Source organism: Brevundimonas fontaquae (assembly GCF_017086445.1).
Classification (GTDB): Bacteria; Pseudomonadota; Alphaproteobacteria; order Caulobacterales; family Caulobacteraceae; genus Brevundimonas; species Brevundimonas fontaquae.
Window position 1 is genome coordinate 1,179,941 of sequence record NZ_CP070968.1, and the last position, 111,737, is coordinate 1,291,677.

At 65.7% G+C, this 111,737-nt stretch carries 110 protein-coding genes (1 of these 110 cut by a window edge); 58 read left to right on the plus strand and 52 right to left on the minus strand.

The annotated features are described in order from the left end of the window. The 3 genes from JX001_RS05705 to JX001_RS05715 all read left to right on the plus strand — a co-directional run. On the plus strand, positions 1-1,129 hold the 3' portion of the coding sequence (locus JX001_RS05705) for a DEAD/DEAH box helicase (RefSeq protein ID WP_205682661.1). Its footprint begins 770 nt before the window's first position; only the last 1,129 of its 1,899 coding nucleotides appear in the window; the start codon falls outside the window, past its left edge; its stop codon occupies positions 1,127-1,129. 46 nt (positions 1,130-1,175) lie between these two features. Further along, positions 1,176-1,499 (plus strand): Mpo1-like protein, encoded by a 324-nt coding sequence (locus tag JX001_RS05710; protein WP_026108600.1) that lies wholly within the window; start codon positions 1,176-1,178, stop codon positions 1,497-1,499. Positions 1,500-1,582: 83 nt separating this feature from the next. Continuing rightward, complete coding sequence (locus JX001_RS05715) at positions 1,583-2,473, plus strand: hypothetical protein (RefSeq protein WP_205682663.1); 891 nt, start codon at positions 1,583-1,585, stop codon at positions 2,471-2,473. A gap of 74 nt (positions 2,474-2,547) precedes the next feature. Here the strand turns inward: JX001_RS05715 and JX001_RS05720 are convergent, their stop codons facing one another. From JX001_RS05720 to JX001_RS05750, 7 genes are all read right to left on the minus strand, one after another. After that, positions 2,548-3,105, minus strand: a complete 558-nt coding sequence (locus tag JX001_RS05720; protein WP_017506372.1) for a 3D domain-containing protein — start codon at positions 3,103-3,105, stop codon at positions 2,548-2,550. Between the two features lie 185 nt (positions 3,106-3,290). After that, positions 3,291-3,959, minus strand: a complete 669-nt coding sequence (locus tag JX001_RS05725; RefSeq protein WP_205682664.1) for a hypothetical protein — start codon at positions 3,957-3,959, stop codon at positions 3,291-3,293. A gap of 61 nt (positions 3,960-4,020) precedes the next feature. Further along, positions 4,021-5,052, minus strand: a complete 1,032-nt coding sequence (dusA, locus tag JX001_RS05730; protein ID WP_205682665.1) for a tRNA dihydrouridine(20/20a) synthase DusA — start codon at positions 5,050-5,052, stop codon at positions 4,021-4,023. A 146-nt stretch (positions 5,053-5,198) separates the two neighbouring features. Next, a complete protein-coding gene (locus JX001_RS05735; protein WP_205682666.1) occupies positions 5,199-6,077 on the minus strand; it encodes a hypothetical protein in 879 nt (292 codons plus the stop codon). 70 nt (positions 6,078-6,147) lie between these two features. Beyond that, positions 6,148-7,314: a glutathionylspermidine synthase family protein gene (locus JX001_RS05740; RefSeq protein ID WP_205682667.1), complete on the minus strand. Its 1,167-nt coding sequence runs from the start codon at positions 7,312-7,314 to the stop codon at positions 6,148-6,150. A gap of 3 nt (positions 7,315-7,317) precedes the next feature. After that, complete coding sequence (locus JX001_RS05745) at positions 7,318-8,058, minus strand: PspA/IM30 family protein (protein WP_205682668.1); 741 nt, start codon at positions 8,056-8,058, stop codon at positions 7,318-7,320. 16 nt (positions 8,059-8,074) lie between these two features. Next, complete coding sequence (locus JX001_RS05750; protein ID WP_205682669.1) at positions 8,075-8,755, minus strand: DUF2170 family protein; 681 nt, start codon at positions 8,753-8,755, stop codon at positions 8,075-8,077. A 79-nt stretch (positions 8,756-8,834) separates the two neighbouring features. On the opposite strand from JX001_RS05750, the gene JX001_RS05755 reads away from it, so the two are divergent. The 6 genes from JX001_RS05755 (at position 8,835) to JX001_RS05780 (ending at position 13,901) form a co-directional block, all read left to right on the plus strand. After that, entirely contained in the window at positions 8,835-9,878 is a 1,044-nt protein-coding gene (locus JX001_RS05755; RefSeq protein ID WP_205682670.1) for an ion channel, read from the plus strand. Between the two features lie 7 nt (positions 9,879-9,885). Then, positions 9,886-10,533: a DUF2491 family protein gene (locus JX001_RS05760; RefSeq protein ID WP_205682672.1), complete on the plus strand. Its 648-nt coding sequence runs from the start codon at positions 9,886-9,888 to the stop codon at positions 10,531-10,533. A gap of 26 nt (positions 10,534-10,559) precedes the next feature. Next, on the plus strand, positions 10,560-10,973 hold the full coding sequence (locus JX001_RS05765; protein ID WP_205682674.1) for a DUF350 domain-containing protein: 414 nt from the start codon (positions 10,560-10,562) through the stop codon (positions 10,971-10,973). 4 nt (positions 10,974-10,977) lie between these two features. Then, positions 10,978-11,604 carry a DUF1190 domain-containing protein gene (locus JX001_RS05770; RefSeq protein WP_174087113.1) on the plus strand — a complete coding sequence of 209 codons (627 nt, stop codon included), beginning with the start codon at positions 10,978-10,980 and terminating at the stop codon, positions 11,602-11,604. A 111-nt stretch (positions 11,605-11,715) separates the two neighbouring features. Continuing rightward, the gene (locus JX001_RS05775; protein WP_241004774.1) at positions 11,716-12,657 is read left to right on the plus strand and encodes a flavin reductase family protein; all 942 of its coding nucleotides are present in this window, start codon (positions 11,716-11,718) and stop codon (positions 12,655-12,657) included. A 47-nt stretch (positions 12,658-12,704) separates the two neighbouring features. After that, the gene (locus JX001_RS05780; RefSeq protein ID WP_205682678.1) at positions 12,705-13,901 is read left to right on the plus strand and encodes an acetyl-CoA C-acyltransferase; all 1,197 of its coding nucleotides are present in this window, start codon (positions 12,705-12,707) and stop codon (positions 13,899-13,901) included. Between the two features lie 41 nt (positions 13,902-13,942). On the opposite strand, the gene JX001_RS05785 is transcribed toward JX001_RS05780, so the two are convergent. After that, positions 13,943-16,483 (minus strand): HWE histidine kinase domain-containing protein, encoded by a 2,541-nt coding sequence (locus JX001_RS05785; protein WP_205682680.1) that lies wholly within the window; start codon positions 16,481-16,483, stop codon positions 13,943-13,945. Positions 16,484-16,694: 211 nt separating this feature from the next. Here JX001_RS05785 and JX001_RS05790 point away from each other — a divergent pair, with 211 nt between their 5' ends. Next, on the plus strand, positions 16,695-17,315 hold the full coding sequence (locus JX001_RS05790; protein WP_205682682.1) for a PAS domain-containing protein: 621 nt from the start codon (positions 16,695-16,697) through the stop codon (positions 17,313-17,315). A 21-nt stretch (positions 17,316-17,336) separates the two neighbouring features. On the opposite strand, the gene JX001_RS05795 is transcribed toward JX001_RS05790, so the two are convergent. The 4 genes from JX001_RS05795 to JX001_RS05810 form a co-directional block, all read right to left on the minus strand. After that, positions 17,337-19,721, minus strand: coding sequence for a PAS domain-containing sensor histidine kinase (locus JX001_RS05795; RefSeq protein ID WP_241004775.1), 2,385 nt, complete (start codon positions 19,719-19,721; stop codon positions 17,337-17,339). A gap of 90 nt (positions 19,722-19,811) precedes the next feature. Next, positions 19,812-20,378, minus strand: coding sequence for a hypothetical protein (locus JX001_RS05800; protein ID WP_205682685.1), 567 nt, complete (start codon positions 20,376-20,378; stop codon positions 19,812-19,814). Positions 20,379-20,453: 75 nt separating this feature from the next. Next, positions 20,454-20,861: a CBS domain-containing protein gene (locus JX001_RS05805; protein ID WP_205682687.1), complete on the minus strand. Its 408-nt coding sequence runs from the start codon at positions 20,859-20,861 to the stop codon at positions 20,454-20,456. A 61-nt stretch (positions 20,862-20,922) separates the two neighbouring features. Then, positions 20,923-22,731 (minus strand): vWA domain-containing protein, encoded by a 1,809-nt coding sequence (locus JX001_RS05810; protein ID WP_205682689.1) that lies wholly within the window; start codon positions 22,729-22,731, stop codon positions 20,923-20,925. Positions 22,732-22,894: 163 nt separating this feature from the next. Between JX001_RS05810 and JX001_RS05815 the strand changes: the two genes are divergently transcribed. Continuing rightward, positions 22,895-24,757 (plus strand): monovalent cation:proton antiporter-2 (CPA2) family protein, encoded by a 1,863-nt coding sequence (locus JX001_RS05815; RefSeq protein ID WP_205682690.1) that lies wholly within the window; start codon positions 22,895-22,897, stop codon positions 24,755-24,757. Between the two features lie 3 nt (positions 24,758-24,760). Here JX001_RS05815 and JX001_RS05820 read toward each other — a convergent pair whose 3' ends face one another. Then, entirely contained in the window at positions 24,761-25,381 is a 621-nt protein-coding gene (locus JX001_RS05820) for a DUF4168 domain-containing protein (RefSeq protein WP_205682692.1), read from the minus strand. Positions 25,382-25,595: 214 nt separating this feature from the next. Between JX001_RS05820 and JX001_RS05825 the strand changes: the two genes are divergently transcribed. From JX001_RS05825 to JX001_RS05835, 3 genes are all read left to right on the plus strand, one after another. Then, positions 25,596-26,615: a phospholipase C/P1 nuclease family protein gene (locus tag JX001_RS05825; protein ID WP_205682694.1), complete on the plus strand. Its 1,020-nt coding sequence runs from the start codon at positions 25,596-25,598 to the stop codon at positions 26,613-26,615. 107 nt (positions 26,616-26,722) lie between these two features. Then, a complete protein-coding gene (locus JX001_RS05830) occupies positions 26,723-27,508 on the plus strand; it encodes an RNA methyltransferase (RefSeq protein ID WP_205682696.1) in 786 nt (261 codons plus the stop codon). 155 nt (positions 27,509-27,663) lie between these two features. Next, on the plus strand, positions 27,664-27,987 hold the full coding sequence (locus JX001_RS05835; protein WP_205682698.1) for a YnfA family protein: 324 nt from the start codon (positions 27,664-27,666) through the stop codon (positions 27,985-27,987). Positions 27,988-28,197: 210 nt separating this feature from the next. Here the strand turns inward: JX001_RS05835 and JX001_RS05840 are convergent, their stop codons facing one another. Continuing rightward, positions 28,198-29,022: a hypothetical protein gene (locus JX001_RS05840; RefSeq protein WP_205682700.1), complete on the minus strand. Its 825-nt coding sequence runs from the start codon at positions 29,020-29,022 to the stop codon at positions 28,198-28,200. 375 nt (positions 29,023-29,397) lie between these two features. Between JX001_RS05840 and JX001_RS05845 the strand changes: the two genes are divergently transcribed. Next, complete coding sequence (locus tag JX001_RS05845; protein WP_205682702.1) at positions 29,398-29,949, plus strand: OmpA family protein; 552 nt, start codon at positions 29,398-29,400, stop codon at positions 29,947-29,949. 61 nt (positions 29,950-30,010) lie between these two features. Here the strand turns inward: JX001_RS05845 and cobB are convergent, their stop codons facing one another. Then, positions 30,011-30,721, minus strand: a complete 711-nt coding sequence (gene cobB, locus JX001_RS05850) for a Sir2 family NAD+-dependent deacetylase (protein WP_205682704.1) — start codon at positions 30,719-30,721, stop codon at positions 30,011-30,013. A 63-nt stretch (positions 30,722-30,784) separates the two neighbouring features. Between cobB and JX001_RS05855 the strand changes: the two genes are divergently transcribed. The 7 genes from JX001_RS05855 (at position 30,785) to JX001_RS05885 (ending at position 34,826) form a co-directional block, all read left to right on the plus strand. Continuing rightward, entirely contained in the window at positions 30,785-31,891 is a 1,107-nt protein-coding gene (locus JX001_RS05855) for an S-(hydroxymethyl)glutathione dehydrogenase/class III alcohol dehydrogenase (RefSeq protein WP_205682705.1), read from the plus strand. 2 nt (positions 31,892-31,893) lie between these two features. Continuing rightward, positions 31,894-32,586: an SDR family NAD(P)-dependent oxidoreductase gene (locus JX001_RS05860; RefSeq protein ID WP_205682706.1), complete on the plus strand. Its 693-nt coding sequence runs from the start codon at positions 31,894-31,896 to the stop codon at positions 32,584-32,586. Between the two features lie 66 nt (positions 32,587-32,652). Further along, the gene (locus tag JX001_RS05865; protein ID WP_205682707.1) at positions 32,653-33,036 is read left to right on the plus strand and encodes a VOC family protein; all 384 of its coding nucleotides are present in this window, start codon (positions 32,653-32,655) and stop codon (positions 33,034-33,036) included. Positions 33,037-33,074: 38 nt separating this feature from the next. Continuing rightward, positions 33,075-33,302, plus strand: a complete 228-nt coding sequence (locus JX001_RS05870) for a FitA-like ribbon-helix-helix domain-containing protein (protein ID WP_112863594.1) — start codon at positions 33,075-33,077, stop codon at positions 33,300-33,302. Beyond that, on the plus strand, positions 33,299-33,715 hold the full coding sequence (locus tag JX001_RS05875) for a type II toxin-antitoxin system VapC family toxin (protein WP_205682708.1): 417 nt from the start codon (positions 33,299-33,301) through the stop codon (positions 33,713-33,715). Before JX001_RS05870 ends, JX001_RS05875 begins: the two co-directional genes overlap by 4 nt. A gap of 1 nt (position 33,716) precedes the next feature. Then, positions 33,717-34,571, plus strand: a complete 855-nt coding sequence (gene fghA, locus JX001_RS05880) for an S-formylglutathione hydrolase (RefSeq protein ID WP_205682709.1) — start codon at positions 33,717-33,719, stop codon at positions 34,569-34,571. A gap of 27 nt (positions 34,572-34,598) precedes the next feature. Then, positions 34,599-34,826, plus strand: a complete 228-nt coding sequence (locus tag JX001_RS05885) for a hypothetical protein (protein ID WP_205682710.1) — start codon at positions 34,599-34,601, stop codon at positions 34,824-34,826. Between the two features lie 10 nt (positions 34,827-34,836). On the opposite strand, the gene JX001_RS05890 is transcribed toward JX001_RS05885, so the two are convergent. Further along, complete coding sequence (locus JX001_RS05890) at positions 34,837-35,127, minus strand: hypothetical protein (RefSeq protein WP_205682711.1); 291 nt, start codon at positions 35,125-35,127, stop codon at positions 34,837-34,839. Between the two features lie 149 nt (positions 35,128-35,276). Here JX001_RS05890 and JX001_RS05895 point away from each other — a divergent pair, with 149 nt between their 5' ends. Together JX001_RS05895 and JX001_RS05900 are read left to right on the plus strand one after the other, a co-directional pair. Then, complete coding sequence (locus JX001_RS05895) at positions 35,277-35,888, plus strand: superoxide dismutase (RefSeq protein ID WP_112863597.1); 612 nt, start codon at positions 35,277-35,279, stop codon at positions 35,886-35,888. A gap of 94 nt (positions 35,889-35,982) precedes the next feature. After that, on the plus strand, positions 35,983-36,921 hold the full coding sequence (locus JX001_RS05900) for an MBL fold metallo-hydrolase (protein WP_205682713.1): 939 nt from the start codon (positions 35,983-35,985) through the stop codon (positions 36,919-36,921). Here JX001_RS05900 and JX001_RS05905 read toward each other — a convergent pair. Then, positions 36,918-37,139, minus strand: a complete 222-nt coding sequence (locus tag JX001_RS05905) for a hypothetical protein (protein ID WP_205682714.1) — start codon at positions 37,137-37,139, stop codon at positions 36,918-36,920. The two genes, JX001_RS05900 and JX001_RS05905, sit on opposite strands and share 4 nt — an antisense overlap. A gap of 250 nt (positions 37,140-37,389) precedes the next feature. Between JX001_RS05905 and rpsD the strand changes: the two genes are divergently transcribed. Both rpsD and JX001_RS05915 read left to right on the plus strand, forming a co-directional pair. Then, entirely contained in the window at positions 37,390-38,007 is a 618-nt protein-coding gene (rpsD, locus tag JX001_RS05910) for a 30S ribosomal protein S4 (RefSeq protein WP_055806141.1), read from the plus strand. Positions 38,008-38,181: 174 nt separating this feature from the next. Next, entirely contained in the window at positions 38,182-38,562 is a 381-nt protein-coding gene (locus JX001_RS05915) for a hypothetical protein (protein ID WP_017504691.1), read from the plus strand. 51 nt (positions 38,563-38,613) lie between these two features. On the opposite strand, the gene JX001_RS05920 is transcribed toward JX001_RS05915, so the two are convergent. Further along, positions 38,614-39,717: an NADH:flavin oxidoreductase/NADH oxidase gene (locus JX001_RS05920; RefSeq protein WP_205682715.1), complete on the minus strand. Its 1,104-nt coding sequence runs from the start codon at positions 39,715-39,717 to the stop codon at positions 38,614-38,616. A gap of 283 nt (positions 39,718-40,000) precedes the next feature. Between JX001_RS05920 and JX001_RS05925 the strand changes: the two genes are divergently transcribed. Continuing rightward, on the plus strand, positions 40,001-40,396 hold the full coding sequence (locus JX001_RS05925; RefSeq protein ID WP_241004776.1) for a hypothetical protein: 396 nt from the start codon (positions 40,001-40,003) through the stop codon (positions 40,394-40,396). Here the strand turns inward: JX001_RS05925 and JX001_RS05930 are convergent. From JX001_RS05930 to map, 8 genes are all read right to left on the minus strand, one after another. Continuing rightward, positions 40,380-40,820: an acyl-CoA thioesterase gene (locus JX001_RS05930; protein WP_205682716.1), complete on the minus strand. Its 441-nt coding sequence runs from the start codon at positions 40,818-40,820 to the stop codon at positions 40,380-40,382. The genes JX001_RS05925 and JX001_RS05930 overlap by 17 nt on opposite strands. Beyond that, positions 40,820-41,173: a Grx4 family monothiol glutaredoxin gene (gene grxD, locus JX001_RS05935; RefSeq protein ID WP_017504696.1), complete on the minus strand. Its 354-nt coding sequence runs from the start codon at positions 41,171-41,173 to the stop codon at positions 40,820-40,822. Before grxD ends, JX001_RS05930 begins: the two co-directional genes overlap by 1 nt. A 91-nt stretch (positions 41,174-41,264) precedes the next feature. Then, positions 41,265-42,167 carry an aldo/keto reductase gene (locus JX001_RS05940; protein ID WP_205682717.1) on the minus strand — a complete coding sequence of 301 codons (903 nt, stop codon included), beginning with the start codon at positions 42,165-42,167 and terminating at the stop codon, positions 41,265-41,267. 3 nt (positions 42,168-42,170) lie between these two features. Further along, positions 42,171-42,413, minus strand: coding sequence for a BolA/IbaG family iron-sulfur metabolism protein (locus JX001_RS05945; protein WP_205682718.1), 243 nt, complete (start codon positions 42,411-42,413; stop codon positions 42,171-42,173). Positions 42,414-42,469: 56 nt separating this feature from the next. Next, positions 42,470-42,994 (minus strand): GNAT family N-acetyltransferase, encoded by a 525-nt coding sequence (locus JX001_RS05950; RefSeq protein ID WP_241004777.1) that lies wholly within the window; start codon positions 42,992-42,994, stop codon positions 42,470-42,472. Beyond that, positions 42,991-43,728 (minus strand): RadC family protein, encoded by a 738-nt coding sequence (gene radC / locus JX001_RS05955; RefSeq protein WP_205682719.1) that lies wholly within the window; start codon positions 43,726-43,728, stop codon positions 42,991-42,993. Before radC ends, JX001_RS05950 begins: the two co-directional genes overlap by 4 nt. Before the next feature lie 67 nt (positions 43,729-43,795). Then, positions 43,796-44,512, minus strand: a complete 717-nt coding sequence (locus tag JX001_RS05960) for a hypothetical protein (protein WP_205682720.1) — start codon at positions 44,510-44,512, stop codon at positions 43,796-43,798. A 21-nt stretch (positions 44,513-44,533) separates the two neighbouring features. Beyond that, positions 44,534-45,352, minus strand: coding sequence for a type I methionyl aminopeptidase (gene map / locus JX001_RS05965; protein ID WP_017504701.1), 819 nt, complete (start codon positions 45,350-45,352; stop codon positions 44,534-44,536). A 97-nt stretch (positions 45,353-45,449) separates the two neighbouring features. Between map and JX001_RS05970 the strand changes: the two genes are divergently transcribed. Further along, entirely contained in the window at positions 45,450-46,217 is a 768-nt protein-coding gene (locus JX001_RS05970) for a competence/damage-inducible protein A (RefSeq protein ID WP_205682721.1), read from the plus strand. 162 nt (positions 46,218-46,379) lie between these two features. Continuing rightward, the gene (locus JX001_RS05975) at positions 46,380-47,747 is read left to right on the plus strand and encodes an OmpP1/FadL family transporter (protein ID WP_205682722.1); all 1,368 of its coding nucleotides are present in this window, start codon (positions 46,380-46,382) and stop codon (positions 47,745-47,747) included. A gap of 224 nt (positions 47,748-47,971) precedes the next feature. Here the strand turns inward: JX001_RS05975 and JX001_RS05980 are convergent, their stop codons facing one another. Together JX001_RS05980 and JX001_RS05985 are read right to left on the minus strand one after the other, a co-directional pair. Next, positions 47,972-49,468, minus strand: coding sequence for a DEAD/DEAH box helicase (locus JX001_RS05980; protein WP_434082630.1), 1,497 nt, complete (start codon positions 49,466-49,468; stop codon positions 47,972-47,974). A gap of 276 nt (positions 49,469-49,744) precedes the next feature. Continuing rightward, complete coding sequence (locus JX001_RS05985; RefSeq protein WP_205682723.1) at positions 49,745-50,308, minus strand: hypothetical protein; 564 nt, start codon at positions 50,306-50,308, stop codon at positions 49,745-49,747. A 164-nt stretch (positions 50,309-50,472) separates the two neighbouring features. Between JX001_RS05985 and JX001_RS05990 the strand changes: the two genes are divergently transcribed. The 3 genes from JX001_RS05990 to JX001_RS06000 all read left to right on the plus strand — a co-directional run bounded on the left by JX001_RS05990 (position 50,473) and on the right by JX001_RS06000 (position 54,016). Next, a complete protein-coding gene (locus tag JX001_RS05990) occupies positions 50,473-51,225 on the plus strand; it encodes a hypothetical protein (protein WP_205682724.1) in 753 nt (250 codons plus the stop codon). 125 nt (positions 51,226-51,350) lie between these two features. Continuing rightward, on the plus strand, positions 51,351-52,292 hold the full coding sequence (locus JX001_RS05995) for a DNA-methyltransferase (protein WP_205682725.1): 942 nt from the start codon (positions 51,351-51,353) through the stop codon (positions 52,290-52,292). A gap of 20 nt (positions 52,293-52,312) precedes the next feature. Next, entirely contained in the window at positions 52,313-54,016 is a 1,704-nt protein-coding gene (locus tag JX001_RS06000) for a DGQHR domain-containing protein (RefSeq protein ID WP_205682726.1), read from the plus strand. A gap of 11 nt (positions 54,017-54,027) precedes the next feature. Here JX001_RS06000 and uvrB read toward each other — a convergent pair whose 3' ends face one another. Further along, positions 54,028-56,253 (minus strand): excinuclease ABC subunit UvrB, encoded by a 2,226-nt coding sequence (gene uvrB / locus JX001_RS06005; RefSeq protein ID WP_241004820.1) that lies wholly within the window; start codon positions 56,251-56,253, stop codon positions 54,028-54,030. Positions 56,254-56,677: 424 nt separating this feature from the next. Between uvrB and JX001_RS06010 the strand changes: the two genes are divergently transcribed. The 7 genes from JX001_RS06010 (at position 56,678) to JX001_RS06040 (ending at position 64,216) form a co-directional block, all read left to right on the plus strand. Further along, positions 56,678-59,953 (plus strand): TonB-dependent receptor domain-containing protein, encoded by a 3,276-nt coding sequence (locus tag JX001_RS06010; protein WP_205682728.1) that lies wholly within the window; start codon positions 56,678-56,680, stop codon positions 59,951-59,953. A gap of 144 nt (positions 59,954-60,097) precedes the next feature. After that, the gene (locus JX001_RS06015) at positions 60,098-60,433 is read left to right on the plus strand and encodes a PadR family transcriptional regulator (RefSeq protein WP_091749647.1); all 336 of its coding nucleotides are present in this window, start codon (positions 60,098-60,100) and stop codon (positions 60,431-60,433) included. Then, complete coding sequence (locus JX001_RS06020; protein ID WP_241004778.1) at positions 60,430-61,578, plus strand: HAAS signaling domain-containing protein; 1,149 nt, start codon at positions 60,430-60,432, stop codon at positions 61,576-61,578. Before JX001_RS06015 ends, JX001_RS06020 begins: the two co-directional genes overlap by 4 nt. Positions 61,579-61,651: 73 nt before the next feature. Further along, positions 61,652-62,353, plus strand: a complete 702-nt coding sequence (locus JX001_RS06025) for a hypothetical protein (protein WP_205682729.1) — start codon at positions 61,652-61,654, stop codon at positions 62,351-62,353. Continuing rightward, positions 62,346-62,555 carry a helix-turn-helix transcriptional regulator gene (locus JX001_RS06030; protein ID WP_066623588.1) on the plus strand — a complete coding sequence of 70 codons (210 nt, stop codon included), beginning with the start codon at positions 62,346-62,348 and terminating at the stop codon, positions 62,553-62,555. The genes JX001_RS06025 and JX001_RS06030 overlap by 8 nt, the downstream gene beginning before the upstream one ends. A gap of 58 nt (positions 62,556-62,613) precedes the next feature. Further along, the gene (locus tag JX001_RS06035; RefSeq protein ID WP_205682730.1) at positions 62,614-63,705 is read left to right on the plus strand and encodes a bifunctional transcriptional activator/DNA repair enzyme AdaA; all 1,092 of its coding nucleotides are present in this window, start codon (positions 62,614-62,616) and stop codon (positions 63,703-63,705) included. After that, complete coding sequence (locus JX001_RS06040) at positions 63,689-64,216, plus strand: methylated-DNA--[protein]-cysteine S-methyltransferase (RefSeq protein ID WP_241004779.1); 528 nt, start codon at positions 63,689-63,691, stop codon at positions 64,214-64,216. The genes JX001_RS06035 and JX001_RS06040 overlap by 17 nt, the downstream gene beginning before the upstream one ends. Here JX001_RS06040 and JX001_RS06045 read toward each other — a convergent pair. Beyond that, complete coding sequence (locus JX001_RS06045) at positions 64,213-65,025, minus strand: tetratricopeptide repeat protein (protein WP_205682731.1); 813 nt, start codon at positions 65,023-65,025, stop codon at positions 64,213-64,215. The two genes, JX001_RS06040 and JX001_RS06045, sit on opposite strands and share 4 nt — an antisense overlap. Positions 65,026-65,105: 80 nt before the next feature. Beyond that, the gene (locus JX001_RS06050; RefSeq protein WP_241004780.1) at positions 65,106-65,816 is read right to left on the minus strand and encodes a LamG domain-containing protein; all 711 of its coding nucleotides are present in this window, start codon (positions 65,814-65,816) and stop codon (positions 65,106-65,108) included. A 109-nt stretch (positions 65,817-65,925) separates the two neighbouring features. Between JX001_RS06050 and JX001_RS06055 the strand changes: the two genes are divergently transcribed. Then, complete coding sequence (locus JX001_RS06055) at positions 65,926-66,324, plus strand: host attachment family protein (protein ID WP_112863624.1); 399 nt, start codon at positions 65,926-65,928, stop codon at positions 66,322-66,324. Between the two features lie 35 nt (positions 66,325-66,359). On the opposite strand, the gene JX001_RS06060 is transcribed toward JX001_RS06055, so the two are convergent. Together JX001_RS06060 and ilvA are read right to left on the minus strand one after the other, a co-directional pair. Then, on the minus strand, positions 66,360-68,285 hold the full coding sequence (locus JX001_RS06060; protein WP_205682732.1) for a methyl-accepting chemotaxis protein: 1,926 nt from the start codon (positions 68,283-68,285) through the stop codon (positions 66,360-66,362). Between the two features lie 69 nt (positions 68,286-68,354). Further along, positions 68,355-69,869: a threonine ammonia-lyase, biosynthetic gene (ilvA, locus tag JX001_RS06065; RefSeq protein WP_205682733.1), complete on the minus strand. Its 1,515-nt coding sequence runs from the start codon at positions 69,867-69,869 to the stop codon at positions 68,355-68,357. Positions 69,870-70,059: 190 nt separating this feature from the next. On the opposite strand from ilvA, the gene nadA reads away from it, so the two are divergent. Genes nadA through nadC form a run of 4 tightly spaced genes read left to right on the plus strand, consistent with a single transcriptional unit; the run spans position 70,060 to position 74,447 of the window. Continuing rightward, positions 70,060-71,151 (plus strand): quinolinate synthase NadA, encoded by a 1,092-nt coding sequence (gene nadA / locus JX001_RS06070; RefSeq protein WP_241004781.1) that lies wholly within the window; start codon positions 70,060-70,062, stop codon positions 71,149-71,151. Between the two features lie 58 nt (positions 71,152-71,209). Then, entirely contained in the window at positions 71,210-72,082 is an 873-nt protein-coding gene (locus JX001_RS06075) for a metalloprotease (protein WP_205682735.1), read from the plus strand. Continuing rightward, a complete protein-coding gene (locus JX001_RS06080) occupies positions 72,079-73,593 on the plus strand; it encodes an L-aspartate oxidase (RefSeq protein ID WP_205682736.1) in 1,515 nt (504 codons plus the stop codon). Before JX001_RS06075 ends, JX001_RS06080 begins: the two co-directional genes overlap by 4 nt. Continuing rightward, positions 73,590-74,447, plus strand: coding sequence for a carboxylating nicotinate-nucleotide diphosphorylase (nadC, locus tag JX001_RS06085; RefSeq protein WP_205682737.1), 858 nt, complete (start codon positions 73,590-73,592; stop codon positions 74,445-74,447). Before JX001_RS06080 ends, nadC begins: the two co-directional genes overlap by 4 nt. A 21-nt stretch (positions 74,448-74,468) precedes the next feature. Here nadC and JX001_RS06090 read toward each other — a convergent pair whose 3' ends face one another. Beyond that, entirely contained in the window at positions 74,469-75,530 is a 1,062-nt protein-coding gene (locus JX001_RS06090) for a cell wall hydrolase (protein WP_205682738.1), read from the minus strand. Positions 75,531-76,043: 513 nt separating this feature from the next. On the opposite strand from JX001_RS06090, the gene JX001_RS06095 reads away from it, so the two are divergent. After that, the gene (locus JX001_RS06095; protein ID WP_017504724.1) at positions 76,044-76,229 is read left to right on the plus strand and encodes a hypothetical protein; all 186 of its coding nucleotides are present in this window, start codon (positions 76,044-76,046) and stop codon (positions 76,227-76,229) included. Between the two features lie 245 nt (positions 76,230-76,474). Next, positions 76,475-76,831, plus strand: a complete 357-nt coding sequence (locus JX001_RS06100; RefSeq protein ID WP_205682739.1) for a DUF6481 family protein — start codon at positions 76,475-76,477, stop codon at positions 76,829-76,831. Positions 76,832-76,894: 63 nt separating this feature from the next. Here the strand turns inward: JX001_RS06100 and JX001_RS06105 are convergent, their stop codons facing one another. Beyond that, entirely contained in the window at positions 76,895-80,149 is a 3,255-nt protein-coding gene (locus JX001_RS06105) for a PAS domain S-box protein (RefSeq protein ID WP_241004782.1), read from the minus strand. A gap of 237 nt (positions 80,150-80,386) precedes the next feature. On the opposite strand from JX001_RS06105, the gene JX001_RS06110 reads away from it, so the two are divergent. The 4 genes from JX001_RS06110 to JX001_RS06125 all read left to right on the plus strand — a co-directional run bounded on the left by JX001_RS06110 (position 80,387) and on the right by JX001_RS06125 (position 85,083). Next, complete coding sequence (locus tag JX001_RS06110) at positions 80,387-81,568, plus strand: cell wall hydrolase (RefSeq protein WP_205682740.1); 1,182 nt, start codon at positions 80,387-80,389, stop codon at positions 81,566-81,568. A 77-nt stretch (positions 81,569-81,645) separates the two neighbouring features. Continuing rightward, a complete protein-coding gene (locus JX001_RS06115; RefSeq protein WP_205682741.1) occupies positions 81,646-83,583 on the plus strand; it encodes a PAS domain-containing protein in 1,938 nt (645 codons plus the stop codon). A 64-nt stretch (positions 83,584-83,647) separates the two neighbouring features. Continuing rightward, a complete protein-coding gene (locus JX001_RS06120; protein WP_017504729.1) occupies positions 83,648-84,055 on the plus strand; it encodes a response regulator in 408 nt (135 codons plus the stop codon). 68 nt (positions 84,056-84,123) lie between these two features. Then, complete coding sequence (locus JX001_RS06125; RefSeq protein ID WP_205682742.1) at positions 84,124-85,083, plus strand: aldo/keto reductase; 960 nt, start codon at positions 84,124-84,126, stop codon at positions 85,081-85,083. Here the strand turns inward: JX001_RS06125 and JX001_RS06130 are convergent. Further along, positions 85,077-85,871, minus strand: a complete 795-nt coding sequence (locus JX001_RS06130; protein WP_205682743.1) for a hypothetical protein — start codon at positions 85,869-85,871, stop codon at positions 85,077-85,079. The two genes, JX001_RS06125 and JX001_RS06130, sit on opposite strands and share 7 nt — an antisense overlap. A gap of 21 nt (positions 85,872-85,892) precedes the next feature. Then, positions 85,893-86,900 (minus strand): thioredoxin-disulfide reductase, encoded by a 1,008-nt coding sequence (gene trxB, locus JX001_RS06135; protein ID WP_205682744.1) that lies wholly within the window; start codon positions 86,898-86,900, stop codon positions 85,893-85,895. Positions 86,901-86,969: 69 nt separating this feature from the next. Here trxB and JX001_RS06140 point away from each other — a divergent pair, with 69 nt between their 5' ends. Continuing rightward, complete coding sequence (locus tag JX001_RS06140; RefSeq protein WP_205682745.1) at positions 86,970-87,248, plus strand: glycine zipper domain-containing protein; 279 nt, start codon at positions 86,970-86,972, stop codon at positions 87,246-87,248. A 124-nt stretch (positions 87,249-87,372) separates the two neighbouring features. Here JX001_RS06140 and JX001_RS06145 read toward each other — a convergent pair whose 3' ends face one another. From JX001_RS06145 to JX001_RS06170, 6 genes are all read right to left on the minus strand, one after another. Further along, positions 87,373-88,353 carry a mitochondrial fission ELM1 family protein gene (locus tag JX001_RS06145; RefSeq protein ID WP_205682746.1) on the minus strand — a complete coding sequence of 327 codons (981 nt, stop codon included), beginning with the start codon at positions 88,351-88,353 and terminating at the stop codon, positions 87,373-87,375. Beyond that, positions 88,350-88,772 (minus strand): VOC family protein, encoded by a 423-nt coding sequence (locus JX001_RS06150; RefSeq protein WP_241004783.1) that lies wholly within the window; start codon positions 88,770-88,772, stop codon positions 88,350-88,352. The genes JX001_RS06145 and JX001_RS06150 overlap by 4 nt, the downstream gene beginning before the upstream one ends. A 4-nt stretch (positions 88,773-88,776) precedes the next feature. Continuing rightward, positions 88,777-89,250 carry a transcription elongation factor GreA gene (gene greA, locus JX001_RS06155; RefSeq protein ID WP_055752933.1) on the minus strand — a complete coding sequence of 158 codons (474 nt, stop codon included), beginning with the start codon at positions 89,248-89,250 and terminating at the stop codon, positions 88,777-88,779. 147 nt (positions 89,251-89,397) lie between these two features. After that, complete coding sequence (locus JX001_RS06160) at positions 89,398-89,598, minus strand: hypothetical protein (protein ID WP_055752934.1); 201 nt, start codon at positions 89,596-89,598, stop codon at positions 89,398-89,400. Between the two features lie 54 nt (positions 89,599-89,652). Continuing rightward, positions 89,653-90,318, minus strand: coding sequence for a glutathione S-transferase family protein (locus JX001_RS06165; RefSeq protein ID WP_205682747.1), 666 nt, complete (start codon positions 90,316-90,318; stop codon positions 89,653-89,655). Between the two features lie 70 nt (positions 90,319-90,388). Next, positions 90,389-90,589, minus strand: coding sequence for a hypothetical protein (locus tag JX001_RS06170; RefSeq protein WP_055752936.1), 201 nt, complete (start codon positions 90,587-90,589; stop codon positions 90,389-90,391). 128 nt (positions 90,590-90,717) lie between these two features. On the opposite strand from JX001_RS06170, the gene JX001_RS06175 reads away from it, so the two are divergent. Continuing rightward, positions 90,718-92,022, plus strand: a complete 1,305-nt coding sequence (locus JX001_RS06175) for a dicarboxylate/amino acid:cation symporter (protein WP_205682748.1) — start codon at positions 90,718-90,720, stop codon at positions 92,020-92,022. Positions 92,023-92,034: 12 nt separating this feature from the next. Here JX001_RS06175 and JX001_RS06180 read toward each other — a convergent pair whose 3' ends face one another. From JX001_RS06180 to JX001_RS06190, 3 genes are all read right to left on the minus strand, one after another. Further along, a complete protein-coding gene (locus tag JX001_RS06180) occupies positions 92,035-93,957 on the minus strand; it encodes a coiled-coil domain-containing protein (protein ID WP_205682749.1) in 1,923 nt (640 codons plus the stop codon). A gap of 141 nt (positions 93,958-94,098) precedes the next feature. Continuing rightward, positions 94,099-97,398: a carbamoyl-phosphate synthase large subunit gene (gene carB / locus JX001_RS06185; protein ID WP_205682750.1), complete on the minus strand. Its 3,300-nt coding sequence runs from the start codon at positions 97,396-97,398 to the stop codon at positions 94,099-94,101. A gap of 25 nt (positions 97,399-97,423) precedes the next feature. Continuing rightward, complete coding sequence (locus JX001_RS06190; protein ID WP_241004784.1) at positions 97,424-97,741, minus strand: ribonuclease E inhibitor RraB; 318 nt, start codon at positions 97,739-97,741, stop codon at positions 97,424-97,426. Between the two features lie 416 nt (positions 97,742-98,157). Here JX001_RS06190 and JX001_RS06195 point away from each other — a divergent pair, with 416 nt between their 5' ends. Beyond that, entirely contained in the window at positions 98,158-101,121 is a 2,964-nt protein-coding gene (locus tag JX001_RS06195) for a TonB-dependent receptor plug domain-containing protein (RefSeq protein WP_241004785.1), read from the plus strand. Between the two features lie 81 nt (positions 101,122-101,202). Continuing rightward, on the plus strand, positions 101,203-101,994 hold the full coding sequence (locus tag JX001_RS06200; RefSeq protein WP_205682751.1) for a hypothetical protein: 792 nt from the start codon (positions 101,203-101,205) through the stop codon (positions 101,992-101,994). Here the strand turns inward: JX001_RS06200 and JX001_RS06205 are convergent. After that, positions 101,985-102,689, minus strand: a complete 705-nt coding sequence (locus JX001_RS06205) for an HAD family hydrolase (RefSeq protein WP_205682752.1) — start codon at positions 102,687-102,689, stop codon at positions 101,985-101,987. The genes JX001_RS06200 and JX001_RS06205 overlap by 10 nt on opposite strands. A gap of 41 nt (positions 102,690-102,730) precedes the next feature. Between JX001_RS06205 and JX001_RS06210 the strand changes: the two genes are divergently transcribed. Continuing rightward, the gene (locus JX001_RS06210; RefSeq protein WP_205682753.1) at positions 102,731-103,441 is read left to right on the plus strand and encodes an SDR family NAD(P)-dependent oxidoreductase; all 711 of its coding nucleotides are present in this window, start codon (positions 102,731-102,733) and stop codon (positions 103,439-103,441) included. Positions 103,442-103,491: 50 nt separating this feature from the next. Next, positions 103,492-104,763 (plus strand): S41 family peptidase, encoded by a 1,272-nt coding sequence (locus JX001_RS06215; RefSeq protein ID WP_241004786.1) that lies wholly within the window; start codon positions 103,492-103,494, stop codon positions 104,761-104,763. A gap of 1 nt (position 104,764) precedes the next feature. Here the strand turns inward: JX001_RS06215 and JX001_RS16505 are convergent, their stop codons facing one another. The 5 genes from JX001_RS16505 to tkt all read right to left on the minus strand — a co-directional run bounded on the left by JX001_RS16505 (position 104,765) and on the right by tkt (position 110,951). Next, positions 104,765-105,004, minus strand: a complete 240-nt coding sequence (locus JX001_RS16505; RefSeq protein WP_066549975.1) for a YbdD/YjiX family protein — start codon at positions 105,002-105,004, stop codon at positions 104,765-104,767. After that, complete coding sequence (locus tag JX001_RS06225) at positions 104,988-107,075, minus strand: carbon starvation CstA family protein (protein WP_205682755.1); 2,088 nt, start codon at positions 107,073-107,075, stop codon at positions 104,988-104,990. The genes JX001_RS16505 and JX001_RS06225 overlap by 17 nt, the downstream gene beginning before the upstream one ends. Positions 107,076-107,330: 255 nt before the next feature. Next, positions 107,331-108,527 (minus strand): formate-dependent phosphoribosylglycinamide formyltransferase, encoded by a 1,197-nt coding sequence (gene purT, locus JX001_RS06230; RefSeq protein ID WP_205682756.1) that lies wholly within the window; start codon positions 108,525-108,527, stop codon positions 107,331-107,333. A 5-nt stretch (positions 108,528-108,532) separates the two neighbouring features. Next, the gene (locus tag JX001_RS06235) at positions 108,533-108,925 is read right to left on the minus strand and encodes a VOC family protein (RefSeq protein ID WP_205682757.1); all 393 of its coding nucleotides are present in this window, start codon (positions 108,923-108,925) and stop codon (positions 108,533-108,535) included. Between the two features lie 61 nt (positions 108,926-108,986). Beyond that, positions 108,987-110,951 carry a transketolase gene (tkt, locus tag JX001_RS06240; RefSeq protein WP_241004821.1) on the minus strand — a complete coding sequence of 655 codons (1,965 nt, stop codon included), beginning with the start codon at positions 110,949-110,951 and terminating at the stop codon, positions 108,987-108,989. A gap of 136 nt (positions 110,952-111,087) precedes the next feature. Between tkt and JX001_RS06245 the strand changes: the two genes are divergently transcribed. Together JX001_RS06245 and JX001_RS06250 are read left to right on the plus strand one after the other, a co-directional pair. Further along, entirely contained in the window at positions 111,088-111,351 is a 264-nt protein-coding gene (locus JX001_RS06245; protein ID WP_205682759.1) for a hypothetical protein, read from the plus strand. Then, a complete protein-coding gene (locus tag JX001_RS06250) occupies positions 111,351-111,674 on the plus strand; it encodes a cell division protein ZapA (protein WP_205682760.1) in 324 nt (107 codons plus the stop codon). Before JX001_RS06245 ends, JX001_RS06250 begins: the two co-directional genes overlap by 1 nt. Positions 111,675-111,737 lie beyond the last annotated feature (63 nt).

Here is a 111,737-nt window from a genome sequence, read left to right on the forward strand (position 1 = left end):
TCACCTGCAATCCTCCCTGCTGGAGCGCGGCTTCTCGACCGTCAGCCTGTCGGGCGAAATGGGTCAGCGCGAGCGCACCGATGCGCTTCAGTCGCTGCGTGACGGCCGCGCCCGCGTCTGCGTCGCCACCGACGTCGCCGCGCGTGGTCTGGACCTGCCGGACCTGGGTCTGGTCATCCACGCCGAACTGCCGATGAACCGCGCCGGCCTGCTGCACCGTTCGGGCCGGACGGGCCGGGCGGGCAAGAAGGGCATCTCGGTCATGCTGGTCCCGCACTCGCGCCGTCGCAAGGCTGAGCGGCTGATGGACGAGGCCGGCGTAGACGCCGTCTGGACCGGCGCCCCGACCTTCGACGAAATCCGCAAGGCCGACGAGGATCGCCTGCTGTCGCCGTCGCACTTCGAGGCCGACGTCTCCGACGAGGACATGGTCGTCGCCAAGCGGATGATCGCCGAGCGCACGCCCGACGAGATCGCCGCCGCCCTGGTGCGCCTGCTGCGCAAGGAACAACCGGCGCCGGAAGAACTGTCCGATCCGGGTTCGGATCGCGGTCCGGCCAAGCGGGAGCGCACCGTGCGCAACGACGACGGCACGGCGGCCCAGCCCTGGCCGGGCGACCGCCTGGGCGCCGATGATGTGGTCTGGTTCCGTCTGGACGTGGGCCGCAACAAGAACGCCGACCCCAAATGGCTGATCCCGCTGATCTGCCGCATCGGCGGCATTTCCAAGCCTCAGATCGGCGCCATCCGCACCTTCCCCGAAGAGACGCGCTTCGAGGTCGCCAAGACCCACGAGAAGGCCTTCCGCGAAGCCGTCGCCGCCTCCAAGGACGAGGTGAAGATCACGCCGTCGGAAGCCCCGACGCCCGGCTCGATGAAGGCCAGCCGCTTCGCCGGCAAGCCGCGCGAGGATGGCGACCGCCCCTTCAAGAAGACCCCCTACAAGCGCGCCGATGGCGGAGAGGGCGACGCCCGCCCGCCGTTCAAGAAGAAGCCCTGGGCGCCGAAGGCTGACGGCGGCGCCAACCCGCGCTCGAACGCCTCGGGCGACAAGCCCTATGCCAAGAAGCCCTTCAAGGCCAAGCCGGGCTTCAAGAAGGACGGCTTCAAGGGCAAGCCCAAGGGCTGATCTGCGACCACTTGCCTGATCCTGGGCGGAGGCGCACCCTCCGCCGATGAGCACGCCGTCCGCACCTGAGGGCCGTTACGCCTCGTTCGAGGCCTTCTATCCCTATTATATCCATGAGCATTCCAACCGGACGTGTCGGCGCATCCACGTCGTCGGCACCTTTCTGGTGATCTCGGCCTTCGTCGCCTTCGTGGCGACGAGGAACGCCTGGTGGCTGCTGGCCATGCCGCTGCTGGGCTACGGCTTCGCCTGGGTCGGGCATTTCTTCTTCGAAAAGAACCGGCCCGCGACGTTCAAATATCCGCTGTGGAGCCTGATGGGCGACTTTCGCCTGTTCTTCGAGACAGTGACCGGCAAGCGCCGCTTCTGAGTCCGTATTTCAAGCTGCGCGGTTCGGCGAAACGGATTAACCTCCGCCTGCGGCATGGCGCCGCTGCTGCTGGAGGGAGCAACATGAAATCCATCGCCGTCATCGCCGCTGCGTCTGTGCTGCTCGTCCCTGGCGTCAGCCTGGCGCAAAAGAGCGGGGCCAAGCCCGACTTCACCCTGGACCCCAACTACGGTTCGGTGCGGCTGGAGACCGGCTTCACGCCCGATCCCTGGACCAAGTCCATCCTCGCGGGCGGTTCGATCGCCGCCTCGGCCGCGCAGTCGGGCTGCGAGGGCAAGGTCAGCGCCGCGCCCGACCTGCAACTGAACTTCGAAGCCGGGGATCTGGACCTGACCATCAAGGCGGTCGCCAGCGAGGACACCACGCTGCTGGTCAACAGCCCCGGCGGCCGCTGGTACTGCGACGACGACAGCGGCGGCGACCTGGACCCGATGGTGACCATCTCCAACCCTGAGAGCGGTCGCTACGACATCTGGCTGGGCACCTATAACGACAACATGGTCCAGTCGACGCTGCAGATCAGCGAACTGGGCGGCACGGACACGACGGCGGGCGCGGCGCCCAATATCGATCTTGAGCCCAACTACGGCACGGCCAATCTGCGCGGCGGCTTCACGCCCGACCCCTGGACCAAGTCGATCCTGGCCGGTGGCTCTTCGCCCGCCTCGGCCGCCAAGTCGGGCTGCGAAGGGTCGGTCAGTTCAGCCCCGGACATCCAGATCTTCTTCGAGCCGGGCGACGCCGATCTGACCTTCCGCGTCCGCGCGGACGAGGACACCACCCTGCTGATCAATACGCCCAACGGCCGTTTCTACTGCGACGACGACGGCGCGGGCGGCGTCGATCCGAAGGTGACGATCACCAATCCGCAGAGCGGCCGCTACGACATCTGGGTCGGCACCTATAATGGCTCGATGGTGCAGTCGACGCTGGAAGTGTCCGAACTGGACTGATCGGCGTAAGCCATCAGACACGAAAACGCCGGCTGACCTTCGCGGTCAGCCGGCGTTTTTCATGATCGGCCGGATCAGTTGGAAGCGGTGGTCCAGGCCGGGGGGCAACCGTCGAAATCGCCGGCGTCCACGATGGTCAGGGTGCGCATGTTCAGGCGCTGCGCCTGGTTCATCGAGCCGCGACCGTTGCCGGTATAGAGGTCGATCTTCTGGCCCTTGATCGCGCCGCCGGTGTCGGAGGCATACCAGTAGCCGTCGTGGATGGTGCCGTCGGCCAGACGCATGCCGACCGTTTCGCGGATGAACAGCTTGGTGCGGCGCGGGATCACACGGGGATCGACCGCGACGGTGCGCATGGCGATCGGACGGCAACCCAGCGAATCGTTGCCCGTCGCGCCGCCGCCGCCTGCGTGATAGAGGCGCGCCGACGCGCGCCAGTCCGGATCGGAGGCCATCAGCTCGGCCTGTTCGGCGCTCAGGGCGGTCTCGACTTCATCGGAACCGACGATGGCGGCAGGGGTTTCAGTCCTGACTTGATCCGCCGCTACGACGTCATTGTAGGGGACAGGCCCGCTCGTCACAGACGATACGGCAGCCCAAAGCATGGCGATAGCAGCGGAGGCGCCGATCATGAGTTTCGCTCAGGAGACACCGGCTCCCAACGCCGCCGGCGCTGGCCTTGTCGCGTTAACCTGTGGCGAGAAAGTGGCGAAACCCGCCTTGGCGCCGTCTGTTACGATTTGTTTCTAGGTTAACGCCCTGTTTTGTATAATCTATTTATCCCCAACCTTCGCGCTCAGGGACGACGCCCCCGGCATCAGAACTTGAAGTTGAGGCCCGCCTGAAGCACCGGCAGGACCTTGTAATCATCGGCCTCGGCCTGAATCTCACGCTCTTCCTGATCCAGACGCGAACGGAAGGTAGGGTCGTTCGACAGCGTCCCGCCGCGAGCGTCCAGATCCACTTGCGGAGCATCGCCAAAGGCCGCGCCGGCCAGAATGCGGAAGCCCAGCCGTCCGCCGCGCGTAAAGGTGTTGTCATAGCCCAGGCCGACGAAGGGCGCCGTGCTCTCCAGATCGATGCGGCCGGTCAATGTCCCGACCTGGGCCGGGGTGAAGGTCGCGCCGCCGACATTGACGTTGCCGGTGGGCGTCGCATCCAGATCCACCTTGCGATCGCCGAAATAGGCCCCGCCCGAGATCAGAAAGCCGTTGCGGAACGGATGCAGGTCCACAAATGCGCCCGGCGACTTGAAGTCGATCTTGGCGTCGTAGTCGATGCCCTTGTAGGTCTGGTCCCGATCCCATTTCAGCACGTCATAGCCGCCGCGCAGCACCACGACCGGGCTGAGTGCGAACTGCGACTGAAGGCCCGCGCCCGGCGTGCCGACCTGAACGCCGACGGCGAACCGGCCGTCAGCCTGCGCCAGGGCCGATGTGGCGGGCAGGGCGGTCGCGATGACGGCGGTGATCAGCAGGGTCTTCATGGCGTGCAGGTCCGAACTGGCAGGGTTCTCTTAACCTCGCCAGCCAGCTCTGAAGATTGGGTTACGCCGCCCAGTCGCCGGGCGCCGTGTCGCGCCTCGCCTCGGCCTCACGCACGGCCTCCACCGCGCGGTCCAGCACCTCCAGGCCGGCGCCGGGCTTGATCGCCTCGACCGTCAGAATGCGACGGAACGCCCGCGCGCCCGGCCGGCCGTGCATCAGGCCCAGCATATGCCGCGCCATGGCAGGCAGGGCGACGCCCTCCTCCAGACGCGCGGCCATATAAGGCCGATAGCGCTCCAGCGCGGCGAACGCGTCGGTGTCCTCGACCGGCTCGCCATACAGACGACGATCCGCCTGCCCCAGAATGGCCGGCTCGTGATAGGCGGCGCGACCCAGCATGACCCCGTCCAGCTTCACGCCGTCGACCTCCGCTAAATGCGCCTCGGCGGCTTCCATCGAGGCGATGCCCCCATTGATCGAGATGTTCAGATGCGGCCGCTCGCGCTTCAGCCGGCGCACCAGACCGTAGTCCAGCGGCGGCACGTCGCGGTTCTCCTTGGGCGACAGACCCTTCAGCCAGGCCTTGCGCGCATGGACGATGAAGACTTCGATCCCGACGGCGGCGCAGGCGTCCACCGTGGCGAACAGGCTGACGGCCGGATCCTGATCGTCCACGCCGATGCGGCATTTGACCGTCGCGGGCACGCTGACGGCCCCCTTGATCGCCGCCATGCAGTCGGCCACCAACTCCGGCTCGCGCATCAGACAGGCGCCGAACCGACCCGACTGCACCCGGTCCGACGGGCAGCCGACGTTCAGGTTGATCTCGTCATAACCGAACGCCTCGCCGACCTTGGCGGCCTCGGCCAACTGCGCCGGGTCCGATCCGCCCAGCTGCAAGGCCACCGGATGCTCCAACGCATCGAACCCCAGCAGTCGCTCGCGATCCCCATGCAACACCGCCGGCGCCGTCACCATCTCGGTATAGAGCAGCGCCTTGCGCGTCAGCGCCGTGTGGAACGCCCGGCAATGCCGATCGGTCCAATCCATCATCGGAGCGATGGACAGCGTGCGTGAGGCGTTCAGGGACATGGGGTTGCGGCTTGACCAGCGATCCAGGGGCGAATGAGGCGGCCCATACGCGATTTCCGGCCCGGCGTGAAATCAGAGACCCCCAATGCACAAGCGTGGCCCGATAGGCGTCCCGCGCCGGATCACGCGGGACGCTTTGTCGAGGCTTAGCGGCGAACGCGCATTTCCAGTTCGCCGATGCGGCGGCTCAGGTAGGCCGTGTCGTCGGATGAGGGGCTGGTGCGGCTGTAGGCGGCGTCCAGGCGAGTGAGATCGCCGGCCTCGACGCGGATGTCGGCGGCCTCGGTGCGGCTGACGGCGCCCGAGCGTTCGGCGGCGGTCAGGGCGGTTTCCAGGTTCGCCAGACGGGTGCGGGCGGGCAGGTTGGCGGACGGCGTCTGTCCGGCTGGGCCGTCGCCGACCCGCAGGTCCAGCGCGTCCAGACGGGCGTCCAGATCAGCGCGCTCGCTGGCGCTGATGGAGCCGTCGGCGCTGTAGCGGCTCTCCAGCTGGATCAGGGCCTGATAGTCGGACTTCAGGCGCGTCGCCTCGGTGCGGGTGATGCGGCGCGCCGTCACGGCGGCGTTGACGCGGGTGTCGAATTCCGCACGGCCTTGGGCCACGGTGTCTATGTCAGCATAGCCCGAGGCGCCGGCTTCCAGCGTCTGCGTCAGTGCGGTGTAGCGGGCGTTCAGATCCGCGCGTTCCTGGGCCGAGATGCCGCCGACGGCGTAGCGGTTTTCCAGATCGACCAGGGCCGAATAGTCGGCGCGCAGGCGGGTCGCGGCCGAGGCGGAGACGCCGCCGGCGCGCACGCTGGCGTCCACGCGGGTCGAGAATTGGCCTTGTCCGTCACGCAGAGGACGGCCGCCGCGCAGCCAGGCCTGATCCATCGCCGACAGGCCCAGACGATCACCGAACAGGGCGCCCACGACCGCGCCCAGCCGATCCTGGGTCGTCGAAGGGTATTGCGTCTGGGCGACCGCAGCGCCGCCCGCGAGGGTCAGGGCGGTCGTGGCGATCAGGGCGAGGCGGACGTTGCGCATGGGAAAGGCCTTTGTCGGTTGATGTCAGCCCACAGAACGAAGGTCGTCCGCCTTGGTTGCCCGCTCGGCCCTAGTCCCGGATGAAGTGCGGCACGAAACGCGAGGTGTTCCTCGTGATGCGGCCCGTGTCCTCGCGCAGGCTGATGCCGGCCGGTTCGGTTCCAACCACCCACGACCCGACGATCACATGATTGCCGTCGAACAGGGGCGGATCGCACAGCGCTTGGCGGATGTAGCGCCCCTCGCCATAGCCGCCGTCCACCACCTCTGCGGCGCTGACACCCCGGTCGATCAGTTCGACATTGTCGCCTTCGCGCGAGAACAACGGCTTGCGCACATAGGATGAGCCCAGCGCCGCCTCGGCCGGATCGCCTTCGAAATAGCTTTCCAGCAGATTGGGGTGGCCCGGATGCCGCTCCCACAACAGCGGCAGTATGGCCTTGTTGGACAGGATGCTCTTCCACGCCGGCTCCAGCACGGTCACATCCGCCGTGGGCAGGGGCGCGGCGTAGTCGTCGCGCAGCATCTGCTCCCACGGATAGAGCTTGAACATCGCCTGGATGATCCAGTTCTCGTGATCGACGAACCGGCCGTCGGCGTTCAGCCCGATCTGTTCGATGGCGACGAACTGGGGCTCCAACCCGGCCTGCTGGGCCAGGTCTTCCAGGAAGCGCACCGTCTGGCGGTCCTCGACGAAATCGGCGTCCGAGGCGAAATGCACGAAGCCGCCGTTCGGGAAGATGGCGCGGAACCGCTCGACCAGCTTCTCATGCAGGCTGTTGAACTGATCCGCATCGGCGGGCAGGGCGCCGGCCTTGATCTGGTCCTCCAGCCACAGCCACTGGAACACGGCCGTCTCATAGATGCTGGTCGGGGTGTCGGCGTTGTATTCATACAGCTTGGCCGGCCCCGTGCCGTCATAGGCGAAGTCGAACCGGCCGTAGAGGGACGGGTCGCCCCGCTTCCAGCTGTCGGCCACATAGTCCCTCATGGTCTCGGGAATATCGAGCTGTTCCATCAGCCGCTCGGACTGGACGGCCTCGTTGACCAGCTCCAGGCACAGGCCGTGCAGTTCCTCGGTCGGCGCCTCGATCCCGTCCTCGATCTCGGCCAGCGAGAAGGCATAGGCCGCCGTCTCGTCCCAATACGGTTTGCCGTCGGTATGGCGCCAGGTGAAGCCGAGTTCCTCAGCCTTGGCGTCCCAGTCGGTGCGGGGATCGAAGCGCAGACGCTCCATGGATCAGGCCGGGTCTTCGTCGGGGGTCGATTGGCCGATGCGCGGCGTGACCACGGTCACCTCCGGCTGGCTCAGGCGGGCCAGGACGTCGTCGGCCGAGGAATGTCCGGGCAGGATGCCGGCCTCGCGCAGCTTGGCGTCCAGGTCCGCGCCGGTGCGGCGATCTTCCAGCGCCTGGCTGGCGTTCAGCTTCTCTTCCTGGATCGCCTGGCGCTGTTTGATGCGTTGCAGGCTGTCCGCCGCCGAGCCGATGCGCGACTGGGCGCCGGCCGAGTTCAGGGCGACCGACGTCTGGGCCTTCTGGACGGAGTCGTTGACCTTGACGATGTCGATCTCGCGACGAAGCGTCTCGATCTTCTGGTCGGTCGAGGCGATGGCCGTGCGCAGGCGCGTCTCGGCCGTCTTCATGTCCTCGATCAGCGGACCGCGGCTGGTGATCTCGACCTCCAGCTCGGCGATGCGGCCGGCGACTTCGCGCGCCAGATCGGTCTTGCCCTGACCCAGGGCGGTGCGGGCCGAGCTTTCGTATTTGGCGATCTGGTCGCGGAAGCTGGCCATCTCGTTTTCAGCCATGCGGCGGCGCGCCACCAGGCCGGCCAGGTCATCGCGGGCCTTGCCCTGGGCGTTGTCGGCGTCGCGGATTTCCTGGTCGAGGATCTTCAGCGCATTGGCGTCGACGACGCCCTGGGCCGCATCGTGGGCCGAGCCGCGGAACAGGGCGGACAGTTTTCTGAGCATGGACATGGTCGGTCTTCCGGGATCAGGCGGCGTCGGCGCCGAAGGTTTCACGCAGTTCGGTGGCGTCGATCGCATTCTCGGCCAGGGTGCGCAATTCGATCAGGATGGTCTGAAGCGTCGTCTTGCAAGAGAGTTCGCCCATCAGCTCATACACGTCTTCGCCACCGACATTGGTGATGGCGAAGTTGGACAGGGGCACCACGCGCTGGGCCTTCAGCAGGAACTCGTTGAAGGCATGGCGATCCTTCTGCTCCGACACCGGCCACAGCAGAACCGAACAGACGATCTGGGCGCCGCCGACGCTCAGATAGACCGGCAGGTCGCCGTATTCGTGCATGGTCGCCAGCAGCACCGGCTCGGCGCCCTCGACCACGCGCAGGGTCATTTCGCCGTCACGCAGCAGGGTTGAGCCGTCCAGCGCCGCCTTGATGGCGGGTACGGTCCAGGGGGTCTCGATCACGGCGTCCATTTGATGGTCGTCTCCAGAGGTGATGGAATCGGAAGTGGGGCGGCGCGGGCGCCCCGCAAGCTGTGGCCCGCGCGTTGAATCGGTGACGATGGCGCGCACGGCCGCCTTGACGTCGTCGCGAGCGGCGGCCGGCACCCAAAGCTCCAGCTTGACCAGGCCCGCCTCACGACGCGCCTGTCGCCACGCACGGATGCGGTCGTTGGCGGCGGAAGAGGGCGATGCGTCGTTCGGCATATCGTTACATGAAACGCGTAACATGAACGCTTGACTTCGCCTAGGGGTCTGGGTTCATCTAGACGAGAGGGAAGGACATATGCTGCTGCCGCGAATGAAGCTGGCCGTGATTTTCGACCGGGCGTTCCACGCCATGGCCGATATGCACTGGCGTATGCTGGGCGGGCTGATCCTCTTTCACGCCGTTTCGTCGTGGCTTCTCCTGGCCATCGCCCACGAAGCGGAACTACATGATCCGCTTACATTCTTCTACTGGTACGCGACGACGGCCTACACCGTAGGTTATGGGGACCTCAGCCCGCAAGGCGTCGGCGGGCGGCTGATCACGGCCTTGTGGATCTTTCCCGGCGCCATCGCGGCTTTCACGACGGTCGTGGCCAAGGTGCTGGCCGGGATCGGCGACATCTGGCGCGCCCGGCGATCGGGCAAGGGAGACTATTCAAGGATGACCGATACGATTCTGCTGGTCGGCTATCACCCCGTTCGAACGCCCAAGATGGTCGAGGAACTGTGCGCGGAGCTGAATCGGTCCCAGACCCTGGTGCTGCTGACGCGGCAGGCGGTGGCGGACGTCGATCCGCGCATTCGCTATGTCCAGACGGACAGCTTGACCTCGACAACGGGTCTGACGCGCGCGGGCGCAGCGAGCGCCAGTCGCATATTGATCCACGCCAGCAACGACGCCGACACCCTGACCGCCACCCTGGCGGTCTCGGCGATGGCCCCGGACGCCGCGCACATCGTCTGCTTCTTTGATGATGCTGACAGCGCGCGGCTGTTGGCGCAGCATTGTCCCGGGGTCGAGATCGTCCTGTCGTCCGCGCCGGAAATGCTGGCCCGTGCCGCGCGCGATCCGGGTTCCAGCCAGGTCATCAGCGCCTTGACCAGCCACCTCGACGAAGGCGCGACCCTGTTCAGCCTGCGATGGGCCGGCGCGGGTCGGTCGGTCGGCGACCTGACGCAGCGTTTCCTTCAGCACCGCGCCACCCTTCTGGCGCATCAGCCGGACGGCGCGGACTCGCCACGTTTCAATCTAGCGCCGGAAACAGACGTGGAACACGGCGACCGCCTGTTCTATGTCTCGGCGGCCCGGCTGAGCCAGCCGAGCCTGGCCGGATCCTGATCGTCCCATGTTCAAGAAGATTTTCGGATCGTCGGAGAAGGCTGCGCCTGCCAATCGGTTGGCGACGGTGCGCAACATCACCGTCGGCCGCACCGTGTCGTTGGACCCGCTGGCTTGGCGCCGGCTGGGCGACGAGACCCATTTCAGCCTGGATCGCGACGTGCTGGACATCTCGGCGCAGGGGTTGGTCAGCCTGGACAGCGGCCAGTTCGTCCATCGTTTCTACACCGACGACCACGTCATGCTTCAGGCCATGAGCGACGACGAGGCCGGGCTGGAATCCTACGACTTCAGCCTGTTCGTGCCCTGGACCTCGGCCTATCCGCCGGGCGAGCGTGAACGCCGCATCTGGCGTGACCGCCTGTCGGCGCCGGTCTTTCACGGCGCGGCCGAAGAACTGCCCGATTATCCCCGCTTCTGGTTCGCCGAAAGCGACGCCATCCAGCCGCCCGTCACCCTGTGGGAGACGATCTGGGACGACCGCGCCGCCGCCACGCCCTATGCCAAAATCTTCCAGACCTGCATGCTGTATGCACGCGAGCTGGGCGGCGGACGCGAACTGATGCTGGCGCTTGAGCAGCAGCCCGAGGGCGGCGACACCACGCACGAAATCATGATCGGCATTCCGCTGGAAATGGCCGAGTTCCGCGCCTGATCGCGCAATCCGAGGGGGCAAGACCGATGTTCGACTGGTTCATTTTTCAGCAGGGGGCGATGGCCTTCCTGATCGCCTTCGCCATGGCGGGCGCCTTCACCCTGGCCTTCAAACTGATCTACCAGTGGGTCACGCCCTATCACGAACACACGCTGATCCGGGAAGGCAACACGGCCGCCGCCATTGCGCTCGGGGGCGCCCTGATCGGCTATGTCTTGCCTCTGGCCTCGGCCCTGTCGCACACCGTCAGCCTGATGGAGTTCGCAGCCTGGGCTCTGCTGGCCGGCGTGATCCAGATCGTCGTCTTCGTCGCCATCAGCCGAATGGCCTTCCGCAATCTGGTCGTCCGCATCGAGGCGGGCGAGATCGCCGCGGCCGTCTATCTGGCCTCCATCTCCATCTGCGTCGGCCTGCTCAACGCCGCCTGCATGACGTCGTGAACCCATGACCGACCCCAAAGACCTGCCCCAGAACCTGGCCAAAACCGACACCATGCGCCGGCTGAAGCGCTCGCGCGTCCTGCACGTCAGCAGCCTGATGGCGACCGCCAGCTTCTCGCTGGCCGCCTGCGGCTCGCCCCAGCGTGTCCCGGCGCCCGAGCCCGAACCGACCCTGGCCTATCAGTCGTTGGACGAGTGCAAGGCGGCCAACGACATTCCCGACAACGAATGCGACGCCGCCCTGGCCAAGGCTCAGCAGGAGGCCGCCAAGACCGCGCCGCGCTACGCCACCCGCGAGGAGTGCGAGGGTCAGTGGGGACCGTCGCAATGCCAGCCGAACAACAACGGCGGCTCCTTCTTCACCCCGCTGCTGACCGGCTTCATCGTCGGCCAGATGCTGAACGGCGGCGGCTATCGCGGCGGCGGACCGCTGTACCGCGACCGCGAGGGGCGGCTGTCGAACGGCTATGGCGGCGGCTACGCCTACCGCGACTATCGCACCGGCAAGACCCTGACCAATGCGCGCGAGCATGGCGACGTCGCCCGTCAGGCCCCGACGCGGGTGCAGAGCCGCACCACCGTCGTCTCGCGCGGCGGCTTCGGCGGCGGCGGCCGGGGCTACGGCGGCTGATACAGTTCTGGCGCCGGGCGCCGGTCTTCCCCTAATAGGGATCGCTCTCACGCTTCACGACAGACCGGACCGCTTCGCCTCATGACCGCATCGCCGCCCCCGAATGGAGGCTTGGACGTCGAAAGCTGGGGCGACCCCGAGGATCCCATCGTCCTGCTGATCGGCGCGCCCGAGCGTCTGTCCGGCGACTGGCGCCGGTCGGTGCGCGCGCTGGTCGAGGCCGGCCGCCACGTCATGCTGACTGCCGACTTCGACGCGGCGGATGACAGCTCCGCCGCCCTGCGTCGACTGCTGACCGAACTTCCCTCTCGCCCGGCCATGGTCTGTTCCGACACGACGCTGGAGGCCGTCGCGCCTGCGCTCGCCGTCACCGGCCCGGCCCTGGCAAGCTGTCTGGTGGTCGTCGCCGAAGGGCAGGGGGCTGTCTCGCTCGAGCTTGAGACACAGTTGGCCGGCGTTCCGATCCAGACGATCGCGCGCGCCGAGGCGCCGGACGCGGTCGAGGCCGAGAACGCCGCCCTCCTGGGCTTCCTCGAACGCCACGCCCCGCGCGACGCCCTGCATTATCAGGCCGGCTCCGACCCGCGCACCCTGCGCGACGCCCTGGGCTGTTTCGCCACCGGGGTCACGGTGGTTACGACGCTGGACGAGGCCGGACAGCCCGTCGGCCTGACCGCCAACTCCTTCTCCTCGGTGTCGCTGGACCCGCCGCTGATCCTGTTCTGCCTGGCCCGCTCGTCCACCAATGTCGACCGCTTCCGCCAAGCCGAACATTTCGCCATCAACGTCCTGCATATCGGCCAGCAGCCGACCTCCGGCGTCTTCGCCCGGTCCCAGGCCGACCGGTTCCAGGACGTGGCGTGGGAGACCTGGGACACCGGCGCGCCCATCCTGTCGGGCGCCCTGGCCAGTTTCGAATGCGGAACCGAACAGATCGTCGAGGCCGGCGATCACCTGGTCATCATTGGCCGGGTCAGGCGCGCCCGGTTCGAGCCGCGCCGCGATCCGCTGCTCTATTTCCGGGGCAAGTATCGGCGGCTGCACTTTTCCTGACCGGCCGGGATCGCTATCTCTCGCCCGAAATAGAGGAAGCCGTCCCCATGTCCGCGACCACGTCCGCCGATCCCGTCGTCATCGTCTCCTACGCCCGCACTCCGATGGGTGGTTTCCAAGGCGCGCTGTCCGACGCCAAGTCCACCGACCTGGGCGCCGTCGCGGTCAAGGCGGCGCTGGAGCGCGCGGGCCTGGATCCGCAAAAGGTCGAGCAGATCATCATGGGCTGCGTCCTGCCTGCGGGCCTGGGACAGGCGCCGGCGCGTCAGGCGGGCATGGGCGCAGGCCTGCCCACCTCGACCGAGGCCACCACCATCAACAAGATGTGCGGCTCGGGCATGCAGGCGGCGATGATGGCGCACGATGCGCTGGCCGCCGGTTCGGCCGACGTGATCGTGGCGGGCGGCATGGAGTCCATGACCAACGCCCCGTATCTGATGCAAAAGCACCGGGGCGGCGCCCGCATCGGTCACGACGTCATTTCCGACAGCATGTATCTGGACGGGCTGGAGGACGCCTACACCCCCGGCAAGCTGATGGGTCAGTTCGCCGAGGACACGGCCAAGGACTATCAGTTCACCCGCGAGCAGCAGGACGCCTACGCCATCGAAAGCGCCGGCCGGGCCAAGCGCGCCCAGGAAACGGGCGCCTTCGACGCCGAGATCGCCTCGGTCGAGGTCAAGACGCGCAAAGGTCCCGTCACCGTCGACCGCGACGAACAGCCGACCCGGTCCGACCCGTCCAAGATCCCCAATCTGAAGCCCGCCTTCGGCAAGGACGGCACCATCACCGCGGCTTCCGCAGCCTCGATCTCGGACGGCGCCGCCGCCCTGGTCATGATGCGCCAGTCGACGGCCCAGGCCCTGGGCCTGACGCCGGTCGCCCGCGTGGTTAGCCAGGCCGCCCACGCTCACGAGCCGCACCTGTTCACCACCGCCCCGGTCTTCGCCCTGCAAAAGGCGCTGAAGAAGGCGGGCTGGAGCGCCGATGACGTCGATCTGTGGGAGGTCAACGAGGCCTTCGCCATCGTGCCGATGATCGCCATGCAGGAACTCGGCATCCCCCACGACAAGATCAACGTCAACGGCGGCGCCTGCGCCCTGGGCCACCCGCTCGGAGCTTCAGGAGCCCGCGTCCTAACCACCCTGCTGTCCGCGCTGAAAGCCCACGGCAAGACCCGCGGCATGGCCGCCCTCTGCATCGGCGGCGGCGAAGCCACCGCGATGGGCGTGGAGTTGGTCTAAGGCGGGGGGGGGCTTAACAGCCCCGAGGATCGTGTCGCCGTCTATCGCCCCAGCTTGCGATAGGCGTCGAGCAGGTTGGACGGCGAATAGGGTTTGGTCAGGACGGGCCGGTCGCTGAAACGCGGGTCGATGATCGCGGCGTCGCCATAGCCGGTCGCGAACACGAACGGCACGTCCATTTCCGTCAGCCGGGCGGCGATGGGCACGCTCTGTTCGCGGCCGAGGTTGTAATCCAGCACTGCAAAAGCCGGGACCGATTCGTCCAGACTGTCGATCGCCGAGGCGACGCTGGAGGTCACGCGAACGTCGTCCGCACCCAGGCTCTGAAGCATGGCTTCCGTCTCGAGCGCGATCAGAAGATTGTCTTCGACCAGCAGGACCCGGCCCTCGATCCGATCAAGACCGGGCGTCTGCGGAGCTTGAGCCGGCGCCATCTCGGCCTGTAGCTCGGGGCTGCACTCGGCGATATGGGCCGACGGCAGGGTAAAGCGGGCGCGCAGGCCGGAGGGCAGGAACTCCACCGATGCGGTGCCGCCCAGCTCGTGGGGGATCGCCCGCTCTATGATGGTTGATCCGAACCCGCGTCGCGTCGGCGGCGTCACGGGCGCGCCGCCCTGTTCCAGCCAGTCGATCACCAGGCCGTCGGCGTCACTGCATTTGAGCGCGATGTCCACGGCTCCCGACGAGTCTCGGAAGGCGCCGTATTTGGCGGAGTTGGTGATGAGTTCATGCATCACCAGGGCGACGGTCGCGAAGGCGTCGGGCTGCACCCCGGCGTCGTCGCCGGTGATGCGGACACGATCGGCCTTCTCACCAAGGTAGGCGCCGGCCTCGACCCGGATCATATGCGTCAGGGAACGGGCGCCCCAACCGTTGCTGGTCAGCTGGTCGTGCGCTCGCGCCAGGGCGTGAACCCGCGTGGAGATTTCGTCGGCGAGCGCCTTGACGCTGACCGCGGCATCCGACGACTGCCGGACCAGACCGACGATCAGGTTGAGGATGTTTCGGACGCGGTGGTTCAGCTCGGCGATCAGCAGGTCCTGCTGATCGTTCGACGTCTTGCGCTGCCTTTCGGCATGATCAGTGACCTGCAGAACGATTTCCAGCAGGGTCACCCGAAGGATCTCGGCCATGCGCCGATCCTGGTTGCTCCAATGCTCCGACTGCCCTCGGACGGTGTCCTGCCACAGGGCGAAACTGGTTCGCGGGGACAGGCCGTTCTGGCCGGGGACCACCGCCTTTTCCGGCTTGCCGGCCCAGTTGACCGTGTTGACCAACTCCTTGCGGAAGAAGACGACGTAGTCGCGCGGCCGGCGCGAGACGGGGATGGCCAACAGCCCGGCGACGTCTCCCGACCAATCGGCCGCCTCTGGATAGGCCTGACGCAGTTCGTGCGTTTGGAAGGGCTGGCTGGATGCGGTGCGATTGAGAAAGCGCATCAGTCCCAGGGCCTCGTCGGCGTTCGGCGTCTCGCCGGACAGCCGCAGGCGACCGTCGATGAATGTCGCCAGTCCGTCGGCCTTCAGCCGGCCTTGCACCTTTTGGAGGTGCGGGAACAGCTCATCGACCGAACCACCGTCGCCGGAGAAGCTGGCCAACATCGCATTATGCAGCTCGCGGGCTTCCGCCTGATGTTCGACGGCCTCCGCGCGCTGGATCGACTCGACGATGGAGGACAGCATCGCGCCATAGAAATCCAGCTGCTGCCTCAGCGCCGCCGAGGGGCGTTTCGGCTTGGTGTGATGGCAGGCGATCAACCCCCACAGGGCGCCGTCGACCACGATGGAGATCGACATGGACGCGCCCACGCCCATGTTCTTCAGATACTGGATATGGGTGGGCGACACGGCGCGGAGCCCCGCCATCGACAGATCGAGCAGCGCGCCCTCGGGCGTCGTCCTGGGCACGACGGGGCAGGTGGGCGCTGAGACATCGGCGATCAGCCGGATCGGATTGCGCAGATAAAGGGCGCGCGCTTGAACCGGAATGTCGCTGGCGGGATAGCGCAGACCCAGGAAGGCTGGCAGGTCCGAATGACGGGCTTCCGCCACCACCTCGCCGCTGTCGTCCGGGCGAAAGGCGTAGACCATCACCCGATCGAAGCCGGTCAGGGCGCGCACCTGTCGCACCGCCAGCTTGGCGACAGCGTCCAGCGTCCGCATCTTGCGCAACTGCACCAGCATCTGCTGCACGGCGCGGTCGTCGCCCGACCCGCTCGCCGGCTCGAACTCGAGGATGATGGAATCGCCCAGGCGATGGATGCCGACGTCGAGGCGCTCGTCGCGCCCCTTAAGGATGACGTCGCTCACCATCTCGCCCTGATCGTCGTGCCCGGCGATCTGCAAACGGCCTCTCAGATCGTGCATGACGTTCGGCCCGACAATGTCGACAAGCGAGCGGCCCAGCACCTCTTCCGGCGAAACCCCGATGAACGCCCGCAGGTTGGAAGAGGCGCGCCGGACGATCCAATCCGTCGAGACCTCGATCAGGCATCCGTGGGATTGAACCTCGCCCAGAAACTGGATCGCCTCCAGGGCGCATTGGTCGAGCGCGCCGCCAGTTCGATGTGACCCTATCAACATGTGGAGCGTCTCCAAACGATCTCTATGGATCGAATGGGATTAATACGATCCATTTTGGCGCATTACAAATCCTTTAAACTTGGCTATTGCTGCAATTCGTCATTTAACCGGTTACACTTATGTCCGCTGGCGCAATTTGGTGTATAGTCCCCGCATGTCTTGGAGCACCCTGAGTCCTGAAACGCTTCTCAGCTTCTTGAGGGCTACAGCGGTGGTGACGTTCGTCGTCGAGGCGGACGGCTATGTGCTTGACGTGCCTGAGTGGGTGGCGCTGACCGGGCAGCCGCCTTCAGAGGCCTTGGGCGACGGCTGGTTGCGGATGATCCATCCAGAAGATGTCAGCCGGGTCAGCGCGGCCTGGAAGACCGCCGTGTCTCATGAGATGTCCTACAATACGGACTACCGGCTGCTGTGCGCGGACGGCTCCTATCGTTGGTTCAATGCGCGCGCCGAACCGGTGATGGGACGGGACGGGCGAACCTCCAAGTGGGTCGGCGTCATATTGGCGATTCCGGGTGGATCGCGCCCGTCGCGCGGCGTCGCGAATGCCGATCGGCCATCTCGCGCGGATCGCTTCTCGGACATCTCTCCCGCCGCCCTTCGCGCGGCGCGCGCCATGCTGCAGTGGTCGGCCGACCAGATGGCCGCCGAATCCGGCATCGCGCGATCGACCCTTCGGCGACTCGAAGGCGGCGAGGACACGACGACGCCGCGCAAGGCCAGCATCGCCAAGATTCTGGCGGTCCTCTCGCGCGAGGGGCTGATGTTCGTCGGTCAGGATGGCGTGATCCTGGGCGTCATCGACCATCACGGCGAGATCGCCGCGGAATAACGCCTCCGCCTCCGAGGTCAATCAGGCCGCAAAGGCCGCCCGGATCGGCTGAACCGTCTGATCCGGCCGCTTCACCGGCATGTCGAAGCTGACGACGGTCCCGACGCCCGGCTGGCTTTCCATCTTCAGCTCGCCGCCGTGCATCTCGATCAGGGACTTGGTCAGGGCCAGGCCCAGGCCGGTGCCCTGGGTGGTCTTGGAATGCTGGCCCTCAACCTGTTCAAACGGGCGGGCGAGGCGGACCAGGTCCTCAGGCGCGATGCCGATGCCGGTGTCGGCGCAGGCGACGCGGACGCGGTCCTCGCCCTGCGCCCCGACGAAGGGTTTCAGCGACACGATGATGGAGCCGCCCTCGGGCGTGAACTTCACCGCGTTGGAGATCAGGTTCAGCATCACCTGTTTGACGCCGCGCTGATCGGCCTCGATATCGGGCAGGTCGCCGGCCTCGACCGCGATCTTCAGGCCCGCTTCCTGCACCTTGCCGCGCATCAGCCGCACCGCGTCCTCGCACACGTCGCGCAAGGACACCGGCTCATAGTGCAGGGTCATCTTGCCGGCCTCGATCTTGGCCATGTCCAAGACGTCGTTGATCAGGCTGAGCAGGTGCTGGCCCGACTTCAGGATGTCGCCGGCGTATCCCCTGTATTTCTCGTTCAGCGGCCCGAACAGCTCGCTGGCCATGATCTCCGAGAAGCCGTTGATGGCGTTCAACGGCGTGCGCAGTTCGTGGCTCATGTTGGCCAGGAACTCGGACTTGGCCTGGTTGGCGGCCTCGGCGCGGGTCATGGCGACCTCGTATTTGCGCGCCAGCAGCGACAGCTTTTCCTGGCTGGATTCCAGCTGGTCGACGGTGGCCCGCAGATCGTCGGCGGCGCGGCGGCGCTCGGCCTCCTGGCGTTTGATGGCGGTGATGTCGGCGGCGGTGACGACCGAGCCGCCTTCGGAGGTGAACCGCTCGGACAGTTGCAGCCAGCGCCCGTCGTTCAGCTCGACCTCGCGCAGGCCCGCACGACCGCTGGCCGGGCGATGCTCGGCCTTGATGGCCAGGCCGGCGATCCGGTTCAGCTCGTCCTTCAGCGCGCCGCGCCGCACCACCCCGTGCTCGAAGTTGAAGGCGTCCTCGAACGCCTGATTCCACAGGATCAGCCGCCCCTGACGGTCGAACAGGACGAAGGCCTCGGAAATGCTCTCCACCCCGTCGCGCAGCCGGCTTTCGGCGGCCTGGGCGGCGGCCTTGGCGCGCCGGGCCTCGGTGATGTCCAGCGCGACGCCGAGGATGGCGGAAAAGCCCATGTCGCCGCGCTCGCCACGCGCCTGACCCCGAGCGTCGATCCACCGCGCCCGCCCGTCCGGTCCCGCCACCGGGAAGGTGACCTCAAAGGCGCCATAGGCGGCGGCTTGTCTCAGGGCGTGGCGGACCTCTTCCTGAAAGCGCGGATGGACGCGGCCGATCACATCCTCGGCGTCGGTCACCCCGCCGCGCGAAAAGCCCAGCAGGGCGGCCATGTAGTCAGACAGCGAAACCTCGCCCTTGGCCACATCCCACTCCCACACCCCGCACCGCGCGGCCTCGACGGCGATGCGGAAGCGTTTCTCGGTCGCCACCCGCTCGCGATGCTGACGCGTCTGGCGCAGGCCGTAGAGGATGAACAGGACGACGACGCCAAGACCCAGGAGCAGCGGCACGACGATCACCCAGGCGTCTTCGAAGAAGGAGGCGGTCGTCCCGTTGGAGACCGCGACCACAAACGGACCGCCCGGGCGCGTCGCGGCGGCGGTCGCCATCCGGGGCTCGCCGCCCAGCGTCACAGCGCGTGGTTCAGCCCCATCGGCCAAGGCTGAAGCGTCAACGCCGATCAGGGTGCGGATGGGCTGACCGATCTCGGCGGCGCGCGCCGAGGCCAGCACAACGCCGCCCGCCGACACGATCCGCGTCTCGCCGCCTTTCGGCAGGACCGGCGCGATCCGCGCCTCCAGCCTCAGGCCGTCGACATTGGCCTGACCGGCGACGACCGATCCTTCGCCCTTGAACGCCTGCACCGTCTCGCCGGGACCGATGAAGGTGAAGGCGACCTTGGGCGCGGCGGCTTGTGCGGCCTCCACGACCTCGATAGGCGGGCGCTTGGCGGCGATGGCGGTGCGGCCGGCGGCCAAGCCCGCCTCGGCCGACTGGATCAGGACGGCGGTCTGGCTGGCGGCCAGCTCTGCGTTGAGCTTGAGGTTTTGGGCTTCCAGGCGGCTGATTTCGCGGGTCGGTCGGCTGACTTCGCGCGACGCCATCAGAGCATAGCCGGCCGCGATCAGCGCCAGGACCAGAACGGCGATCCGCAACCAGGCGGGCGCGCCGGCGGCGCGGTCGGAGGCGCGACGCCCCGACCGATTTTCCCGCCGCTCCTCGTCCCGCAAGCCCCGACCCTCCGACAAACACTTCGTTGCGGGAATCTAGGCTGCGTCGCGGATTCGTGTCGAGGCTCGGCGCGCGCTTTTAACGGGTTTTTAAGCGGCGGCGGGCGCCGTCAGGCGGTCCGGCGCGGGCTCCAGCACACGCGTCACATCCTGCAGGGTGTCGCGCGCCTGTCGGGCCAGGGTCAGGACGGCGGGCGGCGCATCGTCCGGCGTCTCGGCGACCAGATCGACCAGATCCTGGGCAATGCGCATCAACTGCGGCGCAGCGGCGATCAGGCGGGCTTGAAACTCGATATGCTGCGGGTCGCGATCATATTCGGCGCCCGGCACACGCCATCCGCCCCAGTCCGCCTTATCGGTGACGACGACCGGATAGGTTCCGGGGTGGGGATGATGCAGGCAGTCCTCGGGCAGCTGCCACTTGTTGCGCGCGCGCAGCAGCCGCCACTCGCCAGGCCCCTGATCCGAGGCGGGATCGTCGGCCGCCAGCATCAGTTCATTGGCGGTGAACTCGCGTCCCAGACCGACGTCATAGGTGACACGCACCGGCTCCTCGAAGCCCTTGGCCCAGACGGGCTGGACCTGTTCGATGAAGGCCCATGCGCCGACGCACTCGACCCAGACCTTCTGACCCTTCTGGAACTGCGCGCGCGCCATGCCACTCTCCGAAACCCGCAGCCAGAATGAATCAAGATCATTGACGGCGGGTGTCGGGGCGCGGTTACGCAGGTCTTAACGCGAGATGCTTTCCAGCGTCTCGCCGGCGTATTTCTCCTTCACGCGCGTCGACAGGTCGCCCAGCGACACGACGCCGACCACGCGGCCGTGCTTGTCCACGACCGGGGCGCGACGGATCTGCTTGGAGCCCATGAGGTCCAGCACGATCTTAAGGTCATCGGTGTCCAGCACGGTTTGCGGATCACGCGTGATGAACTCGACCACCGCCGCCGACGGGGCCGCGCCGGTCGCCAGGGCGCGCACCACGATGTCACGGTCGGTGATGGTGCCGATCAGCTGATCGCCGTCCGCCACGGGCACGAAGCCGAAGTCGCCCTTGGCCATGCGGCTGGCTACGTCCTGGATGGTGTCGGCGGGGCGGGCCAGATGCACGTCCTTGGTCATCACGTCGCGGATTTTCATGGCGGGTTTCCTTTGTTTGAAGCGTTGCGCTGAAAACCCGCCGCGAGCGTGGCGGTTCCGGTCAGGGCGTCCGCATCGGGGGGAGGCCCTGGGCCGCCCGCACCAGCTGAACGAACTCGGCCCGGTCGCCATAGGGATCTTCGCCCCTGGCCCCTTGCGCCTGATCGATGATCCGGTCCCAGCCATAGTCGGGCGCCATCCACGGATCGCCCCGCAGTTTCTGACCGAAGCCGGCGACCGCGATGGCCCAGCGCGTGGCCTCGGGCGGTTGGGCGCTGACCGGCCCGCCCGTGCGGTTGGTCAGCGGCTGCTGGATCAGCTCCGAGCGGCTCTGGCCCGGCTGTTTGTAGCGCACCTGGATAAAGCCGATCTCGCCGTTCGGATCGCCGCCGCCGACCCCGATACGGTTATCGGGATAGCGCCGATCGGGGATCTGCGTCGGGCCGCCGACGGGGGTGATCTCGTACAGGGCCGTGACGCTGGCGCCGGATCCGACCTCGCCCGCATCGACTTGGTCGTTGTTGAAGTCTTCCTCGTTCAACAGGCGGGTCTCATAGCCGATCAGCCGCCATTCGGCGACGCGCGCGGGATTGAACTCGACCTGGATCTTGACGTCGTCGGCGATGGGGAAGGCGCCCTTGTCGAAGGCCGGTCCGAACAGCCGGCGCGCATCCCTCAGGTCCCCGACATAGGCCGCGACCCCATTGCCCGCCTGGGCGATGGTCTGCATCCGCGCGTCCTGATAGTTGCCGCGCCCGAAGCCATAGACCGACAGATAGATGCCCGTCCCGCGCTTGTCGGCGACATAGTCCTCAAGCCGCTTGTTGTCGGTCACCCCGACGTTGAAGTCGCCGTCGGTGAACATCAGGATGCGGTTGACCTTGTCGCGGGCGAAGTTCGCCTGGGCCTGGTCATAGGCATTGGTCATGCCGGTCGCCCCGGCCGTGCCGCCGGACGCCCGCAGGCTGGCGACCGCGCAGCGCATCTTCAGCTTTTCGTCGCCCTTGGTGGGCTGCAAGGTCGTGCCCGCGCCTTCCGCGTAATAGGTGACGGCCAGCGTGTCCTGCGGCCTCAGCCGGTCGATGGCCAGGTTCATCGCCTTCTTGGCCAGGTCCAGCTTGTCCGGCGACCCCATCGAGCCGGAGACGTCGACCAGGAAGATCAGGTTCAGCGGCCGCTGCTCGCCCGCCGGCAGTTCATAACCTTGCAGGCCGATGTGCACGATCTGACGCCCGTCAGCCCAGGGCGAGGCGGCGACCGCCGTGGTGATGGCGAAGGGCCGGCTTTGGCTGGTCGGCCGGGCGTAGTCGTAGTCGAAGGCGTTGATCAGCTCCTCAACCCGCACCGCATCCTTGGGCGGCGCACGACCCTCGTCGATGAAGCGCTTCACGTTCGAATAGGACGCCGTGTCCACGTCGATGGAGAAGGTCGAGACCGGCTGATCGCTGGTCCGCTTCACCGGATTGGGCGTCGCGTCAGGGTAGCGTTCGGTGTCGGCGGGCGCGGGCGCCGGGGTGATCGGCGAAACTCGAAACCCGGTCACGCCCACGCCGCCTGTCATCGCAGCGGGCGGTGGAGGGACGTATGAAGCAGGCGGTGGTGGCGGGGGAGGAGGAGGAGGAGGAGGAGGAGGAGGCGGCGCAATCGGCGCGTGCGTCGTCGCGGTGCGACCTTGGACGCGGGATCCCGTCACGACGAGATCCTGCATCTCGGAGTGCGTTTGCAGCTCGAACCCCAGCGGCCGGCACGCCGCCGGCGTCGGCTCGCCATCCAGCGGCTTGGCCAGTGCGACGGTCGGCACGGCGACCGGCGGCGCAGCGAACGACAGGCTCAGAACGGACAGCGCCGCCATCCTGATGATGCGTGACATGGCTTCCTCCGGTTGTTTCTTGACGCCAGTCGCGGGTCGTCCTGAGGCGAAACTGTGGCAAACAGGTCGCTCGCCACACAGCGATCTTCGACCGTGTCTTCGGCGCCATCTCGCAATCGCGCACGACGAGCCCCACAATACGGGCCGAGCTTGGGGGAATGCGATGGCTGAGGCGACGACGGGACTGGATCTGGGCGCGGCGGCCGCTCTGCTGGCCGCAGGCGTGCTCGCCGTGCCGGTGTTCAAGCGTATCGGCTTGGGATCGGTGCTTGGCTATCTGGCGGCGGGTCTGGCCATCGGTCCCTTCGGTCTGAAACTGTTCCGCGAGCCCGAGACCATCCTGCACGTCGCCGAGTTCGGCGTGGTCATCTTCCTGTTCATCATCGGGCTGGAGATGCGGCCCAAACGTCTGTGGGGACTGCGCAAGGAAATCTTCGGCCTCGGCGCGGCCCAGGTGCTGTTTTGCGGCCTGATCCTGACCCTGACCGCCATGCTGGCCGGCTTCTCCGCACCCGTCGCCTTCGTCGGCGCCATGGGCTTTGTCCTGTCGTCCACCGCCGTCATCATGCAGATGCTGGAAGAGCGCGGCGAAATCGCGGGCGGGCCGGGCCAGCGGGCGGTCTCCATCCTGCTGCTCGAGGATCTGGCCATCGTGCCGCTCCTGGCCATCGTCGCCGTCCTGGCCTCGCTGACCGGCCGCGCGGCCGAACACGTCCCACCCCTATGGCAGACGATCGGCTTCGCGGTCGCGGCGGTCGGCGGGGTGCTGCTGGCCGGCAAATATCTGGTCAATCCGGTCTTCCGTCTCCTGGCCCAGTACGGCGGACGCGAGGTGATGACGGCGGCGGCTCTGCTGGTCGTGGTCGGCGCCGCCTGGGCCATGTCCCTGGGCGGTCTGTCGATGGCCATGGGCGCCTTCCTGGCCGGGGTCCTGCTGTCGGAATCAACCTTCCGCCACCAGCTGGAAGCGGACGTCGAGCCGTTCCGAGCCATCCTGCTGGGCCTGTTCTTCCTCAGCGTCGGCATGTCGCTGGACGTATCGGTGGTCGTCGCCGACTGGCGTCTGGTGCTGGGCGGGGTCGTGGCCTTCATGCTGGTCAAGGGCGTGGGCATCTATGCCGTCGCGCGTCTGTTCAAGGCCTCGCACCATGAGGCGGTCGAGCGTGCGGGCCTGTTCGCGCAAGGCGGCGAGTTCGCCTTCGTCCTGTACGGCGCCGCCGTCGCCGCCGGCCTGTTCGACGCCCGCATCGGGGCGATGATGTCGGCGGTGGTCATCCTGTCGATGGCCCTGACGCCCCTGACCTCGCTGCTGATCGCGCGTCTGTCGCCCAAGCCGGTCCAGGACGCCGAAAGCGCCGAGGGCGTGGACTTCGCCAAGGACCTGCGCGGCCAGGTGCTGATCATCGGCTTCGGCCGTTTCGCCCAGGTCGTGTCCCAACCCCTGCTGGCCCGCGACGTGGACGTGTCGATCATCGAGAACGATGTGGAGATGATCCAGGCCGCCTCCCAGTTCGGGTTCAAGGTCTACTACGGCGACGGCACCCAGCTGCACACCCTGCGCGCGTCGGGCGCGGAGGAGGCCGAGATGGTCCTGGTCTGCGTCGACAAGCCTGAGGCCGCCGACCGCATCGTCGAACTGGTCAAGTCGGAGTTCCCGACCACCCGGATCATGGCCCGCGCCTTCGACCGAGGGCATTCGATGCGCCTGATCCAGGCCGGCGTGGACTACCAGATCCGCGAGACCTTCGAGTCGGCGCTTAAGTTCGGCGAGCGCGCCCTGGTCGAACTGGGGCTGGACGAGCATGAGGCGGCCGAGACCATCGGCGACGTGCGCCGTCGCGACGAGGCCCGACTGGACCTGCAGCTGACCGGCGGGCTCAAGGCCGGCCGCCAGCTGATGCGCGGCAATATGCCGACGCCCCAGCCCGCCCCCTACATCAAGCCCCGTCGCGAGGGCCGTCTGCTGAACGAGGACGAGGCGGGCCCGGCCGCGCCGGACATCCGGCGCGAGCCCGCCGACACCTGATCCCTACTGGCTCACGCCCTTCTCCAGACGAGCGCCGGCCAGTTGCGCCTTGGCCTGAAGATAGGGCGTCGCGGACACCAGCTGCGAGATGGCGTTGAAACGCTCGGTCGTCAGACCGGAGGCCTGGACCGCCGCCGTCAGTTTGGCGCTCTGTTCGGGCGTCGCCTGATTGTTCTGCACCTCGGCCGTGACGGCGCGAATCTGCGTCATGGCGGTGACAAAGCGGTTCAGTTCGTCATCCGTTACGGCGGCGGCTGGCGTGCCGGGCGCTGGCGGCGTGGCATTGACCACCCGAATGCGCGCGGCCAGGGCAGGATCGGCGGCGACGGCGTTGGACAGGGTGTTGAAGCGCGTCACCTCCAGCCCCGAATCCTGCACCGCGGCGGCCATCTGCGCCTGCTGTTCCGGCGTCGGCTGGGCGCCGTTCAGCGTGTCGCTGACCGCTCTCACCTTGGCCATGGCGTCGTCGAACTTCTTCAACTCGTCATCGGTGAAGGTGGTCGAGCCGGCCATCGGCGCGGCCGTCGGCGTCTGCGTCGTCGTTGATGCGTCTTGGGCGTGAGCGGTCGCGGCGGTCGCAAGAAGGGCGACGGAAGCAAGAAGGGCGATGCGGGGCGTGCGCATGGGAATGTCCTTTCGGTCTGGCGTCCACTGGAAGGGCCGTCCGACGACGGCGATGACGCAATCACGTCATCGCTCCCCAGGAGCGTGGAGCCTGAAACAGACGAAGGGGGAGCCTTCATAACCTAGGCGCCGATGCGCCTCGCACCACCCCTTGGACGCTGGAGGCGCGATCAAGGATGCGTTAGACGGGCGTGATCCTTGTTGAGGTTTGTGCATGAAACGTCTCGCCATCGCCGCCCTGGCCCTCGTCGCGGTCGCCGCGCCGGCTGTCACCGTCACCGCCTGGGGCAACACCGGCCACCGCCTGATCGGCGTGGCGGCGATGCGGGCTTTGCCAGACGAACTGCCGGCCTTCCTTCGCACCCCCGCCGCCATCGCCGATGTGGGCGAACTGGCGCGCGAGCCTGACCGCTGGAAGGGCGCCGGCCAGCCGCACGATCGCGAACGCGACACCGCCCACTTCGTCGACCTGGACGACCAGGGTCGCGTCTACGACCAGCGCGGCATGAGCCTCAACGACCTGCCGCGCCTGAAGTCCGAATATGACGCCGCCTTGACCAAGGCCGGTCTGGACGTCAACGACGCCGGCTATCTGCCCTACGCCATGATGGACGCCTGGCAGCAGCTGGGCCGCGACTTCGCCTATTGGCGCGTGCTGAACGCGGCCGAGAAGCGTGAGACCAATATGGAGCGTCAGGCCTGGTATCGCGCTGACCGCAGCCGTCGCGAGGCCCTGATCCTGCGCGACATCGGCGTCATGGGCCACTACGTCGGCGACGGTTCGCAACCCCATCACACCAGCATTCACTACAATGGCTGGGGCGACTTCCCGAACCCGGAAGGCTTCACCAACTCGCGTCAGACCCACGCTGTCTTCGAGGGCGAGTTCACCAACCGCGTCGCCCGTCTGGACGCCGTCGAGGCCGCCATGCCGGCCGCCAAACTGGACGGGTTCGACGTCAAGGCCCGCACCGTCTCCTATCTGACCACGACGCTCGGCACGGTGATCCCCTTCTATCGTCTGGAAAAAGCCGGCGGCTTCCGTGACGCTGACCCGCGCGGCGCGGCCTTCGTCAACGAACGTCTGGCGGCGGGCGCCGGCGAACTGCGCGACTTCATCGTTGCCGCCTGGACCGCCTCGGGCAGCGCCTCCATCGGCTGGCCCGCCGTAAAGGTCGCTGAGGTCGAGGCCGGAACCGCCGACCCCTGGATCGCCATGGTGGGCGAGGACTGAACCTCTTGGTGAACGGTGCTAGTGAGCGAGGGGTGAGCGGGTCATGCGCGTATCGACGCCTCGGCTCACCTCTTGCTCACTAGCACGCCTCACTTATAGCAACGCCAATGTCTGACCTTCCTCCCCCCGCTGTCGTCCTCGACAAGTCGCAGATGGCCGAGAACATCGGCGCCGTGGCGCGGGTGATGGCCAACTTCGGCCTAACGGACCTGCGCCTGGTCAGCCCCCGCGACGGCTGGCCCCAGGAGCGGGCCTGGGCCACGGCCTCGGGCGCCGACTGGGTCTTGGACGGGGTGCGGGTGTTCGACAGTGTCGCCGACGCCATCGCCGACCTGAACACCGTCTTCGCCACGACCGCCCGCCCGCGCGAGACGCGCCAGCCCGTGCGCACGCCGCGCGAGGCCAGCCGCGTCCTCTATGACGACACGGCCTCGGGCCTGAAGACGGGCCTGCTGTTCGGCGGTGAGCGCGCCGGGTTGGAGACGACCGATATCGCCCTGTGCGCCGGCATCGTCACCATTCCGATCGACCCGAAGCACCACTCCCTGAACCTGGCCCAGGCCGTTGCGATCAACGCCTATGAATGGCGCACCCTGATCCTGGACGCCCCGCCGCCGCGCTTCCGCGACAGCGAACCGCCGGCGTCTAACGACCTGCTGATCGGCATGTACGAGCATCTGGAGGACGAACTGGAAAACGGCGGCTTCTTCTATCCGCCCGAGAAGAAGCGCTCGATGAGCCAGAACCTGCGCGTCATGCTGGGCCGCGCCGCCTTTTCGGAGCAAGAGGTCGCCACCATGCGCGGCGCCATCCACGCCCTGTCGCGCGGCCGCGGCCGGGTCCTGGCCAAGCTGGCGGAAGAACGGGCGGCGAAGGCCAAAACGGAAGAGTAGGGGGGACCTCTCCTTCTCCTCCGTCATCCTCGGGCTTGACCCGAGGATCGGGCGCAACGGGCGTCGGCTCTCCCCGACGATTTGCAGGCGGACAATCAGATCCTCGGGTCAAGCCCGAGGATGACGATGGTGGTAATGCGACGTAGGAAGCCCTTATGAAGCTGGCCGTCATATATCCCCTCGCCGCGCTGGCGGAGATCGGCGGCTGTTTCGCCTTCTGGGCCTGGCTGAAGCTGGATCGTTCGCCCCTGTGGCTGGCGCCCGGCGTCGCCTGCCTGATCGCCTTCGCCTGGCTCCTGGCCCTGGTCCCCAGCGACGCGGCGGGCCGCGCCTTCGCGGCCTACGGCGGCGTCTATATCTGCGCCTCCCTGATTTGGATGGCGCTGGTCGAGAAGACCCCGCCGGATCGCTGGGACATTCTTGGCGGCTTGGTCTGCCTGATCGGCGCCGGGCTCATCCTGTTCGGCCCGAGAGGCTAGCCAGCCGATCTGCGAGACACGATCGCAGACATTTCAATCCTTTGCCTCGCGTCAGCGTCATCCTCCTGCCCACGCCGTCAGGCCGTGCGATCCTGGCTCTGTTCATCCGTAGCGGACGCAACGCACGGTCGAGGAGGCAAGAGATCAGACGAATTAGACGAATTAGACGGTGTTTTTCTGATGCGACCGTCTGAATGGGCGTCGGCCGCGTCAGCTCGCGCCCAGCAGGTCCGACCAGCGCCAGCTGCCCTTGCCCAGCGCCAGTTGCGCGCCGCCGGGGCGGTCTTCCAGCTTCAGGACCGCCAGGCCCGTCATGCGCTGGCTCTTGCACTCGGCCGGGGCGAAGGCGACCTCCAGGGCGATGGCCTGGCGCACACCCGCCAGACCCTTGCCCGCCTGGTTGCGGCTTTGCAGCCAGTCGCCGTTCCAGACCAGAATGGCGCGTCCGTTCGCGTCCATGTCCTGGGACGCGGCGATGACGGCGCGTCGCACGGCCTGGTCGTCGCGCACCGCGTCCTGAACCCAGCGCACCATGTCGCATGAACCGCCGCCTGAGCCTGCACCGGCGCCGGTCCCGCCCGAGCCGCCCGATCCGCCGACGCCCGTTCCGCCGCCGCCGCCCGGACCAGCGCCGACCGTCATGGCGCCGGCGATCTGGGCCGCGCCCAGCAGGGGCAGGGGCGGGCCCGGCGGAGCGGGCGCGGCCGGCAGGGGTTCGACGTCCGGCGGGCGTTTGCTGACCACCAGTCTCGGTCGCGCCGCCGCCACGGCCGGCGGTCGCCGCTGGGGCGCGGGCTTGGCCGGCGCGGCCGCCTGGGCGGCGGCGGCCGGCGCGTCGGGCGTGGGATCGGGCGCGATCACGCGCGCGGGTGGGGGAGGCGGGGGCGGCTCGACCAGTTCGACCATCATCGGCGGCGTCTGCGGCGCCTCGACCATCGGCTCCGCACCGCCGTGCATCAGCAGCGCCAGCCCCAGATGCGCGGCCAGGATCGGCGTCGCCGCCAGCGCCCACCGCCGTGTGCGCGCCGCGCTCAATCGCCTATCCGTGATGGGCGTTGAACACGCCGCCGCATGGTCATGGGGACAAAACGCCTGTAAAAACCGCCAGGCGTCGTTGAAAACATTCGGTCGCGTCAGGAAAGTGGCGTCGTCGTGAATACAACCGCGCGACGGCGCAGAGCGGCGATAGATGAGCGTGTCCGCCCTCCGGCATCCGCCGTCGGCGGCACAACGTCTTCACTAATGCGACGGTTCCGTCCTCATGCAAGAATAACGCGAATATTCCATCTGCTTATGGTCAAGCTGACATGATGCCGCCCAAAGCGCGTCATTACTCCGCCTTGTCTCATACGCCACTTTCATCTTGCGCATGAACTGGGTGTGGCGCTCCCGGCAAGAAGGAGACAGAACTTGAGCAGATCGAAACTCAGGATGGCGGTCGTCGGCGGCGCCCTCATCGCCCTCGGCTTTGCGGCCAGCGGCTGCGCCAGCCATCGTTTCGTGCGTGATCAGGTCGAAGTCGTCGACAACCGCGTGACCACCGTCGAAGGCACCGTAGGCCAGGCCCTGCAACGCGCCAACGACGCGCACAAGCTGGCCGAGGGCAAGTTCCTCTATCAGGTCGTGCTGTCGGACGATTCCGTGAAATTCCCCACCGACGCGGCGGCCCTGTCGCCCGAGGCCGAGCAGCGCCTGGCCCAGTTCGCCCAGCGTCTGCAGGGCGAGAACAAGAACGTCTATCTGGAAATCCAGGGCTACACCGACTCGACCGGCACGCCCGAGCATAATGACCAGCTGGGCGAGCAACGCGCCGAGGCCGTGCGTCGCTTCCTGAACCGCCAAGGCGTCGCCCTGAACCGCATGGCCACCATCTCCTATGGCCAGGAACAGCCGGTGGCCTCGAACGACACGCCCGAGGGCCGTTCGCAGAACCGCCGCGTGACCATCGTCGTCCTGGCCTAAGCCGCCTCGACTTCGAACGCCGGAACGGCGGCCGCCTTCGCAGCGGCCGCCGTTTTCGTCTCTACAGCGCGTCGAAGAAGGCCGGCACGGCCTGCGTCGCCGGTCCGTAAACGCCTTCGTCGAACAGGCGCGCCCCCGACGTCGGCTCCAGGTTGATCTCGACCGTCCGCGCTCCGGCATGCCGCGCCGCCTGCACGAACCCCGCCGCCGGATAGACCGCGCCCGACGTGCCGATGGAAACGAACAGGTCGCAGGCCTCCAACGCCCGCTCGATCCGCTCCATCTGAAGCGGCATCTCCCCGAACCAGACGATGTGCGGCCGCATGACGCCCTGCGGATGATGCGGCGAGGCCTCATCCGCCGCCATGTCGCCGGCCCAGTCCATGACTACGCCCGACCGGGTGCAACGGCTTTTCAGCAGCTCGCCGTGCATATGGATCAGCTCGAACCCGGCGGCGGGCGGCGTCGCTTCATGCGCCCGGTCGTGCAGATCATCGACGTTCTGCGTCACCAACAGAAACGCGCCCCGCCACCGTGCCGCCAGCTCCGCCAGCGCCCGGTGCGCCGCATTGGGCTGGACCTCGGCCAACTGCCGCCGCCGCTGATTGTAGAAGTCCTGCACCAGCGCCGGATCGGCCGCATAACCCTCCGGCGTCGCCACATCCTCGACCCGATGCCCGCACCACAGCCCATCCGAAGCCCGAAACGTCGGCACGCCGCTCTCGGCCGATATGCCGGCCCCGGTCAGGACGACGAGGTTTGTGTGTGACATGACGGCTTCATACCATCCTGCGCCTGCCCTAGAAGAGGATGGAATCGTTCAGGAGCCCCCGCCATGAAAACCCGCGCCGCCGTCGCCTTCGAGGCCAAACGTCCGTTGGAGATCGTCGAGGTCGATCTGGAGGGGCCCCGCGCCGGCGAGGTGCTGATCGAGATTAAGGCCACCGGCATCTGCCACACCGACGCCTATACGCTGGATGGGCTGGATTCCGAGGGCGTCTTCCCCTCGATTTTGGGGCACGAGGGCGCGGGCGTGGTGGTCGAGGTGGGGCCGGGCGTGACCTCGGTTGAGGTCGGCGATCACGTCATCCCGCTGTACACGCCGGAATGCCGCCAGTGTAAGTCGTGCCTGTCGCGCAAGACCAACCTGTGCACCGCCATTCGCGGCACGCAGGGCAAGGGCGTCATGCCCGACGGCACCAGCCGCTTCAGCTACAAGGGTCAGGCGATCGCCCACTATATGGGCTGCTCGACCTTCTCGAACTACACCGTCCTGCCCGAGATCGCGGTGGCGAAGATCCGCAAGGACGCGCCCTTCGACAAGGCCTGCTACGTCGGCTGCGGCGTGACCACCGGCGTCGGCGCCGTGGTCAACACGGCCAAGGTCGAGCCCGGCGCCAACTGCGTCGTCTTCGGCCTGGGCGGCATCGGCCTGAACGTCATCCAGGGGCTGAAGATGGTCGGGGCCGACATGATCGTCGGCGTGGACATCAACGGCGACAAGGAAGAATGGGGCCGTCGCTTCGGCATGACCCATTTCGTCAATCCGAAGGAGGTCTCCGACGTCGTGGCCCATCTGGTCCAGCTGACCGACGGCGGCGCCGACTACACCTTCGACTGCACCGGCAACACCGTCGTCATGCGCCAGGCGCTTGAGGCCTGCCATCGCGGCTGGGGCGAAAGCGTCGTCATCGGCGTTGCCGAATCCGGCAAGGAGATCGCCACCCGCCCGTTCCAGCTAGTCACGGGGCGGGTGTGGCGGGGAAGCGCCTTCGGCGGCGCGCGCGGCCGCACCGACACGCCCAAGATCGTCGACTGGTATATGGACGGCAAGATCGAGATCGACCCGATGATCACCCACACCTTCGCCCTGGACGACATCAACAAGGCCTTCGACCTGATGCACGAAGGCAAGAGCATCCGTTCGGTCGTGGTGTTCTGATCATGGCCACACGGGCCCCCGGCTCCATCCTGCTGATCGGGGCGTCGAGAGGCCTGGGCCTGGCCTTGGCCGAGGCCTTCCTGGAGAGGGACTGGTCTGTCGTCGCTACCGCCCGATCCGTCGTGTCGCCCCTGCACGCCCTGGCGTCGGACCATCCGACGCTAGAGATCGAGATGCTGGACATCACGGATGGCGAGCAGGTGCGGGCGCTTGCAGAGAGGCTGTCGGATCGACGCTTCGATTGTCTGTTCATCAATGCGGGCGTGGCCGATGCGCCGGCTTCTATCGCTGATACGCCGCTGGATGACTTCACCCGGCTGATGGCCACCAACGCCTGGGCGCCGGTTCAGGTGGTGGAGGCGCTAGGCGACCGGGTCGCGCCCAGCGGCGTGATCGGCGTCATGTCGTCGGGCCAGGGCAGCATCGCCAACAACAACGGCGGCGGCGTCGACGCCTATCGCGCCTCCAAGGCGGCCTTGAATATGCTGATCCGCGGCTATGCCGCGCGTCACACAGGTGACCCCCGCGCGATGTTGTTGCTGGCGCCGGGCTGGATTCGCACCGATCTGGGCGGGCCCGACGCGCCCCATACGATCGAGGACAGCATCCCCAAACTGGTCGAGGTGATCCTGGCTCAAAAGGGACGGCCAGGGCTGCGTTATCTGGACCGCGATGGCCGGCCCGTCCCGTGGTGACGGGTTCGTTGCCAAAAGAGACGGTCATGGCTATCGTCTGTCGACCATAGATCAGGAGGGCTCGCCATGTTCACCCACGTCACCGTCGGTGCCAACGACATCGAGGCGTCGCGCCGGTTCTACGACGCCGCGCTCGGCGCCCTGGGCGTCGAGCCGGGCCAGGGGCCGGACCCCAAGGGCCGCTACTGGTGGCGCACCCGCATGGGCGCCTTTGCGATCGGCGCGCCCATCGACGGCGAGCCGGCCTGCCACGCCAACGGCGGCACCATCGGCTTTCACGCCAAGACGCCCGAGATGGTCCAGGCCTTCCACGACGCCGGCGTCGCCGCCGGCGGTCGCGCCATCGAGGACCCGCCCGGCGAGCGTCAGGGCCCGTTCGGCCCGATGATCCTGGCATATCTGCGCGATCCGTCAGGCAACAAGATCTGCGCCATGCATCGGGTGGGTTGAAGCGTTGTGGTCGTGCTAGCGCTGTGCTATCATGACGCATGGCTCAGGTTCTTGTCCGCGATCTGGATGATGGCGTCGTCGCCCGCCTCAAGGTGATGGCGAAGGCTCAGAACATCTCCCTCGAGCAGAAGTTCAGGGACATGGCCGTGCGTGAGGCGATGGATGTCGAGGCCCGCTTTGAAGCCGCGTCTCGACGATCCCGCGAGCAGACGCGAGGCTCGTCTCTCGATTCCACGGCCCTGATCCGCGAAGATCGCGATCGGTGAGTGCGGTTTTCGACGCCAGCGTCGTCGTCAAATGGTTCATCGACGATCCACTGGCTGACGACGCGATCGAGGCCCGTCGAATCCACGGGTCTCCCGTTGCGCCGGACCTGATGCTGATCGAAGCGGCCAATGTCTTTCGCCGCTACGTGGTTCGTGGCGAACTGGAGGCTTCGTCCGCGACGGAAAACCTGTCCGTCATCCCGCAAGTCGTCGATTTGGCCGATCATCGAGAGCTGATCTCTGAAGCCTTCGATCTTGCTTGTGATCTCAATCATTCGATGACCGACTGCCTGTATGCCGTGATGGCGCGGCGGCGAGGTCTGCCTCTCGTCACCGCGGATGCCAAGCTTGCTCGGAAGCTGCACGCGGTCAGGGACATGGACGTTCGTCTCCTAAGCTCGCAGGAAATCTAGCATGACCTTGCAGACCACCAAGACCCACGCCGTCCACGGCGGAACCCTGCGCTATCTGAAGCATGACAGCACAGCGACCGGCACGCCGATGACCCTGTCGGTCTTCACGCCGGCGGGCGAGGGGCCTTTCCCGGTGCTGATCTGGCTGTCGGGCCTGACCTGCACCGAGGATAATTTCACCACCAAGGCGGGGGCCTACCAGGCCGCCGCCGAACACGGCGTCATCATCGTGGCGCCCGACACCTCTCCACGCGGAGACGGCGTCGCCGACGATCCCGCCTATGACCTGGGCCAAGGCGCGGGCTTCTATCTGGATGCGACGCAGGCGCCCTGGGCTCCGCATTTCCGCATGGAGACCTATGTCACCGGGGAACTGATCGCCCTGATCGACGCCGAGTTTGCGACCACGGGCGTCCGGTCGATCAGCGGCCATTCGATGGGCGGCCACGGCGCCCTGACCCTGGCGTTGAACCACCCCGACCTGTTCCGTTCGGTCTCCGCCTTCGCGCCGATCTGCTCGCCGACCCGTTGCGCCTGGGGTGAAAAGGCCTTCACCGCCTATCTGGGCGACGACCGCGCCGCCTGGGACCGCCACGACGCCGCCAAACGGATCGCGGCCGGCGCCGCCAAGGATCCTGACGGAGGGGGCGTCTTCGATGACATCCTGATCGACCAGGGCGACGCCGACAGCTTCCTGACCGACCAGCTGAAGCCGGAACTTCTCAAAGCCGCCGCCGACGCCGCCGGCCAGAAGATCACCCTGCGGATGCAGCCCGGCTACGACCACTCCTACTTCTTCATGGCCAGCTTCATCGCCGACCACATCGCCTTCCACGCCGAACGTTTGAAGACCTGAGCCGCCAGCGGTGCTAAAGGGCCGCCCATGAGCGCTCCCGATCCCTACGAACCCATGTTTTCCGCCCTGTGCCGCGAGGTGGGCTATTGCCTGCACGCCAAGGGGCAGAAGCGGGTGATCGAAGCCCTGCCTAAGGGGCTGGACGCCGCCGTGCGCGCCGTCTTCGCGGCCGAGGGCGTGGACGAGCCCAATGCGCCGGGCGATGTGAAGCGCGCCGTTCGCGATTGCCTGAAGGCGAACTTGCCAGCCGTCTAACTTGGTTTGGTCAGGGCGTCGGAACAATCTCGGTCGTGGTTCCCGAGGGCGTCGTGACGATGCGGATGGTGACGGGCGCCTTGCCAGTCTCCTCGACGGTCGTCGTCGTCGAAGACCAAACGGTATGACTGACGCGGCAGGTCTTACCGCCATAATTGTCCGCGCCGATTGCGGGGTCTTGGGTGCGGGTCGGCGTTTGACTCGCCATATCCGCCGCCGCCTTGTCCAGCGCCTTGAAACCAGCGCAACCGCTTCCTGAAACGGCCAGCGCCAGTAGGGCGATAAAACCGATACGCGACATGACAGCCTCCGATTGACGGGTAGACAATCGCGCGCGTTATGGGCCAATGCAAATGGCCAAGCTGAACAAAAACGCGATGAAATCGCTTGGGTCAGACGCCATAGCCCCTAAATGGGGTTCAGGAATAAACCCGTCTTCAGGAGACTGACATGGCCTTCACCCTGCCCCCGCTGCCCTACGCCTATGACGCGCTGGAGCCGGCCATCGACAAGGAGACGATGACCTTCCACCACGACAAGCACCACCAGACCTATGTCGACAACCTGAACAAGGCCGTCGACGCCGACGAAAACCTGAAGGGCAAGTCGCTGGAGGAAATCTTCACCAGCATCTCCACCGCTCCCAAGGCCGTGCGCAACAACGGCGGCGGTCACTGGAACCACAGCCTGTTCTGGGAACTGCTGGCCCCGGCCGATCAGGCGGGTGAGCCCTCGGCCGAGCTGAAGGCCGCCATCGACGCCGATCTGGGCGGCATGGACAAGTTCAAGGAAGACTTCAACGCCGCCGGCGCCGCGCAGTTCGGTTCGGGCTGGGCCTGGCTGATCGTGCAGAACGGCAAGCTGAAGATCACCTCGACCCCGAACCAGGACAACCCGCTGATGGATGTCGTGGAAGAGCGCGGCGAGGTGATTCTGGGCGCCGACGTGTGGGAGCACGCCTACTATCTGAAATACCAGAACCGCCGCGCCGACTATCTGAAGTCGTTCTGGACGGTGGTGAACTGGAACAAGGTCAACGAACTCTACGCCGCCGCCAAATAGGGCCGGTCCAGCCCAGAGACCGAGAGATGACGACGCCCGCCGGAACCTCCGGCGGGCGTTTTCGATTGCGTCATCGCAAACGGAGATCGAAGCGATGCGGACGATGATGACGGGGGCTGCTTTCGCGGCTCTGATGCTGGCGGCCTGTAACCCCAACGCGAACCCGCAGAAGCCCGGCGATCCCGCGCCGCCCAACCCCACCCAGACCGTCGCCGCGCCGGCCGAGAAGCCGGTCTATCGCTTCAAGATCGGCGCGCTCGACGCCATCGCCCTGTTCGACGGCGAAAACCCGGTCAAGAACGACAACCAGACCTTCGGCGTCGGTCTGACGCCGCAGGCGGTCGCCGCGCCCCTGACCGCCGCCGGACAGCCGGCCGATCCGATCATGCTGGAAATCCATCCGCTTCTGCTCAGGAACGGCGCCCGCACGATGCTGTTCGACACAGGCCTGGGCGAGGGCAAGGGCCAGTTGATGGACAGCCTGCAAAAGGCGGGCGTCGACCCGGCCTCGATCACCGACGTGCTAATCTCGCACGGCCACCCGGACCATGTCGGCGGCCTGATCCGAAATGGCGGCCTAGCCTTCCCCAATGCGGCGGTCCGGATGTCGCAGGCGGAATGGGCGTCCATCCGCGCCAATCCCGAGCTGGCCGATCTGGTGCGGATCATCACGCCCAAGGTCCAGGCTTTCGAGCCGGGCGGCGAGGTCGCGCCGGGCGTCCAGTCCCAGGACACGGCCGGCCATACGCCGGGGCACGTCGCCTATCTGATCGCCAACGGCCAGAACCAGCTGCTCTACACCGGCGACCTGATGCATCACTGGATTCTGTCGGTCGAACATCCAGACTGGAAGGTCGGCTATGACGACGATCAGGCGGCAGGCCTGAAGGCGCGGCTGGACGAGGTGACGGCGCTGCGCAACTCCGGCGCCCACATCTACGCCTATCACTTCCCGTTCCCGGGCCTGGGCAAGGTCGCGACCCGCGAAGGCCGCGCCATGTTCATTTCGGAAGCGCAGTCTGCGAAGGACTAGATGCGAAAATCCACGCCGTGCCGGGTGCGCGCGTTCATGCGCTCGGCATGGTGCTGGCGGACCATGCGGCGCCGGCGCAGCATCTCGTGGATGCCGTCGGCGAGATCGAGGAGTTGGTGGTCGCTCAAAGGCTCGACCAGATCGACCAGCTGCTTCTTGAGTGTTTCCATGGCCTTGTCGGACAGGCCGGTCTGAAAGCTGTTGGGTTCGGGCTGCATTCCACTCCTCCTTGTCCTCATGCGTGGTTTGGTTGCATCGAAGGAAGGGTGGGGCGACGGGATCGTTCCATGCCATCGTGCTTAACGGCCCGCCGTGCTTGACTCCGCCGCCCTCGCTGGCCATAAGCGCCGCCTTCTACGGGTCCGCTTCGGCGGGGCCGGGATGAATGACGGAAGATGCGTGGACCGCCGTTGAGATCGCATTCCCAATCCAGGGAATGCCGGGCCGTATCGTCGAAAAGAGAATAGAATGTCCAAGCGCCACAGCGCCAAGTACAAGATCGACCGGGCCATGGGTGAGAACCTGTGGGGCCGCGCCAAGTCGCCGGTCAACAAGCGTTCTTACGGTCCCGGCCAGCACGGCCAGCGTCGCAAGTCCAAGGTTTCGGACTTCGGTCTGCAACTGAAGGCCAAGCAGAAGCTGAAGGGCTACTACGGCAACATCACCGAGAAGCAGTTCGCCAAGACCTATGACGAGGCTGCGCGTCGCAAGGGCAACACCTCGGAAAACCTGATCGGTCTGCTGGAATCGCGCCTGGACGCCGTCGTCTACCGCGCCAAGTTCGTCCCGACCGTCTGGGCCGCCCGCCAGTTCGTCAGCCACGGCCACGTCCTGGTCAACGGCAAGAAGGTCGACATCGCCTCCTACCGCGTGAAGCCGGAAGACGTCGTCACCGTGAAGGAAAAGTCGCGCAACATGGCTCTGGTGCTCGAAGCCCAGCAGTCGTCGGAACGCGACGTGCCTGATTACCTGGAACTGTCGGACCGCTCGTTCTCGGTTCGCTACGTCCGCGTGCCGGAACTGTCGGACGTGCCGTACGCCGTGAAGATGGAACCGAACCTGGTCGTCGAATACTACGCTTCGTAAGCGGAGTTTTCTTCTGAGCGGCTATCGGCCTTCGGCCTACTTGAGCCGCTTCTGGATTTGAGTTTGGAGGGCCTCGGATTCGTCCGGGGCCTTTCGTTTTTTATCCTGTTCCCTCCAGGGGCGAACAGGCGCATTCTCGGCCGGTTCAGGCTTTGAGGCAGGGGAGGTCGTCAGTTGCGCGACTCCATCATGAAACGCTTGGCTTTGATCGCCGCCGCATCGGCGGGCTTGGCCGCCTGCGCCAGCCGCGGCGAGCCCACCGTCTCGACTGCGGGAATGCCCGGCGCGCTGGAGCCGATCCATGCCGCCGCCTTCACCAAGGACCAGGCCGTCTTCTGGGTCAGTTCGAACGGCTGCACGGCCAAGGAAGACCTGATCCCGATCGTCAGCCTGCAGGGCGGCAGCGCCGTCATCACCCTGCGACGCATCGACGAGGACAAGTGCAAGCAGGACCTGGTCCAGGGCGTCGAGCTGAAGTGGTCGTTCGAGGAACTGGGCCTGACGCCCGGCTCGCCCGTCAGCGTCAACAACCCCTATCAGCTGCCCCGCTCCTGAAAACGGCGGCCGCCTGTCCGCTGACGGACGCCGCCTGATTGATCGGTAGGGTCAGCGGGCCTTGCCGTATCCCGGCCAGTGCTTCTTTCCGGCCCGCTCGTATTGCGGCGGCAGGCCTTCATCCTCACCCAGGGCGACGGCCGCATGGTGCGCCCAGTGCGGATCGTCCAGCGCCGCGCGTGCGATGGCGATGAAGTCGGCCTGACCGGACGCTACGATGTCCTCGGCCTGCTGCGGATCGAAGATCATGCCGACGGCCATCACATTGGCCTGCGGCGTCGCCGCCTTCACGGCCTGGGCGAACCGCAACTGATAACCCGGCTCGTCGCCCGGAATCTTCGCCTGGGAGACGTTCCCGCCCGACGTCAGGTGGAGATAATCATAGCCCATGTCGTGCAGCGCCTGACCAAAGGCCGTCACCTCGTCCAGGGCGATTCCGCCCTCCACCCAGTCCGAGCCGTTGAAGCGCACGCCCAGCGCCTTGGTCCGGGGCCAGGCGTCGCGCAGAGCCTGGGCGACCCGCAGCGGGAAGCGCGCCCGGTTCTCATATGATCCGCCGAACTCGTCGGTGCGGTGGTTGGACACCGGCGACAGGAACTGGGTCAGCAAATAGCCGTGGGCGGCGTGCAGTTCGACCAGATCGAACCCGGCCCGGTCCGCCCGCCGCGCCGCGTCCTCGAAGGCGGCGACGACGCGATCTATGTCGGCCGGGGTCATGGCGGTCGGCGTGTGCCAGTCATCCTTGAACGGTTCGGCCGAGGCGCTGAAGGTTTCCCACGCGCCGTCTTCAGCCTTCAGGGCGCCGCCGCCCTTCCACGGGGCGCTGGTCGATGCCTTGCGTCCGGCGTGGGCCAGTTGGATGCCGATCGGGGTGTCGCTGTAGGTGCGGATGTCGCGGATGATTCGGGCGAAGGCCTCTTCCTGCGCGTCGTTCCACAGGCCGGTGTCGTCGGGCGTGATTCGTCCCGCCGCCTCGACTCCCGTGGCCTCGACGATGACCAGTCCCGCGCCGGAGATCGCCAGTCGTCCCAGATGCTGCACGTGCCAGGGCTGGGGCACGCCGTCGATGGCCGAATACTGGCACATCGGCGCGATGGCGACGCGGTTCTTCAGCGTCAGTGGGCCGACGGCGCGGGGCGAGAACAGCTGGCTCATGAAGGATGATCCGTGGGGCAGGAGAGGGGGGGACTGTAGCTATGGCGGTTGCGGTCACGTTCAACCCCGATCCTTTCCGATTGTTCACCCAGCTTTCCGATTATTCACGTGTGCACGCCCGGCCCACGCGGCACAAAAGGGTCAAGCTTCAACTGGGGAACACACCAATGCTTCGTCTCGCTCTCGCCATCGCCATCGCCGCCCCGCTGCTGTCGGGCTGCATCATCGTCTCGACCGAAAAGCCGACGACGCGCGTCATCACCGCGCCGGCCTCGGGCCAGTGATGCGCAGCCTGGTGAAGGGCCCGATGATCAAGGGTCTGGCGGTCGTGGCCCTGGTCGCGCCGCTGCTGTCGGCCTGCGTCATCTATGACAGCGACGCGGGCGAGAACGTCTCGGTGAACCTGCGCCGCGACGACGCCCCGCCGGCCGAGGCCATCCGCGAAGCCCGGTTCGCCGACGGCGCCCTGGTCGCGCGCGTCGACTCCACCGGCTGCACCCAGGCGTCGGATTTCGAGGTGTCGGTATCGGACGGCTCGCCGGCCGAGATCACCCTTCGTCGCACCAAACAGGACCTGTGCAAGGCCCTGGTCCCGGACGGCGTCGAGCTGCGCTGGACCTATGCCGACCTGGGCCTGGAGCCCGGCACGCCGGCCCGCATCCTCAATCCGCTGAAGTAGGCGTCTCGAACACGGTCAGCATGTCTGGCGGAATGCGCTGCGGCCTCAGGGTCGCAGCGTCCACCAGCACCCATTCGGTGACGCCCTGGGCGCAGACGCGACCCTGGGCGTCCTCGATGCGGACATAGCGGGTGAAGCGCGGCCCCTGCGGATCGCCGACCCAGGTGCGGGCGACCACGCCCTCTGCGCCCGGCTCGATGCCGCGCAGATAGTCGATCTCATGCCGGGTGGCGACCCACGACCATTTCGCCCGCGTCGCCTCGTCGAAGCGCGCATTCCAGTGGGCCGTGCCCGCATCCTGCAGCCAGCCGACATAGACGACGTTGTTGACGTGGCCGTTGGCGTCGATGTGCTCGGGCCGCACGTCCAGCGGCACGACGAAGACCTCGCGGTCCTCGCGCGGCGTGAGGGTCTTCCTGGCCATCAGGCCTCGCCGAGCGGCACGCCCTTCTCGACCATAAGGGCCTGAAGTTCGCCGGCCTGGAACATCTCGCGGATAATGTCCGATCCGCCCACGAACTCGCCCTTCACATAGAGCTGCGGAATGGTGGGCCAGTCAGTAAAGCTCTTGATGCCTTCGCGCAGGGCTTCGTCCTGCAGCACGTCCACGCCCACGAAGCCGGCGCCGACATGATCCAGGATCTGCACCGCCAGGGACGAGAAGCCGCAGCGCGGCTGGTCCGGCGTGCCCTTCATGAACAGGACCACGTCGTTCTGGGCGACGGTTTCGCCGATGAAGGCGTGGACGGGATCGGCGGCTTGGGCGGTGTCGGTCACGGATACGGGCCTTTCGTGAAGCCCGTCAGCTAGGGAGCCGAACGGGCGCGGTCAAGGCGTCCGCGACGTTCTGCACAGCCGCTGAGGACGGTCAGGCCGCCTGATTGGCCACGACGCGCGCCATCTCGATCTGCGCGGCCAGGCCCGGCGGCATGTCCCGCTCAGGCGCGGCGGCCAATGTCGCCAGCCGATCCGTGTCGGTCGGATCGACGATCACGCTGGACACCGTCGGGTCGGTCAGGACGTAGGACAGGCAGATCGCCTCTGCGGTCCAGTTGTGCGTGCGATACAGGAAGCCGAACGCATCCTTCTGCGGCGAATCCTGCGGCCGCTTCTGGCCCCCGAAGCCGAACAGGCCCTTCTTCACGATCGGCGCGACCCGCGGCCCCGAGCGACGATCCTTGTAGAAATCATAGGCGAAGACCGCCATGTCCTGTTCGCGCGCCGAACGGATGCGGTTTCGGATTTTCCAGTCGGCATTGATGTCGAACGGCGTCAGCAGGGCGTCGAAGGCCCCGGTGGAAACATAAGCGTCCATCACCTCGCCGCCGCCGGCGATGCCCAGCAGCTTGATCCGCCCCGTGGCGCGCATGGCCTTCAGCGCGCTGAGAGATGACTGCGCCAGTTCGGTCTCACCGGGCTCGTGCAGCACCGCCATGTCGACCCAGCCCAGGCCGGAGAAATGCAGCACCCGATCGATGGCGGCGGTCATGCCCTGGGCCGAGAAGTCCCGTTCAGCGCTGCGCCCGTCACCGGCGCCCAGCGTCAGGCTGACATAGACCAGCTTGCGATCCACATGGGACAGCGCCTCGCCCAGCACCTCGGCCGCCACCGGGTCGGCCGTTTCCAGCCGATAGCTGTTGATCCCCGCCTCCAGCGCCGAATAGAGCAGGTCCAGCCCGGCCTCGCGCCCGCGCTTCAACGCCTCGGCGCCGAAACTGAGCGTCAGGTTGGAGATGGCGGCGCCGGAGACGCCGAACGGGCGATAGCGCATGACCTACCCCTCTTGAACCGGAGCCGAGGTCTCCAGCGCTAGGGCGTGCAGTTCGCCGCCCATCTGACCCTTCAGCGCGGCATAGACCATCTGGTGCTGACGCACGCGCGGCAGGCCGGCGAAGGCGCTCGACACGATCCGGGCGCGATAGTGGTCGCCGTCGCCCGCCAGATCCTCGATCTCGATCTCGGCGTCGGCGAAGGCGTCGACCAGATGCTGGCGCAGCGTTTCGACGGACATGGGCATGGCGGGCGCTCGTACTTCGTTCAACGCCAGTTTGCCCGGTAATCCTTAATGCCGACCTACGGCGCGCGGCGGGGGCGTTCGAACAACTGGACCGGATGATCCTTGTAAGTCGTCGTCGCATAGGGGCGATAACCGACCCGCGCCGCCAGCTTCAGCGAGGCCAGGTTCTCGGGCGAGATCATGCAGACGGTTCGCCCCTCCAGCCTCCGGTCGGTCCACGTCAGGGCCGCCGTCAGGGCCTCGGCCGCATAGCCCTGCCCCTGAAACTCCGGTGCCACGCCCCAGCCCAGCTCCGGCGCATCGAACGGTGGCTCCAGCTCGCGGCGATAGTCGAACACCCCGACGCTGCCCAGATAGGCGCCGTCGGCCCTCAACCGGATCGTCCAGTTGCCATGGCCCATCGCCGCCCAATGGCCAAGATCGCGCAGCAGCCGGAACCACACCTCCTCGCGCCCCAGCGCCCGGCCCATGATGTGGCGCGTGAAATCCTCATCGGACCACAGCGTCAGTAGGTCGTCGAAATCGTCGGTCGAGACGGGGCTCATCACCAGCCGCTCGGTCGTCAGAATCCTGTCGGTCACATCAGGCCCAGTTGCTTGAAGCTGGCCACCCCGTCGCGGCCGACGACCAGATGGTCGTGAACCTCGACGTTAAGGGTGAGGCCGGCCTGCACAACCTGTTTCGTGATCTCGATGTCGGCGCGGCTGGGGGTGGGATCGCCCGACGGATGATTGTGCACCAGGATCAGGGCGCTGGCCGACAGCTCCAGCGCGCGCCGCACGACCTCGCGCGGATAGACCGGCGCATGATCGACCGTGCCGCGGTTCTGCACCTCGTCCAGGATCAGCTGGTTCTTCTTGTCCAGATACAGCACTCGGAACTGCTCGCGCGGCTCGTGCTGCAAGGCGACGCGCACATAGGCCAGGAGCGCCGTCCAGGACGAGATCACCGGCCGCTTGGCCGTCGGCTCGCGCGCGATCCGCCGCGTCACGTCGAAGATCAGCTGAAGGTCCAGCGCCACGGCCCGCGTCGCCTTGCCGGCGGCGTATCCCATCGACCGAGCCACCTGATCCTCGATCGCCTCATGGCTGGCCGCCCCGATTCTCTCGAGCCCCCCGAAGCGCGCCAGCAGATCCTTGGCCAGCGGTTTGGTGTCCTTGTAGGGCACGCTGCGAAACAACAGCAGCTCCAGCAACTCATAGTCGGGCAGGGCGCCCAGGCCCCCCTTCGCCGCCCGCTCACGCAGCCGGTCGCGGTGACCATTATGCCGAGGCTTGGGCTTGTCGCAGACTTCGGGCGCCTTGTCGTCGAGCATGATCCCTCCCGCTCAACACAACCTGTGCGGAATTGGATGGATGATCAAGGGTGTCGCCATGTCCGACTTAGAACGCCGGGGGTGGCGATACGGCGCTTAGGCTGGTCCGCCGTGACAGACCATATCGGTATGTAACGTCCCAACCATCAGGGGCAGCCTGAGATGGTGCTAGCCTGAAGGACAGACATTTCGTTTCGCCCACGCAAGGCGTCGCCGACACAATCCGAGCGGGCGAAAGAAAATCTGTCGATGGGTCCGATGCGCGATCTCTCTCCCGCAGGGCTTGCACAGCGTCTCGGTAGGCGCGCAGCATGTCTGCAGCGACGTCGGATGATGGCGCTGCAAATCCAAGGGGCGCGCCTGTCTCTCGGCGACAGCCGCCGCCCGCATCAGCGGTGCGATAGAGGACTTGGCGATACCCGCTGAATACGTTGACCAACGGCTTGCCTTGAACCGATTGATCCGTCCCGATGAAGCTGTTCGATGCTGTTTCGCATACGTTTTTCGCGCGCGCTTGCGGTATTTCGACAAGCTCGATCACGACGTTGCCTAACGGCGCGGACGACGACACAGACCCCGTCTCGATCTCATCCGCGCGTTCAGGCGTGAGCCAAAGCGCCAGATTCCTAATGGAATAAGATCGAAGCTGAGCGGCGGTCCTCTCCTCCGACGGGATCGGAATCTGGCTGTAGCCGATATTCAGTTGAACCAGGGTTCCCGCCAGGTCGAGCTTTGGCGCGCAACCGGCGAGGAGAAGAAACAGCGGGATCGCAGCCTGTTTCATGCAAACCCCAGCCGCCGCTCGTCAGTTCGGTCGGAACAGACCCGCAGGCGACGCCGTGAAGATTTCCAGCCCGTCTTCGGTCACCCCGATGGTGTGCTCGCACTGGGCGGACAGGGACTTGTCGCGCGTCACGGCGGTCCACCCGTCGGACAGCACCTTCACGTGCGGCTTGCCCAGGTTCACCATCGGCTCGACGGTGAAGAACATGCCGGGTTTCAGCACCGCGCCCTCGCCGCGACGGCCGTAGTGCAGGACGTTTGGGCTATCGTGGAAGACGCGGCCGATGCCGTGGCCGCAGAAGTCGCGCACCACGCTCATGCGCTGGGCCTCGACGAACTTCTGGATCGCATAGCCGATGTCGCCGAACGTGTTGCCCGGCTTGACCTGCTCCAGGCCCAGATCCAGCGACTGATAGGTCACATCGATCAGCTTCTTGGCCCGCGCATTGATCTCGCCCACCGCATACATGCGGCTGGAATCGCCGTGCCAGCCGTCCACGATCACGGTGTGGTCGATGTTGACGATGTCGCCGTCCTTCAGCACCCGGTCGCCGGGAATGCCGTGGCAAACGACGTGGTTGATCGAGGTGCAGACGGTCTTCTCGTAGCCCTTGTAGCCCAGGCAGGCGGGCAGGCCGCCGTTGTCCAGGGTGAACTCCCGCACCAGATCGTCGATCGTGCTGGTCAGGACGCCCGGCTTCACATGCGCCGCGATCATGTCCAGCGCCTCGGCGACCAGACGGCCGGCCTTGCGCATGCCCTCGAAGTCTTCCGCCTCATGGATGCGGATGGCGCTGGAGCGGACCAGGACGTCGGTTTCGAGTTCGGGCGTTTCGTACATGGGGCGATCGGTCTGCAAAAGGCGGGATACGGCGCAATCCGTTCGCCGCAGATGGGCGTTATAGCATGAAACCTCAAGCCTGCCCCCGGATTCCCGCATGACCGACGCTGACACCGACCGCTCTGGCCCGACCGCCGCCGTCCTGGTCATCGGCGACGAAATCCTGTCGGGCCGGACCCAGGACACCAACACCAACACCATCGCCCGGTTTCTGGCGGCGTTGGGTATCGATCTGATGGAGGCGCGGGTCGTCAGCGACGATCACGGCCGGATCGTCGAGGCGTTGGACGCCCTCAGGTCTCGCTGGGACTATGTCTTCACCACCGGCGGCATCGGTCCGACGCATGACGACATCACCGCCGACGCCGTGGCGGCCGCCTTCGGCGTGGACCTGCCCGAACATCCCGAGGCGCTGGCCATCCTGTCGCGCCGCTATGGCGACGATTTCAACGCCGCGCGCCGTCGCATGGCGCGCATCCCCGAAGGCGGCGTTCTGATCGCCAATCCGGTCACCGATGCGCCCGGCTTCCAGATCGGCAATGTCTTCGTCATGGCCGGCGTGCCCAAGATCATGCAGGCCATGCTGGAGGATGTGGCCCCGCGTCTTCGTACCGGCGCGATCGTTCATGCTCAGACCCTCAAGGTCACCGGCGTCGGCGAGGGGGCGGTGGCCGATGTGCTGCGGGCGGCGGCCAATCAGCGCCGCGACCTGTCCTTCGGCAGCTACCCCTTCGGCCATGGCGGCACCGGCGAGATGGGAACCCAGCTGGTCATTCGTGGCCGTAACGCCAAGCAGGTCGATGCGGCGGCGCATGATTTGATCGCCGAACTGCGTGGTCTGGGCATCGATGTTGCCGCTGCGTAACCTCGCAAAGCCGTGATCGTGTGCGGCTCAGGCGCCACGGTTTCGCCTGTTTCCGGTCCGATGGGGGCCTTGCCCGCAACGCTTTCGCGCCGCGAACGCTGAGAGGGTTCCTCCCCTGATCGACCGCGCGTAATGCGGCCGACGCTTACTTAGGTGTATGAAATGACCTCCAGGAACTTCGCCCGCGTGGGCGGGATCGCCCTGACGACCGCCCTGCTGGCCGGCGTCGCCGCCCCGGCCATGGCCGGCTCCTTCTATGTCCAGGAACAATCGACCCGCGGCCAGGGTCGCGCCAACGCCGGCGTCGGCGCCGACAAGGGCGTCCAGTCGCTGTGGTGGAACCCCGCCGCCATCGCCGGAACCCAGCGCGAAGTCTACGTCGGCGCCCACGGCCTGATCCTGGACTCCGATGTCGACAATCGCGGCTCGACGCTCAGCTACAATTTGCCTGCCCCGACGCCGCCGTTCCCGGCCGGCACGATCCTCAGCGGCTCTACCGTTGTGGCTGGCGACCCGCACGTTCACGACGTGGTCGAAAGCGGCATCGTGCCGAACTTCGCCGTTTCCATGCCGATCGGCGACCGCTTCAATGTCGGCCTGGCGGTCCAGGCGCCCTACAACTTCACCACCAAATACGAAGAGCCTGACTTCGCCCGCTACGACGCCCTGACGTCGGAACTGCGTTCGGCCAACGTCAGCCTGGTCGCCGCCATGACGGTCACTGACTGGCTGGACATCGGTGCCGGCTTCGACGCCCAGTACGCCAAGGCGACCCTGTCTTCGGCGCTGCCGAACCTGCCGACCGTTGCTGGCGTTGCTCCGCTGGTGCTGATCCCCTCGGCCACCGACGGCCGCAACCAGCTGGAAGGCGACGGCTGGGATTACGGATGGAACGCCGGCGCCCAGATGCACTTCGGCAAGCTGGACCTGGGTCTGTCGTATCGCTCCAAGATTGAGCACGAACTGGAAGGCTCGGTGAACATCTCCGGCCTGACTGGCGCATTGGCTGCGGCGAACGTTTCGGCCGACGGCCAGGCCAGCTTCAACACGCCTTGGTACGCCACCGTCTCGGCTCGCTACGCCGTCAACGATCGCCTGACGCTGAACGCCCAGGTCAACCAGATTGGCTGGAGCGAGTTCGACGCCATCCGCGTGACCTATGGCGCCAACGGTCGTTCGACCATCGTTCAGGACTATGACGACGTCACCACCGGCGCGATCGGCTTCGACTACAAGATCGATCCGTCGATGACCTTCCGCGCCGGCCTGGGCTACGACCCGACCCCGACCTCGGACGATCACCGCACCGCCCGTATTCCGGATGGCGACCGCTGGCTCTACGCCGCCGGTCTGTCCAAGACGATCGGTTCGATGACCTTCGACGGCGCCGTGACCTACATCGACATCGACACCGCGACGATCAACGACACGCGCGACGTCTATGGCAACGGCCTGGTCGTCTCGAACCTGCGCGGCGAAGCGCAAGGCTCGGGCGTCGGCTTCTCGCTGGGCGCGACCTGGAACTTCTGAGTTCCGCTCAGCACCGGCTGACATGAGAACGGCGGCTCCTTCGCAGGAGCCGCCGTTTTTTTATTCCTCCACCGCGCAGCGGGGGAGGGGGACCGCGCGAAGCGGGGTGGAGGGGCGGAAACGGGCGCGACGTCCGACATGTCACGCCGTGCGACGGTCGCCCCCTCCACCGCTTCGCGGTTACCCTCCCCCGTTTCGCTGCGCTTCACGGGGGAGGATCTAGATCAGCCCTTGGCGGCGCCGCCGTAGCCCTTGCCGCCGTTCGACGGGCGGCGACGGGGGCGGCGCTTCATTTCGCCCTCGGCCGGTTTGACGTTGTCGTTGATCGAGGGCACACGCTCGCCGGCCAGGGGGTTGTAGGCGCGCTCGGGACGCGGGGCCGCCGGGGTTTCGCCCGGGCGGTTGCGACGCTGGCGGTGCGGCTGGCCGCCGCCTTCCGGACGCACGCCCTCGCGGTGCGGCGCGCGACGGCCGCGACCGCCCCGTCCCTGGCCGCCCTCGTTGCGCTCGCCGCCCTCGCGTTCCGGCATCGTCGCCTTCTTGCCGACGCCGGTGGCCATGATGGTGGCGTCCAGCTGGCCCAGGGCCTTGTCGTTACGACGGTCGATGGCCGGGATCTTCTGGCGCGTGACCTTCTCGATGTCGCGCAGCAGCTTCATCTCGTCGCCGGCGACGAAGCTGACGGCGGTGCCGTCCTTGCCCGCCCGCGCGGTGCGGCCGATGCGGTGGACGTAGCTTTCCGGCACGTGCGGCAGTTCGAAGTTCACGACGTGCGAGACGCCGTCCACGTCGATGCCGCGCGCGGCGATGTCGGTGGCGACCAGGACGCGCAGCTTGCCGGCCTTGAAGGCGGCCAGGGTGCGTTCACGCTGGGGCTGGCTCTTGTTGCCGTGGATGGCCCCGGCCTCGACGCCGCCGGCTTCCAGATAGGCCGCGACCTTGTCGGCGCCGTGTTTGGTCTTGGTGAAGACCAGGCAGCGCGTGTACTCGGGATCCGAGAACATCTCGGTCAGCAGGGCGCGTTTGCGGCCCTGTTCGATATAGACGACCGACTGGCTGATACGCTGCACCGTGGTCGACTGTGGCGTGACCTGGACCTTGACCGGGTCCTTCAGCAGTTCGCCCGCCAGCTTGCCGATCTCGGACGGCATGGTCGCCGAGAAGAATAGGTTCTGGCGCTTGGCCGGGATCTTGGAGACGATCTGGCGGATCGGCTTGATGAAGCCCAGGTCCAGCATCTGGTCGGCCTCGTCCAGGACGAAGATCTCGGTCGAGGACAGGTCCAGGTTCTTCTGCTGGATGTGGTCCAGCAGGCGGCCGGGCGCGGCGATCAGGATGTCCAGACCCTGTTGCAGGGCCCGCTCCTGACCGCCGTATTTCACGCCGCCGAAGATCACCGCGACCCGGAAGCCCAGGTGCGCGCCATAGGCCTTGAAGCTGTCGCCGATCTGGGTCGCCAGTTCACGCGTGGGGCTCAGGACCAGCACGCGCGTCGTGCGCGGCTTGGGGGCGATGCGGTTTTCGGCCAAACGATGCAGGATCGGCAGGGCGAAGGCGGCCGTCTTGCCCGTGCCGGTCTGGGCGATGCCCAGCAGGTCCTTGCCGGCCATGACGTCGGGAATGGCCTTTTCCTGGATCGGGGTCGGCTTGGTGTAGCCGGTCGAGGCCAGGGCCTGCAGCAGGGCCTTGTTCAGGCCCATGGATTCGAATGTGGTGCTCACAGCAGTCTATCTTTCGCGTAGCGGCAGGGCGCTATCAGCCATGGCATGACGCCGTCGGGCCGCGCACCGCCAGTCCCGACGGGGCCTCGGGGAGGAGGCCTGCGGGGTGGATCGGGCGCCGCCCCGCGTGTCCGGGCAGCGAATGGATATGAGGGGCCGGCGGCTTCTACAGACAGGTCCGAGGGGGACCCACACGCGCTGGAGACGCCGGAGATCGCGAGTGTGCGACGCCGCGCAAATGGGCGCTTATCGCCGATAAGTCAACTGCGGGGCCCCTCAGGGCGCGTATCGCGTCGCCGCCTCGGGCAGGCCGTCGGGCAGGCCGATGGCCGCGCGCCAGTCCTCGGGATGCAGCCGCGCCATCTCCAGATCCAGCCACGCCAGCGGCTTCAGCGCCCCGTCCTCGTCCCAGAACCGCTCGGCCCACGGCTGGCCCGTCTCGATCGCCCGCGCCCGGTCCCGCGCCGTCGCCTCGGGCCCCAGATGCGTCGCCCGCCAGTGATACAGCCACGGAATATGCCAGTGCGGCGCCCGGCTCAGCCGCTCGTCCGTCATCGCCGCCGCCAGACATTCCGCCAGCGCCCGCGCGTCCTCCAGCTGGGCGTTGAAGGCGTCGCGCCGCGCCTGGATATGCCGGTCCCAGCCCTCGGCCGGCTCGATCGGCGCCAGCGTCGGCTCGGGCCGTTTCCAGCCTTCCGCCTCGCGCCGCTTCCACAGGGCGGGCACCCCGACGTCATAGCGTGCGGCGACCGACCGCGCGGTCTCGCCGTCCTCCCACGCCTTCCTGACCTCGGCCCAGACGGCGTCCGGCCGAATCTTGCGATGTATGCCCTGGCTCATGGGACAGGGGTGTCGCACGCCCCTGCGTCATCATCGGTCGCACCCGCGCCTCATGCACAGCGGGCGGGTGACCCCTGACATCTCGCGATGTGGAAAATCAAATCTCTAGCCTCGAAAATCGGCCTTCTTCCGGCCTGGGGTAGAGACCGCCCCATAATGTCCGCATGGAAAAACGCCGCTACAAGATCAAACCGCCCGAGGTCTGGACCCAGGTCCGAAAGGACTATCTGTCCGGCCTCGACGCCAAGACCGTCGCCGCCCGCCACGACGTGACCGAGGCCTCCATTCGCGCCCGCGCGACGAAGGAGGGCTGGTCCCGCCATCCGCGCAGCGAGGCCGCAACGCCTGCGCCCCAGCCCCTGTCGTCTCAGGACGCGGCCGACCTGTCGCCCGACGACCCGAACGACCCGGCAGCCCTGGCCCGCGCCGCCGCCCAGGCTTCGGGTCGCGCCCTGCACGCCCAGGACTTCGCCCAGGCCCGCGCCCTGGCGGCCCTGGCCGAGACCTATCGCAAACTGGCCGACCGCGACGGCCCCGGCCGCGCCGCCCGCCTGACGGTGAAAAACGCGCCCCTGCAACTGGTCTTCGACATCCTGACCAATGAGGCCGAGGCCGAGAACCGCTTCGCCATGAACACCAGCGACAAGAGCGACTGGGAACTGCGCGGCCAGTACTGGCAGGCGAAGCAGAAGCTGACCCGCGCCAACGATGAATGGAGCGAGGCCCAACTGGCCCGCCGCGTCCAGCTGGACCGCCGCATCGCCGCGTTAGAGGACCAGCTCCGCGCCGCCGGCCTCGACCCCGTCATCGAACGCGAACAGGACCGCCGCATCTCCCAGGGGATCGACCTCTACGTCGGCGAGCCGCGCGGGACCATCACGATGGAGGAGTGGGACAAGACGCTGGATGAGCTGTGAAAAGTTGCCAGGCCGACAACCCATCGCCGCGTCAAAAGCCAGGGAATGCCCTGCCCCTCGTTTCGCTAGGAAATTCCCTCAGGGTTGTGCAGAGTGGGGGCAACTTCATCCGAATCGGACCGATCATGCTTTCAGAGCCGACCAAATCTATCTTGGGGGAAGGGAAAATCCTCCAAGGCGACGTGGTGAAGGCGCTCAAGTCCGTAGAGGCCGAGTCGGTGGATCTTGTCGTTTCATCTCCGCCATACAATATCGGAAAAATATACGAACGAGACCAGCCTCGAAGCCTTGAAGAGTATAAGGTTTGGCAAGCGTCTGTAGTTGATGCCGTTTGCGGAAAAATTAAGCCATCTGGAAGTGTTTGCTGGCAGGTCGGAAGTTATGTCAAAGAGGGAGAAATTTACCCGCTCGACATAATGTTTTATGACTTGTTCAAGAAGAACGGGTTCAAGCTTAGAAATCGGATCATCTGGCGATTTAATTTTGGTTTGAACTCTGATCGACGATTTTCTGGGCGATATGAAACCGTTCTATGGTTCACAAAATCGGATGATTATAAGTTCAATCTCGATCCAGTTCGCATTCCTCAGTTGTATCCGGGAAAGCGGCATTCCAAAAGTAAGGGGGCTAAAGCGGGCCTGCCGAGCGGGAACCCACGGGGCAAGAATCCTTCGGATTATTGGGAATTTTCTGCGGAAAAGGACTTTCTTGAAAATCCTGTGTGGGAAATCCCGAACGTTAAAGCCAATCACCCCGAGAAGACCGACCACCCCTGCCAATTTCCTATTGAGCTTGCGGAGCGTTGCGTCTTAGCGCTCAGCGAACCAGGTGATTTGATCCTAGACCCATTCGTGGGGACGGGTGCAGCCGTATTGGCCGCGGTGAAACAAAGCAGGCGAGCCGTCGGCATTGATCGCGATCCAGTTTTTGTAAAGCTCGCTCGCGCACGCCTGAAGCAACTTGCCGCCGGGACCTTGCCAGTTCGACCGCTTGGTCGTCCTGTGAGTGCTCCGAGTACATCGCAGAAAGTCGCATTGGTTCCGGAAGAATGGCGGGAAGCCGGCTGAACTCGCCTGGGGAGGGGAGAATGAAAAAGACCATAAAAATAAAAAAGGTGAAAGCTCCGCCTTCCGCTCAAGATATCCTGAAGCGTGATCACTTCAGCAGGGTTCGTGCGCTCTTCCGTTTATCCGGTTTCAAAAGAATCGGTAGCATGATGGACAAGGAGTTCACCTTTGATGGGAGCACCTGCGACATAGATGATGTATTTTACCTAGAAAACGTGATCGTTTTTGTAGAATATACAGTTTCGAACGATGTATCGACACATCTTAAAAAGAAGTCCGTGCCGTTTCGAAAGATGGTAGAGAAGCCGACAGAGTTTCTCGTATATCTTAAGGAAAAGTTCCCTGCCTTCGTGGAGGCCGTGTCAGGTATATATGATCTCGACCAATGTCGAGTATTTATCCTTTATGCATCACGTCATCCAGTTGCAAATGAGACAAAAGCCGAAGTCCCAAGCGTAAAATACCTCGACTACAATGTGGTGAGATATCTAGAGAGCGTTTCTCGAGCAGTAAAACATACGGCTCGATATGAAATATTGGAATTTCTAGAACTCCCCGTTACAGAGTTCGGCTCGGCAGTGCTTGATCCAGCGTCAGCAGCAGCATCGGTTTATGATGGCTCTGTGCTGCCAGAGTCGCACTCCAACTATGGCGCTGGTTTTAAAGTCGTCTCATTCTACATCGATCCTGATGCGCTTTTAAAGCGAGCTTACGTCCTCAGGCGAGATGGATGGCGGGTAGGGGCGAGCTTGTATCAACGCATGATTTCGAGTGCCAAGATTGAGAAAGTTCGGCGTTACTTGCGGTCAAAAAAACGGGTGTTCATAAATAACGTGATCGCTACCCTTCCTGAATCAACGAAAATTGTTGATGAAAACGGCGCAACGACAGATACAGCCAAGATTACAAAGACTAAACGTGCCAGAATTCAGATACCCAACGAAATAGGGACTATAGGCATTATTGATGGGCAACATAGGTTATTCTCGTACCACGAAGGAGGGTCGGGGGAGGCCGAGATTGCTGTCCTCAGAAAGCGACAAAACCTACTTGTCACGGGAATCATATTCCCAAATGGCATGTCGGAAGAAGAAAAGATGCGCTTCCAAGCAAACTTGTTCTTGGAAATAAACTCTACTCAGACGGCTGTTAAGTCTGACCTTACGCAAGCAATCGAAATACTGTTACGGCCTTATTCGGCAGTTGCTATAGCAAAAAGAGTTATTAATCGTCTTAATGAAGGAGGCGGTGCTTTAGGAAATCAGTTTGAGAAGTATTTTTACGACCAAGATAAAATGAAAACGACTTCTATTGTTAGCTATGCGCTAGCTCATCTTGTTCGTATTGGAGGTCCAGACTCTCTTTTCAACGCGTGGACGTCTCCATCTAAGCAGGACTTAAAAGAAGGAAGCAATGACGCTCTTCTAGAAGATTATGTTTCCTATTGCTCAATGGAGGTGGCGAAATTTATGTCTTCGGTGAAATCCCAAGTCTCGCCTGAGCGTTGGACTACTGACCGTAAAACTCCAGGCTATTTCCTTACGACAACAACGATCAACGGGTGTTTGAGTCTTTTTAGACGAATTGTTCGTAATGGTAAGGTGGCGGATGTTGCGTCCTATAATAAATCCCTTAAAGGCCTGAACGAGTTTGTCTTTGCGGACTACAAATCCAGTCAATACAATAAGCTTGGAGAGGCGCTCTATAATAAGTATTTTGCTTAGTTTGGCAAAAATTACCGCCCCTTCCTAAACCGCTCCTGCGCCTCCGCCGCCGCCTCGGCGCGCCAGCGTTTCGGCGCGGACTTGTCGACGGCTTCGCCGGCGCCGGTCAGGGCTTCGTTGGCGAACTCCAGGTCCATCAGCTTCATGCGCTTGATCTCGTCGCGCAGGCGGCCGGCTTCCTCGAACTCCAGGTTGGAGGCGGCCTCGCGCATGCGGCCTTCCAGATCGCGCAGGGCGGCCTGGAAGTTGGAGCCGACGAAGGGTTTGGAGGCTTCGGCCACGCCCGGCCTGGTCAGGCGATCCATCTCGCGCGACTCATAGGGGCTGTCCATGATCTCCTTGATGTCGCGCTTGACCGTTTCGGGCGTGATGCCGTGTTCTGTGTTGTAGGCGACCTGGCGTTCGCGGCGGCGGTCCGTCTCGGCGATGGCGCGCTCCATGCTGCCGGTCATGCGGTCGGCGTACAGGATGACGCGGCCGTCCACATTGCGCGCGGCGCGGCCGATGGTCTGGATCAATGAGGTCTCCGAGCGCAGGAAGCCTTCCTTGTCCGCATCCAGGATGGCGACCAGGCCGCACTCGGGGATGTCCAGACCCTCGCGCAGCAGGTTGATGCCGATCAAACAGTCGAACGTGCCCAGCCGCAGGTCGCGCAGGATCTCGATCCGCTCCAGCGTATCGACGTCGGAGTGCATGTAGCGAACGCGGATGCCCTGCTCGTGCATATATTCGGTCAGGTCCTCGGCCATCTTCTTGGTCAGGGTGGTGACCAGGCTGCGATAGCCCTTGGCCGTCGTCGCCTTGACCTCGTCGATGACGTCGTCGACCTGGTTGCGGGTCTTGCCCGAGACGGGGCGGATCTCGACCGGCGGGTCGATCAGGCCGGTGGGGCGGATCACCTGCTCGACGAAGACGCCGCCCGCCTGTTCCATCTCCCACGGGCCGGGGGTGGCGCTGACGTGCACCGTCTGGGGGCGCATGGCCTCCCATTCCTCGAACTTCAGCGGGCGGTTGTCGATGCAGGAGGGCAGGCGGAAGCCGTATTCCGCCAGCGTCGACTTGCGGCGGTAGTCGCCCCGGAACATGCCGTTGATCTGGCCGATGGTGACGTGGCTCTCGTCCACGAACAGCAGGGCGTTGTCGGGGATGTATTCGAAGAAGGTCGGCGGCGGCTCGCCCGGCGCGCGGCCCGTCAGCCAGCGGCTGTAGTTCTCGATGCCGGCGCAGCTGCCGGTGGCCTCCATCATCTCCAGGTCGAAGCGGGTGCGTTGCTCCAGCCGCTGGGCCTCCAGCAGCTTGCCGTTCTCAACCATCCAGTCCAGCGTCTCCTTCAGCTCCGCCTTGATGCCGGCGGCGGCCTGGTTCAGCGTCGGGCGCGGCGTCACATAGTGGCTGGCCGCATAGACGGTGATCTCGTTCAGATCGGCCGTCTTCTTGCCCGTCAGCGGATCGAACTCCTGGATGGCCTCCAGCTCGTCCCCGAACAGGCTGATCCGCCACGCCCGATCCTCCAGGTGGACGGGGAAGATTTCGATCACATCGCCCCGCTTCCTGAACATCCCCCGGTCGAAGTTTAGGTCGTTGCGCTTGTACTGCAGCGCGATCAGATCCGCCCGCAGCTTCGCCTCGTCGATCTGGTCCCCCACCTTCAGCGTGAACGTCATCGCCGTATAGGTCTCGACCGACCCGATCCCGTAGATGCAGGACACCGACGCCACAACAATGACGTCTTCGCGTTCTAGTATAGCCCGCGTCGCAGAGTGCCGCATACGGTCAATCTGCTCATTGATGCTTGAGTCCTTTTCAATGTACGTATCCGTACGCGGAACATAAGCTTCCGGCTGGTAGTAATCGTAGTAGCTGACGAAGTATTCGACGGCGTTATCGGGGAAGAACGACTTGAATTCGGAATAGAGCTGGGCCGCCAACGTCTTGTTCGGCGCCAGAATCAGGGCGGGGCGCTGGGTTTCCTCGATCACCTTGGCCATCGTGAAGGTCTTTCCCGAGCCGGTGACGCCCAGCAGGACCTGGTCGCGGTCCCCGGCCTGGGCCTGGGCCACCAGTTCGGCGATGGCGGCGGGCTGGTCGCCGGCGGGCGTATATTTGGTCTCCAGCCGGAAGCGGCCGCCCTTCTTCTTGCCCTCGTGCGAGGGACGGTGCGGCACCCAGTCGGCGGGCGCGGCGACCGGCTCCTCCGGCGTCAGGCGCGGCCCGGCGACCGGGGCGAACATCGGCATTTTCCCGGTGTCGCGGATGAAGGCGGCCGACGCCTCCTGCACTCCCGGATTGGGCACGTGAACGGGCTTGGCCGGCTTGGCGGCGGCGGGCTTCGGCGTCGAAGAACGGTTCATGAACAGAACTTATGAAGCCGCATCCGTCGGCGCTAGAGGGCGGCGAATACGTGAAAGATGTTCTGGGCCGGACTGACGTGTTTGCACGCTGACTTGCGGCACCGTGTGCCGCGTCTATGAGAGTCGCGCTATGTTGACCGTAGCCAAGTTTACAAAAATTGGCGTCGGACCCACCCAAATGCGACGTGAATGTGGCTCATCTGCTACGGTGATGTCGGATTTCAAACACATCTAGGATTTTTTTGTGGCGTGTCCTGCATTCTTCTGCATGACAGTCCTGTGAAGGTAATTCATTGAGGGGTCGAAAAGCATGCATATTGACTTGAAATCTGGCCGGACACTGCGACGTGGTCTACTTGCGGGCACTGTGCTTGCCGGCGTGCTTGGGACAGGCGGCGCTGCGATAGCCCAGAACGATTCCTCTAGGTCGCAGACGACAGAAGTTGGCGAGATTGTGGTCACAGGGTCGCGTATACGTCGCGACGCCACAAATGCTCCGACGCCTTTGATTCAGATCGGGCAGGACGAAGTCCTGCAATCGGGCGAGGCCAACGTCATCGACTTCTTGGCCGACATTCCAGCGCTGTCGTTTTCTCAGGTGCCTGAGGACACCACGGGCTCAAACCTTAACGACGGCGGCCTGTCGCTTCTGAACCTGCGCGGCTTGGGTTCGGTTCGCACGCTTGTGCTAGTCGACGGCCGCCGCCACGTAGGTTCTTCGCCCGGTTCTTTGTCGGTCGATGTTGACACTATCCCGCGTCTGCTAATCGAAAATACTGAGGTGATCACGGGCGGGGCCGCGGCCGTATATGGCGCCGATGCCGTTTCAGGCGTGGTCAATTTCACCCTGCGAAAGGACTTTGACGGCCTGGAGGTTGATGCCGCATTGGCCGAGGTCAACCAAGATGGTCAACTCAGCGAACGCTTGTCGGCTCTGTGGGGCAAGAACCTGCTTAACGATCGACTTAACGTCTACGTTTCGGGCGAGTACCAGCGCAGCGATGAGGTGTTGGACCGGGATGTAGATTGGCGGAGGGAAGCTTGGGGCTTCATCAGCAACGACGCGGACCCTTCGTCGGCGCCCAGCGATGGTGTTATCGACCTGATCCTAGTCAACAATCTGCGAACCTATATCCGCGGCACCGATCGTGGCGGCATCACCATTCTGGCAACGGGTGTCCAGCGTAGCCCGGTCAGCGACCCAGACGTTCCATTCGCCACCTGTCCGACGACCTCTTTCTCATCGAACTGTTTCTCCGTCGCGCCGACCAACAATCCGAACAACAGCTATCTGTATACGGACGACGGCGCATCTCAGCCGGTTGTTTTCGGCCCGATCCGGCAACAGACCGGCTTCTCGCGCACGACCAGCAACGGCGGATTGGGTCAGAACCCCAATACAGAACAGGGGCAGAACAGCCGTTTGCCTGAATCAAAGAATTATCGCTTCCAGTCCGGCTTCAACATGAAGTTGACGGACACGATCGAAGCCTTCGGAGAGGCAAAGTACGTCAAGGAGGAGACGTACGACGCCGGCCAACGGGTCTTCCACGACTTCAATATCCGACAGTTCGCGCCCGGCACGGTGGGCGCAATAACGGCCACATCGGCTTTCGAAATCGGGCTGGACAACGCCTATCTGCCCACCGACGTCCGCCAGGCAATCCTGAACAACCGGCGCCAAGTCTACAACTCAGCCGGAGTTTTGACAGGCACGGTGCTGGACCAGCGAGCCCAGCACAAGCTGTACGGACCGGAGAGGACCCAGGAGAATACCCGCGAACTGCAACGCTATGTCCTGGGTCTGCGCGGCGACGCGCCTGACTTTGGGCCTCTGCGGAACATCCGCTGGGAGGCCGGCTATACGTATGGCCAGATGGACAATGAGAATGTCGAGCTAGGCGTTGACATTGTCCGTTATCAGGCTGCGGCGGACGCGGTCATTGACACCGGCGGCATCGTCAACGGTCGCCCTGGAGAAGTGGTTTGCCGTGTTCAGCTGCTGAGCAAGCAGGGTATCGCGGTGCCTGACGCAACGCTGGGCGGCGTAAGCTATTCGCGACAAGGCGACGTCATCAACAATTGTGCGCCTGTTCGCGTCTTCGGTCCTGGCGGTTTCTCGCAAGAGGCGCTGGACTACATCCAAGCTTCTATAAAGGTGGAAGACCAGAACAAGCAGCATGATTTCGTTGCTTTCACCGGCGCTGATCTCTGGGACTTCTGGGGGGCAGGTCCGATAGGTGCAGTCGTTGGCTATGAGTATCGTAAGGAGATCACCAGCGGTATTGGTCGGGATCGCGATCGAGCAGGCCGCCTGCTGTTCTTGAACAGCGGTGCGAACTTCGAGGAAGCGTCCTATGACACTAATGAGATGTTCGCCGAACTCCAGGTGCCAATCATGCGGGACACTTGGTTGGGCCGTTCGCTGGACGTTAGCGGTGCGTATCGCTACTCCGACTACTCCAACGTCGGCGAACAAGAGACCTACAGCCTGGGCCTGACATATCGTCCGGTCGACGAACTGCTGCTGCGGGCCACCACTTCGACAGCGATCCGCGTGCCGAACCTCAGCGAAACCAATGACCCGCTGAGCCAGACCTTCGCCAACGGCTTTAGCGATCCCTGCAGCGCGACAGTCATTAACAACTTGGCGGACCGAACGATTGCTAATAACCGGATCGCCAACTGCGGAGCGCTAGCGACTGCAGCCGGCCTGAATCTCAACTTCGCTGATCTGGCCGCTTCGAACGCCTACCTGCCCAACTACGGTAGCGGTTCGGTGTCAGGGTCGTCGGGTGGCAACCCCTTCCTGCAGCCAGAGACGTCCGAGAGCTTCACCTACGGCTTCGCCTGGACGCCCAAGTATCTGCTGCCCCGTCTCGCTATCGTGATGGACTATTACGATATCGAGATAAATAACGCGATCGCCTCGGTGTCGGCTCAGTCGGCGGCGAACCAGTGTGTTAGCGGTGACCAGATCAACACCGGAGCTTGCCAAACCCAAACTCGCGATCCGTCCACCTTCCTCGTAACCAACTTCATCGAAGGCTCGCTGAACTATGCGGCGCTTGCCGCTAAGGGTGTCGATTTCTCAGCCACCTGGGGTTCGGATTTGCCTCGGTTCGGTGGTCGCGGCTGGGGCTCCTTCCGTCACGCCATTCGTGGCAACTGGCTGATCGAGCAGGTGGACTACCTGAACATTGACGATCCGTCGGATGGCACCGATTATCAGGACACGGTCGGTTCGCCCCGCGTGCGTCTGCTGTCCACCTTGACCTGGTCGCCGACAGATACCTTGTCGTTCAGCTGGGATTGGGACTGGCAGGCCAGCCAGGAGATCGAGGATATGGATAACATCCTCGCCAACCCTGATCGTTATGAGACGATCAAGTACATTGAAACTGGTGATTTCAGTCAGCACGACTTCTCTGTGCGCTGGAACGTGCGAGACGACGTGACGCTCAGAGCGGGAGTGGTTAACGCCTTCGATGCAGAACCTGCACGTTGGCTCGGCAACACCAGCGCGGACAACTTCGACTTGTTCGGGCGGCGCTTCTTCATCAGCGCAAACTTCAAGAGCTTCTAAACCACTCAGACCGATCATCGCCTTGGGCGCGGAGGGCAACCTTCGCGCCCTTTTTCTTTGAGCGTTGACCGTCATCTTGACATCCTCACACAGTATGCCCCATACACTGTGTATCACACACTATGTGACGCACGGAGACGGCGAGTGAGCGAGAACGATGAGGCGTTGCTGTTCGAGAGCCTGCGGCTGGAGCTGCGGCGGGGGTCGTTGATCCTGGCCGTGCTGGCGAGCCTCAGGCGCGAGCAATACGGCTATTCGCTGCGGGTCGCCCTGGGCGAGGTCGGGGTCGAGATGGAGGAGAGCACCCTCTATCCGCTGCTGCGCCGGCTGGAGAGCCAAGGGCTGCTGGACAGCGAATGGCGCGAGGAGGAGCGGCGCAAGAAACGGTTCTACCGCCTGTCGCCGCGCGGGGAGGCGATGCTGGAACGGCTCGCTGTGGAATGGCGCGGCCTGTCGGCCTCGCTGGAGAAGATGCTGTGAACACCGGGAAAGAGGGAGAGACCGGCATGGACCTGGTCGAACGTTATCTGAAGGCCGTGGCGGCCCAGCTGCCGAAGGACAACCGCGACGACATCGTCGCCGAGCTGCGCGACGAGATCATGGGGCGTCTGGAGGCGCTGGAGGCTCGACTGGGACGGGCGCCCACCGACGACGAGGTCGAGGCCCTGCTGCGCGAGGTCGGCCATCCGCTGAGCGTGGCGGCGCGCTATCGCCCTGGACCGCATGCCCTGATCGGGCCTGAGCTTTATCCGTGGTGGATGTTCGGGCTGAAGGTCGGGCTGACGGTCATGGCGGCCGTCACCCTGATCGGTCTGGCGGTGCGGGTCCTGGTCGGCGACGTCTATGTGGGCCAGGCGATCGGGCAGGGGATCTCCAGCCTGATCAGCGGCGCGATCACGGTCGTCGGACTTCTGACCGCCGTCGGCTTCGTGCTGGAGCGGCAGTCGTGCCGCCCCGACTTCATCGCCAAATGGCGGGTCAAGGATCTGGGTGTGTTCGAGCTGGGGGGCGATTTCGACGCCGAACGGTGGACGACCCAGCGGATCGCCAAGGGCGAATGGTTCACCAGGGGCGCCGAAGGGGCCTCAAAGTCAGGGCAAGCCGTGCGCAAGAGCGCCGAGATGTCGCCCGTGGCGCGCGCGGTGGCCAGCGCCATCGGCTGGACCGTGGTGCTGCTGTGGTGGACGGGCCTGCTTCAGACGCGGCCGGTCTCGCCCGACGAGCTGTTCGGCGTGATCGACGGCGTCAACTACGGCCGAATCCTGACGGACATGATCAGCGTCGCCTATTGGCCGGTCGCCCTGTTCGCGGCCTGCCGCATCGGCTTCGACCTGATGCGGGCGGCGTCGGGCGGCAATGTGCGGCTGACGGCGCTGGGCGACCTGGCGTTCGGGATCGCCGCCGCCTGGGGCCTGTTGTGGGTCTGGTTCTGGTCGGCCCTGTCGCCGCTGATCTGGGTCGGCAGCGTCACCGATTTCGTGGATCGGATTCGGGTTCTGATCGGCCGCTCCGGCGAGGACGTGGGCGGGGTGGCGACGATCCTGATGGTCGTGGTCGTCTGGGCCTTCGCCGCAGAGGTGGTGCGGGTCATCCGGGCGGCAGCGCGACTGGTCGTCGGTCGATAAAGGCGACGCCCCCTCTTGACGGCGTGTAACCTATAGGTGATATGTCACCTCAAGGTTACTTCAGGAGGAAGTCGTGAACAAGGACGAAAACGCCGCTGTTATGCGGGTGCAGTCGAGCCGGCGTCGATACTGGTGGGGCGGCGTCGCCATGCTCGTCATCGGCGCCGCCGCCTTGGCCGGCGGAGCGGGTTTCGCGCTCATGCAGGGAACAGAGGGCGATCAGGCGACGACCGCGGGCGTGGCGGCGGGCTTCGGCTTCGGGCTGATGCTCATCGGGGCCATGATGGCCTGGTGCGGCCGCCCCGGTCAGCCGATCGATGTGGCGGAGAGCCGGGACGGCGCCCGCCGCGAAAAGCTGCAGCGGGGGCGTACGCAACAGCTGGTTCTTTACCCGTTGGTGCTGCTGCTGTTCATGGCTCAGGCGCATCTGGCCATGCAGCGGGTCTTGGGCGGCGACCACAACCTCGGCGCCTATGTGCAGATCCTGTTGCCGGTTCTGTACGGCTGGCTGATCCCTGTGCTCGTCATGGGCTGGGACTGGAACGCGCAGAAGAACCGCCGTCTAATGGAAGACGAGCTGACGCAGGTTCTGCGGGCGCGATCAATGATCCTGGCCTTTGTCGTGCTGATGGGCGGGGTCACCCTGGCGCTGGGTCTGGGTCTGTGGCGCGCGGACTATGGCGTGCTGGCCCTGCCCTATGTCCTGGCGCTGGGTGGGGCGTCGGCGGGCCTGCGGTTCGCTTGGCTGGACCGCGAGGCCGGTCGCGATGGGTGATCCCAGGCTCGGCTCGCGGCTGAAGGAGGCGCGCACCGCCGCAGGCCTGACGCAGCAGGGGCTGGCCGACAAGGCCAGCGTCTCGCGCAAGACCATCAATACGGTCGAGAACGGCGTCTTCGTGCCCTCGACCGTTCTGGCCCTTGAACTCGCCCGGGCCTTGGACACGACGGTGGAGGCATTGTTCTTCCTGAGAGAATGATCCGATCCATGTCCGAAAACCGCGAGACATCGTCGGGCGGGCGGCGCATTCTTGGGGCATGGATCAGTTGTTGGATCAGGAGGCGTGTTGGCGCGCCGTCGTGGCGCGGGACGCCCGTTTCGACGGGCGTTTCTTCACCGGCGTGACCTCGACCGGCATCTATTGTCGGCCTGTCTGCCCGGCGCGGACGCCGAAGCGCGAGAATGTGGTCTTTCACCCCAGCGCCGCAGCGGCCGAGGCTGCGGGCTTGCGGGCCTGTCTGCGGTGCAGGCCAGAGACGGCGCCGGAAATGGGCGCCTGGCGCGGCACGTCCAACACCGTCAGCCGGGCCCTGGCCCTGATCGAGGCGGGGGCATTGGATGTCGGCGACGCGGACGCGCTGGCGACACAGCTGGGCATGGGCGAACGGCAGCTGCGCCGCCTGTTCCGCCAGCATCTGGGCGCCGCCCCGGTCAGCGTGGCCCAGACACGGCGCGTCCTTCTGGCCAAACAGTTGATCCACGAGACCGACCTGTCGATGGCCGAGGTGGCGATGGCGTCGGGTTTCGGCAGCGTGCGACGCTTCAACGAGACGTTTCAGGCCCTGTATGGGCGCGCACCGTCCGACCTGCGGCGTCGCAAGGTCGAGGCCGAAGCGGGCGGAGTGATCAAGATCGGCCTGTCCTACCGCCCGCCCTATGATTGGGACGCCATGATGACGACCTTGGCGACGCGCGGCGTCGCTGGCGAGGCGGTTGTCGATGGCGTCTGGACCCGGCGGCTGCGCCCCGACTTGGATGGCACGGAGGGTGTGGTGACGGTGCGCCCCGCCCAGCCGGGCAAGGCGGCGGTCGAGGCGCGGATCGACAATCTGAAAGCCTTGCCGGGCGTGCTGGCGCGGGTCCGACGGGTGTTCGACCTCGCCGCCGATCCCGAGGCGATCACGCGCGACCTGTCGAACGACCCCGTTCTGCACGCCGCAATCACAGCCAGGCCGGGGTTGAGGCTCGCGGGCGACTGGATCGACACGGGCGAGGATGCGCCCAGCGACCGGCTGACGACGACGGACGCCGCTCTGCTGGCGCGCGCCGAGCGGTGGCGGCCGTGGCGGGCCTATGGCGCACTCTACTGGGCCTTAAACGAGGAGCGGCGAGATGACCAAGCAGCCTGACATGCACCTGACCCTGGATCGCATCCCGTCGCCCGTCGGCGAGGTGTTGGTCGTCACCGACGCCGACGGCGCGGTGCGGGCATTGGACTTCCACGACTACGAAACCCGTCTGCGCCTGCTGCTGCGCCGACACTACGGTGAGGTCGTGCTGACCGAAGGCCGCGCGCCGGAGCCCGTGCGCCGGGCGGTCGAGGCCTGGTTCGGCGGCGACCTGACCGCCTTTGACGCGATCACGGTCCGCACCGGCGGCACGGATTTCCAACGCGCCGTGTGGAAGGCCTTGCGCGACATCCCGACCGGCGAGACCCGCACCTATGGTCAGCTCGCTGCGGCGATCGGCGCGCCAAAGGCCGTCCGCGCCGTGGGCCTGGCCAACGGCGCCAATCCGGTCGGCGTCATCGTGCCATGCCACCGCGTGATCGGAGCGAACGGGACGCTGACCGGCTATGCCGGCGGGCTGGAGCGCAAACGCTGGCTCCTTGCGCATGAAGCGGGCGGCCGGCTCTTTTAGCGAGTTGGTGGGGCAGGCGACGGTGAAAGAGGAGAGATCACCTGGGGCGCAGTTGGCGATGCGCCGCCCTTCAGCTCAGCGATATATTCCAGTTCGCGTTTGGCGTTTGCGTCATCGGGATCGATTTTGAGCGCGGCCTCATAAGCGGCCTTCGCCTCGTCCAATCGACCCAGTTCGATCAGGCTAAAACCGCGCCGGCGATGGAACGGGCCGCGATGCAAAAGCATCAGCATATCGTCGTCCGCCAATGCGGCGTCAGCCAGAACCAAGGCGTCGTTCCAACGTCCCAGCCCCTGCAGGGCGGCGGCCTTTTCGACAAGCAACAACCAGTTTTTCGGCTGTACCTTCAGCACGCGATCCAGATAGCTGATGCCCTCTTCGTACCGACGCGCCTCGACGGCTTCCGAGGCGAGCATCAGGGCGATGTCGCCATAGACGTTGGGCAGCGCCGTCGCGCCCTTGGCGCCGCTTCCATTCTTCCCGGCGGCTGCCGACAGGCCGACCATCATCAGCAGCACGTCGCCGGGATCGGAGACTCTTACAACGTGCTGGCCTGCTTGCTCGACTAACTGTCCATAATCCGCAGGCATTCGATCCAGCGCCTGACGAAGCGCGGGAAGACGCCGGGCGAGAGCGGGATAGCCCCGTCGTTGAAAGTCGGTGTTGGCCTGAACGAAAAGGTCATGATCTCGGGCTTCCTGACGCGACATCTGCGGCGTATCGGCGACGGTTGCCGCAAAAGCCGGCGCGGGGGCCGTCGTTAAGGCAGCCGTCGACAGCGCCAGTGCTGCAGCCAAAATTCTCAGCATGATTGTTCGCTCCCCATCGGTCGTATGACCATAGGCGCAACCTGGGGGATTTGGCGAGGCTTGGCGCTCGGCGCCTGTCGTTAGCCCCGCGTGAACCGTTCGGGCGGCAGGGCGGCGTGGGTGAAGCGGGCCTGACGCACCGCGCCTTTGAAGTAGTTCACGCGGTTGATGCGGCAACCGACCGAGGCGCGGCCTGGCCCTTGCGGCGTGAACAGCAGCGGGTGCTCTCCCTGCAGAACGCCGTCGACATAGGCCCTGTACAGGACGCCGTCGAAGGTCTGGGCGACGTGGAACCACTGTCCGCACGGATGGAGCCGCTCGGGGAAGATCAGGGTGTGGTTGTATCCGGGGCCGCGCGTGAAGGCGTCTAGGTACCAACGATCCTGAACCACGCGTATCTCGAACAGGAAGCGCGTCTGCGACGGTGGCTGACCGGCCGGCGCCTCTTCGGCGAGATGAAACCAGCGCTGTTCGAAGGCGCCGCCGTCGGGTCGGAACAGGGCCTCGAACGTAAAAGTCTCGGCCCCGGCCAGCGGATGCTGATCGATGAACAGGGCGTCGTCCACGCCGTCGAACTGAACCGCTCGGCCGAAGGGACTGTCGATCAGGCTCGGTGCGCCTTCGACACGGGTCTCGATCCCCCCGATGTCGGTCAGGCGATCAAAGGTCCATACCGACTGGCGCGGCGATGCAGTCGTCATGGTCGCGCACCCCGGCAGGATCACAGCCGCGGCGCCCGATGCGCCCAGGGCCATCAGGCGGCGGCGGTCCAGCGGCAGGACGTCAGGCATGGTTCATCTCCGGGCGGCTTTGTCGCGCGACACTATGGGATCGGGGGCGTGAGGCAACGGCCTGCGTCCCGGTTCGTTGTCTCGATCCCTACAGACTGGAGTATCGACGATGAAACTTTCCAATGGCGCGCTGGTGGCGGTGGTCGATGGCGAGAAGCTGGCCCTGTTCAAGAATACGAACGCCTCGGACATCAAGCTGACGCCGCTGGAAACTCCGGCTATCGCGGATCGGGTTTCGGGTTCGGCCGGCCGGCGATCCAATGAGGCGAACCCCGACAATGACACCCAGGCCGAGGACGGTTTCGCCATGGGCGTCGCCGAGGTGCTCAACAAATGGTCGGTCACCAACAAGATCGACGAACTGCTCGTGATCGCAGCGCCCAAGACGCTCGGCGAACTGCGCAAGCATTGGCACAAGGACCTTCAAGGCAAGCTGGTCGGCGAGATCGCCAAGGACCTGACCGGCCATTCCAGCGATCAGATCGCTGCGGCGATCGACAAGGCGTGAAGACAGACGGGCGCTGCGCGGCGCACGTCCCTTGATCAGGCGGCGCGTCTCGACTGCGCCGTCTGACCCAAGTCAAAGCGGCTGATCAGCCCCTCCAGTTCGCCGGCCTCGTTCGTCAGGGCGTGGCTGGCGGCGGTGGATTCCTCGACCATGGCGGCGTTCTGTTGGGTGAACTGATCCATCTGATTGATCGCCACATTGATTTCGCCGATGCCGACAGACTGTTCGCGCGTCGCGGCGGCGATGGTGCGAACCAGGGCGTTGGCCTCCGCCACCTGGACAGCGATGGCGCTGAGGCTATCGCGCGTCAGCGACACCTGATCGGATCCGCGCTGCACATTGCTTTGCGACAGGGCGATCAGCGCCTTGATCTCTTTTGCGGCGCTGGCTGACCGTTCGGCTAGGCCCCGCACCTCGGAGGCGACGACGGCGAAACCGCGTCCGGCTTCCCCGGCTCGCGCGGCCTCGACGCCAGCGTTCAGGGCCAGAAGGCTGGTTTGGAAGGCGATCTCGTCGATCACGCCGACGATCTGATTGATCTGGGTCGAGGACTGCTCGATCTCCGACATGGCGCCGATTGCGTCGTGGACGACAGCTTCGCCCTTGTCGGCCGCTGCCTTCGCCGCCTCTGTGATGTCGCGGGCGCGCTCGGCGTTTTCGGCGCTGCTGCGCACCGTCTGCGTCAGCTCGTCCAGTGCGGCGGCGGTCTGCTCCAGACCGGCGGCCTGCTGTTCGGTCCGGCGCGACAGGCTGTCGGCGGCGGCGGCGATGTCCTGGCATCCGCCGCGCATCGACTGGGCCGTGGTCCAGATGCCGGTCATCGTCGTGTGCAGCTGGTGCAAGGCGGCGTTGTAATCTTCCGGGATGCGACGCGTGTCTGCGGTGAAGCCCGCCTCCGGCATCCGCCAGGCCAGTTCGCCGGCGGCGAGACGCGACAGACCTTCGCCCAAAGTCTCGACGGCGCGGGTTTGCGAGGCGGCGAAAAGCTCGGTCTCCTCGGCGTGCCGGCGACGATCGGTTTCGGCGGCCGCACGCTCGCGTTGCTGCTGATCGCGACGCGTCAGACCGTCGGCAAGCTCGAGCCGGAAACCTTCAAGCGCCCGCGCAATCTGGCCCAGTTCATCGGCCTTGTCCGCACCGGCGACGGGAATGTCATAGCGTCCTTCGCTCATGGTCCGCACATCGGCCGTCAGACGCGCCAGCGGGCGTCGGATCAGACGGTCGCTGGTGACCAGAAGGGCGGCGATGATGGCGGCGATGATCAGGACGCCGCCGACCAGAAGCATCAAGGCCAGCTGGCGCGCGGGGGCCTCGATCGTCTTGACGGGGATATCCAGGCCCGCGACGCCGATGATGCGGCCGTTGGCGCGCACCGGATAGGCGACCGAAGTCATCGCCACCTTGCCGCCGCCTATGCTTTCTTCATAGGGCTCGACCACGACCGGCGCGCCGCTGGCCATCGGCTCGGTGTAATAGGCCTGTTCGAAGTCCGATCCGTCAGCCTCGGGCTCCATCGCGATCTGACCGTCACGGCGCACCCAATAGATCGAGAGACGACCGTTGACGTTGGAGCTGGTCGCCGCATCCCCGCGGTGGGCGGCGTCGGCCCCCACGGCGTCCGGGGCGGCCATGAACCAGGCGCCCATGACCTGATCGGTGGCCTCCGCGTTCGGCTTGACCAGGGCCAGATAGGCGGCGCGATCCGTCAGGCCCTTCTGTCGCGCCGCGCCCAAGGTGGCAGCCAAGGTCTTGGCGCCCGTGCCGGCCGAGACGATCTCGTTGCGGATCTCTTGCGAAGCCTCTTGCGCAGCGCTTTGGGCGTATCGGCCGGCCATGTCGCGGACGATGGCGCCGGAATAGGCCGTTACGCCGACGGCGGCGACGATCATCAAGGCGCCGATGGCGAGGCCCGCTACGACGGCGAGCTTCAGGGCGATGGACAGGCGATTGAACGCAGACATGACGGGCTCCGTAGGCCTGCGCTTATGCGCCCCGTTACCCAAACACCCGGTTAAGGCGGCGCTACGTAGTCACGCGCCGTCCAGAAACAGCCGGCACGCCGGGTTGGCGGTCTCGTCGACGTAGGGGTAGCCAAGATCGGCCAGAGCGGCGGTCAGTTGGGCTTGTTCCTGGGGCGGCACGCTGATGCCCGCCAGCACCCGGCCGACGTCGTCGCCGTGGTTGCGATAATGGAACAGCGTCATGGCCCAGGCGGGCTGGAGGCTGTTCAGGAACCGCAGGAAGGCGCCGGGGCGCTCGGGGAACTGGAAGCGCAGGATGCGTTCGTGGGGCAGGCCAACGGTGCGGCCGCCGACCATGTAGCGGACATGCAGCTTGGCGGTCTCATTGTCGCTCATGTCCTCGACGGCGTAACCGCCCGAACGCAGGGCCGCGATCAGGTCGTCGCGCTCGTGCGGACCGTTTCGCAGGGCGACGCCGACGAAGATTTGCGCCTGCCCGTCGCAGGACCAGCGATAGTTGAATTCGGTGACCGAACGGCCGTCCAGACTGTCCAGGAATCGACGGTAGTCGTCGCGGTCGTCCTTCATCGCCACGGCCAGCAGGGCCTCGGCGCCCTCGCCGATCTCGGCCCGTTCGGCGACGTGACGCAGCCGGTCGAAGTTCAGATTGGCGCCCGAGTTCACAGCGATCAGACTGCCGCTTCCGGGGTGGGCGGCGGCCCAGGCCTTCAGCCCCGCCAAGGCCACGGCGCCCGAGGGCTCGGCGATGGCGCGGCTGTCGTCGAAGATGTCCTTGATCGCAGCGCAGATGGCGTCGGTGTCCACCAGCACGATCTCGTCCAGCAGATCCTTGCACAGGCGGAAGGTCTCGGTCCCGGCTCGACGGACGGCGACGCCGTCGGCGAACAGGCCGACCTCGTTCAGGGTCACGACCTGACCCGCGTCGATGGCGGACTTCATCGTCGGAGCATCCACAGGCTCGACGCCGATGATCCGGGTCTCGGGGCGCAGGAATTTGACGATGGCGGCGACGCCAGCGGCCAGGCCTCCACCGCCGATGGGCACGAAGATGGCTTCGATCGGATCGGCGTGCTGGCGGGCGATCTCGAGGCCCACCGTGCCCTGGCCCGCGATGACGTCGGGGTCGTCGAAGGGATGGATGAACGCCGCGCCGGTCCGGCCCTCCAGCTCACGGGCGTGGGCATAGGCCTCGTCGAAGCTGTCGCCGTGCAGGACGACCTCGCCGTCCAGGGCGCGGACGGCCGCGACCTTGATGCCGGGTGTGGTGGTCGGCATGACGATGGTGGCGGGAATGTTGCGGCGTGCGGCCGCCAGGGCCACCCCTTGCGCGTGATTGCCGGCCGAGGCGCAGATGACGCCCCTGGACAGTTCGTCCTCCGATAGGCCGGCGATCTTGTTATAGGCGCCGCGGATCTTGAACGAAAACACCGGCTGCAAGTCCTCGCGCTTCAGCAGAACGGGCCGGTCGAGCCGCACCGAGAGGCGGCGCAGCGGGTCGAGAGGCGTCTCCTCCGCCACGTCATAGACGCGGGCGGTCAGGATGCGGCGGATGGTGTCCTGCATGGAAATGTCGTGAATAGGCGCTTAGGGGCAAAGAAGTGGGCTGCCATCTAGGCGATATCCGCCCGCTTGGGAACGGTTGTTGCAAATCGCGATCGTCTGTGACTTGCACGGAGAGGTATGCATTTCCTCTTGCACAGCGCCCGCATCGGCCTACATTGCGCCTGCTTATGCTAAATGTGAGCATAAGGGTATGGAGATGATCATGGCTGACGGCGCCTTTGGTCTGACGAAAGAGCTGGAGCGGGAAACCGCCGGGGTGTGGGCCAAGGTCAAGGACCACGTCACGCCGCTGGAATGGCCTGCGCAGGCGCGCCTGATCAGCGAGATCAACCGGCTGAAGCGCGAGCGCGACGCGGTGATCCTGGCCCACAACTATATGACGCCCGAGATCTTCCACGGCGTCGGCGACTATGTCGGCGACAGCCTGGGCCTGGCCAAGGAAGCTGCACGGTTGGACGCCAAGGTGATCGTCCAGGCGGGCGTTCACTTCATGGCCGAGACGTCCAAGATCCTGAGCCCGGAAAAGACCGTGCTGATCCCTGACCTGCGCGCTGGATGCTCGCTGGCCTCGTCGATCACCGGCGCGGATGTGCGGCTGATCAAGCAGCGCTATCCGGGGCTGCCGGTCGTGACCTATGTGAACACCACCGCCGACGTGAAGGCCGAGACCGACATCTGCTGCACCAGCGCCAACGCCGTTCAGGTGGTGGAATGGGCAGCCAGGGAATGGGGCGTGGATCGGGTCATCCTGATCCCGGACGAGTTCCTGGCGCGCAATGTCGCGGCCCAGACGACGGTCGGCATCATCGCTTGGAAAGGCCGCTGCGAGGTGCATGAGCGGTTCACAGTCGCCGATATCGCCGAGATGCGCGCCGCCTATCCGGGGGCCGAGATCCTGGCCCACCCCGAATGCCCTGAGGACGTGCTGGCGGCGGCGGACTTCGCCGGCTCGACGGCGGCGATGACCGACTATGTCGAGGCGCGCCGGCCCAAACAGGTGGTGATGATCACCGAATGTTCGATGGCCTCGAACGTCGCTGGCGACGTGCCGGGCGTGCAGTTCATCGGCCCGTGCAACCTGTGCCCGCACATGAAGCGGATCACGCTTCAGAACATCCATGACTGCCTGCTGAACATGCAGTTCGAGGTCACGGTGCCGGCCGACATGATCGAGCGTGGACGCCTGGCGGTGCAGCGAATGATTGACCTGCCGCCGCCCGCCATTCCCGCGCGCTACGACCTGGTCAAGGCGCGCCACCACGTCGATGTGGAGCTGATCTGAGCGTGACGCGGCGATCGGTCCCGGCGACGGGACGGTCGTCCGCGCCCATCTGGACGCCATGAGCAACACAGACACCACAGATCAGACGCCTGACCGTACACTGGGCCGCACGCCGGGACCTTGGGACGCCAAGCCCGAAGCGACATCGGCGCGTGCAACCGCGCCGGCGCCCGCAGCCGAAGCGCCGGTCGAGAAGGACCAGAGCCTAGTGTGGGCGATGCTTTCCACGGCGCTGATGGGCGGCTTCTTGTGGTGGATCACGGGCAGCGCCATCGTGGCGGGCGCGGTGCTGATCGGGCTGTTCGTCCATGAGGCGGGTCACGCTCTGGTGATGAACAAGCTCGGCATGGGGCCGGCCCGCATCTACATCATCCCCTTCCTTGGCGGCCTGGCCAAAGCGCGGCGTGAGCCGAAGAGCGAGTGGGACGGCGTGCTGGTCTCGCTGGCCGGGCCGGCGTTCGGCTTGCTGGCGATGATCCCCTTCGTCGGGGTCCGGATGGTTCTGGGGCAGGGAGAGTGGCTGATGGGCGCCTTCTTCATCGCCATGCTCAATCTGGTGAACCTTGTGCCGGCGCCGCCTCTGGATGGATCCAAGGCTCTTGGCCCGGTGCTGACGCGTGTTCATCCGCGTCTGGAGCAGATCGTGCTGCTGGTCATCGGCGTGGCGGTGGTCTGGTGGGGGCTGACGACCGGGCGCTTTATCTTGGCCGCCTTCCTGGCTCTGTCGGTGTTCAGCCATCTGAAGCGTGGCGTCTGGCGCGCGGCCTGGGGCACGCTGAGCTGGCCCGAGGCGGGCAAGAGCCTGGCGCTTTACCTGCTGACCCTGGCGGTGTGCGCGGCGGCGGCCGTCGGCGCCCTGATGCCGATGACCGGGGGCGATCCGGCCGGCTCGGTGCAGTTGGGCCTCAACTACCTGGGCTTTGGACGATGAACCGAACGCGGCATGACGGACCTCTGATCGTCGGGGCGGGCCTGGCGGGGCTGTCGGCCGCGCTGGAGGCGGCGAAGGCCGGCGCGAAGGTGCTTGTCGTGACGCCCGAGCCCTTGCTGAACGCCTGTTCGTCGGCCTGGGCGCAGGGCGGGATGGCGGCGGCGCTGACAGGACAGGACACGGCCGCATTGCACGCCAGGGATACGGAGGCAGCGGGCGCGGGTCTGGTCGAGCCGGTCGCGGCGCGCGCCCTGACCGACGCCGGGCGCGAGACGGTGGAGTGGCTGGCGGCCCTGGGCGCGCCGTTCGACCGGGATGCGGACGGCGGCTTCGTTGTCAGCCTGGAGGCAGCCCATTCCGTTCCTCGCGTGGCCCGGGTCGGCGGCGACGGCGCGGGCCGGGCTATCCTGTCTGCCGTCGTTGCAGCGGTGCGAGCCGAGAAGTTGATCGAGGTCTGGGACGACGCGCGGCTGAAGGCCCTGTCGCAGGACGCGGACGGCCGAGTTGTCGGGGCGGTGGTCGTGCGCGGCGACCGCCTGGTCGAGATCACGGCGACGGCGGTGGTGCTGGCCACGGGCGGTGCGGGCGGTCTGTTTGTGGCGACCACGACCCCGGCGGCGCTGAAGGGCGAGGGGATGGCCCTGGCCGCGCGAGCCGGCGCGGAAATCCTCGATCCGGAGTTCGTGCAATTTCACCCCACCGCCATCGACGTGGGGCTGGACCCCGCCCCCCTGGCTACAGAGGCCTTGCGGGGCGAGGGCGCGCGACTGATCGATGGTCAGGGGCGGTTCCTGCTGGGTGACGAGGCCGACGCCGATCTGAAGCCGCGAGACGTGGTTGCGCGAGCGGTCCATGCGGCGCGCGCCGACGGGCGAGGGGCCTTTCTGGATGCGCGGGCAGCGATCGGGGACGAGTTTCCCCACGCGTTTCCCGCCGTCTTCGCCGCCTGTATGCGCGCCGGGCTAGACCCGCGTGTCAGCCCGATCCCGGTGATGGCGGCCTGCCACTATCACATGGGCGGGATCACCGCCGATGCGGACGGACGCACGACGGTTGCGGGCCTCTATGCGGTCGGAGAATGTGCGGCGACCGGCGTGCACGGCGCCAACCGGCTGGCGTCCAACTCTTTGCTGGAAGCGGCGGCCTTCGGTCGGCGCGCGGGCCGGTCGGCGGCCCAGGAAGTCGTCGGCGGCCGCCCCTTGGCGGCTGATATCTCGCCTGACCTGCCGGATGCGGCGATGGCCGAACTGCGGACCGCCATGACGGCGCATGCGGGCGTGGTGCGCGATGCGGCGGGGCTGCAGACCCTGACTGCCCTGATCGACCGGCTCGAGAGCCAGCACGGGCCGGCGGCCGTTCTGTTGGCGGCGAGGCTGATCGCCCAGGCGGCGCTGGACCGGCATGAGAGCCGGGGCGGGCACTACCGGTCGGACTATCCGCAGACGGATATGGCGGCGGTGCACACGCGCGTGCGGATCCCATACCCGGCGGCGTTGGAGGCGGCGGAATGAGACGACTTCCAGAAGTCCTGATCGAGCCTGTCGTGCGGCTGGCGCTTGCCGAGGATCTGGGTCGGGCGGGCGATGTGACCGCCATGGCCTGCATCCCTGAGGATGCGCGGATGAAGGCGGCCTTTGCGGCCAGGAAACCCGGCGTGCTGGCCGGCATCGACTGCGTGCGCTTGGCCGTGCTGGCCATGGATCCCAAGGCCTCGGTCGATTTGCGTTTGAGAGACGGCGACGCCTTCGAGGCCGGCGAAGTGCTGGCGGTGGTCGAGGCCGATGCGCGGGCCTTCCTCTCGGCCGAGCGGACGGCGCTCAATCTGGTCGGACGGCTAAGCGGCGTAGCGACCTTGACGCGCACCTATGTCGAGGCCGTCGCCGGGACCAAGGCGCGGATCGCGGATACGCGCAAGACCACGCCGGGGCTGCGCGCGCTGGAGAAGCATGCCGTGGCCTGCGGCGGCGGGATCAACCATCGCTTCGGCCTGGATGACGCCATCCTGATCAAGGACAACCACGTCGCCGTCTGCGGCGGCGTCGTCGAGGCGGTGCGGCGGGCCAAGGCCTTCGCCCCGCATCTGATGAAGGTCGAGGTCGAGGTTGATGGGTTGGATCAGCTGGACGCCGTATTGGCCGTGATCGACGAGGGCGCGGCGCCCGATGTCATCATGCTGGACAACTTCAGCCTCGACGACCTGCGCGCCGCCGTGGCGCGCGTCGCCGGGCGGATCGTGCTGGAGGCCTCGGGTGGGGTCGATCTGACGACGGTGCGCGGCATCGCCGAGACGGGCGTGGACGTCATCTCGGTCGGCGCCCTGACCCATTCGGCGCCCGTTCTGGATATCGGCCTGGACGCGCTCTGACGGCTTGCAGGCCTCCGCCGATCAAGCGGGGCTGGAGGCCGTCTCGGCGACGTCGGTCCTGGCCGAGGTCTCGTTCGCCCGTGCAGGGCGCGAAGCCGATTGGGCCGCGGCGGCGCGCGGGGCGGCAGGCGAAGGCGTCGTCGACTGGGCCGTCGGCGCGGGCAGGGCGCGACCTTCCTGCGCCAGCACCATCGAATAGGCGACCGCCTGTCCGGCCTGACGCGCGGTTTCGACCGGGTTGAGCCCGGCCTGGATCAGGCGCGGCTGGTCCGCCGGCGCCGCGCGACGGGCGGCGTAGGTGAAGGTCCCGCCGGTGCTTGAGCGGCCGCCGAAGCGATAGAACAGATGGCTGCCCACCTGGCTGACCTGCACCAGCGACGAACGCCAGCCCGGCGTCACGGCGGTGGTGTGGAAGTGGGTCGCATTGCCGACGCGCGAAAAGACCGACCCCGACATGGCGTTCGAGGCCACGGTCCTGGCGCGGTTCCAGGCGGCGTGGTTGACGCGGCCGCGCATTGCGCCCGAGCAGGTGAAGGAGAACTGGCAACCGGTGCTGCGCGCCGCACCCTGGAAGACGACGCCGCAGACGGTCTTGGGGAAGGCGGGGTGGCGCACGCGGTTCAGGACAACCTGGGCCACGGCCTTCATGCCGTCGGCGCCCTCGCCACGGGCTTCATAATAGACGGCCTGGGTCAGGCAATCGAGATCGCGGCTGGCGTCCAGGGCGTTGGCGACGCGGAAGGCGGGCGCGGCGGTAGGGGCGGTCAGGCTGGCGCGGCGAAGATTGGGATCGCCCGGCGCGCGGAGCTGTTCGAGACGGGCGGCCAGCAGTTCGGCCTGGCGATCGCGCTGGGCCGAGCCTGCGCTGGTGTAGGGATCATGACGGCGCGCGATGGTCAGGGCGCTGGCGTCGAGGCCGCCGGCGGCGGCGGCGAGGGCTTCTTCAGTGAAACCGGCGGCGGTGGCGCCTTGAATCCGTTCGGCCTGGGCGCGCAGCGTCGTCGCGCGCGCCGTCGTGCCGCCCAGATAGGCGCATCCGATCGCCAGTCCCATCAGACCGCCAAAGGCTGCGACAGCCGTCATGGGCTTGATCTTGGCCACACGATCGGCGCGCAAAATGGCGCGCGTCTGCGAGGAATGCGACAACGAGGTAGTCCTGTTCAGCAGGGCGAGAAACGCGGCCCCCGGGGGTAGTCTTGCCGGCGAGGCGACCCATTGTGGTCGCGGTCCAGCCTGCAAATTCCGGCGCTCGGCTCACTGGCCCGGGCGTCGAGGACGGGCCTTTAGCCAGCCTTTTATGGCGTCAATGTGTTCGATTCGCAATCCGATGGTTAAGCCCTCAGATTCGACAGGTATTTTTTAGTCGCGAAGGCCTGTGTGGCTGCAACATGGCGATGACGGCGCAATCAATCGTCTGAATACTGTATCCGACTACAGTTGGACTTGTCGTGTGTGGTTGTGCTGCGGCGCAGCAGACTAACGGCATGGTTCAAAACTGTTTAGAATTATGACGGCCGTCCAGCAGGGAACTAAAACCGAAGACAGGAACCGCAGCCTCGAGTTTGCGTTCAAGCGTGGCCTTTCGGAGAGAAGACCATGTCGAAGATCATCGTTCTGACCGCCGCCGTGGCGACGGCGCTTACGCTGTCCGCCTGTGGCGCGACCATCGAACAAAAGGCCGCCAGCGGCGCGATCGCCGGCGCGGTCGTCGGCGGGCCGGTCGGAGCCGCAGTCGGCGGCGCTGCCGGCGCTGCTGTCGGTCAGGCGCAGAAGCCGAATTAAGATAGCTATGGTGATGTGTGTTCATAACGCCGCGCTTGCGATACGGGCCACGTCGCCTATCTGATCAGAGTGTTGCGGCCACGCCGCCGCGACGCTCCAAATGACGCATCGGGCCGATTTGCGGGCTGCGAACCTTGATTTTCGCGCGCTTATCGGCTTTGTGCGCCCCGCTTCGGGCCGTGCGTGACGCAGCCCGACCCCCGACGACCGCCCTGGTCGCTCACAAGGAACCCTGACGCTTTCGCATGAAAGATCTGAAGACCGGATTCTCCGACCGCATTACCGCCCAGCAAGAGGCCAAGAAGGCCCTGCTCGCCAAATTCAAGCCCAAGGCCGCCGCACCCGATCCCGAGTTCGAGCGTCTGGCTGAAAAGCGCGCCGCCGAAAAGGAAGCCCTGCGTCAGCAGCACGAGCTGGCCAAGGCCGAGCTGCGTCGCGAGAAGGCCGAGAAGGAAGCCGCGCGTCTGGCCGCCGAACTCGCCGCCCAGGAAGAGATCGACGCCGAGAAGCGCGCCGACCGCAAGGCGCGCAAGCAACTGACCAAGGAAGAGCAGAAGGCCAAGCGCGACGCGCGTTACGCCGCGCGCAAAGCCCGCCGCTAAATCCAGCTGCGGCTCCAAACAGATCGACGCGCCGCATCGCTGCGGCGCGTTTTTCTTTGGCCGTCAGGTCCCCGATGCGTTGGTCGTCGGCGCGGCGCTGAGGCGTTCCAGAAGATCGCGCAGCTGATCCGACGAATAGGGTTTGCGTAGCAGCGGCCAGGTCGTGTCGGCCAGCACGGCGTCGACATCCTCGCCGACGTAGCCCGAGGTCAGGGCGATCCGCAAATGGGGCCATTCGAGCGCGGCGGCATGCGCCAGCTCCACCCCGCTCATGCCGCCCGGCATGACCACATCCGTCAGCATGACGTCGAACCTGTCGGCGTTCAGAAACTTCAGCGCATCGTCGCCCGTTTCGGCCCAGTCGACCTCCAGGCCGAACCCTTCGAGGATTTCCAGCGCGATCGCCGCCACGCCTGCATCGTCTTCCACCAGCAGAACCCGCCCGCCCTCCATCAGCGCATGGTCGCCTGCGACAATGAGGATCGGGGCATTGGCGGCGTCCTCGATGGAAAGCGGCGGCAGGTAGATGCAGATTTCGGCGCCCTGTCCCCGCTCTGAGAAGATCTGAACGCCCCCGCCGGACTGGCGCGCAAAGCCGTAGACCTGGCTCAGCCCCAGGCCCGTGCCTTTGCCGACGCCTTTCGTCGTGAAGAAGGGTTCGAAAACGCGGTCTCTGATGTCCGGCGACATGCCCTCGCCGTTGTCGGACACGGCGACACACACATATTCGCCGGCGGGCAGTTCGGCGACCTGACCGTCCTCGACCTCGCAGATCCGCGTCTGGACCGTGATGCGGGGGTCTGGGCCCTTGGCTCCGGTGACGTCGCCCAAGGCGTCGCGGGCGTTGACGATCAGGTTCAGCAGCGCGGCCTCGAACTGGGCCGGATCGACATTGGCCCGCGCACCGCCGCGCTTCAGCTTGACCTTGAAGTCCACCGCCTCGCCGACAGCCCGGCGCAGCAGCGGTTCGCTCTCGCGGATCAGGGCATTGAGATCGATTGGCTCGGGCCGCAGAGCCTGACGACGCGAGAAGGCCAATAACTGATGCGTCAGGCTCTCGCCCCGACGCGCCGCCGCCAGCGCCGCCTCGCCCAACTTCCTGCGCTTGGCCGCATCGTCGCTGCGCAGGATGATGTCCAGGGCGCCGATCACGACGGTCAGCAGATTGTTGAAGTCGTGCGCCACGCCTCCGGTCAGCCGACCCACCGCCTCCATCCTCTGGGCGTGGACCAGCTGGGCCTCGGCCTGAGCCTTTTCGATCAGGGCCGCATCGACCCGTTCTTCAAGAAGCTCGTTGATCCGTTTCAGATCGTCCTCGGCCTTCTTGGCGTCGGTGACGTCCAGACAGGCGCCCACGTAGCCCTGGAACACGCCGGAGGCGTCGAAGCGCGGCACGCCTTCGGTTCGCAGCCAGCGCGGGCCGAGCGTCGGATGATTGATCCTGGTCAGGGCCTCGAACCGGTCCCGCGCCTCGAACGCGCGCATGAAGGCGGCGGCGAAGACGCCTTCATCGTCCGGGTGGATCAGTCGCCTCCAACTGTCGGGCAGATGCGCGTCGGCCTCCACGCCGAAGAAGGTGCGGTAGCGCCTGTTGGCGAATATCATCTGGGCGGCGTCGTCGCTCATCCAGATCAACGCCGGCGCGCTGTCGGCGACGGTGCGGAAGCGGTTCTCGGATTCTTCCAGCTTGGCTTGCGCGACGCGCATGTCCGTGACGTCGAAGGCCACGCCGACGAAGCCGACAATGTCCTGTCCCGCCAGCCGCGGACGAGAAAACGACTTGAGCCAGCGCCACTCGCCGTCATGGCGGCGGTAACGCGCCTCCATAGAGAAGGGCTCACAGGTCGCTTCTCCAGCGACCGATTCCGTCAGAATGCGGTTCTGATCCTCGGGGTGGAGCGCAGCGCGCCAATCTAGGTTGAGGACGGTCTCATAGTCAGACCCGTAAAAGTCCACATAGGCCCGATTGACGAAGGCGCGCGTGCGATCCTGGTTGGTGACCCAGATCAGCACCGGTGCGGTGTCGGCGATGGCGCGGAACCGCTGCTCGCTTTCACGGGTCTCGTTTTCGGCACGCGCGCGTTCGACCTCGGCCCAGGTCCGCGCGGCGACCTCTTCAACCAGACTGACCTCAGCCTCGGTCCAAGGCCTCGGGGCGGCGGAGTGGAGGTAGAGGAAGGCGCGCAGACGTCCGGCCCGGATCAGCGGCGCGCGGATCAGGGCGCGGGTCTGGATGTCCTCGAACGCCTTGGCGGACGCCGTCGTGCGTGCGTCCTCTCTCACGTCGTCGATCTGGATCGTGCGGCCCTGATTGAGATCCGCGATCAGGCCTTCGCCAAAGGCGTTGAGATCGAATTGGCCCTGAGCGCTGATTACGCCTGCGGTCCAGTCGCGGCTCATGGAGACGACACCGGCCGTCTGGTCGACCTCGCCGTAACCCACCCGGTCAACCTTCAGCAGCGCGCCCAGCGCGCTCTCGACCTCGGCCATGATATCGTCGGGATCGGTCAGGTCGCGCAGGCGATCGCTGAGATCCAGCAGGAAGGCTTGTCTGCGTTCGGCCTGTGCGGCGCTTTGCAGAGCCTCGTGCGTCTCGGTCACGTCGAAAGAGATGCCGGCATAGCCCATGAAAGCGCCTTGGCCGTCGAAGCGGGGTCGCGCGATGGCCCGCATCCAGCGCCAAACACCGTCGCGATCCCGAACCCTCGCCTCCATCTCAAAGGGCTGGCGTCCGGCCGCGCCCGCGTTTTCAGCAGTCTTCACCTGCTCCAGATCGTCGGGGTGGACGGCCGACCGCCAGCCGCCCTGTTTGAGCGCCTCCAGGCTCATGCCATGCAGGTCGAACAGCGCTTCATTGACGAACTCGAACTCGCCCTGGGCGTCCATCAGCCAGATCGGCGAAGGGGCCGTGTCCGCCAGCTGTCGAAAGCGGGTTTCGCTTTCACTCAGTCGCGAGATGGCGCCTCGCAACGAGGCGCCGATGGCGGCGATGAACAGGCCGACCAGCAGGAAGTTCCAGGTCGCTGTGCCGCCGACGGCCTCTAGAATACCGTCATGGCCGGTCGCTGTGACGCCCACGATCGCCCAGCCGCCGCCCGTGCAGATGACAAGCGCCGCCAGGGCCCCGGTCCAGCCGCCCGCCAGCGCCGCAAGGGTGACGGCCGGGAGCAGAATGGTGAAGCCTGTCAGATCCCCATAGAGGGGTGACGCGAGCGCCCTCAACGCCAGACCCAGCAGCGCGAATCCCGCGCCGACGAGCAGACGGTGAGTGAACGAGGCCGTCGGCAGGCGCGCCAGGCCGACCAGCCAGCGATCCATGCCCGCGATCCGCCGTTTCGATCCGCCTGCGCTCATACTGTCGGTTCGCCCCATCAGCGACGCGTTTGCGATGCTGGAACATAGTCTTACACCTTGCGTTTGGGGCGACCACCCCCTGACGCGCAGCAGGGCGTGATAACGGCGGTCGTCGTGACGCCGGAAAATGGCCTACAAGTCGGACTAGACGCGCGATCTCAGCGAACGGCCGGTGCGCCGATCGCGGTTGTTGGACCCTGAATGACCCGCTTGCCCTGGAAGACGATGTGGAAGGCGCTTCGGCGTTCGGCGGCGGCCTTGCCCGCGGCCGGCGCGGTGCTGGGCGTCGCCATGGCGGCGGGGTCCAGCGTCCGCCCCGATATGGATCGCACGGCCGAGGCGGTCTCGCGCATCACCGGGGGCGACTTGGGCGCGGGCGGTCTGGCGGCGATCAAGGGGCGTCTGACGCCATCGCAACTGGCCTTGGCGATGCGGCACGATCCGAACCTGCTGCAACCGGTCCTCTATGGGCTGACGCCGGGCTGGGAAAGCCTGACCTTGGCCGGCAAGCCGGGACTGGAACCGGGCAAGAGCGGGCTGGAGGCCCAACGTCTGAATGCGGCCATGGCCCCGGCGTCCGGCGCGCTGCGTCCCGCCTTGCCGTTCGTGTTCAAGGGCAGCGCTCAGGATCGTCGCCGCGCCCTGCGCTGCCTGACACAGGCGGTCTATTACGAGGCGGCGCTGGAACCCGAAAACGGCCAGGCCGGTGTCGCTCAGGTCGTGCTGAACCGGGTTCGCGATCCCAACTACGCCAACACCGTCTGCGGCGTGGTGTTCGAGGGCGCCGAACGCGTTACAGGCTGTCAGTTCAGCTTCACCTGCGACGGTTCGCTGGGCCAGGCGCCGGTCGGTTGGGCCTGGGAGCGGGCGCGCAAGGCGGCTGAGCGCGCGCTGAACGGCGCCGTGGCTCAGGAGGTCGGGACCGCCACCCACTATCACGCCGACTATGTGCATCCCTGGTGGGCGCCGACGGTGGCCAAGGTGACGCAGATCGGCGCGCACATCTTCTATCGTTGGAAGGGCGTCTATGGCGAAACCGCCGCCTTCCGCAAAACCTACAATGGGCGCGAGCCGGCGATCGACGAGGCGCGCTTCTCGCGGCCTCGTCTGACGATCGCCGCCGGGGCGGCCACGGGCGGCGCCGATCCCGATGCCGTCGTCGCGGATGCGCCCCTGCGCACCGTCGAGGTCGACGGGCGCCAACGCGTCGTCGGCGTGATCAGCCTGGGCGGGCGGCGACTGCCGACGCGTGACGAGGTGGCGGCGATCAACGCCCGGCTTTCCGCCGTCGACCCATCATCGACGACGCCCAAGCCTGCGGCTCCGAAAGTCGAAGGCGTCCCCTCGATGGACGTCGAAGAAGTCGGCCGACCGGCGACCTGACACCTTCATTGCAACGCTATAGGGCGTCAGGGCATTGATGCATGTTCCCGCACCCTGACGCCGACGAGGATAGCTGATTGACCCACCCTGATGTCGAAAGTCCTAGGTGGGACGAGGCAAGCCGACTGGACGCCCTCAAACGCTATGGTGTTCTGGATACACCCCCGGAAACGTCCTTTGACGACATCGCCAAGCTCGCGGCGCGGATCTGTGACGCGCCCATGGCCGCCGTCAGCTTGGTCGATACGCAGCGTCAGTGGTTCAAGGCCGAGGTCGGCCTTGGCGTCAGTGAAACGCCACGGTCCCAATCCTTCTGCGCCTACGCCATGCTTGGCGAGGAGGCCATGGTGGTGACGGATGCAGAGCGGGATTCCCGTTTCGCAGACAACGCCCTGGTCACCGGCCCGCCGCACATCCGCTTCTACGCCGGCCACCCGCTGAAGACGCCAGACGGCGTATCGCTCGGCGCACTGTGCGTCCTGGACGACAAGCCGAGACCGGAAGGCCTCACCGAACTCCAGACCCTGGCGCTGAAGACCCTTGCCGACCAGGTGATGAACCAGCTGGAGTTGCGTCGCGCCCTGCTGGACCGGGACACCAGCCAGCGCACGGCGCGTCTGGCGATGGAGGCGTCGGCCTATGTCGGGGCCTGGGATTGGGACATCGTCGAGGACAAGGTCGTCGCCGACGAGCGTTTCGCGCGCATGTACGGAGTCGATCCCGTCGCCGCTCAGGCCGGGGCGCCGATCGAGATGTTCACCGCCAATGTCCATCCTGACGATGTTGAGCGTGTGCGAGAAGAGATCGACCGCGCCATGTCCGGCGATGGCGTATTCCTCTGCGAATATCGTCTGATCGCCAACGGCGTCGAGCGTTGGGTCCTGGTGCGCGGCCAGACCTATTTCGACGCCAACGGGGACGCTGCTCGCCTTCCCGGCATCGCGGTGGACATCACTGACCGCCGACGGATCGAGACGGATCTGGCCGAGACGGCGCGGGCCCTGAGCGAGAGCGAGGCGCGGTTCCGCGTTCTCGCCGACGCCATGCCGCAGATGGTCTGGTCGACGCTGCCTGACGGCTTCCACGACTATTACAATGCACGCTGGTACGAGTTCACCGGCGTGCCGCTCGGCTCCACGGACGGAGAGGGGTGGAACGACATGTTCCACGCCGATGATCGCGACCGCGCCTGGAGCGTCTGGCGTCGCTCGCTGGAGACCGGCGAACCCTATGAGATCGAGTACCGCCTGAGACACCACAGCGGGGTCTATCGTTGGACTCTGGGCCGCGCGGTCGCGGTGCGCGACGAAGCCGGCGAGATCACCCGTTGGTTCGGCACGCTGACCGATATTGACGAGCTGAAGCGGCTTGAGCAGGGGCGCGAGCTGGTCAGCCAGGAGCTGAGCCACCGGATCAAGAACATCTTTGCGGTGGTCACGGCACTGGTCGCCCTGTCGGCGCGCCAGTATCCCGAAGCCAAGGCCTTCTCCGCCTCGCTGCGCACCCGGATCGCCGCCCTGGCGCGCGCGCACGAGTTCGTGCGTCCCCATACGGAGACGTCGAAGACCACGATCGGCGCGACCACGCTGCATTCCTTCCTGTCGGACCTGTTCAAGGCCTACGCGGACGAGACCGGCGCGCCGCGTGTCGTGATCGAGGGAGACGATGCGGTCTTCGACGATCAGGCGGCGACCTCCGTGGCTCTCCTCTTCCACGAACTGGCCACCAATGCGGCCAAGTACGGGGCCCTGTCCGAAAAGGGCGGGCTGGTCTCGCTGAGGACCGCCCGGAATGAAGATCGATTCGTGCTGACCTGGACCGAGACCGGAGGCCCGCCGATCCAAAATCCACCGGCGCGGACCGGCTTCGGTTCATCCCTCGCCACCCTTTCCGTGCAGGGACAATTGGGTGGACGGCTGGAACGCGAATGGCGTCCGGAAGGTTTGAAAATCATCGTCGATCTTCCGGCGACGGCGCTTTCACGCCGACGAGCCGCCCATGATCTTAGAAATTAGCGAAATGTTGAAACCAATCGGTTCAACTCGCGTTCTGTACGCTCCCGAGCACAAACCTAACCTCATGACCGCGCGTATCCTCATCATCGAAGACGAAGCCCTCGTTGCGATGGAGCTTCGATTCGTGCTGGAAGATCTGGGGCATGAAGTCCTGGGCGTCGCCGCGACCGCAAAGGCCGCGCGCGATCTGGTGCGCGAAAACGAAGTGGATTTGGCCCTGGTCGACATCCACCTGTCCGATGGTCCCACGGGGATCAACTTGGGTCGTGAACTCGGCCAGGACATGGGCGTCTCCGTCCTGTTCATGACGGCCAATCCCGGCATGGTGAAGGAAGGCGTCGCCGGAACGATCGGTGTCCTGTCCAAGCCGACGGATGAACATGCCGTGCAGACCGCCGTGGATTACGCCCTGCGCCGTCGCCAGGGCCAGCCGGTCGACTACGCACCGCCGGGTCTTCAACTCTTCGGGTAACCGCTGTCCAACGGTTGCAGCCGTATGGATGCGGCATATGTCGAGGGTTCCCAAAAGGAGACCTCCCCATGACGACCCTCACCAAACGCAAGCTCGGCTCCAGCGGCCTGGACATCGCCCCTCTGGTGTTCGGCGGCAACGTCTTCGGCTGGACGGCGGACGAGGCGACGTCATTCGCCCTGCTGGACGCCTTCGTCGAGGCCGGCTTTGACGCCATCGACACCGCCGACGCCTATTCGCGCTGGGTTCCGGGCCATTCCGGCGGGGAGAGCGAGACGATCATCGGAAAGTGGCTGAAGGCGCGCGGCCGGCGCGACGACGTCAAGATTCTGACCAAGGTCGGATCGGACATGGGCCAGGGCCACAACGACCTGTCGCCGGCCTGGATCGAGACGGCGGTCGAGGCGTCGCTGCGCCGGCTCCAGACCGACTATATCGACCTGTATCAGACCCACTGGCCCGATCCGAAGATGCCGCAGGAGGAGACGCTGCGCGCGCTCGACAAGCTGGTGCAGGCGGGCAAGGTGCGCGCCATCGGCACCTCCAACCATTCGGCCGAACAGGTCGCAGAGGCATTGGATATCTCGCAGCGAGAGGGTCTGGCCGCCTATGCGACGATCCAGCCGCACTACAACCTCTACAGCCGCGACACCTTCGAAGGCGGGTTGCAGGACCTGGCCGTGGAGAAGGGCTTGGGCGTCATCACCTACTTCAGCCTGGAGAGCGGCTTCCTGACCGGCAAATACAAGACCGTCGATCAGATCGCCGGGACCAAGCGCGAGGGCATGCTGAAGGACAAGTTCGACGAGCGCGGCGTGCGCATCCTGGCGGTTCTGGACGCCGTGGCCCAGAAGAGCGAAGCCACCTCGGCCCAGGTCGCCCTGGCCTGGCTGCTGGCCCAGCCGGGCGTGACGGCCCCGATCGTCAGCGCCACCTCGACCGAACAACTGGCCGACACGCTGAAGGCGGCGACCCTGATGCTGTCGGACGAGTACGTGGCGGAACTGATGGAGGCGAGCGGCTACTGAAGGGGCGTGAACAAGGCGCCGAATTCGACAGGGAGTTCGGCGCTTGCGATTTTCACAGCACCGTTGGAATCGACGCCCTCGATCTGAACTCTGAGACCGTGTTGATTCAACAGGGCGGGCCCGCCCAGCACCTGTGGTCGGATTGGCGTGAAACTGCCGGGCAACTGGCGTTTTCGCCGTCCTTCGCCGCTCCACATCGTCACCTCGTAGGTGCCCGACCGGCGGTTCCAAACCACCTGCGCCTGGCCAGCCATAGCGCGGGGATCGCTCAACTCACTTGGAGCCGGCGTGGAATAACTCACCGGGCCTTCCGCAAGCGGTTGTCGTCCTTGGTAGGCTAGGGGCGTCGGTTCGCGGCATGCCGCTTCGCGCAGGATCGTGCAGCCGCCACGCATCGCAGACCAGAATTGTTCGAACCGCCCATCGTCGTCGGCATCACGAAGACAGCGAATCGAATAGTTCTGATCGGAACAGAACACCGTCTGGCCGGACCGGGTGGTCACGGCCATCCAGAGCGGATCGGTCGGCTTGATGGCTGCCTCGCCGAACCCCGCAGGTGGAAGCTCACGCGTCACGCTTCGCGCGCTGGCCCTCGAAAGTCTGAAATCAAACAAGTAGCCGGGTTGGACTGATCCCTCATTTCGGGTCGGCCTGATGACGACTGGAAACACTATGGCGTCAGAGAAACGAGAGGGTTCAGGCTCAGTGATCTGAGCCTTTACGGTCGTGATGGGCAGGATAATCAACGCCGCTGCCACAGCGATCCAAAGTCTGATCTGTCCTTTCACAATCCGCCTCCTCTTGCAGCACTACCAGACCCCGATCTTCTCCGCCTCGGCGTGGCTGATGGGGTTGTGGGCCTTGGCGTGGTCCTCTTCGGCGAGGAAGCGGCTGACTTCCAGGGCGGCCATGCAGCCCATGCCGGCGGCTGTGACGGCCTGGCGATAGACGTCGTCGGTCACGTCGCCGGCGGCCCAGACGCCTTCGATCTCGGTCGAGGCGGTGCCGGGCTTGACCCGCAGATAGCCGCCGGCGTTGGTTTCCAGCTGGCCCTTGAACAGTTCCGACGACGGGGCGTGGCCGATGGCGATGAAGACGCCGTCGGCGGGGATTTCCCGGGTCGAGCCGTCCTGGACGTTCTTGAGCCGAACGCCCGTGACGTTCTTGGCCATGCCGTCCACGACGCCGACGATTTCCTCGATCGCCGAGTTCCAGATCACCTCCACCTTGGGGTGGGCGAACAGCCGGTCCTGGAGGATCTTCTCGGCGCGGAACTCGTCGCGACGGTGAACGACCGTGACCTTGGAGGCGAAGTTGGTCAGGAACAGCGCCTCTTCGACGGCGGTGTTGCCGCCGCCGACGACCACGACCTCCTTGCCGCGATAGAAGAAGCCGTCGCAGGTGGCGCAGGCCGAGACGCCGAAGCCCTGATAGGCGGCCTCGCTCTCCAGCCCCAGCCATTTGGCCTGGGCGCCGGTGGAGATGATGACGGTCTCGGCCAGCATCTCTTCGCCGCTGTCCAGCCTCAGCCGGAACGGGCGTTGCGACAGGTCGGCGGAGACCACGATGTCGTGGATGACTTCGGTCCCGACATGCAGGGCCTGGGCCTGCATCTGCTCCATCAGCCAGGGGCCCTGGATGGTGTCGGCGAAGCCGGGATAGTTCTCGACGTCGGTGGTGATGGTCAGCTGGCCGCCGGGCTGGATGCCGGCGATGACGACGGGGTTCAGCGAGGCGCGGGCGGCGTAGATGGCGGCGGTCCAGCCGGCGGGGCCGGAGCCGATGATGGCGACGCGAACGGTACGAGCTTGGGTCATGGCCCTATTTAGGCGGTGATTCCCGTTTGCGCGATGCTAGTCTCGCCTGACACGCAGGGGAGTATGGGGATGACGAGCAAGAACGCGGCCTTCCTGCCGATCGGGATCGGCATGGGCCTGTCGATCGGCGTGGCGCTGGGCGTGGCCCTGGACAACGTCGGCCTGGGCCTCGCCCTCGGCACGGCCATCGGATCGGGCTTCGGCGTGGCTCTGATGAGCGCGGCGAACGCCAAGGCCAAGAAGAGCGGCGGGTCGGACGGCGGCGCGGTCATGCCTTCATCGGATACGTCGCAGCACAGCGGCTCAGACTGCAGCGGTGACAGCGGCGGCGGTGGCGGCGGCGACTGAAAAGGCCACTACAGAAGTTTTTAGTGCACTTTAGTGCAGATTTTTGCGAACCGTTCTGAGGAATCCTCCCGATGACGGTCGCCACCATGGGGCCTGGCTGCGTCAGGAACGGACGTGGGTCTCGCTATCGCGTCCGCATCGCTTCCAGGACGGCGCGCGCGGCGCGGTCAGTTTCGGCCAGCGGGTCGTAGGTCCATCCGTCCAGCGCGCCGTCGAACGGACGGATCGCGCCGCGCGACTGCAGGTCGTCGTGCAGGCGAGCGAACTTGTCGCCGGCCTTCAGCGAGATCATCGGCAGGACGTGGACCGGCTTGCCTGTGGAGGCGGCCTCGGCGGCCATATTGGCGCTGTCCTCGGTGACCAGGATGTGGTCGGCGAAATGGAGGAAGCCGAACAGGGGGTTGTCGCCTGTCCCATCCCAGATCCAGCCCGGCAGGTCCGACAGGCGAGCGGTCATGGCGGCCTTCGCCGCATCAGGCGTGCGGCGTGAGAAAGTCAACATCAGCGCGCCGCCAGATGCTCGCACGGCGTCCGCGATCTGGTCGGCCAGGTCCGCCGCATGGGCCTCGGTCAGGTCGAAAGCCTTGGACTTGCCGCCGATCAGCACGGCGATGCGCGGATGGGGCAGGGGGGCGATCCGGTCGGCGAAGGCGGGCGCGGCCTCGGCGATCCGCTGGGGCGTGATGCGGTGGGGCGAGCCGGTGATCTCAAAGACATTGTCGCCCGACAGGCCGTCATGGGCGGGGGCGACAATCAGGTCGTAGCGGTCGTTCGCCCAGCGTGGATCCTGGGTCTGGACGACGAAGGTCTCGCCGCCGCTCCACGCCTTGACGCGGGTCGACAGCGGCAGGGTCGCACGACCCGTGGCGATCCACAGATCGGGCCAGGGGGCGGTCAGCGGCTCGGACGCCAGCATCGCCGGGGTTTTCAAGGTCGACGGCAGGCGATCGAATAGGGCGCGCCAGCGCACGGGCTTGATGGTGATTTTCGCGGGGGTCAGACGCTGAACCGCTTCGGCCAGCCCGAGGGCCTGATTTTCAATGCCGGCGCGGCCGTCTGAAACGACCCAGATGTCCAAGGGGCTGACAGGCGAAATCGGCGTCACGACCCGTTCGCGTCGGCCTTGACCCAGGTCATGACCTCGATCTTGTTGCCGTCGGGATCGCGCAAGAACGCGGCGTAATAGCCGGGCGCGTATTCCGGGCGAAAGCCCGGCGTGCCGGCGTCATCACCCCCTGCCGCGAGACCTCTTGCGTGAAAGAGGTCCACCGCATCCCGGTGCGGCGCGGCGAAGCAGACGTGAGCGCCGTTGCCGGGTGTTGCCGGTTGATGGTTCTGGGGTGCGGACGCCCAGAACTCCGGAAAGGCGCGGCCATAGGCCAGCCCCATAGGATGTTCCATGACCCGGTTGACGCCCAAAGCGGCGAAAACTGCGTCGTAGAAAACGCCCGCTCTGGCGAGGTCGGTGACGCCCACCGAAACATGCGACACCAGGGGCGAGCGTGTTTCGGCGGCGTCGGTCATGGATTTACTTCCACTCGACCTTGAGGATCTCGTAGGCCTTCACGCCGCCGGGGGTGTTGACCTCCACGACGTCGCCGACCTCCTTGGAAATCATGGCGCGCGCGATCGGCGAGGCGATCGAGATCTTGCCCTTCTTCACATCGGCTTCGTGTTCGCCGACGATCTGATAGGTGGCCTCTTCCTCGGTGTCCTCGTCCACCACGGTGACCGTGGCGCCGAACTTGACCTGACTGCCCGACAGTTTGGACACGTCGATGACCTGGGCGCGGCTGATCTTGTCCTCGATTTCGGCGATCTGGCCTTCGATCCAGCCCTGACGCTCCTTGGCGGCATGGTATTCGGCGTTTTCGGACAAGTCGCCGTGCTCACGCGCCTCGGAAATGGCGGCGATCACGCTCGGCCTTTCGACCGACTTCAATTGCTTCAGTTGATCGTCGAGGGCACGGTAGCCCTCGCCCGTCATCGGCACTTTTTCCATTTGTGTCGTGATTTTTCTGGTTCGCCCGGAGACTGGAAAGACGCGAGATAAGCACACAAAAGGCCGCGGGGCGGGCGCGGCCGGGCATCAAGACTAGGGTTTCTCGCTCACGAATTCAAGAGCGCAACGCCCGCGCCGGTTGACCGCTCAGGCGCGGGCCGGCGGTTCGGGCTTGTGATCACGACGCAGGACGCCCTTTATGAGGCTGTAGGCCAGCCAACCGACGGCGGCGAGCCCGGCGAGCATGAAGACGCCGGAAATCAGGGCGGCTCCCGCCGCCATGAAGGCGAGGACGAAGGCGACGGCCGCAGCCAGTCCGGCTACGATCTGAATGGTTTGAAGGCGCATGAGACCTTAACGCCCTCGACCACGGCGGGTTGCGCCGCCGCGATCACGATCCGATCACGCGTAGCTGTAGGGACCGCCGCGCTCGAGCGCGCGTTGATAGGCAGGCCGTGCGTGGATGCGGTTCAAGAAAGCCTTCAGACGAGGTTTGGTCTCGGCATTGAACGCGCGGTCGGCGCCGGCCTCGACTGGAAAGCTCATCATGATGTCGGCGGCGGTGAACTGATCGCCCGCGAACCATTCCGAGCGGCCCAGTTCGTCCTCCCAGAAGCCGACATGGGTGCGTAGCTGCGGATCGACGAAACTGGTGATCGCCTTGTTGGCGACGCCATTGACGATGGGCTTCAGCAGGGCCGGCGCACGGCGCGGCAGCATGCTGAAGACCAGCTTCAGCAGCAAAGGGGGCATGGCCGACCCTTCAGCATAGTGCAGCCAATAGGTGAACCGACGGCCGTCCTCGGTTCCCGCCGCCGGACGCAGGCGACCTTCGCCGTAGGTATCGAGCAAATATTCGACGATGGCCCCGGTCTCTGCGACCTTGACCGCGCCGTCTTCGATGACCGGCGACTTGCCCAGCGGGTGGATCGCCAGCAGTTCGGGTGGCGCCAGCCGATTGCCAGCGTTTCGTTCATAGCGCACGACCTCATAGTCCAGGCCCAACTCTTCGAGCAGCCACAGGACGCGTTGCGAGCGGCTGTCGTTCAGATGGTGGACTTTGATCATGGGTCGGCTCCGGGGGGCGAGGCGTGACTATTCGCAACGCCGCTCCAGAAGTCGAGCGGCGATTGCGGCCTCAGCGCGGGCGGCGGCCGCTCCAGCGTCCGCGCGGTTGCGGCGCGACCTTGGGCTTGGCGCCTTCGCGGCGGTTGCGCCAGACCTCATAGGCCAGGGTCGCCAGGGCCAGTTTGCCGGCGTGACGACCGGCGACGCGGCGGCCGCCCTTGGAGAGCAGCAGGCTGCCGATCAGCGGGACGAGTTTATTCAGACGGGACATGATTGAGTTCCTTTCGTCGTCCCAACGCGCCGTGCGCGATCAGGGTTCGCCCTGCGACGACATGATCTGTCAGCGACCGGCAGAAGGTTTGGCGCGCGCGACGCGCCGAGCGGTGCTAGCGCTAGGGCATGAGCCAATCCCGCATCGCCGCCTTCTTCACCTCCCTGAGCTTTTTCGTCATCGCGGCCCTGGTCGCCGGCGTCGTCGTCGGCGCCCTGGCGCAAGGGTCGCAGGCCGCCTGGCTGACCGGCGCCTTGGGCGTGGTCGAGAGCTTGGGCCAGGTGTGGCTGAACGCCCTGCGCATGACCGTCATTCCCCTGGTGTTCAGCCTGCTGGTGACGGGCATCGTGTCGATCGCCGATGCGGCGGCGACGGGCCGGATCGCGGTGCGGTCGCTGGTGGTGTTCGGCGTCCTGCTGGTCGGGGCGACGCTTTATGCGATCCTTGCGGGGCTGGGCCTGCTGGCGGTCTGGCCGATCGATCCCGAGGCGGGGCGTGGGCTGCTGGCGGGCGTCAGCGCCGAATCGCTGGCGACCGTGGGCGAGGCGGCGCGCACCGACGGCCTGCGCGCCTTCCTGGCCAGTCTGGCGCCGGCCAATGTCATCAAGGCGGCGTCCGACGACGGGGTGCTGGCGGTGGTGGTCTTCGCCGTCGCCTTCGGCTTCGCCGCGACGCGGATCAAGGCCCAACTGCGGCGGCCCTTGGCCGGCTTCTTCGAGGCGGTGGCCGAGACCATGGTCGTCATCGTCCACTGGGTGCTGCTGGCCGCGCCGTTCGGTGTATTCGCTTTGGCGCTAGGCGTGGGTTTGCGGGCCGGACTGGGGGTGGCAGGAACGCTGGCCCATTATGTCGCCATCGTCTGCCTGAGCCAGATTGGGCTGATCCTGATCATCTATGTCGTGGCGATCGTGTGGGGACGGATTTCGCTGGCCCGTTTCGCGCGCGCCGTGGCGCCGGCCCAGGTCGTCGCCGTCTCGACCCAGTCGTCGCTGGCCAGCCTGCCGGTCATGATCGAGCGCGCGCGCGACTGGCTGGGCGTGCCGCAGACGTCGGCGGGTCTGGTGCTGCCGCTGGCGGTGGCGGTTTTCCGCATCACCAGCCCGGTCGCCAACCTGGCGGTCTGCCTCTATGTGGCGCAGTTGCACGGGGTGGAGCTGGGGCTCGGCGTGCTGATCGCCGGCGGACTGACGGCCATCGCCGTGTCCATCGCCTCGGTGGGCCTGCCCGGCCAGGTCAGCTTCTTCGCCGCCATCGGCCCAATCTGCTTGGCCATGGGCTTGCCGCTGGGCGTGCTGCCGCTGCTGCTGGCGGTCGAGGTCATCCCCGACATCTTCCGCACCGTCGGCAACGTCACCGCCGACCTGGCCGCGACCCGGATCGTGGCCGGCGACGGCGCAGCTCTTGTCGGAGATGAAGGGGCGCCGTTGCAGTGAGACCTTCCGGCCTCAGGGCTTCAGTATCCGCCGTTTCAGCCGAGCCAGTCGGCGCATAAGAGTAGGAGGCGTAGCGCGGGCAATCTGAAGACGGCGGTCGAGCAAGGTGTTTCGGGCTGCAGCCGCGTTCAGTTCAGTTCCCATAAGTAGGATCTCTGAGGCCTGTTCTTTCAAGCGAGCCTGAATAGCTTGTTGAGATTGCTGCAAGCTTTCTATTCTCATAGTGCTCGCATCTGCTTCAGCTCTAAGGGATGTCGTTTCCAGGCTCAGGTCCGCCTTTTCGTTTGACAAAGCGTCGAGCTCTGCCCTCGATTCTGTGAGTTCATCGCGCAGACCCTCTATGGTTTCGCGAGCACGGGCCAGATCATTCGCGAGATGCGCCTGTTTCTCTGTCGCTTCCCTACGACTGTCTTCCAAGGTGTCTTGAACGGCGGCGAGTTCGGCGGTCAGGGCGTCGCGAGCGGATGCAGCCGCCCGCGCTTCTGTGAGTTCATCGCGCAGACCCTCTATGGTTTCGCGAGCACGGGCCAGATCATTCGCGAGATGCGCCTGTTTCTCTGTCGCTTCCCTACGACTGTCTTCCAAGGTGTCTTGAACGGCGGCGAGTTCGGCGGTCAGGGCGTCGCGAGCGGATGCAGCCGCCCGCGCTTCTGTGAGTTCATCGCGCAGACCCTCTATGGTTTCGCGAGCACGGGCCAGATCATTCGCGAGATGCGCCTGTTTCTCTGTCGCTTCCCTACGACTGTCTTCCAAGGTGTCTTGAACGGCGGCGAGTTCGGCGGTCAGGGCCTCGCGAGCGGATGCAGCCGCCAACGACTGCGCCTGAGTTTCGATGAGTATCGTTCTATCGCTCTCTATCGCGGCCAGATCATTCAGACGCTCAATGTAGCTCGTCCGTATGCGGTGCGTGTGGAACTCGTTTTTGTCCCAGTCATCGAGCAATTGTTCGGCCAACCCCCTGACGAAATCCGCGCTTTCCGGCGACGGCGCGCCGCCGCAGATAATCTTAGTGAATTGGCGGATCGTGTCGACGAAAAGGGCTCGGTCGCCGACCGACAGCAGACTGAGTTCGAAATTTCTCCTGGCCCCGGAAAGGTCGATAGTCAACGAGGTGGACTGCCGAATCCTTTCCTCCATCGTCGCCTGGTAGTCAGGGTCGCGGCAGGCACTGGCGTCCAAGATTATGTCGCAAGAATCGAAGGCGTGCGCATATATATAGAGATGAAAGAAAGAAAATCTATAAAATAAATTTACACTCTTGACGTCAATCGTCGATAATGGAAAGCACTCTTTAATATTTAACAAAAATAGATCATCTGAATAATCTATAATGTCGTTCATTCGATCAAAGAAGTAGCTATTTCCAATCAAACTTTGGTAGCTATATGAACCCCACTGGTCAAATAATCTGCGAAATAACAAGATGTGGCAGCCAGGAAACGATCTGGCTATGGCGCGGGCTCGACCTGCCGATCGGGTGCATGTCAGAACCGGCGTCTTATGGTTGTCCGTAGCGTTACGAATGAGCCGGCTGATGTAGGACTTTTCGCCTGATGTTAGAGCGCCGTCGAACCCTTCGCTGGGGATGAACGACCTGAAGGCCATGTCGGCATCGTATGCCGGAACACCTTTGTCCTTCTGCAGTAGGTTCAGAAATTCAATGAAATATGGCGCCTGAGCAGGGTGTTTCGACTCCCAGGCGGCATGATGGTTCCCCATAACCTGCGAGGGGGTGAGATCCGCGAGAGCCTCATGAAAGATTTCGTAATAGGCGGTCGTTTCCGGCGAGCGGCGGAAGCGTTCCCAAAGCCAAGTGCTGGATGTGCGAAAACTGGAGTGCACAAACACCGGGCGTGGAGACGAGCCGCGCCAGTCGCGCACGATTGCTGGGGCCATGGGGACGGTGGAAAGGGTCTCCGGTTCGTGACCAATCATCGGATGTGCTCCACGATGCTCGGCCAAAAGCCGACCAGGGTTTGAGGATTGGTCAGTAGACGACTCTTAGAGAGTCGCCGAAAGACGCTTTTCATCACTTAGCCGGATACGACGCTGAGCTCAGCTCGACGCAGTAAGCGATCAGTCATAATCTTGGATCGCCCGCACATCCAGGTCGCCAGCCTTGATCGCGCCGATGGCCTGAGCCGCCGCGAGAGCGCCGGCTGTGGTGGTGTAGTAGGGCATCTTCATCATCAGGGCGGTGCGGCGCAGGCTGAAGCTGTCCTGCAGCGACTGCTTGCCCGATGTGGTGTTGAAGACCAGCTGGACCTCGCCGTTCTTCATCGCGTCCACGATGTGCGGGCGGCCTTCCAGCACCTTCTTGACCAGCTTCACCTCCAGCCCCTGTTCGACCAGATAGGCGTGGGTGCCGCCGGTGGCCATCAGGCTGAAGCCCTCGGCCAGCAGCGTTTTGGCGGCGTCGACGATGAAGGGCTTGTCCTCATCCTTGACCGAAATGAAGGCGCAGCCCGAGGTCGGCAGAGTGGTGCCGCCGCCGATCTGGGACTTGGCGAAGGCGCGGGCGAAGGCGGGGGCCATGTCGGCCTCTCCCGGCCGCTTGAAGTCCAGGCCCATGACCTCGCCGGTCGAGCGCATTTCCGGGCCCAGGACGGTGTCCACCCCGGCGAAACGGGCGAACGGGAAGACCGCTTCCTTGACCGCGATATGGTCGTAGGGCTTGTCGGTCAGGCCAAAGGATTTGAGCGGCACGCCGGCCATGACCTTGGCGGCGATGGAGGCGATGGGCTGGCCGATGGTCTTGGCCACGAAGGGCGCCGTGCGGCTGGCGCGCGGATTGACCTCCAGCACAAAGATGCGCGGGTTTTCGCTGTGCGGCTCCTCGATGGCGAACTGCACGTTCATCAGGCCGCGCACCTTCAGGGCCTTGGCCATTTCGGTGGTCTGACGCTTCAGCTCGTCCACGATCTCGGGCCGCAACGAGAAGGGCGGCATGGAGCAGGCGCTGTCGCCCGAGTGGACGCCGGCTTCCTCGATATGTTCCAGGACGCCGGCGACGAAGACCGTCTCGTCGTCGCAAAGGGCGTCCACGTCCACCTCGGTGGCGCGGTTCAGATAGTGGTCGATCAGGACCGGATCGTCGCCCGAGACGCGCATGGCCTCGTGGACGTAGCGGTCCAGTTGCTCGCGGTCGTGGACGATCATCATGCCGCGACCGCCCAGGACGTAGGAGGGGCGTAGCACGACGGGATAGCCGACCTCTTCGGCCTTTTGCGCGGCCTCTTCGGCCGAACGGGCCAGGCCATTGGGCGGCTGGCGCAGGCCGATGCCTTCCAGCATCTGCTGGAACCGCTCGCGGTCCTCGGCCAGGTCGATGGAATCGACCGACGTGCCCAGAACGGGGATATTGTCCTCCTGCAGGGCGTGGGCCAGCTTCAGCGGGGTCTGGCCGCCGAACTGGACGACGCAGCCGATCAGCTCGCCGTTCGAGCGCTCGACCTCGATCAGCTCCAGCACGTCCTCGGCCGTCAGAGGCTCGAAATACAGGCGGTCGGAGGTGTCGTAGTCGGTCGAGACGGTCTCGGGGTTGCAGTTGACCATGATGCTTTCGACGCCGATCTGGTCGAAGGCGAAGGCTGCGTGGCAGCAGCAGTAGTCGAACTCGATGCCCTGGCCGATCCGGTTCGGACCGCCGCCCAGGATGATGGCCTTCTTCTTGTTCGTCGGCTCGGACTCGCACTCTGGAATTTGGCCGAGCGCACCGGTCTCGTAGGTCGAGTACATATAGGCGGTGGCGCTGGCGAACTCGGCGGCGCAGGTGTCGATGCGCTTGAACACCGGGCGGACGTTCAGGCCGCGACGGGCGGTCCGGACGGATTTTTCGCTCTGGCCGGTGAGTTGCGCCAGACGGGCGTCTGAGAAGCCCTTGGACTTCAGGCGGCGGAACTCGGTCGGGTCGGTCGGCAGGCCCTTGACCCGGACATGGCCTTCCTCGCGCACGATGTCGGCGATCTGGCGCAGGAACCAGGGTTCGTAGGAACAGGCGGCGTTGACCTCCTCGACCGTCAGGCCGTGGCGGAAGGCCTGGGCGATGACGCGGATGCGGTCGGGGGTCGGAACGCCCAAGGCGCGGACGACGGCGCCGCGGGCCGTGGCGTCGTCTTCGGCGCCGGCCACCCCTTCGATCTCGATCTCGTCGAAGCCCGACAGGCCGGTCTCCAGCCCGCGCAGGGCCTTCTGCATCGATTCCTGGAAGGTGCGGCCGATGGCCATCACCTCGCCCACCGACTTCATCGAGGTGCCCAGCAGGGGCTCGGATCCCGGATATTTCTCGAAGGCGAAACGGGGGATCTTGGTGACCACATAGTCGATCGACGGCTCGAACGACGCCGGCGTGACCTGGGTGATGTCGTTGGTCAGTTCGTCCAGGGTGTAGCCGACCGCCAGACGGGCCGCGACCTTGGCGATGGGGAAGCCGGTGGCCTTGGACGCCAGCGCGGACGAGCGCGACACGCGCGGGTTCATCTCGATCACGACCATGCGGCCGTCGGCGGGGTTGATGGCCCACTGCACGTTCGACCCGCCTGTCTCGACCCCGATTTCGCGCAGCACATTGATCGAGCCCGTCCGCATCCGCTGATATTCTTTGTCGGTCAGCGTCAGGGCGGGGGCGACGGTGATGCTGTCGCCGGTGTGCACCCCCATCGGATCCACGTTCTCGATCGAGCAGATGATGATGCAGTTGTCCGCCGTGTCGCGGACGACCTCCATCTCATATTCCTTCCAGCCCAGGACCGATTCCTCGATAAGCACCTCGGTGGTCGGCGACAGGTCCAGGCCGCGCAGGACGATCTCCTCGAACTCCTCGCGGTTGAAGGCGATGCCGCCGCCGGTGCCGGCCAGGGTGAAGGACGGGCGGATCACGGCGGGCAGGCCGACGAACTCCAGCCCCTCCAGCGCCTCTTCCATCGAATGGGCGGCCTTGGAGCGGGGCGATTCCAGACCCAGCTTGTCCATGGCGTCGCGGAACTTCTGGCGGTCCTCGGCCTTGTCGATGACCTCGGCCTTGGCGCCGATCATCTCGACGCCGTGCTTGGCCAGCGCGCCGGATTCATGCAGGGCCAGGGCGGTGTTCAGCGCGGTCTGGCCGCCCATGGTCGGCAGCAGGGCGTCGGGCTTTTCCTTGACGATGATCTTCTCGACCATCTCGGGCGTGATCGGCTCGATATAGGTGGCGTCGGCCACCTCCGGGTCGGTCATGATGGTGGCGGGGTTCGAGTTGACCAGGATGACCCGATACCCTTCCGCCTTCAGCGCCTTGCAGGCCTGAACGCCTGAGTAGTCGAACTCGCACGCCTGGCCGATGACGATCGGGCCGGCGCCGATGATGAGGATGGACTTGATGTCTGTGCGCTTGGGCATCGCCAGCTCTTCTTCTTATTGAACGCTAGTGGGTCACGACCGCGCATTCCCAGCCGTCATACTCCAGCTGGAAGGCCGCGGCCCAGGTCTGCATCATGGACGAGACGGGCGCGAAACTGGCCGCGTCGACCGCCATGGTGGTTTCGAGAATCGTCATGTCGCCCTCGCCACGGGCGATGAAGCCCGCCCGTCGCGCCACCTCGCACAGGTCGCCGTGCGCATCCTCGTCGCCGAGGAAGAAGAACAGCGTATGGCGCGGCGTCACGCCGCTGTCGCCCTGTTCGGCCAGCGCCGCGCGCACCATGGCGTCGCGTTCGTCATGACGGATGTCCGAGGCGTCCAAGGGAGTGCGTCGTCCTTCGTTCTCTACGCGCGCGAGAAGCCCCCGCAGAGCCTGGCCCTGCGACGCTCACGTCTGCTTGTCGGTTAAGCGGCCCGTTTAGAGAGGGAGGGGCGACGGGGCAACCGGAAACATCAGACAGGGGGATATCAGCGGTATGTGACTAACCTGGGTCACAAAGACGCCACGAAGTCCGTGACGCATCAAAAACAAAGTCCAAAAAAGACGGTTTGTGACGACTCTGTTGCTGTCCCGCCACATTGTGAGCTTGGATGAGGCTTCGGAAAGGCATTAGAGTGCCGCCACGAAAGCTCGCATTCCCGCGAGTATTAATTCCGCAGTCTGTTGAAAACTGCTGCTCGATAACTTCAAGAGGTTGAACTTTGACGTATCGTCGTTCTCGATTGCTGGCTGGCAGCATGCTCTCTGCCGTCGGACTGATGGTTGCCTTGCCGGCTATGGCGCAACAAAATCCGCCAGTTGCCGAAGGCGAGCAGGGTGCCGAGCAAGCGACCGAGGTTGGTGAAATCGTCGTCACGGGTTCACGCATTCCGCGCAACGAGTTCACCAGTTCTTCTCCCGTTCAGGTGCTGACTACGGCCCGCGCCGAGCAGCGCGGGCTCAGCGATACCGCTCAGTTACTCCAATCTTCGACGCTTGCCGCCGGCACGCCGCAGGTGAATGCCACGATTTCGAGCGCCTTCGTGACCAATGGCGGGCCTGGCGCGTCGACGATCTCGCTGCGCGGTCTTGGTGCTAATCGTACGCTGGTGCTGTTGAACGGCCGTCGCGCAGGACCCGCTGGCACGCGCGGCGGCGTGTCCGCCTTTGACCTGAACGTCATTCCCCAGTCGGCTATCGACCGCGTCGACATCCTCAAGGACGGTGCCTCCTCGATCTACGGATCGGACGCTGTCGCTGGCGTGGTCAACCTGATCACTGCGTCCAAGCGTGACGGCGGCGAGATGAGCGCCTTCGCCACGGCACCGATCGACGGCGGCGGTGAGCAATACAATATCTCAGGAACCTTCGGTAAGACGTTCAGCCGCGGCCATTTCAATCTTTCGGCCGACTACTATCGTCAAGAAGAGTTGACGGCTGGCGATCGCGACTATCTGATCTGCAAAAATCAGTATGTGTTCGAACCGGGCACGAGAAATCGCGCCGACCGCATCGATCCTCGCACGGGTCAGCCGACCTGCAACGACGTCCTGTGGGGCCAAGTCTATGCGTATGGTCCGAACTTCGAGAGCCGCGCCGGCCGCTTCCAATTCGATTACGACGGCGATCTCGGCAAGTACATTCCGGTTCGTCCCGCAAACCCGGCGACCAGCGCTGCTCTGCCGGGCGCGCCGGCTGGCTTCTATGTCGTGAACTACGACGCGGCGTCGCGCGCCGTCGTCAATGCGAGCCACCCCTTCGCTCAGAAGGAAACGGTCATCCCGGAGGTCGATCGCTACACCGCGTTCGCCGAGGGGGCTTATGAGATCGGCGGGGGCGTCGAAGCCTATGGTGAATTCCTGGTCAACCGCCGCGAGAGCCGCACGAACGGCTATCGTCAGTTCTGGAACTACACCTTCACGTCCGATTTCTTCGGGCCTGGCGCGGGCGATCCGGTCACTGGTTTCACTGGCGATAATCTGCTCAGCGCCACGCCGGTCACAGACCACTTCAGCAGCTCGCAACGCGTGGACTACATCCGCGGCGTCGCCGGTCTGCGTGGCTCGGTCAATCTGGGTTCCACCGGCGCGTGGAAATGGGACGTTTTCGCTCAGTACAGCCGCTCGGACGGCGAATATGCGCAGGACGTCCTGCTGAAGGACGCGGTAGATTCCACCAGCTTCAAGACGGAAAGCTGCGTTGGGACCAATCTGCCGGTCAGCGGTCGACCCTGCATCGACATGGACTTCACCGATCCGCGCGTTCTGCGCGGGGACTTGAACGACGCCGAAAAGGCTTTCCTCTACGCCGACGAAACCGGCAAAACCATTTATGAGCAGACCTATGTCGAGGGCTCGATCGGCGGGAATCTGTTCGATCTGCCGGCTGGTCCTCTGGGTCTTGCGCTCGGCTTCCATCTGCGTCGCGACGAAATCGTGGACACGCCTGGCGAGATTACACGAGCTGGCAACAGCTGGGGTCTGACCAGCGCCGGCATCACTCAAGGCAAGGAAGATACGCGCGAAGTCTACGCAGAACTGGCCGTGCCTCTGCTTGCGAACATGCCGCTGGTTCAGAACCTCGATCTGTCGCTGTCGGGCCGCTACACCGATACGAAAACTTCGGGCGACGCATCGACCTATAAGGTGGGCTTGAACTGGGCGCTGAACGACGCCATTCGGTTCCGCGCCACACGGGGTACTTCTTTCCGCGCACCTGCCCTGTTTGAGCTGTATCTGGCCAACCAGACCGGCTCGTTGGGCCAACGCAGTATCGATCCTTGCTTGAACTTGGACGATCGGCTTGCGGACGGTGCAGTGTCGCAGCAGTTGTACGACAACTGCCGCAGCCCGAATGGTCCAGGCGGCGGGGTCGCTGGCGACTACACCGGCGGGAACTCGTCTGCGACGATCTTCACGGGCGGCGGATTTGGCAACCTGACGCCGGAAACGTCCACCTCGACTGTCCTCGGTGTCGTTGTAACCCCACCCAACAGCGGTTTGAGCCTTGCCGTCGATTACTATGAAATCGAGATAAAGGATCAGGTTACTGCCCTCGGTGCGGCGAACATTCTGTTCGGTTGCTACACCTCCGATCAGTTCCCGACCGATCCGCTGTGCGGCCGCTTCGACCGCGATCCCAACCTGGGCATTCAGGCTGTTCGCGATAACTTCATCAATATCGCCAACCAGCAGAACCGCGGCCTAGACTTTACCGTGCGGTACGTGAATGAAACGCCTTGGGGCTCTTTGAGCATCGATAGCCAGACGACTTGGACGCTGGAAAACTATACCTCCCTGTTCGAAGGCAACTTCAGTGATCCGCTGGGTGAGGTGGGCTACCCCGAGTTGGTCGGAAACATCAACCTCAGCTTCTCGCGTGGTCCTTGGACGGCGTTCTGGGGCTTCGACTGGATCGGAAACCAATCCAGCCTGAACGAATATGTCTCTGATAACGGCACGGCGAATGTCGTGATCGACGGCCGCACCGTCGGCATCAAGGCGGATGCGGAGTTCACGGGCTTCCATAGCGCCTCGGTCAGCTATGAGTTCGAAGGCTGGAAGGTCATGGGCGGCCTGGCCAATGTCTTCGACGAGAAGCCGCCTTCAGCGACGACTGTAATCGGCCAGTACTCGACGACCGGCAATTCCGTCCTGGGATCGCAATACACCGAAGCCTACTATGGTCGTCGCGCCTTCCTGCGTTTGACCAAGACGTTCTGATCCGTCAGAAATCAAAGGCTTGTGATAGAGGCGGCGGAGCGATCCGCCGCCTCTTATGATTCGGGATACGAGGAGAGCATTATGGCGGTGATTTCCGGTATTCGGGACACTCTGGACAGCCAAGTATCGCGGTTTGAGCAAGTCCCCCTTCGCCAGCCGGTGCTGCTAAACAGCGTGCCGAAAGGCGGCACCCATTTGCTTCGCAACATCGTGCGGATGTTCGTGCCGGTGGAGCAGCATTACGATCGCGATTTCATTCAAGTGCCGAACATGCATCTGCACCTTGCCGCTTTTAATCCTCATGCGCCAAAGCTGGCTGCGGCGCATCTGCTGTTCGACGACCAGGCGGTCGCTAATGTGCGCACGGCGCGGCACGTCATCCTGGTGCGCGACCCTTATGACTGGGTCTTGGCGCGAGCGCGTTTCATGGTGTCACACGCTTTTCACCAGCAGAATTTGGAGCATCTCAAGTCTGGCATCTTCAGCGCAGATGTCCTGATTAATATGATGATCTTCGGCATTCATGCGAAGACCCCCACCCTGCTTGATACCTTTACGCACAATGCTGTGGCTTGGATGGGGACCGGGGTATATTTGGTGCGCTACGAGGACATTCTCGGTGCCATCCGTGATATCGACACTCCACACGGTGACGCATATTTTAGAATGCTGCTTAATGCGTGCGGTATCGACCGCCCTCCCGACTGGAAAGAACGTGTTCTGGTTGGCTCCGACCGTAAGTTGAGCCGTACGGCGCGAGAAAACTTGCAGTTGCCGGACGGCATGCAACTGCCCGTAACCTTGTCGGAGGAGCAAAGGTGTCTTGTGGACTTCCACGCGCCCGGTTTGAGAGCTCTGCTCGGCTACACTTGATCTTTGATCGCTGCGATCCAGTCGGGGAGTTCGTCGATGCGGGCGAGGGACACGTAGCGGGGCTCGTTCGCCGGGGCGTCGGCCAGTTCGTGGGCCCAGGTAACGTGGTAGGGGATGTGGACGCCGAAGGCGCCGGCGGCGATGGCGGGCAGGACGTCGGACTTCATGGAGTTGCCGGCCATGACGGCCTCGGCCGGGCCGGTGCCGTGGCGGGTGAAGACCCGCTCGTAGGTGGCGCGATCCTTTTCGGACACGATCTCGACCGCGCTGAACAGGTCGCCCAGGCCTGAGGCCGCCAGCTTGCGCTCCTGATCCAGCAGGTCGCCCTTGGTGATCAGGACCAGGCGGTATTTTTCGGACAGTTCGGCGACGACCGCGTCCACGCCGGGCAGGGTCTCGACCGGGTGGGCCAGCATCTCGCGACCGGCGGCCAGGATCTCGCGCACGACATGGGGCGGCGCCTCGCCGTTCGTCAGCTCCATCGCCGTCTCGATCATCGACAGGGTGAAGCCCTTGATGCCGTAGCCATAGAGACGCAGGTTGCGTTGCTCGGTTTCGGCTAAACGCGCCTCGATGGTCGCCTCGTCGCCGTGGTCGGCCAGAAGATCGACGAACCGCGCATGGGTCAGGCGGAAGATCGTCTCGTTGTGCCAGAGGGTGTCGTCGGCATCGAGGCCGACCGTGGTGATGCTCATGCCGCGCCCCTATCATGGGACGAACGCGGAAGGGAGACGCGATGAACGGATCGGCGGTGGTGATCGGGGCGACGGGCGGCATCGGCCGGGCGATGGTCGAGCGGATCGTGGCGGACGGCGCGTTCGAGACCGTGTGGGCCGTGTCGCGGTCCGGCGCGGATGTGGCGGGCGCGCTAGGGTTGGTGGCGGATCTGGAGGATGAGGCCAGTCTGGCGTCCGCCGCCGAACGGATCGGCCAGGGGGCGGCCCCAACCCTGATCGTCGTGGCGACCGGGGTGCTGCACGACGGGCGTCAGCCGGAGCGGTCGTTTCGTCAGTTGGATGCGGAACACCTGTTACGGGACTACCGCGTCAATGCGGTGGGGCCCGCGCTGGCGGCGAAACATCTGCTGCCGCTGATGCCGCGTGATCGGCGGGCGGTGTTCGCGGCCCTGTCGGCGCGGGTGGGGTCGATTTCGGACAACCGACTGGGCGGCTGGCACGCCTATCGCGCATCCAAGGCGGCGCTGAACATGATCCTGCGCAATCTGTCGGTCGAGATGGCGCGCAGCCATCCGCAGGCGGTGATCGCCGGTCTGCATCCCGGCACGGTGGCGACGGACCTGAGCGCGCCGTTCCAGAAGGGGGTGGCGGAGGGCAAGCTGTTCACGGCCGACCATTCTGCCGAGCGGCTGCTGGCCGTGCTGTCGAACCTGACGCCGGCCGACAGCGGCGGCGTCTTCGCCTGGGACGGGGCGCGGGTACCGGAATAGCGCGCAGTCGTGACTTGAGCGAAGCGGGCGACTGACGTCAGATGGAGCTCATGCATCTGCGCGTTTCTGCCCGGCTTTTCAGCCTCATGTTGCTCGGCCTGCCGTTGAGCGGTCCGGCCGTGGCCCAACCGGTCGATTCGCCGGTTGTCGATCCGGTCGTCGCCGCAGCGCCCTCGCGTGACCGCGTAAGGCTGAATCAGCGCGTGTTCGATCGGGTGTGGAGCGAGGTGCGGCGGGGCTATTACGATCCGACCCTGCACGGTGTAGACTGGAACGCCGCGCGGGCGACGTTCCGGCCCCAAGCCCTGGCGGCGAGCGACGAACGGGAGCTGTACCGCGTCATCAATGCGATGCTGGATCTGCTGGACGACGGTCATGCGGCGGCCAGTCCGCCGGCGGCGGTGCGGCGTCAGGAGGCGCAGTTCGCCCGGCGCGCCGTGATGGGCTTGACCCTGATGCGGGGCGAGACGCCGGACGACTGGACCGTCGAGCGTGTCCGGCCGGGCTCGCCCGCCGAGTCGGCGGGCGTGCAGATGGGCTGGGCCCTGAAGTCGGTCGATGGGAAGCCCTGGGGACCGGATGTCGAGACCTATGACGGGGTTCCGGTGCAGTTGGTCCTGACCGACGATGCGGGACAGCGGCGCGAGATAGCCCTGACGCCGCGGGTGATGGAGGCCATCGAACCATTCACCGCCGACAAGTCGCGGCCGGGGGTGCTGGTGCTGCGGGTCGAGCAGTTCGACAAGGGGCTGGGCGCCTGGATGGGCAGCGAACTGGAAGGCCTGCCGCCGGATGTGGACGTGGTGTTGGACCTGCGCGGCAATCCCGGCGGGCGGCTGATGGAGGCGGAATCGGTCCTGACCTGTTTCCTGCCGCGCGATCAGGTCTGGGCGACGCGGACGGGACGCAGCGGTCGGCCTGTGGTGCTGAGGGCGGCGGGCGACTGCGGCGATCGGCGCGATCCCCTGGCCAATGATGTGGCGGTTCTGGTGGACCAGGGCAGCCGTAGCGCCGCCGAGTTGACGCCGGCCGCCTTGCAGGAGGCGCGGCGCGGCATCGTGGTCGGCGAGAAGACGGGGGGATCGGTGCTGATCGCGCAGGAGACCAGTCTGCCGGACGGCGGGCGGCTGACGCTCAGCCGGGCGGACTTCGTGACTTCGGGCGGTATTCGGCTGGAAAAGCGGGGGGTCACGCCGGACATCGCCGCGCCCCGCACCGTGGCCCAGCGCCGCGCGGGCGACGATCCGACACTGGAGACGGCGATCGCCGCCCTTCAGGCCGAGGATCGCGCCAGGGCCGACACCCCCGCCAGCGGCCTCTAGATCAGCAGCATTTGAACCCGCCGGCGCCGCCAAAGCGGCGCTGCTCGTGCAGGCGGAAGAAGGCGGTCTTGTCCAGCGGCGGCTGGTCGGGATGGGTCGCCGCCGCGTGATCGACATAGGCCTGATAATCCGGCTGACCGATCATGGCGCCGGCCGTGCGCCGGACGCCGCGACCCCACCGCAGGGCGGTGTCGCGGCACAGGCAGAGCAGATCGTCCTGGACCTCAGGCACGGGCCGCATCCGCCGCCTCGTCGGCCGCCGTCAGTTGGTGGCTTTCCGGATACTCGCGGACCGTCGGGCGGTTGTTCGCATAGGCCTTGCGGCACGCCAGGACGCCATAGACGACCATGGTGACGACCACGAACAAGAAGCCCGCCGTCAGGGTCGAGTTGACGTAGTCGTTGACGACGATGCGGTGCATGTCGCCGATGCTCTTGGCCGGGGCGATCAGTTCGCCGGCGCCTAGAGCCTCCTGATATTTGCGGGCGTGGGACAGGAAGCCGATGCGGACGTCCGGGTGGAACAGCTTCTGGAAGCCCGCCGTCAGGGTGCAGATCAGCAGCCAGGTCGCGGGAACGACCATGACCCAGGCGAACTTCTCGCGCTTCATCTTGAACAGCACGACGGTGCCCAGGATCAGGGCCACGGCGGCCAGCATCTGGTTGGCGATGCCGAACAGGGGCCACAGGCTGTTGATGCCGCCCAGCGGATCCACCACGCCGGTGTAGAGGAAATAGCCCCACAGCCCGACCGTCAGGGCCGTGGCGACGACGTTGGCGCCCCACGACTTCGTTTCGCGCATCTTGGGCACGGCGACGCCCAGCAGGTCCTGGATCATGAAGCGGCAGACGCGGGTGCCGGCGTCGACCGTGGTCAGGATGAACAGGGCTTCGAACAGGATGGCGAAGTGATACCAGAAGGCCATCATGGCCTTGCCGCCAATCACGCCGGACAGGATGTGCGCCATGCCGACCGCCAGGGTCGGGGCGCCGCCTGCGCGCGACAGGATCGAATGTTCGCCCACGTCGCGGGCCAGCTGTTCCAGCTCTCCGGGCGTGATGTGGAAGCCCCACTGGGCCACGGCGGCGGCGGCGGAGGCCGCATCCTTGCCGATGACTGCGACCGGGCTGTTCATGGCGAAATAGACGGCCGGGTCCAGAACCGTGGCGGCGATCAGGGCCATGACGGCGACAAAGCTTTCGCACAGCATGGCGCCGTAGCCGATCATCGGGATCTGGGCTTCGTTCTCCAGCAGCTTGGGCGTGGTGCCCGACGAGATCAGGGCGTGGAAGCCCGACACGGCGCCGCAGGCGATGGTGATGAACAGGAAGGGGAACAAGGCGCCGGCGAAGACCGGGCCGGTGCCGTCGATGAAGGGGGTGATGGCCGGCATCTGCAGATGCGGACGCACGATGAGGATGCCGACGGCCAGGGCCACGATCGCGCCGATCTTCAGGAAGGTCGACAGATAGTCGCGCGGCGCCAGGAGCAGCCACACCGGAATGACCGAGGCGATGAAGCCATAGACCATCATCAGGATCGCCAGGGTCGGGCCGGTCAGGGTGAAGGCCGGACCCCAGAACGGATCGGCCGCGATATGGCCGCCGCCGATGATGGCCAAGATCAGCAGGACGACGCCGATCACCGACACCTCGCCCACGCGGCCTGGCCGCAGGAAGCGGGTGTAAAGGCCCATGAAAATGGCGATGGGGATGGTGGCGGCGACGGTGAAGGTGCCCCACGGGCTTTCGGCCAGGGCCTTGACCACGACCAGGGCCAGAACCGCCAGGATGATGACCATGATCATCAGGACGCCGACCTGGGCGATGATGCCGGGGATATTGCCCATTTCGGTGCGGATCATGTCGCCCAGCGACTTACCGTCGCGACGCGTGGACATAAACAGGACCATCATGTCTTGCACCGCGCCGGCCAGCACGGCGCCGACCAGAATCCACAGGACGCCCGGCAGATAGCCCATCTGGGCGGCCAGCACCGGCCCGACCAGCGGGCCTGCGCCCGCGATGGCGGCGAAGTGGTGGCCGAACAGGACGTTCTTGGGCGTCGGCACATAGTCCAGCCCGTCGTTGCGGCGCATCGCCGGGGTCAGGCGCGCGGGGTTCAGCTGCATGACCTTGTTGGCCAGGTAGAGGCTGTAGAACCGATAGGCGATCGCATAGGTGCAGACGGCGGCGACCACCATCCAGACCGCGCTGATGCTCTCGCCCTGATGCAGGGCGATGATGCCGAGGGACACCGCCCCCAGGACGGCGATGGCGCCGAAGATTATGGGTGTGCTGAGTTTGCCCACGACAGATCCCTCCCGGCCGGCTGACTGCGACCCTCGCCCATGGTTTGCACCACAATGCGGGACAAGGCCAATCGACTAAAGTCGTAGAAATGAGGGATCAGACGTCTCCTCGCTGCGGAGCGGGGAGGTGGCGTGGCGCGCCTTCGCGTCGTGACGGAGGGGTTCTGCGACGTATCGCGGGCGCCAATGGGACTTCAAGAACCCCTCCACCGCTTCGCGGTCCCCCTCCCCGCGAGCGGGGAGGAGACGGCGGTGTCAGTTCCGAACGACTTTGACCCGTCCGGCGGCTTCACGCGCGCGTTCGCGGGCCTGTTCGACATCGGCGCCGCGGGCGACAGCTACGCCCATGCGGCGGCGCTCGAAGGCTTCGGGCTTTCCGAACAGACGCAGATCGGCGGTCGGGACCGACAGGGCCTCCGCGACGCCCTCGAAGGCGATCCCTTGCGCGTCCATGCCGCCATAGATGACGGCGCTGGCGGCGGGTTCACGCTGGTTCACGTCGATGGGAAGACCCAGGATGGCGCGGGCATGCAGCGCAAACTCGGTTTGTGTCTGGCTGGCCAGGGTGACCAAGCCGGTGTCGTGGGGGCGAGGAGAGACCTCGGAGAACCAGACCTGATCGCCCTTGACGAACAGTTCGACGCCGAAGACGCCGTGACCGCCCAGGGCCGCAGTGACCTTGCCGGCGATGTCCTGGGCAGAGGCGAGGGCGGCGGGCGTCATCGCCTGCGGCTGCCAGCTTTCGACGTAGTCGCCCTTGACCTGGCGGTGGCCGATGGGCGCGCAGAAATCGGTGCGGGTCGTGCCGTCGGCGTCGCGCGAACGGACGGTCAGAAGCGTGATCTCGAAGTCGAAGTCGATGCGTCCCTCGACGATGACGCGGGCGCTGGCGACGCGGCCGCTGTCCTGGGCGTAGGTCCAGGCGTCGGCGATTTCATCGGCGCTTTCGACGAAAGACTGGCCCTTGCCCGACGAGGACATGACCGGCTTGACGAAGTTGGGATAGCCGACGGCCTCGGCGCCGGCGGCCAGTTCCTCGGCCGAGCCGGCGAAGGCGTAGGGGCTGGTGGGAAGACCCAGCGCTTCGGCGGCCAGTTTGCGGATGCCCTCGCGGTTCATCGTCAGCTGCACCGCGCGAGCCGTCGGGACGATCGTCGCCATGCCGGCGGCCTCGATATCGGCCAGAACCTCGGTGGCGATGGCCTCGATCTCGGGCACGATGAAGTGCGGGGCCTCGGCCAGGATGACACCGTTCAGCACCTGGGCGTCGGTCATGGGGATGACGTGGCTGCGGTGCGCGACCTGCATGGCCGGGGCGTTGGGATAACGATCGACGGCGATGACCTCGACGCCGAGCCGCTGAAGCTCGATGGCGACCTCCTTGCCCAGTTCGCCCGAGCCCAGCAGCATGACGCGCACGGCAGTGTCGGAAAGCGCGGTGCCGAGTTTCATGGCGATCAGTCTCCGGTAGCGGGTTCGATCAGGTCCCAGGCGTTGCCGTAGAGGTCTTCGAAGACCACCACCTTGCCATAGGTCTCATGTCGCGGGGTTTCGCGGAAGTGGACGCCGGCGGCAAGCCAGGCGGCGTGGTCGCGCATCAGGTCGTCGGTCTCCAGAAACAGCCAGACCCGGCCGCCGGCCTGGTTTCCGACCTGGGCCTTCTGGGCGTCGGTCGTGGCGCGCGCCAGCAGCAGGCTGGTCTCGCCGCCTTTGGGCGTGACCCGCACCCAGCGCTTGCCGCCGCCCATATCGGTATCCTCGCTGAGGTCGAAGCCCAGCTTGGCGACATAGAAGGCGATGGCCGCGTCATAGTCGTGAACAAGCAGGCTGATCGCGCCGATGCGGCTCATGGCTTCTGCTTTCAAAAAATCTCCCCCGTGAAGCGTCGCGCACGGGGGAGTGATCCGAGTTTTAAAGCCGCGCCTTGACCGCCGCGACGATGGCGTCCGAGGTGATGCCGAACTTGTCGTAGAGGACTTCGGCGGGGGCGGAGGCGCCGAAGCCGGTCATGCCGATGAAGGCGCCGTCTTCGCCGATGAAGCGTTCCCAACCTTGCTTGATCGCGGCTTCCACGGCGACGCGGACCGTGCCGCGGCCGATGACCGAGGCCTGGTAGGCGGCGTCCTGCTGTTCGAACAGTTCGAACGAGGGGACCGAGACGACGCGGGTCGCCACGCCCTCGGCTTCCAGCGTCTCGGCGGCCTTTAACGCCAGGGCCAGTTCGGTGCCGGTGCCGAACAGGGTGGCCTTGGCCTCGCCATTGGCGGCCTTGATCTCATAGGCGCCCTTTGCACAGAGATTCTGGGCCGACAGGTTTTCGGTCGCGGCGACGGTGCGGACGGCGGGGGTCTTCTGGCGCGACAGGGCCAGGGCCGATGGCGCGGTCTTGGTCTGCAGGGCGATCTGCCAGCATTCCATGGCCTCGATGGTGTCGGCGGGGCGGAAGACCAACAGGTTCGGAATGGCGCGCAGCGCCGCCAGGTGTTCGACCGGCTGGTGCGTCGGGCCGTCTTCGCCCAGACCGATCGAATCGTGCGTCAGGACGTGGATGGCGCGGACGCCCATCAATGCGCCCAGGCGGATGGCCGGGCGGCTATAGTCCGAAAACACCATGAAGGTGCCGCCGTAGGGAATGACCCCGCCGTGCAAGGCCAGGCCGTTCATGGCCGCGGCCATGCCGAACTCGCGGATGCCCCAGTTGACATAGCGGCCTTCATAGGTCGGCGCGTCCAGGATCGGCGTGCCCTTGACGAAGGTGTTGTTCGAGCCGGTCAGGTCGGCCGAGCCGCCGATCAGTTCGGGAATGGCGGCGAACAGTTCGTCCAGCGCCGCGCCCGACGATTGGCGCGTCGCCTGGGCCGGCTGGGTCTCGACCAGTTCGGCGATCTTAGCGTTCAGGGTATCGAAGGCGGCTTCGGGCAGGTCGCCCTTCATGGCGCGGGTGAAGTCGGCGGCCTGGGCCGAGGCGGCGAGGCGGGCCTCCCACTTCTTGCGGTCCTTGGCGCCGCGACGGCCGACCTTCTTCCAGGCGTCGGCGATGGTCTGGGGCATTTCAAAGGGATCGTGATCCCAAGCCAGGCCGAGGCGCGTGGCGGCGATCTCGGCGGCGCCCAGGGCAGCGCCGTGGGTCTTGTGGCTGCCTTCCATCGTGGCGGCGCCCTTGCCGATCTTGGTCTTGCAGGCGATCAGGGTGGGCTTGTCCTGACGCATGGCCCACTTCATCGCGCCCTTGATGGCGTTCATGTCGTGGCCGTCGATGGCCTTGACCGCCCAACCGGCGGCCTTGAAGCGAGCCTTCTGGTCGGTCGCATCCGACAGAGAGACCTTGCCGTCGATGGTGATCTCGTTGTCGTCCCACAGGACGTGCAGCTTGTTCAGCTTGTAGCGGCCGGCAAGCGCGATGGCTTCCTGCGACACGCCTTCCATCAGGCAACCGTCGCCGGCGATGACCCAAGTGCGGTGATCGACCAGATCATCGCCATACTTCGCCGCCAGATGGCGCTCGGCCATGGCGAAACCGACCGAGGTGGCCAAGCCCTGGCCCAGCGGGCCGGTGGTGACCTCGACGCCCGGCATATGGCCGTACTCCGGGTGGCCCGCGGTCTTGGAGCCCCACTGACGGAAGTTGGACAGTTCTTCCTTCGTCGCGCCCTTGTAGCCGGTCAGGTGCAGCAGGGCGTAGATCAGCATCGAGCCGTGGCCGGCCGACAGGATGAAGCGATCGCGGTCGGCCCAGTCGGGGCGCGAGGCGTCGAACTTCAGGAAGCGCGAAAACAGCACCGCGGCGACGTCTGCCATGCCCATCGGCATGCCGGGGTGGCCGGATTTGGCCTTCTCGACGCCGTCCATGGCGAGGACGCGAATGGCGTTCGCCATCTGCTCGGGCGTGGCCTTTGGTGCGGTTTTGGCGTCGGTCACTGTGGAGACCTCTGTTGGGAAGGCGGAAAAAGGGGGCGCGCCCCTTTACCCCGGCGCGTCCTCGGCTTCTATACGGAATCTAAAGGAGCGACCGATGGCAGACGCCACCACGGCCGCACGGGCGCGTATCGATCGCGCCCTGGCCGAATTGGAACGCAAGATTCTTGAGCTGAAGGCGCGGCCCGCCTCGGCGCCCGCGATCGCGGACGACGACCTGTTCGCGCCGCGGTCTTCTGAAAAGGGGGCCGATGCTCAGCGCGTGGCCGAACTGGAGGCCGCCGGGCGCGAGGCGTCCGAGGCGCTGGGCCGCGCCGCCCGGGCCGTGCGCGAGGCCCTGGCCGAAAGCGAGGCCGGCTGATGGCTACGGTGACGGTCGAGGTCAACGGACGCCCCTATGCGGTGGGCTGCGCCGACGGGCAGGAAGAGCGCGTGTGCATCCTGGCCAAACAGTTCGACAATCAGGTGCGCCAGGTCGCAGGCGACGTGGGCCATGTCGGCGATCTGCGGCTGTTTCTGATGTCCGCGCTGATCCTGGCCGACGAACTGCACGAGGCGCGGCTGAGCGCCGGCAAGGCGGGGCCTTCGTCAGCGGCCGCCCCGGCGGCGGCTTCGACGGACGGGGTCGCCGAGGCGCTGAACGCCGTCGCCGCGCGGATCGAAAAGATCGCCCAAAACCTCTAGGCGATTATTCCGCTGCGGATGCTGGTGTCGGGGCCGGCGAAGGCCTATCTTGATCGACGGCGG

What these genes read in the sequence shown, in the direction of transcription:
- JX001_RS05960 (WP_205682720.1), bottom strand. Translation starts at nt 44,512, where the DNA reads ATGAAACAGGCTGCGATCCCGCTGTTTCTTCTCCTCGCCGGTTGCGCG.
- JX001_RS05750 (WP_205682669.1), bottom strand. Translation starts at nt 8,755, where the DNA reads ATGCCGAACGACGCATCGCCCTCTTCCGCCGCCAACGACCGCATCCGT.
- JX001_RS05945 (WP_205682718.1), bottom strand. Translation starts at nt 42,413, where the DNA reads ATGCCCATGTCCGTCGAAACGCTGCGCCAGCATCTGGTCGACGCCTTC.
- JX001_RS05985 (WP_205682723.1), bottom strand. Translation starts at nt 50,308, where the DNA reads ATGAGCCAGGGCATACATCGCAAGATTCGGCCGGACGCCGTCTGGGCC.
- map (WP_017504701.1), bottom strand. Translation starts at nt 45,352, where the DNA reads ATGTACGAAACGCCCGAACTCGAAACCGACGTCCTGGTCCGCTCCAGC.
- JX001_RS06105 (WP_241004782.1), bottom strand. Translation starts at nt 80,149, where the DNA reads ATGGATCGCTGGCTGGTCGGCCTGGCGCGCCTGCCGACGGCCTCGTTC.
- purT (WP_205682756.1), bottom strand. Translation starts at nt 108,527, where the DNA reads ATGAAACTCGGCACCGCGCTTTCCGACACTGCCGTGCGCGTCATGCTG.
- JX001_RS05720 (WP_017506372.1), bottom strand. Translation starts at nt 3,105, where the DNA reads ATGATCGGCGCCTCCGCTGCTATCGCCATGCTTTGGGCTGCCGTATCG.
- JX001_RS05760 (WP_205682672.1), top strand. Translation starts at nt 9,886, where the DNA reads ATGTTCAAGAAGATTTTCGGATCGTCGGAGAAGGCTGCGCCTGCCAAT.
- JX001_RS05995 (WP_205682725.1), top strand. Translation starts at nt 51,351, where the DNA reads ATGCTTTCAGAGCCGACCAAATCTATCTTGGGGGAAGGGAAAATCCTC.
- JX001_RS05865 (WP_205682707.1), top strand. Translation starts at nt 32,653, where the DNA reads ATGTTCACCCACGTCACCGTCGGTGCCAACGACATCGAGGCGTCGCGC.
- JX001_RS06200 (WP_205682751.1), top strand. Translation starts at nt 101,203, where the DNA reads ATGGCGGTGATTTCCGGTATTCGGGACACTCTGGACAGCCAAGTATCG.
- JX001_RS05870 (WP_112863594.1), top strand. Translation starts at nt 33,075, where the DNA reads ATGGCTCAGGTTCTTGTCCGCGATCTGGATGATGGCGTCGTCGCCCGC.
- JX001_RS06180 (WP_205682749.1), bottom strand. Translation starts at nt 93,957, where the DNA reads ATGATTGGTCACGAACCGGAGACCCTTTCCACCGTCCCCATGGCCCCA.
- JX001_RS05755 (WP_205682670.1), top strand. Translation starts at nt 8,835, where the DNA reads ATGCTGCTGCCGCGAATGAAGCTGGCCGTGATTTTCGACCGGGCGTTC.
- cobB (WP_205682704.1), bottom strand. Translation starts at nt 30,721, where the DNA reads ATGTCACACACAAACCTCGTCGTCCTGACCGGGGCCGGCATATCGGCC.
- JX001_RS05885 (WP_205682710.1), top strand. Translation starts at nt 34,599, where the DNA reads ATGAGCGCTCCCGATCCCTACGAACCCATGTTTTCCGCCCTGTGCCGC.
- JX001_RS06195 (WP_241004785.1), top strand. Translation starts at nt 98,158, where the DNA reads ATGCTCTCTGCCGTCGGACTGATGGTTGCCTTGCCGGCTATGGCGCAA.
- JX001_RS06120 (WP_017504729.1), top strand. Translation starts at nt 83,648, where the DNA reads ATGACCGCGCGTATCCTCATCATCGAAGACGAAGCCCTCGTTGCGATG.
- JX001_RS05890 (WP_205682711.1), bottom strand. Translation starts at nt 35,127, where the DNA reads ATGTCGCGTATCGGTTTTATCGCCCTACTGGCGCTGGCCGTTTCAGGA.
- JX001_RS05815 (WP_205682690.1), top strand. Translation starts at nt 22,895, where the DNA reads ATGGCTGAGGCGACGACGGGACTGGATCTGGGCGCGGCGGCCGCTCTG.
- JX001_RS06215 (WP_241004786.1), top strand. Translation starts at nt 103,492, where the DNA reads ATGCATCTGCGCGTTTCTGCCCGGCTTTTCAGCCTCATGTTGCTCGGC.
- JX001_RS06250 (WP_205682760.1), top strand. Translation starts at nt 111,351, where the DNA reads ATGGCTACGGTGACGGTCGAGGTCAACGGACGCCCCTATGCGGTGGGC.
- JX001_RS06100 (WP_205682739.1), top strand. Translation starts at nt 76,475, where the DNA reads ATGAAAGATCTGAAGACCGGATTCTCCGACCGCATTACCGCCCAGCAA.
- JX001_RS05920 (WP_205682715.1), bottom strand. Translation starts at nt 39,717, where the DNA reads ATGAGCCAGCTGTTCTCGCCCCGCGCCGTCGGCCCACTGACGCTGAAG.
- JX001_RS05990 (WP_205682724.1), top strand. Translation starts at nt 50,473, where the DNA reads ATGGAAAAACGCCGCTACAAGATCAAACCGCCCGAGGTCTGGACCCAG.
- JX001_RS05860 (WP_205682706.1), top strand. Translation starts at nt 31,894, where the DNA reads ATGGCCACACGGGCCCCCGGCTCCATCCTGCTGATCGGGGCGTCGAGA.
- JX001_RS06110 (WP_205682740.1), top strand. Translation starts at nt 80,387, where the DNA reads ATGACCCGCTTGCCCTGGAAGACGATGTGGAAGGCGCTTCGGCGTTCG.
- JX001_RS05725 (WP_205682664.1), bottom strand. Translation starts at nt 3,959, where the DNA reads ATGAAGACCCTGCTGATCACCGCCGTCATCGCGACCGCCCTGCCCGCC.
- JX001_RS05905 (WP_205682714.1), bottom strand. Translation starts at nt 37,139, where the DNA reads ATGCAGCCCGAACCCAACAGCTTTCAGACCGGCCTGTCCGACAAGGCC.
- ilvA (WP_205682733.1), bottom strand. Translation starts at nt 69,869, where the DNA reads ATGCAGGACACCATCCGCCGCATCCTGACCGCCCGCGTCTATGACGTG.
- JX001_RS06080 (WP_205682736.1), top strand. Translation starts at nt 72,079, where the DNA reads ATGAACCGAACGCGGCATGACGGACCTCTGATCGTCGGGGCGGGCCTG.
- JX001_RS05895 (WP_112863597.1), top strand. Translation starts at nt 35,277, where the DNA reads ATGGCCTTCACCCTGCCCCCGCTGCCCTACGCCTATGACGCGCTGGAG.
- JX001_RS05770 (WP_174087113.1), top strand. Translation starts at nt 10,978, where the DNA reads ATGACCGACCCCAAAGACCTGCCCCAGAACCTGGCCAAAACCGACACC.
- JX001_RS06205 (WP_205682752.1), bottom strand. Translation starts at nt 102,689, where the DNA reads ATGAGCATCACCACGGTCGGCCTCGATGCCGACGACACCCTCTGGCAC.
- JX001_RS06125 (WP_205682742.1), top strand. Translation starts at nt 84,124, where the DNA reads ATGACGACCCTCACCAAACGCAAGCTCGGCTCCAGCGGCCTGGACATC.
- JX001_RS05820 (WP_205682692.1), bottom strand. Translation starts at nt 25,381, where the DNA reads ATGCGCACGCCCCGCATCGCCCTTCTTGCTTCCGTCGCCCTTCTTGCG.
- JX001_RS05835 (WP_205682698.1), top strand. Translation starts at nt 27,664, where the DNA reads ATGAAGCTGGCCGTCATATATCCCCTCGCCGCGCTGGCGGAGATCGGC.
- JX001_RS06170 (WP_055752936.1), bottom strand. Translation starts at nt 90,589, where the DNA reads ATGTCCCGTCTGAATAAACTCGTCCCGCTGATCGGCAGCCTGCTGCTC.
- JX001_RS06030 (WP_066623588.1), top strand. Translation starts at nt 62,346, where the DNA reads ATGGGTGATCCCAGGCTCGGCTCGCGGCTGAAGGAGGCGCGCACCGCC.
- JX001_RS05810 (WP_205682689.1), bottom strand. Translation starts at nt 22,731, where the DNA reads ATGTCACGCATCATCAGGATGGCGGCGCTGTCCGTTCTGAGCCTGTCG.
- JX001_RS05825 (WP_205682694.1), top strand. Translation starts at nt 25,596, where the DNA reads ATGAAACGTCTCGCCATCGCCGCCCTGGCCCTCGTCGCGGTCGCCGCG.
- JX001_RS05830 (WP_205682696.1), top strand. Translation starts at nt 26,723, where the DNA reads ATGTCTGACCTTCCTCCCCCCGCTGTCGTCCTCGACAAGTCGCAGATG.
- JX001_RS06000 (WP_205682726.1), top strand. Translation starts at nt 52,313, where the DNA reads ATGAAAAAGACCATAAAAATAAAAAAGGTGAAAGCTCCGCCTTCCGCT.
- carB (WP_205682750.1), bottom strand. Translation starts at nt 97,398, where the DNA reads ATGCCCAAGCGCACAGACATCAAGTCCATCCTCATCATCGGCGCCGGC.
- JX001_RS06075 (WP_205682735.1), top strand. Translation starts at nt 71,210, where the DNA reads ATGAGCAACACAGACACCACAGATCAGACGCCTGACCGTACACTGGGC.
- JX001_RS05970 (WP_205682721.1), top strand. Translation starts at nt 45,450, where the DNA reads ATGACCGACGCTGACACCGACCGCTCTGGCCCGACCGCCGCCGTCCTG.
- JX001_RS06175 (WP_205682748.1), top strand. Translation starts at nt 90,718, where the DNA reads ATGAGCCAATCCCGCATCGCCGCCTTCTTCACCTCCCTGAGCTTTTTC.
- fghA (WP_205682709.1), top strand. Translation starts at nt 33,717, where the DNA reads ATGACCTTGCAGACCACCAAGACCCACGCCGTCCACGGCGGAACCCTG.
- JX001_RS06010 (WP_205682728.1), top strand. Translation starts at nt 56,678, where the DNA reads ATGCATATTGACTTGAAATCTGGCCGGACACTGCGACGTGGTCTACTT.
- radC (WP_205682719.1), bottom strand. Translation starts at nt 43,728, where the DNA reads ATGCTCGACGACAAGGCGCCCGAAGTCTGCGACAAGCCCAAGCCTCGG.
- JX001_RS06210 (WP_205682753.1), top strand. Translation starts at nt 102,731, where the DNA reads ATGAACGGATCGGCGGTGGTGATCGGGGCGACGGGCGGCATCGGCCGG.
- JX001_RS06090 (WP_205682738.1), bottom strand. Translation starts at nt 75,530, where the DNA reads ATGACGGCTGTCGCAGCCTTTGGCGGTCTGATGGGACTGGCGATCGGA.
- JX001_RS05745 (WP_205682668.1), bottom strand. Translation starts at nt 8,058, where the DNA reads ATGTCCATGCTCAGAAAACTGTCCGCCCTGTTCCGCGGCTCGGCCCAC.
- JX001_RS05780 (WP_205682678.1), top strand. Translation starts at nt 12,705, where the DNA reads ATGTCCGCGACCACGTCCGCCGATCCCGTCGTCATCGTCTCCTACGCC.
- dusA (WP_205682665.1), bottom strand. Translation starts at nt 5,052, where the DNA reads ATGTCCCTGAACGCCTCACGCACGCTGTCCATCGCTCCGATGATGGAT.
- JX001_RS06040 (WP_241004779.1), top strand. Translation starts at nt 63,689, where the DNA reads ATGACCAAGCAGCCTGACATGCACCTGACCCTGGATCGCATCCCGTCG.
- uvrB (WP_241004820.1), bottom strand. Translation starts at nt 56,253, where the DNA reads ATGCCGATGTTCGCCCCGGTCGCCGGGCCGCGCCTGACGCCGGAGGAG.
- greA (WP_055752933.1), bottom strand. Translation starts at nt 89,250, where the DNA reads ATGGAAAAAGTGCCGATGACGGGCGAGGGCTACCGTGCCCTCGACGAT.
- JX001_RS05740 (WP_205682667.1), bottom strand. Translation starts at nt 7,314, where the DNA reads ATGGAGCGTCTGCGCTTCGATCCCCGCACCGACTGGGACGCCAAGGCT.
- JX001_RS05785 (WP_205682680.1), bottom strand. Translation starts at nt 16,483, where the DNA reads ATGTTGATAGGGTCACATCGAACTGGCGGCGCGCTCGACCAATGCGCC.
- trxB (WP_205682744.1), bottom strand. Translation starts at nt 86,900, where the DNA reads ATGACCCAAGCTCGTACCGTTCGCGTCGCCATCATCGGCTCCGGCCCC.
- JX001_RS06140 (WP_205682745.1), top strand. Translation starts at nt 86,970, where the DNA reads ATGACGAGCAAGAACGCGGCCTTCCTGCCGATCGGGATCGGCATGGGC.
- JX001_RS05765 (WP_205682674.1), top strand. Translation starts at nt 10,560, where the DNA reads ATGTTCGACTGGTTCATTTTTCAGCAGGGGGCGATGGCCTTCCTGATC.
- nadA (WP_241004781.1), top strand. Translation starts at nt 70,060, where the DNA reads ATGGAGATGATCATGGCTGACGGCGCCTTTGGTCTGACGAAAGAGCTG.
- JX001_RS06045 (WP_205682731.1), bottom strand. Translation starts at nt 65,025, where the DNA reads ATGCTGAGAATTTTGGCTGCAGCACTGGCGCTGTCGACGGCTGCCTTA.
- JX001_RS06235 (WP_205682757.1), bottom strand. Translation starts at nt 108,925, where the DNA reads ATGAGCCGCATCGGCGCGATCAGCCTGCTTGTTCACGACTATGACGCG.
- JX001_RS05710 (WP_026108600.1), top strand. Translation starts at nt 1,176, where the DNA reads ATGAGCACGCCGTCCGCACCTGAGGGCCGTTACGCCTCGTTCGAGGCC.
- JX001_RS06165 (WP_205682747.1), bottom strand. Translation starts at nt 90,318, where the DNA reads ATGATCAAAGTCCACCATCTGAACGACAGCCGCTCGCAACGCGTCCTG.
- JX001_RS05925 (WP_241004776.1), top strand. Translation starts at nt 40,001, where the DNA reads ATGCGCAGCCTGGTGAAGGGCCCGATGATCAAGGGTCTGGCGGTCGTG.
- JX001_RS06160 (WP_055752934.1), bottom strand. Translation starts at nt 89,598, where the DNA reads ATGCGCCTTCAAACCATTCAGATCGTAGCCGGACTGGCTGCGGCCGTC.
- JX001_RS16505 (WP_066549975.1), bottom strand. Translation starts at nt 105,004, where the DNA reads ATGCGGCCCGTGCCTGAGGTCCAGGACGATCTGCTCTGCCTGTGCCGC.
- JX001_RS05735 (WP_205682666.1), bottom strand. Translation starts at nt 6,077, where the DNA reads ATGCGCAACGTCCGCCTCGCCCTGATCGCCACGACCGCCCTGACCCTC.
- tkt (WP_241004821.1), bottom strand. Translation starts at nt 110,951, where the DNA reads ATGGCGAACGCCATTCGCGTCCTCGCCATGGACGGCGTCGAGAAGGCC.
- JX001_RS06095 (WP_017504724.1), top strand. Translation starts at nt 76,044, where the DNA reads ATGTCGAAGATCATCGTTCTGACCGCCGCCGTGGCGACGGCGCTTACG.
- JX001_RS05930 (WP_205682716.1), bottom strand. Translation starts at nt 40,820, where the DNA reads ATGGCCAGGAAGACCCTCACGCCGCGCGAGGACCGCGAGGTCTTCGTC.
- JX001_RS05975 (WP_205682722.1), top strand. Translation starts at nt 46,380, where the DNA reads ATGACCTCCAGGAACTTCGCCCGCGTGGGCGGGATCGCCCTGACGACC.
- JX001_RS06245 (WP_205682759.1), top strand. Translation starts at nt 111,088, where the DNA reads ATGGCAGACGCCACCACGGCCGCACGGGCGCGTATCGATCGCGCCCTG.
- JX001_RS05805 (WP_205682687.1), bottom strand. Translation starts at nt 20,861, where the DNA reads ATGAAAATCCGCGACGTGATGACCAAGGACGTGCATCTGGCCCGCCCC.
- JX001_RS05715 (WP_205682663.1), top strand. Translation starts at nt 1,583, where the DNA reads ATGAAATCCATCGCCGTCATCGCCGCTGCGTCTGTGCTGCTCGTCCCT.
- JX001_RS05940 (WP_205682717.1), bottom strand. Translation starts at nt 42,167, where the DNA reads ATGCGCTATCGCCCGTTCGGCGTCTCCGGCGCCGCCATCTCCAACCTG.
- rpsD (WP_055806141.1), top strand. Translation starts at nt 37,390, where the DNA reads ATGTCCAAGCGCCACAGCGCCAAGTACAAGATCGACCGGGCCATGGGT.
- JX001_RS05800 (WP_205682685.1), bottom strand. Translation starts at nt 20,378, where the DNA reads ATGGCGCGCGCGCAGTTCCAGAAGGGTCAGAAGGTCTGGGTCGAGTGC.
- JX001_RS06035 (WP_205682730.1), top strand. Translation starts at nt 62,614, where the DNA reads ATGGATCAGTTGTTGGATCAGGAGGCGTGTTGGCGCGCCGTCGTGGCG.
- nadC (WP_205682737.1), top strand. Translation starts at nt 73,590, where the DNA reads ATGAGACGACTTCCAGAAGTCCTGATCGAGCCTGTCGTGCGGCTGGCG.
- JX001_RS06150 (WP_241004783.1), bottom strand. Translation starts at nt 88,772, where the DNA reads ATGACCGACGCCGCCGAAACACGCTCGCCCCTGGTGTCGCATGTTTCG.
- JX001_RS06050 (WP_241004780.1), bottom strand. Translation starts at nt 65,816, where the DNA reads ATGCCTGACGTCCTGCCGCTGGACCGCCGCCGCCTGATGGCCCTGGGC.
- JX001_RS05855 (WP_205682705.1), top strand. Translation starts at nt 30,785, where the DNA reads ATGAAAACCCGCGCCGCCGTCGCCTTCGAGGCCAAACGTCCGTTGGAG.
- JX001_RS05900 (WP_205682713.1), top strand. Translation starts at nt 35,983, where the DNA reads ATGCGGACGATGATGACGGGGGCTGCTTTCGCGGCTCTGATGCTGGCG.
- JX001_RS06055 (WP_112863624.1), top strand. Translation starts at nt 65,926, where the DNA reads ATGAAACTTTCCAATGGCGCGCTGGTGGCGGTGGTCGATGGCGAGAAG.
- JX001_RS06060 (WP_205682732.1), bottom strand. Translation starts at nt 68,285, where the DNA reads ATGTCTGCGTTCAATCGCCTGTCCATCGCCCTGAAGCTCGCCGTCGTA.